Origin of the sequence: Pseudomonas antarctica (genome assembly GCF_001647715.1) — a bacterium.
GTDB classification, from domain to species: domain Bacteria; phylum Pseudomonadota; class Gammaproteobacteria; order Pseudomonadales; family Pseudomonadaceae; genus Aquipseudomonas; species Aquipseudomonas antarctica_A.
The window spans coordinates 3,591,354-3,706,696 of record NZ_CP015600.1 but is presented as its reverse complement, the minus strand read 5'-3'; the positions used below and the strand labels follow the sequence as shown (position 1 = coordinate 3,706,696).

At 61.4% G+C, this 115,343-nt stretch carries 77 protein-coding genes and 1 pseudogene (2 of these 78 cut by a window edge); 47 read left to right on the top strand and 31 right to left on the bottom strand.

Features of this window, described 5'->3' with window-relative positions:
* Positions 1-10,387: the 3' portion of an autotransporter-associated beta strand repeat-containing protein gene (locus A7J50_RS16530; protein WP_064452784.1), read on the top strand. Its footprint begins 125 nt before the window's first position; 10,387 of the gene's 10,512 nt are visible here — the last part of the coding sequence; its start codon lies beyond the left edge, outside the window; its stop codon occupies positions 10,385-10,387.
* 16 nt (positions 10,388-10,403) lie between these two features.
* Here A7J50_RS16530 and A7J50_RS16525 read toward each other — a convergent pair whose 3' ends face one another.
* Positions 10,404-11,300, bottom strand: a complete 897-nt coding sequence (locus A7J50_RS16525) for an EamA family transporter (protein WP_064452783.1) — start codon at positions 11,298-11,300, stop codon at positions 10,404-10,406.
* Between the two features lie 99 nt (positions 11,301-11,399).
* On the opposite strand from A7J50_RS16525, the gene A7J50_RS16520 reads away from it, so the two are divergent.
* The 3 genes from A7J50_RS16520 to A7J50_RS16510 all read left to right on the top strand — a co-directional run bounded on the left by A7J50_RS16520 (position 11,400) and on the right by A7J50_RS16510 (position 15,179).
* Positions 11,400-12,182 (top strand): AraC family transcriptional regulator, encoded by a 783-nt coding sequence (locus A7J50_RS16520; RefSeq protein WP_064452782.1) that lies wholly within the window; start codon positions 11,400-11,402, stop codon positions 12,180-12,182.
* An 82-nt stretch (positions 12,183-12,264) separates the two neighbouring features.
* The gene (locus tag A7J50_RS16515; RefSeq protein ID WP_064452781.1) at positions 12,265-13,818 is read left to right on the top strand and encodes a DUF726 domain-containing protein; all 1,554 of its coding nucleotides are present in this window, start codon (positions 12,265-12,267) and stop codon (positions 13,816-13,818) included.
* Between the two features lie 41 nt (positions 13,819-13,859).
* Positions 13,860-15,179, top strand: a complete 1,320-nt coding sequence (locus A7J50_RS16510; protein WP_064452780.1) for an Nramp family divalent metal transporter — start codon at positions 13,860-13,862, stop codon at positions 15,177-15,179.
* A gap of 93 nt (positions 15,180-15,272) precedes the next feature.
* Here A7J50_RS16510 and A7J50_RS16505 read toward each other — a convergent pair whose 3' ends face one another.
* Entirely contained in the window at positions 15,273-16,205 is a 933-nt protein-coding gene (locus A7J50_RS16505) for a LysR family transcriptional regulator (protein ID WP_064452779.1), read from the bottom strand.
* 117 nt (positions 16,206-16,322) lie between these two features.
* Between A7J50_RS16505 and A7J50_RS16500 the strand changes: the two genes are divergently transcribed.
* The 8 genes from A7J50_RS16500 to A7J50_RS16470 all read left to right on the top strand — a co-directional run bounded on the left by A7J50_RS16500 (position 16,323) and on the right by A7J50_RS16470 (position 21,171).
* Positions 16,323-16,811, top strand: coding sequence for a DMT family transporter (locus tag A7J50_RS16500; protein WP_056859391.1), 489 nt, complete (start codon positions 16,323-16,325; stop codon positions 16,809-16,811).
* A 4-nt stretch (positions 16,812-16,815) separates the two neighbouring features.
* A complete protein-coding gene (locus A7J50_RS16495) occupies positions 16,816-17,271 on the top strand; it encodes a DMT family transporter (RefSeq protein WP_053256633.1) in 456 nt (151 codons plus the stop codon).
* A gap of 89 nt (positions 17,272-17,360) precedes the next feature.
* The gene (locus tag A7J50_RS16490) at positions 17,361-17,531 is read left to right on the top strand and encodes a metallothionein (protein WP_064452778.1); all 171 of its coding nucleotides are present in this window, start codon (positions 17,361-17,363) and stop codon (positions 17,529-17,531) included.
* 67 nt (positions 17,532-17,598) lie between these two features.
* Positions 17,599-18,363, top strand: coding sequence for an AraC family transcriptional regulator (locus tag A7J50_RS16485; RefSeq protein ID WP_064452777.1), 765 nt, complete (start codon positions 17,599-17,601; stop codon positions 18,361-18,363).
* A gap of 89 nt (positions 18,364-18,452) precedes the next feature.
* On the top strand, positions 18,453-18,626 hold the full coding sequence (locus A7J50_RS30785) for a DUF1427 family protein (RefSeq protein WP_082895909.1): 174 nt from the start codon (positions 18,453-18,455) through the stop codon (positions 18,624-18,626).
* A gap of 30 nt (positions 18,627-18,656) precedes the next feature.
* The gene (locus A7J50_RS16480; protein ID WP_064452776.1) at positions 18,657-19,616 is read left to right on the top strand and encodes a quinone oxidoreductase family protein; all 960 of its coding nucleotides are present in this window, start codon (positions 18,657-18,659) and stop codon (positions 19,614-19,616) included.
* A 441-nt stretch (positions 19,617-20,057) separates the two neighbouring features.
* Positions 20,058-20,393, top strand: coding sequence for a DUF6124 family protein (locus tag A7J50_RS16475; RefSeq protein ID WP_064452775.1), 336 nt, complete (start codon positions 20,058-20,060; stop codon positions 20,391-20,393).
* 442 nt (positions 20,394-20,835) lie between these two features.
* A complete protein-coding gene (locus tag A7J50_RS16470; protein WP_064452775.1) occupies positions 20,836-21,171 on the top strand; it encodes a DUF6124 family protein in 336 nt (111 codons plus the stop codon).
* Between the two features lie 118 nt (positions 21,172-21,289).
* Here A7J50_RS16470 and A7J50_RS16465 read toward each other — a convergent pair whose 3' ends face one another.
* Together A7J50_RS16465 and A7J50_RS16460 are read right to left on the bottom strand one after the other, a co-directional pair.
* Complete coding sequence (locus tag A7J50_RS16465; RefSeq protein WP_064452774.1) at positions 21,290-22,321, bottom strand: purine-nucleoside phosphorylase; 1,032 nt, start codon at positions 22,319-22,321, stop codon at positions 21,290-21,292.
* 14 nt (positions 22,322-22,335) lie between these two features.
* Entirely contained in the window at positions 22,336-23,298 is a 963-nt protein-coding gene (locus A7J50_RS16460; protein WP_064452773.1) for a nucleoside-specific channel-forming protein Tsx, read from the bottom strand.
* A 206-nt stretch (positions 23,299-23,504) separates the two neighbouring features.
* On the opposite strand from A7J50_RS16460, the gene A7J50_RS16455 reads away from it, so the two are divergent.
* On the top strand, positions 23,505-24,317 hold the full coding sequence (locus A7J50_RS16455) for an aminoglycoside phosphotransferase family protein (RefSeq protein WP_064452772.1): 813 nt from the start codon (positions 23,505-23,507) through the stop codon (positions 24,315-24,317).
* On the opposite strand, the gene A7J50_RS16450 is transcribed toward A7J50_RS16455, so the two are convergent.
* The gene (locus A7J50_RS16450) at positions 24,299-25,246 is read right to left on the bottom strand and encodes an AraC family transcriptional regulator (protein WP_064452771.1); all 948 of its coding nucleotides are present in this window, start codon (positions 25,244-25,246) and stop codon (positions 24,299-24,301) included. The genes A7J50_RS16455 and A7J50_RS16450 overlap by 19 nt on opposite strands.
* 276 nt (positions 25,247-25,522) lie before the next feature.
* On the opposite strand from A7J50_RS16450, the gene A7J50_RS16445 reads away from it, so the two are divergent.
* The 3 genes from A7J50_RS16445 to A7J50_RS16435 all read left to right on the top strand — a co-directional run bounded on the left by A7J50_RS16445 (position 25,523) and on the right by A7J50_RS16435 (position 28,655).
* Positions 25,523-26,782 carry an ABC transporter substrate-binding protein gene (locus A7J50_RS16445; protein ID WP_407016816.1) on the top strand — a complete coding sequence of 420 codons (1,260 nt, stop codon included), beginning with the start codon at positions 25,523-25,525 and terminating at the stop codon, positions 26,780-26,782.
* Between the two features lie 21 nt (positions 26,783-26,803).
* A complete protein-coding gene (locus A7J50_RS16440; RefSeq protein WP_064452769.1) occupies positions 26,804-27,577 on the top strand; it encodes an L-iditol 2-dehydrogenase in 774 nt (257 codons plus the stop codon).
* 430 nt (positions 27,578-28,007) lie between these two features.
* Positions 28,008-28,655, top strand: coding sequence for a nicotinamidase (locus A7J50_RS16435; RefSeq protein WP_064452768.1), 648 nt, complete (start codon positions 28,008-28,010; stop codon positions 28,653-28,655).
* A 543-nt stretch (positions 28,656-29,198) separates the two neighbouring features.
* Here the strand turns inward: A7J50_RS16435 and A7J50_RS30780 are convergent.
* The 9 genes from A7J50_RS30780 to A7J50_RS16395 all read right to left on the bottom strand — a co-directional run bounded on the left by A7J50_RS30780 (position 29,199) and on the right by A7J50_RS16395 (position 38,003).
* Positions 29,199-29,360 (bottom strand): DUF2256 domain-containing protein, encoded by a 162-nt coding sequence (locus A7J50_RS30780; protein WP_082895908.1) that lies wholly within the window; start codon positions 29,358-29,360, stop codon positions 29,199-29,201.
* The gene (locus tag A7J50_RS16430) at positions 29,357-30,895 is read right to left on the bottom strand and encodes a cryptochrome/photolyase family protein (RefSeq protein ID WP_064452767.1); all 1,539 of its coding nucleotides are present in this window, start codon (positions 30,893-30,895) and stop codon (positions 29,357-29,359) included. Before A7J50_RS16430 ends, A7J50_RS30780 begins: the two co-directional genes overlap by 4 nt.
* 668 nt (positions 30,896-31,563) lie before the next feature.
* On the bottom strand, positions 31,564-32,595 hold the full coding sequence (locus tag A7J50_RS16425; protein WP_064452766.1) for an ABC transporter substrate-binding protein: 1,032 nt from the start codon (positions 32,593-32,595) through the stop codon (positions 31,564-31,566).
* 14 nt (positions 32,596-32,609) lie between these two features.
* Positions 32,610-33,707, bottom strand: coding sequence for an NAD(P)/FAD-dependent oxidoreductase (locus tag A7J50_RS16420; protein ID WP_064452765.1), 1,098 nt, complete (start codon positions 33,705-33,707; stop codon positions 32,610-32,612).
* Positions 33,704-35,047 carry an NAD(P)/FAD-dependent oxidoreductase gene (locus tag A7J50_RS16415; protein WP_064452764.1) on the bottom strand — a complete coding sequence of 448 codons (1,344 nt, stop codon included), beginning with the start codon at positions 35,045-35,047 and terminating at the stop codon, positions 33,704-33,706. Before A7J50_RS16415 ends, A7J50_RS16420 begins: the two co-directional genes overlap by 4 nt.
* The gene (locus tag A7J50_RS16410; RefSeq protein ID WP_064452763.1) at positions 35,044-35,334 is read right to left on the bottom strand and encodes a (2Fe-2S)-binding protein; all 291 of its coding nucleotides are present in this window, start codon (positions 35,332-35,334) and stop codon (positions 35,044-35,046) included. The genes A7J50_RS16415 and A7J50_RS16410 overlap by 4 nt, the downstream gene beginning before the upstream one ends.
* The gene (locus A7J50_RS16405; protein ID WP_053256614.1) at positions 35,334-36,128 is read right to left on the bottom strand and encodes an ABC transporter permease; all 795 of its coding nucleotides are present in this window, start codon (positions 36,126-36,128) and stop codon (positions 35,334-35,336) included. Before A7J50_RS16405 ends, A7J50_RS16410 begins: the two co-directional genes overlap by 1 nt.
* Before the next feature lie 4 nt (positions 36,129-36,132).
* A complete protein-coding gene (locus A7J50_RS16400) occupies positions 36,133-36,978 on the bottom strand; it encodes an ABC transporter permease (protein ID WP_064452762.1) in 846 nt (281 codons plus the stop codon).
* Entirely contained in the window at positions 36,975-38,003 is a 1,029-nt protein-coding gene (locus A7J50_RS16395) for an ABC transporter ATP-binding protein (RefSeq protein ID WP_064452761.1), read from the bottom strand. Before A7J50_RS16395 ends, A7J50_RS16400 begins: the two co-directional genes overlap by 4 nt.
* Before the next feature lie 242 nt (positions 38,004-38,245).
* Here A7J50_RS16395 and A7J50_RS16390 point away from each other — a divergent pair, with 242 nt between their 5' ends.
* Positions 38,246-39,076: an IclR family transcriptional regulator gene (locus A7J50_RS16390; protein WP_064452760.1), complete on the top strand. Its 831-nt coding sequence runs from the start codon at positions 38,246-38,248 to the stop codon at positions 39,074-39,076.
* A 120-nt stretch (positions 39,077-39,196) separates the two neighbouring features.
* Here the strand turns inward: A7J50_RS16390 and A7J50_RS16385 are convergent, their stop codons facing one another.
* Complete coding sequence (locus A7J50_RS16385) at positions 39,197-39,862, bottom strand: response regulator (RefSeq protein ID WP_053256610.1); 666 nt, start codon at positions 39,860-39,862, stop codon at positions 39,197-39,199.
* Complete coding sequence (locus A7J50_RS16380; RefSeq protein WP_064452759.1) at positions 39,837-43,220, bottom strand: ATP-binding protein; 3,384 nt, start codon at positions 43,218-43,220, stop codon at positions 39,837-39,839. Before A7J50_RS16380 ends, A7J50_RS16385 begins: the two co-directional genes overlap by 26 nt.
* A 302-nt stretch (positions 43,221-43,522) precedes the next feature.
* Here A7J50_RS16380 and urtA point away from each other — a divergent pair, with 302 nt between their 5' ends.
* The 11 genes from urtA to A7J50_RS16325 all read left to right on the top strand — a co-directional run bounded on the left by urtA (position 43,523) and on the right by A7J50_RS16325 (position 54,291).
* A complete protein-coding gene (gene urtA / locus A7J50_RS16375; protein WP_064452758.1) occupies positions 43,523-44,731 on the top strand; it encodes an urea ABC transporter substrate-binding protein in 1,209 nt (402 codons plus the stop codon).
* A gap of 178 nt (positions 44,732-44,909) precedes the next feature.
* A complete protein-coding gene (urtB, locus tag A7J50_RS16370) occupies positions 44,910-45,827 on the top strand; it encodes an urea ABC transporter permease subunit UrtB (protein WP_053256607.1) in 918 nt (305 codons plus the stop codon).
* 10 nt (positions 45,828-45,837) lie between these two features.
* Complete coding sequence (gene urtC, locus A7J50_RS16365; RefSeq protein ID WP_064452757.1) at positions 45,838-46,998, top strand: urea ABC transporter permease subunit UrtC; 1,161 nt, start codon at positions 45,838-45,840, stop codon at positions 46,996-46,998.
* A complete protein-coding gene (gene urtD / locus A7J50_RS16360) occupies positions 46,995-47,753 on the top strand; it encodes an urea ABC transporter ATP-binding protein UrtD (RefSeq protein WP_064452756.1) in 759 nt (252 codons plus the stop codon). Before urtC ends, urtD begins: the two co-directional genes overlap by 4 nt.
* 10 nt (positions 47,754-47,763) lie before the next feature.
* Complete coding sequence (urtE, locus tag A7J50_RS16355) at positions 47,764-48,453, top strand: urea ABC transporter ATP-binding subunit UrtE (protein ID WP_064452755.1); 690 nt, start codon at positions 47,764-47,766, stop codon at positions 48,451-48,453.
* A gap of 218 nt (positions 48,454-48,671) precedes the next feature.
* The gene (gene fmdA, locus A7J50_RS16350) at positions 48,672-49,901 is read left to right on the top strand and encodes a formamidase (protein WP_064452754.1); all 1,230 of its coding nucleotides are present in this window, start codon (positions 48,672-48,674) and stop codon (positions 49,899-49,901) included.
* 2 nt (positions 49,902-49,903) lie between these two features.
* The gene (locus A7J50_RS16345) at positions 49,904-50,251 is read left to right on the top strand and encodes an FmdB family zinc ribbon protein (protein WP_064452753.1); all 348 of its coding nucleotides are present in this window, start codon (positions 49,904-49,906) and stop codon (positions 50,249-50,251) included.
* 15 nt (positions 50,252-50,266) lie between these two features.
* Complete coding sequence (locus A7J50_RS16340) at positions 50,267-51,310, top strand: aliphatic amidase (RefSeq protein ID WP_064452752.1); 1,044 nt, start codon at positions 50,267-50,269, stop codon at positions 51,308-51,310.
* Between the two features lie 3 nt (positions 51,311-51,313).
* Positions 51,314-52,270, top strand: a complete 957-nt coding sequence (locus A7J50_RS16335) for an AAA family ATPase (protein ID WP_064452751.1) — start codon at positions 51,314-51,316, stop codon at positions 52,268-52,270.
* Between the two features lie 67 nt (positions 52,271-52,337).
* Positions 52,338-52,910 (top strand): DUF2239 family protein, encoded by a 573-nt coding sequence (locus tag A7J50_RS16330; RefSeq protein WP_064452750.1) that lies wholly within the window; start codon positions 52,338-52,340, stop codon positions 52,908-52,910.
* Between the two features lie 25 nt (positions 52,911-52,935).
* Positions 52,936-54,291: an MATE family efflux transporter gene (locus A7J50_RS16325; protein WP_064452749.1), complete on the top strand. Its 1,356-nt coding sequence runs from the start codon at positions 52,936-52,938 to the stop codon at positions 54,289-54,291.
* Here the strand turns inward: A7J50_RS16325 and A7J50_RS16320 are convergent.
* Positions 54,275-54,868, bottom strand: coding sequence for a TetR/AcrR family transcriptional regulator (locus tag A7J50_RS16320; protein WP_064452748.1), 594 nt, complete (start codon positions 54,866-54,868; stop codon positions 54,275-54,277). The genes A7J50_RS16325 and A7J50_RS16320 overlap by 17 nt on opposite strands.
* Before the next feature lie 142 nt (positions 54,869-55,010).
* Here A7J50_RS16320 and A7J50_RS16315 point away from each other — a divergent pair, with 142 nt between their 5' ends.
* Positions 55,011-56,201 (top strand): MFS transporter, encoded by a 1,191-nt coding sequence (locus A7J50_RS16315; protein WP_064452747.1) that lies wholly within the window; start codon positions 55,011-55,013, stop codon positions 56,199-56,201.
* Here the strand turns inward: A7J50_RS16315 and A7J50_RS16310 are convergent.
* Positions 56,184-56,549, bottom strand: a complete 366-nt coding sequence (locus tag A7J50_RS16310) for a type II toxin-antitoxin system HicB family antitoxin (RefSeq protein WP_064452746.1) — start codon at positions 56,547-56,549, stop codon at positions 56,184-56,186. The genes A7J50_RS16315 and A7J50_RS16310 overlap by 18 nt on opposite strands.
* Positions 56,546-56,797 carry a type II toxin-antitoxin system HicA family toxin gene (locus A7J50_RS16305; RefSeq protein ID WP_053256594.1) on the bottom strand — a complete coding sequence of 84 codons (252 nt, stop codon included), beginning with the start codon at positions 56,795-56,797 and terminating at the stop codon, positions 56,546-56,548. Before A7J50_RS16305 ends, A7J50_RS16310 begins: the two co-directional genes overlap by 4 nt.
* Positions 56,798-57,005: 208 nt before the next feature.
* Here A7J50_RS16305 and A7J50_RS16300 point away from each other — a divergent pair, with 208 nt between their 5' ends.
* Complete coding sequence (locus tag A7J50_RS16300; protein ID WP_064452745.1) at positions 57,006-71,060, top strand: non-ribosomal peptide synthase/polyketide synthase; 14,055 nt, start codon at positions 57,006-57,008, stop codon at positions 71,058-71,060.
* 3 nt (positions 71,061-71,063) lie between these two features.
* Positions 71,064-82,916 carry a non-ribosomal peptide synthetase gene (locus tag A7J50_RS16295; protein ID WP_064452744.1) on the top strand — a complete coding sequence of 3,951 codons (11,853 nt, stop codon included), beginning with the start codon at positions 71,064-71,066 and terminating at the stop codon, positions 82,914-82,916.
* Positions 82,917-83,060: 144 nt separating this feature from the next.
* On the opposite strand, the gene A7J50_RS16290 is transcribed toward A7J50_RS16295, so the two are convergent.
* Together A7J50_RS16290 and A7J50_RS16285 are read right to left on the bottom strand one after the other, a co-directional pair.
* Complete coding sequence (locus A7J50_RS16290) at positions 83,061-85,502, bottom strand: TonB-dependent siderophore receptor (RefSeq protein WP_082895907.1); 2,442 nt, start codon at positions 85,500-85,502, stop codon at positions 83,061-83,063.
* 109 nt (positions 85,503-85,611) lie between these two features.
* The gene (locus A7J50_RS16285; protein WP_064452742.1) at positions 85,612-87,264 is read right to left on the bottom strand and encodes a cyclic peptide export ABC transporter; all 1,653 of its coding nucleotides are present in this window, start codon (positions 87,262-87,264) and stop codon (positions 85,612-85,614) included.
* A gap of 198 nt (positions 87,265-87,462) precedes the next feature.
* Here A7J50_RS16285 and A7J50_RS16280 point away from each other — a divergent pair, with 198 nt between their 5' ends.
* Positions 87,463-88,290: a formyltransferase family protein gene (locus A7J50_RS16280; RefSeq protein ID WP_064452741.1), complete on the top strand. Its 828-nt coding sequence runs from the start codon at positions 87,463-87,465 to the stop codon at positions 88,288-88,290.
* 142 nt (positions 88,291-88,432) lie between these two features.
* Here A7J50_RS16280 and A7J50_RS16275 read toward each other — a convergent pair whose 3' ends face one another.
* The 3 genes and pseudogenes from A7J50_RS16275 to pvdM all read right to left on the bottom strand — a co-directional run bounded on the left by A7J50_RS16275 (position 88,433) and on the right by pvdM (position 91,986).
* The gene (locus A7J50_RS16275) at positions 88,433-89,305 is read right to left on the bottom strand and encodes a formylglycine-generating enzyme family protein (RefSeq protein WP_064452740.1); all 873 of its coding nucleotides are present in this window, start codon (positions 89,303-89,305) and stop codon (positions 88,433-88,435) included.
* Positions 89,306-89,338: 33 nt separating this feature from the next.
* Positions 89,339-90,618 (bottom strand): annotated as a pseudogene (locus A7J50_RS16270) (aminotransferase class V-fold PLP-dependent enzyme).
* An 18-nt stretch (positions 90,619-90,636) separates the two neighbouring features.
* Positions 90,637-91,986: a pyoverdine-tailoring dipeptidase-like protein PvdM gene (gene pvdM / locus A7J50_RS16265; RefSeq protein ID WP_064452739.1), complete on the bottom strand. Its 1,350-nt coding sequence runs from the start codon at positions 91,984-91,986 to the stop codon at positions 90,637-90,639.
* 142 nt (positions 91,987-92,128) lie between these two features.
* Between pvdM and A7J50_RS16260 the strand changes: the two genes are divergently transcribed.
* Positions 92,129-93,748, top strand: a complete 1,620-nt coding sequence (locus A7J50_RS16260) for a hypothetical protein (RefSeq protein WP_064452738.1) — start codon at positions 92,129-92,131, stop codon at positions 93,746-93,748.
* On the opposite strand, the gene A7J50_RS16255 is transcribed toward A7J50_RS16260, so the two are convergent.
* Positions 93,741-94,688: a DUF1853 family protein gene (locus tag A7J50_RS16255; protein WP_064454955.1), complete on the bottom strand. Its 948-nt coding sequence runs from the start codon at positions 94,686-94,688 to the stop codon at positions 93,741-93,743. The genes A7J50_RS16260 and A7J50_RS16255 overlap by 8 nt on opposite strands.
* 143 nt (positions 94,689-94,831) lie before the next feature.
* Between A7J50_RS16255 and A7J50_RS16250 the strand changes: the two genes are divergently transcribed.
* From A7J50_RS16250 to A7J50_RS16205, 10 genes are all read left to right on the top strand, one after another.
* On the top strand, positions 94,832-95,722 hold the full coding sequence (locus A7J50_RS16250; protein ID WP_010210870.1) for an NAD(+) kinase: 891 nt from the start codon (positions 94,832-94,834) through the stop codon (positions 95,720-95,722).
* Complete coding sequence (locus A7J50_RS16245) at positions 95,719-96,693, top strand: metallophosphoesterase (RefSeq protein WP_167353733.1); 975 nt, start codon at positions 95,719-95,721, stop codon at positions 96,691-96,693. Before A7J50_RS16250 ends, A7J50_RS16245 begins: the two co-directional genes overlap by 4 nt.
* Complete coding sequence (locus A7J50_RS16240) at positions 96,690-97,559, top strand: rhomboid family intramembrane serine protease (RefSeq protein WP_064452736.1); 870 nt, start codon at positions 96,690-96,692, stop codon at positions 97,557-97,559. The genes A7J50_RS16245 and A7J50_RS16240 overlap by 4 nt, the downstream gene beginning before the upstream one ends.
* 14 nt (positions 97,560-97,573) lie before the next feature.
* Positions 97,574-97,834 carry a YeaC family protein gene (locus A7J50_RS16235; RefSeq protein WP_017138108.1) on the top strand — a complete coding sequence of 87 codons (261 nt, stop codon included), beginning with the start codon at positions 97,574-97,576 and terminating at the stop codon, positions 97,832-97,834.
* Positions 97,831-98,661: a DUF2797 domain-containing protein gene (locus A7J50_RS16230; protein ID WP_064452735.1), complete on the top strand. Its 831-nt coding sequence runs from the start codon at positions 97,831-97,833 to the stop codon at positions 98,659-98,661. Before A7J50_RS16235 ends, A7J50_RS16230 begins: the two co-directional genes overlap by 4 nt.
* A gap of 13 nt (positions 98,662-98,674) precedes the next feature.
* The gene (gene pepN, locus A7J50_RS16225) at positions 98,675-101,332 is read left to right on the top strand and encodes an aminopeptidase N (protein WP_064452734.1); all 2,658 of its coding nucleotides are present in this window, start codon (positions 98,675-98,677) and stop codon (positions 101,330-101,332) included.
* A 401-nt stretch (positions 101,333-101,733) separates the two neighbouring features.
* Positions 101,734-102,450, top strand: a complete 717-nt coding sequence (locus A7J50_RS16220; RefSeq protein WP_064452733.1) for a helix-turn-helix transcriptional regulator — start codon at positions 101,734-101,736, stop codon at positions 102,448-102,450.
* Between the two features lie 52 nt (positions 102,451-102,502).
* The gene (locus A7J50_RS16215; RefSeq protein ID WP_064452732.1) at positions 102,503-102,838 is read left to right on the top strand and encodes a nuclear transport factor 2 family protein; all 336 of its coding nucleotides are present in this window, start codon (positions 102,503-102,505) and stop codon (positions 102,836-102,838) included.
* 15 nt (positions 102,839-102,853) lie between these two features.
* Positions 102,854-103,960, top strand: a complete 1,107-nt coding sequence (gene zapE, locus A7J50_RS16210) for a cell division protein ZapE (RefSeq protein WP_064452731.1) — start codon at positions 102,854-102,856, stop codon at positions 103,958-103,960.
* A gap of 162 nt (positions 103,961-104,122) precedes the next feature.
* Positions 104,123-104,614, top strand: coding sequence for a GNAT family N-acetyltransferase (locus A7J50_RS16205; RefSeq protein ID WP_064452730.1), 492 nt, complete (start codon positions 104,123-104,125; stop codon positions 104,612-104,614).
* A gap of 101 nt (positions 104,615-104,715) precedes the next feature.
* Here the strand turns inward: A7J50_RS16205 and A7J50_RS16200 are convergent, their stop codons facing one another.
* The 4 genes from A7J50_RS16200 to A7J50_RS31400 form a co-directional block, all read right to left on the bottom strand.
* On the bottom strand, positions 104,716-104,937 hold the full coding sequence (locus A7J50_RS16200) for a hypothetical protein (RefSeq protein ID WP_064452729.1): 222 nt from the start codon (positions 104,935-104,937) through the stop codon (positions 104,716-104,718).
* A 142-nt stretch (positions 104,938-105,079) separates the two neighbouring features.
* Entirely contained in the window at positions 105,080-107,308 is a 2,229-nt protein-coding gene (locus A7J50_RS16195) for a TonB-dependent siderophore receptor (RefSeq protein ID WP_064452728.1), read from the bottom strand.
* Positions 107,309-107,434: 126 nt separating this feature from the next.
* Complete coding sequence (locus tag A7J50_RS16190; RefSeq protein ID WP_064452727.1) at positions 107,435-109,177, bottom strand: phosphoethanolamine transferase CptA; 1,743 nt, start codon at positions 109,175-109,177, stop codon at positions 107,435-107,437.
* Between the two features lie 164 nt (positions 109,178-109,341).
* The gene (locus A7J50_RS31400; RefSeq protein ID WP_156526286.1) at positions 109,342-109,518 is read right to left on the bottom strand and encodes a DUF6026 family protein; all 177 of its coding nucleotides are present in this window, start codon (positions 109,516-109,518) and stop codon (positions 109,342-109,344) included.
* A gap of 269 nt (positions 109,519-109,787) precedes the next feature.
* Here A7J50_RS31400 and gnd point away from each other — a divergent pair, with 269 nt between their 5' ends.
* Genes gnd through A7J50_RS16175 form a run of 3 tightly spaced genes read left to right on the top strand, consistent with a single transcriptional unit; the run spans position 109,788 to position 113,112 of the window.
* Entirely contained in the window at positions 109,788-110,771 is a 984-nt protein-coding gene (gene gnd, locus A7J50_RS16185; RefSeq protein WP_064452726.1) for a phosphogluconate dehydrogenase (NAD(+)-dependent, decarboxylating), read from the top strand.
* Positions 110,768-112,291: a glucose-6-phosphate dehydrogenase gene (gene zwf, locus A7J50_RS16180; protein ID WP_064452725.1), complete on the top strand. Its 1,524-nt coding sequence runs from the start codon at positions 110,768-110,770 to the stop codon at positions 112,289-112,291. The genes gnd and zwf overlap by 4 nt, the downstream gene beginning before the upstream one ends.
* Complete coding sequence (locus tag A7J50_RS16175; RefSeq protein WP_064452724.1) at positions 112,288-113,112, top strand: Cof-type HAD-IIB family hydrolase; 825 nt, start codon at positions 112,288-112,290, stop codon at positions 113,110-113,112. Before zwf ends, A7J50_RS16175 begins: the two co-directional genes overlap by 4 nt.
* Positions 113,113-113,187: 75 nt before the next feature.
* On the opposite strand, the gene A7J50_RS16170 is transcribed toward A7J50_RS16175, so the two are convergent.
* Positions 113,188-113,448, bottom strand: coding sequence for a hypothetical protein (locus A7J50_RS16170; RefSeq protein WP_064452723.1), 261 nt, complete (start codon positions 113,446-113,448; stop codon positions 113,188-113,190).
* Between the two features lie 344 nt (positions 113,449-113,792).
* Here A7J50_RS16170 and A7J50_RS16165 point away from each other — a divergent pair, with 344 nt between their 5' ends.
* Entirely contained in the window at positions 113,793-115,118 is a 1,326-nt protein-coding gene (locus A7J50_RS16165) for a sigma-54 dependent transcriptional regulator (RefSeq protein WP_064452722.1), read from the top strand.
* A gap of 62 nt (positions 115,119-115,180) precedes the next feature.
* Here A7J50_RS16165 and A7J50_RS16160 read toward each other — a convergent pair whose 3' ends face one another.
* Positions 115,181-115,343, bottom strand: the end of a protein-coding gene (locus A7J50_RS16160) for a transporter (protein WP_064452721.1). It continues 1,148 nt past the right edge of the window; 163 of the gene's 1,311 nt are visible here — the last part of the coding sequence; its start codon lies off the right edge, out of view — the gene reads right to left on this strand; it ends in the stop codon at positions 115,181-115,183.

Sequence of the window (115,343 nt, the reverse complement as noted above, 5' to 3'; positions counted from 1 at the left end):
GGCCAGCCCCGCGTTGGGTGACGCCGTGACCTGTACGGGCACCGCAACAATCCTGCTGGACAATACCTTTTCCAGCGCCGTGAATAACCTGACTGTTGGCGTAACCGTTGGCTCCACCATCAATGCGCTGCTGGGTGGAACCGCGATGAACCTCGCGGGTAACAACATCACGTTGAACAACGCGGGCACCATCGACCCCTCGATATTGGGGTTGATCACGCTGCTCAGCAACGGCACGGTGATTGGCAGCGGCGCGTCGGGTACGGTGAGTGTCACCAACCTTGCCACCGGTATCATGAAAGGCACCTCGGGCCTCCTGGGTGTCGGCCTGAGTACCCTCAACGGCATGGCGCTGAATATCAACAACGGCGCCACCGGTACCACCACCATTACCAACAACGGTGCCATCGGCTCCGCTGCGTTGCTGGGCCTGAGCCTGTTTGCTTCCGACGCGCCGGTGATAGCGGTGCAGGGTGGTTCCCGGGTCAACATGACCAACACCGGTACGGTGACCGGGCGCATGGCATTCGAGGCGTCGGCAGGCGGCAACACCTTCTTCAACAGCGGCAACATCATTGGCGGTTTGTCGATGGGGGCCGCCAGCACCAACACCTTTACGGCGGTCACCGGCTCCACTGTTTCCAGCGGCGGTGGTCTTGGGCTTGCCCTGGGCGGCCTGCTTGGGGTCAATCTGGGGTTCGCGCCCACCGGGCAGATTGATGGTGGGTTGGGCGGCAGCAACACGTTGACTCTGCAAAACCCTCTCGGTGTTGGGGGCGGCACGTCGGGCGCGGCCACGGCCTCGAGCGCCACCTACGTCAACTTCAACAACCTGACCGTCAACAGCGGCACCTGGACCTTGCAAGGCCCACTGGTCAGCGGCAGCACCACCCTCAATGGCGGTGTTGCGCAGTTCAATGACAACGGTACGTTCGGCACCGGCGTCCTGACCGCCAATGGCGGGGCGATTCAAGCCAGCACCGCGGGCCTGACGCTCAGCAACTTGATGACCCTGGGCAGCGGTGGCCTGACACTGCTGGGCGCCAATGGCACCACCTTGGGCGGCGTACTTTCGGGTACCGGCGGGCTGATCAAGTCCGGCACCGGCCAACTGATCCTCACTGGCGCCAACACCTTCAGCGGTGGGACAACGCTGAATTCCGGCAGTGTGCAAGTGGGCAACACTCTGGCGCTGGGCTCCGGTGGCGTAACGGTCGCCGGGGTGTCGACCCTATCGGCACCCGGCACGGTGAATCTGGCCAACGCGTTCACCCTCAACAGCGCCTTGACCACGACCGGCACAGGCGCGTTGACCCTCAGCGGCAATCTCGGTGGTAGCGGTGGCCTGAACATAAACGGCAGCGGTGGCCTGACGCTGAGTGGCAATAACGCCGGTTACACCGGCCCTACCAGTTTGAGCGCGGGTGGCTTGATCCTCGGCAGTGCCAACGCCCTGGGTTCGGGGGCCTTGAGCGTCAACGGTGTCGCCAGCCTGGACACGACTGCCGCCGGCACGTTGAACAACGACGTGACCCTTAACGCCAACCTGACCACCGTTGGCAGTAACCCGTTGACCCTGGCAGGCGTAATCTCCGGAACCGCCGGTATCATCAAAAATGGCACTGCGGCCCTGACGCTGTCCGGCAACAACACCCAGCAAGGCCCTACCGCATTGAATGGCGGCACCTTGTTGGTAGGCTCCAACACCGCATTGGGTACGGGTGCCTTGAATGCGGCGGCGGGCACCACACTGGATGCTACCACCGGGGTTTCTCTGGGCAACGCCGTCAACCTGGCGGGCAACCTGACGCTCGGCGGCAGCCAGGCAATGACTCTCACAGGTGTCGTCAACGGCATCGGTGGCCTGATCAAGAACGGCACCGGCGCCCTGACCCTCAGCGGCAATAACGGCTTGCTGGGAAATACAACGCTGAATGCGGGCGCTTTGATCCTGGGCAGCAACAACGCATTGGGTCTGGTCGGCACCTTGAATACCGCCAACAACACTACCCTGGATACCACCGGGGCGGTGACAGTGGGCAATGCAGTGAATGTCTCCGGCAACTTGAATCTGGGCGGCAGCAACAACCTGACGTTGAACGGTGCGATCGGTGGGACAGGCGGCCTGACTAAAAACGGCGCGGCCAACCTGATTATCAATGGCGCCAATACCTTTCTGGCGGGCACGGTGCTCAATGGCGGGACTTTGACCGTCAACACTAACAGCGCACTCGGCACCGGCAACTTGACTGTCGGCGGTGCAGGTACCCTGGACAGTGCGGCCGGTATTAGCCTGGCCAACGGCATCGACCTCAACGCCGACCTGACCCTGGCTGGCACCAACGACCTGACCCTGGGCGGCGTGATCGGTGGCACCAACCAGTTGATCAAGAACGGCGCAGGGCTGCTGACCATCAATGGCGCCAACACCTTCCAGGGTGGCGTTACCCTGAATGCCGGCGGCCTGAACCTGGGTAACGGTGCGGCGCTCGGCACGGGCGCGTTGACCGTGGCCGGGGCGAGCAGCCTGGGCAACACAGCGGGGTTGACGGCCAACAATGCAATCAACCTCAACGCCAACCTGACCGTCAACGGCACCAACCCCCTGACCCTGGGTGGCGTGATCGGCGGTGTGGGCGGCTTGATCAAAAACGGCGCGTCGAGCCTGAACCTCACCGGTGCCAACACCTACAGCGGCCCCACCGCGTTGAACAGCGGTTCACTGATTGTCGGCGCCAATACTGCGCTGGGCTCCGGTGCATTGAACGCAGCGGCGGGTACTACGCTGGATGCCAGCGCCGACTCAGCCCTGGGCAATGACATCAACCTGGGCGGCACCCTGACACTCGGCGGCAGCAACGCCTTGACCCTCAATGGCGTGGTGAGTGGCGTCGGCGGCTTGATCAAAAACGGCGCAGCCGACCTGGTCCTCAACCACGCGAATACTTATCTGGGCACTACCACGCTGAATGTCGGCAAGCTGGTGGTCGGTGCCACTGGCGCGCTGGGTAGCGGTGCATTGAATGCGGCGGCAGGCACTGCCCTGGATGCCAACACGGCCGCCACACTGACCAATGCGCTCAATCTTGCCGGGAACCTCAGCATCGGCGGCACGGCCGACCTGTCACTCGGCGGCGTTGTGAATGGCGCAGGCAGCCTGACCAAAGAGGGCGCGGCCAACCTGACCCTCAATGGCAACAACGGCTTCCTGGGCGGTACCACGCTGAACGCGGGTACCCTCACCGTCGGCAGCAACTCGGCCCTGGGCCTGGGCAACCTGACCGTCGGCGGTGCCGCTACGTTGGACAGCAATGCGGCCGTCACCCTAGGCAACAACGTTGCTCTCAATGCAGGCCTGACCGTGGGCGGCACCGATGCGTTGACCCTGGGCGGCGTACTCAGCGGCGCCGGCCCGTTGATCAAGAACGGCGCGGCCAACCTGACCCTCAACGGCAATAATACCCTAAGTGGCGGCACCACGTTGAATGCCGGGACATTGACCCTGGGTAACGCCAATGGCCTGGGCAGCGGTGCGTTGACCGTCGGCGGCGCGTCGACCCTGGACAACAGCGCGGCCTTTGGCCTGGGCAATGCCATTGCGCTGAACGCCGACCTGACCGTCGCCGGCAACAACAACGTGAGCTTGAGCGGCGTGCTCAGTGGTACCGGTAACCTGATCAAAAATGGCCCGTCAGACCTGACGTTGAGTGGCAACAACACGTTTACCGGTGGCGTGAATGTCGTATCCGGCAGCGTGACCACGCTCAGTACCGGTGCGCTGGGCAACACCTCCGGCGCCAACATCAGCGCCGGGGCCGCACTCAACCTCGGCGTGGACACCAGCCTGGCCGCCCTGACCGGCAGCGGTTCTGTTCAAGTGGGCGCAGGCACAACGTTGAGCGTGGGCGGCGTCAACGCCACCAGCACCTTTGGTGGCGACCTCAATGGCGGCGGCGGTTTGACCAAGGTCGGCAGCGGTACGCTCAATCTCACGGGTATCAATGGCATCACCGGTAACACGGCCATTAATGCCGGCACCTTGAATCTCAGCGGCTCCCTGGCGAGCAACCTGGTCAACATCAACAGCGGCGGTACGCTGACCGGCACCGGGTCAGTGTTGAACGCTATGAATGTCAACAATGGCGGGCACCTGGGCCTGAGCAGCGGCAACACCTTGTCGGCCGGCTCTCTGGTATTGGCGTCGGGTGCCAATCTGGATGTGGCATTGAATGCACCGTCCACCAGTTCCTTGCTCAACGTGGGCGGCAACCTGACCCTCGACGGCAACCTCAACGTGACGGATGCCGGTGGCTTTGGTGTGGGTGTGTATCGCCTGATCAATTACACCGGTGGCCTGACCAACCTGGGCCTGGATGTGGCCAGCGTACCGGCCGGTTATGCCTTGGGCGACCTGGTGGTACAGACCTCCGTCGGCAACCAAGTCAACGTGGTGGTTTCCGCGCCGACGGGCAACATTCGTTTCTGGGATGGCAGCCAAACCATTGCCAACGGCAGTGTGGATGGCGGCACCGGCACCTGGACCAGCGCGGGCACCAACTGGACCAATGCCGGCGGCACGCTTAATCAGCCATGGGTCGGTGACTTTGCGGTGTTCCAGGGCGCAGCGGGCACGGTCACCGTGCAGGGGCCACAACGCTTCACCGGCCTGCAATTCGCCACCGACGGCTACAACCTGGTCAGCGGCACCGGTGCGCAATTGACCGCCGTCAATGGCACCACGGGCAACACCGCCATCCGGGTTGATCCAGGCGCTACGGCAACCATCGGCGTGAATATCGACGGCGTTGGCACCCTCAATAAACTCGACACCGGCACCCTGGTGCTGGGCGGCGCCAACACCTACTCCGGTGGCACCACGCTCAATGGCGGCACCCTGGTGGTCGGCAGTAACACGGCGCTGGGTTCCGGCCAGTTGACGACGGCGGCCGGTACGACACTGGACAGCAATGCCGCGATAGCACTGGGCAATACCGTGCTCTTGAACGGCAACACAACCGTGGCGGGCAGCAACGCGCTGGCCCTCAATGGCGTGATCGGCGGCGTCGGCGGATTGATCAAAAACGGCTTGGCCAATTTGACCCTGGGCGGCAATAACACCTTCCTCGGCCCGGTGGCCTTGAATGCGGGTGGGCTGATCCTGGCTTCAAACAGTGCCTTGGGCACCGGCGCATTGAATGCGGCGGCGGGCACCACGCTTGATACCGGCAACGCAGTGGTCCTGGCCAATGCGGTAAACCTGGCAGGCAACCTGGGCATTCTCGGCAGCGCCGACCTGACCCTCAACGGGCTGGTCAGCGGCGCCGGTGGCCTGACCAAAAGCGGGGCGGGCAACCTGACCCTTAACGGCGGCAATGCCTACCTCGGCGGCACGCAGTTGAATGCAGGCTCGTTGACCTTGGGCAACGGCTCGGCGCTTGGCACTGGCGGTTTGACCGTTAACGGCGCGGCGACGCTGGATAACAGCACCGCGCTGGCCCTGGCCAATAACACCACACTGAATGCTGCACTGACGGTGGCTGGCAGCAACGACTTGACCCTGGGCGGTGTGGTCGGCGGCACCGGTTCGCTGGTCAAGAACGGCAGTGCCAACCTGATCCTCAACGGCGCCAATACCTACAGCGGCGGCACCACTCTCGCCGGCGGTACGCTGACGGTGGGCAACGTGACCGGCCTGGGCTCCGGCGGCTTGACCGTCAGCAACGCAAGCACGCTGGCCAACAGCACGCCGCTGGTGCTGGCGAATGCTGTCAACCTTAACGGCGACCTGACCGTGGCCGGTAACAACAGCCTGACCCTGGCCGGTGTGCTGGCCGGCAACGCGGCGCTGATCAAAAACGGCGCAGCGGACTTGCTGCTGACCGGCAACAACACCTTCAGCGGCCCTCTCAACGTGGTCGGCGGCAGCGTGACCACGGTGGGCAACGCTGCGCTGGGCAATACCTCCGGCGTCAACCTCGGCACCGGCGCCAGCCTTAACCTGGGCGGCAATGCCAGCCTCAATACCCTGGCCGGCAACGGCGCGGTTCAGGTGGCGGGCGGCAGTACGTTGGCGGTGGGTGGCAGCAACCTCGATAACACCTTCGCGGGCACGCTGAACGGTACCGGCAACCTGGACAAAAACGGCACCGGTGTCCTCAACCTGAGCGGCATCAATGGCCTCAGCGGCGCCGCCAACGTCAATGGCGGCAGCCTGAATGTCAGCGGTTCGCTGGCCAGCGCCAGCGTGGCGGTGAATAACGGCGCCACACTGACCGGCACGGGTGCGTTGGCGGGTGCCGTGACGGTGGCTGACGGCGGGCACATCGGCTTGGCCACCGGCAGCGCGCTGTCGGTGGGCTCGCTGGTACTGGGCAATAATGCCAACCTGGATGTCGGTCTCGGTGTTCCAGTCGTGGGCGGTGGCAGCGGGCTGCTGAATGTCGGCGGCGATCTGACTTTGGGCGGCAAGCTTAACGTCACCGATATCGGCGGCTTTGGCAGCGGCGTCTACAACATCATCAACTACGGCGGGGCACTCACCAATAATGGCCTGGCCATCGGCACACTGCCGGGCAGTGTGATCCCGAGCGACGTGCAAGTGCAGACGGCCGTCAGCAATAAGGTCAACCTGCTGGTCACAGCGCCCAACACCACGGTGCAGTTCTGGGACGGCGCTAATCTGATCGGCAACGGCGCCATCGACGGCGGTAACGGCACCTGGAGCGCTGGCACCAGCAATTGGACTAACGTTGACGGCACGCTCAATCGAGGTTGGAACAACAGCTTCGCCGTGTTCCAAGGTACGGCGGGTAACGTGACGGTGGATGGCACGCAAAACATCACCGGCCTGCAGTTTGTCACCGATGGCTACAACCTGGCGTCCGGTACGGCGGGTGCGCTTAACCTGGTCAATGGCGGCACTGGCAACACGGCAATCCGCGTCGACCCGAACGTTACCGCCACGCTGGGTGTCACCCTTGGCGGCGCCGGCACTCTGGCCAAGCTAGACACCGGCACGTTGGTGCTGAACGGTGCCAACACTTACACCGGTGGCACCGCGCTGAATGGCGGCACGCTGGTGGTTGGCAATAACAGCGCGCTGGGCACTGGCGCGCTGCTTGCGGCTGATGGCACCACCCTGGACAGCAACGCGGCTGTCTCGCTGGGCAACGCTGCGATACTCAATGGCGCGCTGGCCATCGGCGGCAGCAACGCGCTGACACTCAATGGTGTGTTCAGTGGCAGCGGTAGCCTGCTGAAAAAAGGCGCGGCGACATTGACGCTTAATGGTGCCAATACTTACACCGGCGGTACGGGGTTGAATGCCGGTCAATTGGTCCTCGGCAATAACGCCGCGCTGGGCACTGGCGCGCTGACCGTCGGCGGCGCTGCGAGTCTGGACGGCAGCACCGACCTGCAACTTGCCAACGCCATCAACCTGAGCGGCCCGCTGACCCTGGCCGGCAGCAACGCGCTGGCACTTAACGGCGTAGTCAGCGGCACTGGCAGCCTGGTGAAAAATGGCAACGGTGCGCTGTTGCTGACCGGCGCCAACACCTACAGCGGGGGTACTAGTCTCAACGGCGGCACCACCACCGGCAACACCACCAGCCTGCAAGGTGCGATTGCCAACAACGCGACCCTGACTTTCGAGCAGGGCGCCGACGGCACCTACACCGGTAATCTCACCGGCGCAGGCGTACTGAATAAAACCGGCACGGGCGCGTTGCTGTTGACCGGCAACAACACCCTGACCGGCAACACCAACGTCAACGCGGGCAGCCTGCTGGTCAACGGCACGCTGAACAGTGCGGCGGTGCAAGTGGCCAGCGGCGCGACCCTCGGGGGCAGCGGCACCCTCGGCGGTGCAGTGAGCATGGCGGATGGCTCGACCCTCAAGGCCGGGGCGGCGACGCCGCTGTCGGTGGGTTCGCTGGCGCTGTCGTCGGGCACCGCGTTGGACTTCGCCCTGGGTGCGCCAGGTGCGTCCACCACGGCGGTGAACGTGGCAGGCAACCTGGTCCTCGATGGCACACTCAATGTCACTGACGCCGGTGGCTTTGGCATCGGTGTGTATCAACTGTTCCGCTACGGTGGCGCCCTGACCGACAACGGCCTGACCTTCGGCTCGATACCTGCCGGCCTGGGTAACCTGAGCCTGCAGACGTCGTTGGCCAACCAGCTCAACCTGTTGGTGCAGACCACGCCAGGGCAAATTCAGTTCTGGAACGGCGGCACCACCAACCCGGATGGCACTATCACCGGCGGCAGCGGCACCTGGGGCCCGGGCACTAACTGGACCGATCCAACGGGCACCCAAGCTCAGGCGTCGAACAACCAGTTCGCTGTATTCGCGGGGCAGGGTGGTACCGTCACCGTGCTCGGTAATCAGAGCTTCACCGGCCTGCAATTTCTCGACCCTGGCTACACGCTGACGGCCGGTGCAGGTGGGACCTTGTCGCCAACCGGCACGGCGGCGGTGCGGGTCAACTCGGGTGTTACCACAGAAATTGCCGCGCCAATCGTGGGCGCTGGAGCGATCAACAAACTCGACGCGGGCACCTTGTTGCTGACCGGCGCCAATACCTACTCTGGCGGCACTACCGTCAGTGGCGGTACGCTGGCCGGTAACACCCTCAGCTTGCAAGGTCGCATCCTCAACAATGCGCGACTGCTGTTTGTCCAACCCACTAACGGCACCTTCAACGGCACCTTCAATGGCACCTTGACCGGCACCGGTACCCTCTCCAAACAGGGCGCGGGTGCATTGTTGCTCACCGGCAACCAGCCGTTCAGCGGCACCGCGTCGGTGGATGAGGGCGTGCTGCAAGTCGGTAACGCGGCCAACCCGGGCACCGTGTTCGGCGGGCAGGTGACAGTCGCCAATGGCGCAGGCCTGACCGGCAACGGCAGTGTCGGTTCGTTGGTCAACAACGGCAGCGTCACACCGGATGGCGGCAAGCTGACGGTGGCCGGCAACTTCACTAACGCCAGCACTGGCGCGCTGAACCTGGTGATCACGCCTTCGATGACCACCTCGCTGGCCGTCGGTGGCACTGCGAACCTGGGCGGCAGCTTGAATGTGGTCAACCTGGTGCCGTATGCCGGCCCGATGACCTACACATTACTGACTGCCAGCGCGATAAACGGCACCTTCAGCACCACCAATCTGGAGAACCTGGCGTTCCTCAGTACCTCGCTGAACTACAGCCCGACCCAAGTGGCATTGGCGGTCGGCCGTAACAGCGTCAGCTACGCCAGTGTGGCGGCCACCAGTAACCAGCGCGGCGTCGCGGCAGCGTTGGACAGCGGTACCGCTGTAGGCGGCGCTGCGGTGCAGAATGCGCTGCTTACCTCGGACGCAGCCGGGGCGCGCGCCGCCTTCGACAGCTTGTCCGGTGAGATCCACGCCAGCACTGCCAGCGCTTTGCTTGAGGATTCGCGTTACATCCGTGACGCGGTCAATGAGCGCCTGCGCCAACCGGGCTGCTACCGCGAAGACGACCCACGCAACAGCCTGGCGCCGAGTGAAAATCGCCTGAGCAGCGCCGGTTGCCATGGCGAGATGGTCGGCTGGATGCGCGTACTCGGTACGTGGGGCCACATGGGCGGCGACAGCAACACCGCCAAACTGGACCGCAACCTCAGCGGCTTCCTGCTCGGCACCGACAAGCAAGTGGATGACGCCTGGCGCGTCGGCATGGCGGCCGGCTACACCCGCAGCGACCTGGACGCCAAGCGCCGCAGTTCCAGTGCCGACGTCGACAGCTACCACTTGATGGCCTACACCGCTTATCAGCAGGAGGCCTTCGCCGCGCGTATGGGCGTGGCGTACAGCTGGCATGACATCGAAAGCAAACGCGACGTGGCCGTTGGCGGTGCAGGTCAACGCCTGAAAGCTGACTACAAGGCACGTAGCGCGCAAGTCTTCGGTGAAGTGGGCTACACCCTTGAAACCCGCAGTGTGGTGGTGGAACCCTTCGCTGGCCTGGCCTATGTCAACTACGACAGCGACACCCTCAAGGAGAAAGGCGGTTCCGCAGCCCTGCGTGGTGATGCCGATCAAGACGTGACCTTCTCGACCTTGGGCGTGCGCATCGGCCAGACCCTCACCTTGGGCAACGGCTCGAAAATCACCCCACGTGGCAGCATCGGCTGGCGTCACGTCTTTGGCGACACCAAGCCGGATGCCGACCTGAGCTTTATCAACGGCGGTGGTTCGTTCAGCACCCAAGGGGTGCCGATCGCCAAAGACAGCGCGGTGGTGGAAGCGGGCGTCGATTACCAGATCAGTCAGAACGGCAAGCTGGGCTTGGGCTATTCGGGGCAGTTGTCCCGAAACGATAAGGACCATGCGATGACGATCAGTTTCTCCCTCGGTTTCTGATCAAAGCCGAGCACCTTCAACCGCCCGAAAGGGCGGTTTTTTTTGCGGCGTCATGCACCACTGGTTTACGGTAAAGCCCGACAGCCAGGCCGATGATAATGACGGTGATGAACAGCCCATTGGCTGGGGAAATGCGCTCGCCGAGTATCAGCATCGAACTGGTGATCCCGAACACCGGGATCAATAACGACAGCGGCGCCACAGTTGACACGGGGTATGCCTTGAGCAGCGAATTCCAGCCCCAATAGGCGAAGTGCGTGGCCAGGTAAACCTGAAACAGCAGTGACAACCCGGCGGTCAGGTCGAGGCTGGCCGGCAAGCCGCCGAACGCCGCGCTGCCGTGCATCCACCAGGCCATCAGCCACAGTGGGATTGGCGGAAACAGGCTGGCCCAGACCATGAACGAGAAAATTTCCTTCACGCCCGATGCCTTGATGATGACGTTACCGATACTCCAGGCCAACGCACTGAACACGATCAACAAAACCCCAACTACCGCATGCTCGCCTTCTTGGGTAGAGATGATGCCCGCCAGCCCGATCAATGCCATAACGGCGCAGAGCCATTGTGCACGGCGGATTTTTTCCCTGAACAGCAGGTAGCCCCAGCCCAGCGTGAAAAACACGCTGCACTGAATGATCAACGAGGCGATTCCCGGGCTAACGCCAGCCTGGATGCCATAGTTGATCACGCCCCACATGCCCAGCCCGAAAATAATGCCGTAGGCGGCCACATAGCGGAACTTAACGCTGGGGCGCTGTATGAACAACACCAGTGGCAAGGCGGCGAGGGCAAAGCGCATGCCTGTCAGCACGAACGGGTCGATGGCACGCAGGCCCAGCTTGGTGATGGGAAAGTTCAGCCCCCAGACCAGGGTGACCAGCAGGGCAAGTGCCAGATGTTTCTTTTGCATGGCGATTCCTTTGAGCACGCTGCTTCAAAGGCATGAAGGGTAGGGCGCGTGCGGATGGCCCGCTTGCTATGTCGGGTCATCTTTTGACAATATCGGGCCATGATTCCAACCTTTGATGACAACGCCCCCGACGCGCTGGTCACCCTGCGTGCGTACCCCTCCGGCACCGTGTTCGAGCGGCATACACACCCGCGCGGGCAGTTTGCCTATGCCTCCACCGGCGCGCTGAAAATGTTCACCGACCTGGGCAATTGGGTGGTGCCGCCGCAGCGGGCAATCTGGGTGCCGGGTGGCATTGCCCATGAAATGCACATGCGCGGTGATGTGGTCATGCTAAACACCTACCTCGATGCTCAAGCTGCCGAGCGGGCAGGGCTGCACGACCGCTGCCAGGTAGTCGAGGTGTCGCCACTGCTCCGGCATCTGTTGGAAGCGGCATTGGCTATCGACCCATCGGCAGCGTCCGATGCCCGACGGCATAGCGTATTGACGCTGCTGATCGATGAAATAGGCAGCATGCCGGTATTGCCCCTCAGTGCGCCGCTGCCCTCCGAGCCGCGCCTGGCCCGTGCTTGCCAGCGCTTTCTGGACGCGCCTGCGCAAACCGTGTCCCTCGACGAGATGGCTGAGTGGTCGAGCATGAGTCGACGTACCTTTACCCGCCATTTTCAGACCAGCACCGGCATGACGTTTGTGGCCTGGCGCCAGCAGGTCTGCTTGCTGGAGGCCACTGCACGGCTCAGTCATGGTGCATCCATCACCGAGGTAGCGTTAGCGCTGGGTTTCAGCAGTTCCAGCGCCTTTACCTCGGTGTTTCGTCGCAACCTGGGGGATTCCCCGGCGCGCTACCTGGCCAAATCCAGGGCCGCGTCATTGTTCTGAGCCCACGTCGGTCAGGATTCACCTTGCTTGCAGTCATGCTTTGTTACTATCGCCGTCCATCGTCACCAGGAGTCACCGGCCCATGCAACACCAGTGGGATGAAATGCACCGCACCCGCAAACCCACGTTCTTACTGTGCGGCGAGCCTCAGGGGGATGTGCTCAATCTCTATGTTCACGGTTACTCGGCCTTCTTCAACCGCCAGCAACTGGGCAATTTCAAAGCGCAACTGGCAGGTATCGAAGGCTCGACCAACTTGATGCTATTCTGGCCGGCTGGGCATTTTCTGGAAAACCTGTTCGCCCCCTTCAAGGATGTGATCACCTCGATGCTCGGTGGCGGCGGCCTGGGTGCGGCGACTGTGGGCGTGGGCAAGGCGATTGCGTATTTTCTTGATCATTACAAAAGCGTCGAGGCGCGTGTCGATGAAGTGGCCAAGACTTTATTGCCGGAGTTGGCCAGTTACCTGCACGCCGAATCGCTGCAAGTAAGGCGCATCAACCTGATCGGCCATTCCCTCGGCGCACGCATCCTGGTCAAAAGTTTGCTGGCCAGTCCCGAGATCGCCCGCGAACTGCCATTGAACAATTTGTTGCTGATGGGCGGGGCGATCTGTACGTCCAGCCCGTGGGATGAAGTGTCGGCGCCGCTCAAGGGGCGCGTGATCAATTGCCACTCCAGCAAGGACTGGGCGCTGGCTATCAAGCCGGATACCGAGCGCTGCATTGGCCGTTATGCGATTGATGTCACGCCGGCACTCAAGGCCAAGGTCACCAATGTGCACCTGGCCACCTTTGATCATGCCGCCTACTGGCCGCAGTTGAAGACGGTGGTGCAGTACACCGACTTGTTGCAGGAGCGGCGCGGCCTGATTCGCTCTGATCTGCGCAGCAGTGAAGTGCGTTTTGCCGAGGAAGACGCGCAACTGTTCCCGGCACTGATGCAGGCGCGTGCGGAAGAATTGAAGTTTCTCGCCGAATTGATGGCGCAAAAGCGCAGTGCTTCGATTGATGCCAGCGTGCGCGAACCGCTGAAACTGGCCATCGAGTTGCAGCGTATGGGCGGTGACAGCTTTATGAACCTCGCCCGTGGCCATGGCGTGAGTTATCGACAGATCGCCGAAGATGTGGCGCAAAAGCTTGGAATCAAGTTCGATGAGCCGCTTGAAACCGTGGCCCTGGCGGACATCGAGGCGCAGGTCGCGGAAAAACTGATCGAGCAATACAAAGGCAAACTCAGCAGCGCCGACCGGCAGGCCTTCGACGCCGAACTTAAGGCAGCCGCGCAAAAAGAGCAGGGGTTGTTCAATCGAATCGACATTGGCCGCTCGGCCACCACCGCGCTGAGCGGCACGGCGTTGGCGGGGTTGACCGGGTTTATCCTGCGGCGCGGCGCGGCCACGGCGATTCCGGTGGTGGGCCAGGCGCTGGCGGCGGCGATGTTGCTGGTGACGGGAGTGCGGGCGTTTTCCGGCCCGGCTTTTTCGATCACCACCTTGTCGGTATTGGTGATAGGTGTGATTCGCCAGCGCATGGAGCGCGAAGCGCTGAATCAGGAGATGGACCTGGTGGTGCAAGTCGTTGAAGCGTTTGATTTGCCCCGGGAGACAGTGATGCGCACGGTCGCATCGGACTGATAAGCTGCGTTTCTGACTTGTGTGTTTGCCTGGGATACCGCGTGAAATTCAGCCTGCCGAAAATCGCTACCGCCCCGTTCTGCCCGCCGGAAGTGGCCGGCTCCGTTGTCGTTGACCCTACGGCGTCGTTTTTCAAACGGGCGCTGATGTTCGCCGGCCCCGGCCTGCTGATCTCCATTGGCTACATGGACCCGGGCAACTGGGCCACGGCCATCGAAGCCGGTTCACGTTACGGCTACAGCCTGCTATTTGTAGTGCTGCTGGCCAGCCTGGCCGGAATGGCGGTGCAATGCCTGTGCTCGCGCCTGGGCATCGCCACCGGCAAAGACTTGGCGCAACTGTGCCGCGAGCGCTATAGCAAGCGCTCCTCGCGCACGCAGTGGGTGCTGGCGGAAATCTCCATCATCGCCACCGACCTTGCCGAAGTGCTCGGCTGCGCCCTGGCATTTCACTTGCTGCTCGGTGTGTCGCTGACCACCGGTATCGTGATCACCGCCTTTGACACGCTATTGATCCTGGCTCTGCAGAACCGAGGCTTTCGCCGCCTTGAAGCGATCATGCTGGCCCTGGTGGCGACCATCGGCGTGTGCTTCTTTATCGAACTGGTGCTGATCAAGCCGTATTGGCCGGACGTACTCAGTGGCTTCACCCCGTCATTGTCGGCCATCAGCGATGCGGCGCCGTTGTACCTGGCCATCGGTATTCTCGGCGCCACTGTGATGCCGCATAACCTCTACCTGCACACCTCCATTGTGCAGACTCGCCTGATTGGCAAAGACCTCGCCAGCAAACAGGACGCGGTCAAGCTGGCGCGTATCGACACCATCGGCTCCCTGGCGCTGGCGTTGCTGGTAAACGCTGCGATCCTGGTGCTGGCGGCGGCTGCGTTTTACAAAACGGGTCACACCGAAGTAGTCGAAATCCAGGACGCCTACCACCTGCTTGATCCGCTGGTGGGCGGTGCGTTCGCCAGCATCCTGTTCGGCATCGCCTTGCTGGCTTCGGGGCAGAGTTCGACCTTTACCGGCACCATCGCCGGGCAAGTGATCATGGAGGGTTACCTCAACCTGCGCATTCCGTGCTGGCAGCGCCGTCTGATTACTCGTGGGCTGGCACTGATTCCGGCGTTTCTCGGGGTCTGGCTGATGGGCGACGATGCCATCGGCAAGCTGCTGATTCTGAGCCAGGTGGTCCTCAGCCTGCAGTTGCCGTTTGCGCTCTATCCACTGATCCGCATGACCGACGACAAGCAACTCATGGGGCCGTTCGTAAACCGACTGCCCACGCGGTTACTGGCGTGGTTTCTGTTTGCGGTGATCAGTGGGGCGAATGCGTGGTTGATTGGGCAGTGGTTGTTTTGATCCAAACGTGTGCGGTTTGAGGCGACCAAAACCAGGGCTGCCACTCGAGAGCAGGACAGGGGGGCGCAGCAGCAACCCGTGAACTGAGAGAGCTCACCGATCCCAGTAGGGCACGGTCCCAAAACACTCCACAAAATAATCAATCACCGTGCGTACCTTCAGTGACAGCCGCCGACTGCCCGGCCACAACGCGGCAATCTGCTGCGGTTCCAGCGTGGTCGCCACCTCGTACTCCGTCAGCACCGCCTGCAAGGTGCCTGCGCGCAACCCTTCGCCAATCAACCAGGACGGAAACACCACCAGCCCAAGGCCTTGCTCTGCCGCATGGGTAAGGGTATCGGCGTGGTTGCCGGTGATGGGGCCTTTAACGCTGTACGGCGTCCAGTCGCCCTGGTCGCGGCGGAAGAACCAGCGTTGCTGGCCGGTGATGCCTTTGTAGGCCAGGCACTGGTGATTGACCAGTTCATCGGGGTGGCGCGGTGTGCCATGGCGTGCCAGGTAAGCGGGGCTGGCGGCGATACGAAAGCGCTGGGGCGCGAAGATGCGCGCCTGCATGCCCGAGTCATTGAGCACGCCGATGCGAAACAGCAGGTCGGTGCCATCTTGCAGCGGGTCGACGTAGGTGTCGGTTTGCTGGATATCCAGTTGCAACTTGGGGTAGCGCCGGCACAACTCGCCCAACCAGGGTGAAAGGTGACGCTGGCCGAACACCATCGGCGCATTGATCCGCACCAGGCCGCTGGGTTCGCTTTCCTGTTCCTGCAGCGCCTGGGCGGCCGCTTCCAGTTGTTCCAGCATCACGCGTGCGTGATGCCCGAGCAGGCGCCCGGCCTCCGTGGGGCTGACCGCGCGGGTATGCCGGTAGAGCAATTGTTGGCCGAGTGCCTGTTCCATCAGCTGGATCTGCCGCGAGATCGAGGAGGGCGCCAGGCTCTCGCGGCGTGCTACTTCGGAGAAGCTGCCGTGGTCCAGCACGGCGACGAACAGACGCAACGCTTTGAAACTCAACTCATTTAAACCCTGCATCGTGCCTCCGAGCTGTGCGCATTGCGCAAAGGTGTTATCCGCATGCTCCCATTTATCGCACAGGACGGCCACCGGATAATGCGCGCCATGTTTCCTTTCCAGTAGTGCAGGTGATCTATGCAGGCAAGTTCGATCGAGGGCGTGGCGCAGGCCAGGCCGAAAAAGAACCTTCTACGGCTGCTGTTGTTGCCGTTGGTGATTCTGGCGGGCATGGGCCTGTCGGTGGAGGCCGGTTTGCTCGGCCCATTGGGTGTGCAGGTCGGGCATTTGTGGGCGACGTTGAGCATCTTTGGCGTCGGCACCGCCATCCTGTTTTTGCTGCTGCTGTTCAGCGGCCCGCAAAAGGGCCCGGCCCTCACCGATTTGCCGCGCTGGCAGTTGATCGGCGGGTTCCTCGGGCCGATGTACGTGGTGGTGCTGACACTCGCCACACCGCACATCGGTATCGCCATGACGATGATCGCGATCCTGTCGGGGCAGGTGGGCAAGAGTGTGTTGATCGACCATTTCGGCTGGTTTGGTACTGCGCGCAAGCGGGTCAATGGCGAGCGCTGGATTGCCCTGGCGTTGATTGTGGCGGCACTTGTTCTGATTGCACGAGGGTAAGGCGATGAATCTGATTCTGTTATTGGTACTGGTGATTGCCGCCGGTGCGGTGTTGAGTGTGCAGGCGGCGATCAATGGTCGCCTGGGCCAGACGGTGGGTGTGTTGCGTAGCAGCTTGCTGACTTTTGCAGTCGGAGCACTCAGCACCGCGTTGTTGATTTTTTTCTTCGAGCCCGCGCAGGCTGTCAGCCTGCTGGATGTGCCGAAGTGGCAACTGACCGGCGCGCTGTTCGGCGTCGTGTACATGATGGTGATGGTCGGCGCGGTGCCCATCGTTGGCACGGCAGTGGCAACGGTGGCGGTGATCGTCGGGCAATTGGGCATGGGCATGCTGATCGACAACTTCGGCTGGCTCGGTAACCCGGCCATCGAACTGTCGGGCAGTCGCATCGTGGCGATGCTCTGTCTGGCCCTGGCGCTGGTGTTCATGTACCGCAGCAATACCCGTCAGGCCGATTAACGGCGCTGAACCTTGGCGTCTTGCCGAGAGTCACTGCTTAAGGTGCAGCGCTCGCCGCACCTGGACGACCATGAAAAAGGAGTCTGACCATGGCTGATAAAACCTGTGCTTGCCCACATTGCAAATGCGTACTGGGCAAAGAGGCGGTGATGAAAGACGGTAAGGGCTACTGCTGCCAGGGCTGCGCCGAGCACCATGCGCATGGCGAGCCGTGCGCCTCGTCGACGGGTTGCGAGTGCACCAAGTCGGCAAAGGGCTAAAAATCCGCTCGGATTATCGGGTGGCGGTCATTACCATGGCCGTTCACCCTTGACCGATGCGCTCTTCATGGCTCTGGCCGCACCCCCCGACCTCAGTGATCATGCCGTCCCCGTGCAACCCTTGGCGCGTACCTACCCGCGCGGGTTGTATGTTGAGCCCCATAGCCATGACTGGGGCCAGTTGCTGTACGCCATGAGCGGTGTGATGTGGGTGGAAACACCGCGCGAAGCCCTGGTCGTCCCGCCGCAACGTGCGGTGTGGCTGCCGCCAGGGGTGGAGCACGGGATTCGCGTAGTCTCCGATTTACAGATGCGGAATATCTACTTGCGCCCGGCATTGGCGGCGACGCTGGACAGCCAGGTGCAGGTGATTGAAGTCGGTGGGCTGCTGCGCGAGCTGATCGTCACCTTGGTCGATCATCGCGATACCGGCGATTCGGCGTATTACGACGCCGTGGTTGGCCTGGCCTTGTTGGAACTGCAACGTGCGCGCCGCTCGCAAATCCGCATCGCCATGCCGGTGGCGGCGGACCGCCGGCTGATCAGCGCGTGCCAGGCGGTGATGGCGGCGCCTTCCCTGGAGATCCCCTTTGAGCAACACGCCGAGACGGCCGGTGCCAGCGTGCGTACGCTGGCGCGGCTGTTCCAGCATAACCTCGGCATGGGCTTTGCCGAATGGCGTCGTCAGGTGCAACTGGCCACGGCGGTGGCGAAGCTGATCCAGGGCCAGTCGGTCAGCGGCATTGCCCGGTCTTTAGGTTATTCGCCCAGCAGCTTCAGTGACATGTTTCGGCGCGAACTCGGTGTGGCGCCATCGCACTACATCGATTGAGGGGTTGGCCGAAATCCTGAAGCACTTGGCCGATGCCTCGGCGACTGGCTCACTACACTGAGCCCATCAACCCACCAGGCGTCGCCCAAATGAATTACCTGATTTCCCTCGCCATTGGCCTGTTTGTCGGCGTGATCTACGGTGCCCTGGACTTCCGCTCGCCCGCGCCGCCTGCCATCGCTCTGGTCGGTCTGATGGGCATGTTACTGGGCGAGAAACTGTGGCCCGTGGGGCGGCAACTGGTGAGTGGTTGGTTGTCCTGATTATTCACTTCCCTTCGATGGATGTTGGCCATGAAAGCTCTGCAATTTTCCGCCACTGGCGACCTCGCCGCCCTGAGTTTCGTCGACGTCGCCACCCCGGTACCGGCTGCCGATGAAGTGCTGGTACAGATCAAGGCTGCGGGCCTGAACCCCAGCGATGTTAAAAACGTGCTGGGCCGCTTTCCCTACACCACGCTGCCGCGTATTCCCGGGCGAGACTTCGCCGGTGTTGTGGTGCAAGGCCCGCCAGCGTTGGTGGGGCAGGACGTGTGGGGCACCGGCCGTGACCTCGGGTTTTTCGCCGACGGCTCCCACGCGCAATACCTCACCGTGTCCGCCAAGGGCGTGGCGCACAAGCCTGCTCACCTGAGTTTTGCTCAGGCCGCCAGCCTTGGCGTGCCCTACACCACCGCTTGGGATGCCCTGGAACGTAGCGGTGTCGCGAAGGGCACGCGTTTGTTAGTGATGGGTGCCAATGGTGCCGTAGGCAGTGCGGCGCTGGCCCTGGCGAAGATTCGTGGTGCCCAGGTGTTGGCGGCGGTGCGCAAACCCGATCAGGTTGCGGCGTTGCAGGCGCAAGGGGTTGACGCGATCGCACTGGGCCAGCCGGAAACGTTGGGTGCGCAGGTGAACGCCGTGTTCAAGGGCGGCGCCGATGTGATCTTCGACACGACCGGTTTCTGGCTGCCGGCCGCTGTCGCAGGGTTGGCCCCATTCGGGCGCATCGCAATCATCGCCGCGCCGGTTGATGGGCACGTGCAACTCCCGGCATTGGCCTTGTATCGCAAAGGCGGCTCGGTGGTGGGCATCAATTCGTTGCTCTACAACTGCGAGCAGTGCGCCGTGATGCTGGAGCAATTCGGGCGCTTCTTTGATGAAGGGCTACTGCCACTGCCGACTGGGTTGCGCGAAGTGGCGCTGGCGGATGGTGTGCAGTGTTACGAGGAAGTGAACCAGGGCGGTGCGGACAAGATCATCTTTCTGCCTTAACACGGTTAAAAAATGTGGGAGCTGGCCTGCCTGCGATAGCGGTGTGTCAGTCAACATCTCTCTGACTGACAGGCCGTCATCGCGGGCAAGCCCGCTCCCACAGTTTGATCTTCACTAAGCTTCGGGAACGAGCATGGCTCGGACCTTTCCCACAGAGATTTCAGGTTGTCGCTCGGAAGGGCGCTGACTAACCTCACCTCCGTCGCTGCCAATTCAGCGACCGGATTTGACCGTCCGAGCTTGTTAACGAATCGCTACGCCCTGTACCAATCTCAGGCGCTTTTTCTATGCCTGAGGTATTGTGTCGCGGCAGTTGTGCGCGGGATACCTTCGGGTATGCCGGGTTCGTTGACAACCGGTCGGTCAACCCGCGTACAGCTGCCACCTTCACCTCGTTTGACCGCGAGCGTTGGCGGCTCCACTTGTCGACGGAGTTCCACCATGATTAAAGACAGCCCAAACCCCCCAGGCCAGCAAGACTTCGATACCAGCACCCTGCACGAAGTGGCTTACCGCGCGATCAACCACTACCTCAATCCCGGCAAGCCAATCCCCGAACCCACCGAAGGGCTCTTCACCGTGCGCGCCGATCTGGGCACGGAAACCTTGCTGGTCAATGCGTCCCAGGATTTGGCGTCCCTCTGTGAGATTGCCAACCATCTGGCGTTTGAAATCGACGGGGCTCAACGCAATGTCGCGCTGGGTATCTGTCGAATGCTGGAGGGTGTGCAACTGTTGGTCGATAAGGCACTGAATGTGGCCCATCCGGCGGCATAACGATTAACGCGGTAAGAAAATGTGGGAGCTGGCTTGCCTGCGATAGCGGTGTGTCAGTCAACATCTCTCTGACTGACAGGCCCTCATCGCGGGCAAGCCCGCTCCCACAGTTTGATCTTCACTGGGCATCAGAAACCTTGGTCGCTCGGACCTTTCCCACAGAGATTTCAGGTTGTCGCTCGGAAGGGCGCTGACTAACCTCACTGCCGTCGCTGACCGTTCAGCGATCGGATTTGACCGTCCGACTAAACCAGTGCGCTACAGCACCCAAGACCTATATCAGGCGTTTTTTCTACGCTTGATGTATCGTGTCGCGGCAGCTGTGCGCGGGATACCTTCGGGTATGCCGGATCCCTGGTTCCGGTCGGTCAACCCGCGTTCAGCTGCCACCCCACTTTGTTTGACCGCGAGTGATGGCAGCTCCACTACCAGGAGTTCCACCATGATTAAAGACAGCCCAAACCCCCCAGGCCAGCAAGACTTCGATACCAGCACCCTGCACGAAGTGGCCTACCGCGCGATCAACCACTACCTCAATCCCGGCAAGCCAATCCCCGAACCCACCGAAGGGCTCTTCACCGTGCGCGCCGATCTGGGCACGGAAACCTTGCTGGTCAATGCGTCCCAGGATTTGGCGTCCCTCTGTGAGATTGCCAACCATCTGGCGTTTGAAATCGACGGGGCTCAACGCAATGTCGCGCTGGGTATCTGTCGAATGCTGGAGGGTGTGCAACTGTTGGTCGATAAGGCACTGAATGTGGCCCATCCGGCGGCATAACGATTAACGCGGTAAGAAAATGTGGGAGCTGGCTTGCCTGCGATAGCGGTGTGTCAGTCAACATCTCTCTGACTGACAGGCCCTCATCGCGGGCAAGCCCGCTCCCACAGTTTGATCTCTACTGGGCGTCGGGAACGCCTTTTTCCCAGGCTGACCAGTTCTTCAGAATCGCCTGTACCAGCGGGTTGCCCGTGCGGTACAGGTTCTCCAGCGCCGGAACAAACCCACCCTGGTCGGCGTATTTCAGCAGGTTGTCGACTTCGCTGTAGCCAGGGTACGGCCGGTCGAAATCGGAACCTGCACGCACCACGGCCAGGCGCTGGATATCCACCAGGCCTTCACGGCTGGCGCGCAGCAGGGCTTCATAGGTGGAGTTGTCTTCCTGCTGGGTGGTGCAGTACTCGCCTTTGTTGTCGGTGAGCAACTTGGTCCAGACTTCGGCGCGCTCGCTCAGGCGTGTGCCGGAGAACCAGGTGTTGCCTGCCAGCGTGTCACAGCGGGTGACTTGCGGCGGCTGGTTGGCCGGTGCGGCAGGGTAGTGTTTGCGCCAGGCGCTGGATTCCTTGCTTTCCGTCAGCTCAACCTTGTGCGACAAGTCATACGCCTTGGCTTGTAGCTTGGGGTTCAGCTCAAAGACTTCGGTCTTGTAGTCCAGTGGCGGTTTTTCGTTGGGGCCTTTGGTGTTGATGCCGATGTAACCGGTTGGCCAATCCTTGGGCGCATCCCGCGAGTCCAGCTCCCATTGGGTGCCGAATTCCACCAGGTAATGAGCCCAGGCAGCCGTGCCGATTGTGCCGTGTTTGGGGCTGATACCGGCAATCCCGGCGATCAGGAAATAGCTCTGGCGCAGGTCGAACTTGGGCGACAAGGCCAAGGCCAGGGTCGACGCGGCGGCGTTGGTCTGGCCCATGCCGGTCACCAGCAGGCATACATCCTGGGTGTTGCAGCGAATCACCGGGTATTCAGCCGACAGGCCCGGCACGCGTACTTCCTGCTTGAGTTCCAGGCGGTCGATCCAGGTCTGCGCCTCGGGGGCGAACATGGTGATCAGCATCACTTTGGGCTTGATCGGCGCGGGGGCAGCCGCCAGCACCACGTGAGGCAGCAGGGCCAGGCCAGCGGCCATCGAGAGACGGGTAAACGCTTTCATCTAATGCTCCTTTATCAGAATTGGTAGCCGACACCGGCGTAGTAGCCCCAGCCATCCGAGCGGGCGCGGAAGTTGCCTTCGCCGAAGTTCAGCTCGCTGCCGTCCTCCCAGTTGCCGCCGTTGTGAAAGTAACGGCCAACCAGGGTAAAGCGCAGGTGGGTAAACGAATACAGCAGCACGTTGGTCGCCACCAACGAGTTGGCGGTGCGCGCCGGGTTGTCCTTGTGCAGGTCCGAGCCGAAATCGTAGTTGGTGAAGCCGATGTAGGTCAGCGACGCACCGTTATCGAAACTGCTGATAGGCACGATGTACTTCATTTGTGCACGGTAGCCGTCCCACGAATATTCATTGCTCGCGCCATAGTTTTCCCATTGGTAGCGCCCATAGAAGTTGGCCGACAGGTTGACCCGCGAGTGCGTGTCGATGTCGGTGCCGAGACCGCTGTACAGGGTGTTGGCGCGGTTGGACTTATTGCTGCCATGGTCGTAGATCCAGTCAAACGCCACATACCATTCCTTGAACGGCCCGATGGCCAGGCTGCGACCAGCCAGGTAGTCGATGGAGATGCGCGGCTCGTGCTCCATGAATACCGGCGAGCCATGGTCCCACGCGCCTTTGTCATTACTGTTACCGATGCCGAGAATCTTCGGCACGTCGATATAGCCGTACAACTCGAACGGGCCCTTGCGACCGAAGTACTCGTACTCCAGATAGACGTCATCCTGCGGCTTGGGGCCGAAGCTGATGTCTTTGCTGCCGATCAGTGTCAGGTCCTGGTTGAACCATTCCGACAGATACACGCCTTTTTTCGCGGGGCTGGCGTCGGGGCTCTTGGTCTCAGGGCTGAGGGTTTCGCCCTGTGCTGAGTCATCAGCGGGTTTTTCCTGCGCCAAAATGGGGGCGCTGAGTACTCCCGTAACGGCAGCCAGTAGCAAGGAAACACCAAAGGAAGCAGGACGCCTTGAGGTGGGGTGCATTGAAAGTCCCTATTCGTACGCGGTTTGAACCCGATACCTCGGGTAACGGTGAACTTGGCAGCCAAGTTCGTTCCGCAAACGTTTGCACAGGCTGTACCAACTTTGCTCAATGGCTTGAATAAAATGAAAAAAAGCGCAATTAGTCGACCTTTTGATCAAAAATGACTGGGTGTCATTTTTGCAGGCCACTACGAGGATCCACTCACATGTTCGAGCGCTATTTGCAATCCTGGAACCTGAAGGTTGATGGCGACCCCGTCGTGACGCCCGGCAGTCACCTGTTGCCCGTGCGTTGGCAAGGCCGGCCGGCGATGTTGAAAATTGCTCACACCTCAGAAGAGCAGCTCGGTGGGCAGTTGATGAGCTGGTGGGCGGGCGAGGGTGCCGCCCAGGTGTATGCCCATGACGACGTGGCGTTGTTGATGGAGCGAGCCACCGGCCCGGGTTCCTTGATGCGCATGGCCCTCAATGGGCAGGATGATCAAGCCAGCCGGATCGCCTGCGCCACGGTTGCCCGGCTGCATGCGCCACGGCCATCGCCACCGCAAGGGTTACTGTCCCTGCAAACCTGGTTCCAGTCATTGTGGAAGGCCGCTGATGACAAAGGCGGTGTGTTGCGCGACTGCGCGGCGATGGCGCATGCACTGCTGGCGGCGCCACAGGACATCGTGGTGCTGCACGGTGATATCCATCACGACAATATTCTCGACTTCGGTGCTCGGGGTTGGCTGGCGATTGATCCAAAGCGTGTCATCGGCGAGCGTGGTTATGATTATGCCAACCTGATCTGCAACCCGGATTTGCCGACCTGCCACGATCCGGTGCGTTTTAATCGGCAGGTCGCGGTGATCGCCCAGGCTGCCAACCTCGCACGCCCACGCCTGCTGCAATGGGTATTGGCCCATGCAGGTCTGTCCGCAGCTTGGTTCCTTGAGGATGGAGAGCGCCAGCGTGCAGACGTTGACCTTGAAGTCGCTCGCCTGGCGCAATGGGCGTTGGCTCAATGGCCGATGGTGTAGGGCAACGGCTGATCGGCGATGCGGTTGAACAGATGCATCGCGGTTTCCCGCCGATACTCACTCGGGGTCTGGTTCATTTCGATCCGAAAGTGCCGGTTGAAGTTGGACAGGTTGGCGTAGCCCACTTCGAAACAAATATCCGCCACTGACATCTCGCTTTGCAGCAACAGCCGGCAGGCGCGCTGCACGCGGAACTTGCGCATCAGCTCGATAAAACCGTGGCCGGTGTTGCGTTTGAAAAAGCGCGAGAAGCCCGGTTCGCTCATCTCCAGTTGGCGCGCGATGACCGACAGGCGCAAGTCGCCGGTCAGCTCGCGCATCAGGTAATCGAAAGCCTTATTGATGCGCTCGGCGCTGCGTGCGTCCAGGGTGGGGGCATAGCAGGGGCTGGCCAGCGCCTGCACGTGCGGTGGCGGAGCGTTTTTGAGGGTATCGAGCAGTTGCAGGAACAGGATCAAGCGTTGCAGGCCATGGGCGTTGCCGATGCTTTCCATCAGGCGTGCCGCCTGCACGGCGGTGTCACCGCTGAATTGCAGGCCGCGCCGGGCTTGTTCGAACAGCGGCTGCAGATCGCCGAGTTCCGGCAGGGTCTTGCGCAGGGCGAGGAGGGCGGCGCCGTCGAACTGCAGCACCACGTCGCGGCCGGTCAGGTATTCGCCGGGGGCCAGGTCACCGATCCAGTCGTGGGGCAGGTCCGGGCCGATCAGCGCGACATGCCCGGCACCGAACGCGCCGATATAGTCGCCCGCCACCAACTTGCCGCTGCCTTGGCGGATCAGGTGGATTTCGAACTCGGGGTGGTGGTTCCAGCGTGCCAGGTCATACGGGTAGTCATGTTCGAACCAGCGGAAACAGTGGTCCGGCTCGGGCAGGATGACTTCCAGTTCGGCGGGGCGGTGCTCGAACAGCTCGGCGCGACTGACGGGCATGGTGATGCCTCTTTTAGTTGTTGAGTCGCCTCAAAATACGCGCACAGGCATTCAATACGCTACCCCCGGTTTCGCCTGGCACTGATACTTTTTTGATCCTGGAGCCTGGGTTAAAAAAGTATCAGCTGTGCATTCGCCATTCGTTTGTGAGGGCTTGGCCAAGCTGCTGTAATCGACGCTCAACAACAAAAACAACAGGTGGAAACCGCCATGCTCCCGACCTGCAAAGCCAAGCTCCCGCAAGCGCTGTTCCTGCTGACCGGCCTGGCGCTGGCCATGCCCAGCTACGCCGCCGACACCGTCACGATCGCCACGGTCAACAACAGCGACATGATCCGCATGCAGCGCCTGTCCAAGGTGTTCGAGGAGCAGCACCCGGACATTAAGCTCAATTGGGTGGTGCTGGAAGAAAACGTATTGCGCCAGCGCCTCACTACCGATATCGCCACCCAGGGCGGGCAATTCGATGTGCTGACAATCGGCACCTACGAAACGCCGCTGTGGGGCGCCAAACACTGGCTGGAACCGCTGACCCAATTGCCGGCTGACTATGACGCTGACGATATCTTCCCTTCGGTGCGCCAGGGCCTGTCGGTCAACAACACCCTGTATGCCCTGCCGTTCTACGGCGAAAGCACGGTCACTTACTACCGCACCGATCTGTTCAAGCAAGCCGGCCTGAGTATGCCCGCGCACCCGACCTGGACCCAGCTCGGTGAGTTCGCTGCCAAGCTCACCGCAAAAGATAAAGGCCAATACGGCATGTGCTTGCGCGGCAAGGCCGGCTGGGGTGAGAACATCGCACTGCTCAGCACCATGGCCAACGCCTTTGGCGCGCGCTGGTTCGACGAACAGTGGACGCCCGAATTGACCAGCCCTGAGTGGACGGCAGCCGCCAACTATTACGTCAACACCCTGAAAAACTATGGCCCGCCGGGCGTCTCCAGCAACGGTTTCAACGAAACCCTGGCGCTGTTCAACAGCGGCAAATGCGCGATCTGGGTGGATGCCAGCGTCGCCGGCTCTTTCACCACCGACAAGAGCCAGAGCAAGGTAGCTGATGACGTAGGCTTTGCCGCGGCCCCAACCGAAGTCACTGACAAGGGCTCCTCCTGGCTTTATGCCTGGTCCCTGGCAATCCCGGCCACGTCCAAGCATAAGGACGCCGCCAAAGCCTTTATCAGCTGGGCAACCTCCAAGGACTACATCCAATTGGTCGCCGATAAAGAGGGCATCACCAACGTACCGCCGGGCACCCGCCAGTCCACTTATAGCGAGGCGTATTTGAAGGCCGCACCGTTTGCCCAGGTGACGCTGGAAATGATGAAACACGCAGACCCCGCGCACCCTTCGGCCAAACCGGTGCCCTACGTGGGCATTCAGTACGTGACCATCCCTGAATTCCAGGCCATCGGCACCTCCGTCGGCAAGCTGTTCTCGGCGGCGCTCACCGGCGGCATGACGGTTGACCAGGCGCTGCTCGAAGCCCAGTCCACCACCGAGCGCGAAATGAAACGCGCCGGCTATCCCAAATAATTTTGAACGGACACGTACCCCATGAAACGACTGGAAGGTAAGAGCGCGCTGATCACTGGGTCGGCGCGCGGGATCGGCCGCGCTTTTGCCCAGGCTTATATCGCCGAAGGCGCAACGGTTGCCATCGCCGACATCAACCTGCAACGCGCCCAAGCCACGGCGGCCGAACTGGGCCCACAGGCTTATGCGGTGGCGATGGACGTCACCGACCAAGCCTCCATCGACGGCGCGATTGCCGCTGTGGTCGCCCATGCCGGCAAGCTCGATATCCTGATCAACAACGCCGCGCTGTTCGACCTCGCACCCATCGTCGACATCACCCGCGACAGCTATGACCGGCTGTTCTCGATCAACGTGGCCGGTACGCTGTTCACCTTGCAGGCGGCGGCGCGGCAAATGATCAGCCAGGGGCACGGCGGCAAGATCATCAACATGGCCAGCCAGGCCGGGCGGCGCGGTGAACCGTTGGTGGCCATCTATTGCGCGACCAAGGCCGCGGTGATCAGCCTTACGCAATCGGCGGGGCTGAACCTGATCAAGCAGGGCATCAACGTCAACGCCATTGCTCCCGGTGTAGTGGACGGTGAGCATTGGGACGGCGTGGACGCGTTGTTCGCCAAGCATGAAGGCCTGGCGCCCGGTGAGAAGAAGCAGCGGGTAGGGGCTGAGGTGCCGTTCGGGCGCATGGGCACGGCCGGGGATTTGACCGGAATGGCGATTTTTCTGGCGTCGAAAGAGGCCGACTATGTGGTTGCCCAAACCTACAACGTCGACGGTGGCAACTGGATGAGTTAAAGCCGTACACCCATCAGAAAGGCGGGAGCGGGCTTGCTCGCGAAAGTGGTGTGTCAGTCGGCAATGCTATTGACTGATACACCGCATTCGCGAGCAAGCCCGCTTGTGTCTTGATCTTGTAATAAACGCTGGGGGTGAGAGGGTTGTATTGCAAGCTGTGAGTGCGCAGTGCTAGAAACACGAGAGGGAGCAAAGCGTCTATCCACCTTTCCACTCCGGCGCATAAGCCCGAACCGTTGAATGCGCGCCACTCGCTTCACAAACGTGGGCAAAGCCACAGTGCTCTGCTTCCTGAGTGTAAGAGGTTTTTGTCATGACCTCCTGGGTCGGCATCGATATTTCCAAGACAATCCTCGTTGTCTGGGTTAAGCCTCAGCAAGAAAATGAAAGTACCTGATGTGTACTTTTTACAGGTCACAGGAGAACTGCCATGACCCTCGCGAAAACTGCCACTGCTTCATTCGACGTGGATGCCCAGAAGAGCTTCACGCCACTGTGCCCCAACGAGTTGCCTGTGGCCGGCGGCGATCAGATCGGTGCCGAACTCAACTACATGGCCAGTTTGGCCGGCCATCGCGTCGGCAGCAAAGATGCGCACATCCCGCATGCGCCTTGGGTGGTCACGCAGCACAGCGAGATGCTGCAACCCACCGGCCTGGCACACGCCGACGTCACCTGGGTCAGCCACTGCGTGCCAGGCACCGAGGGTTTTACGCTGCTGGACGAATTGCCCACGCCGTATGACTACGACTATTTCATCTGGAAAGGTGTCGAACCCGACCTGCACCCCTACGGCGCTTGCTACCACGACCTGCACGACAAGCTGTCCACCGGTGTCATTGAGTACTTGAAAGCCCAAGGTGTCAGCCGCGTGATCGTCGGCGGCCTGGCCCTGGACTACTGCGTCAAGACTACCGCGTTGCAACTGCTCAAGGCTGGCCTGAAAGTGATCCTGCACCTGCCAGCCTGCCGAGGTATCAGCGAGGAGGGCGGCGTGCAAGCCGTCAATGAGTTGCTCAAGGCGGGTGCGGCCGTCAGCAGCACCCGCGAAGATCTGGCCGCGATGGTCGCGCTTTAAGGAGAATCAACCCGTTACATGGGCGCGATTGCGACGCCGGCTTAGTGATGATCTTGTAGCGCCTGGGATTACTCATGCATTTCAGTAACAGCATGGTCGTACTGAGCCAACCGATATATCCGTGGCCAGCGCCGTAGCGAAAGACGTTTGTGCGCGCTACAACACCCGTGATGAGAACCTCCAAGGACGGGGTTTCAGAATCACAAAGGCGATCGTCGGCCGGACATACCTGTGACAGCGCCGAGGACAGTGCTGGAAATGCCAGTGAATCCAAAGAAATTCGGCTGTTGCGGCGTTCATGCATCAACCCCGCCGGCCTTATCATCTGTGCGCCGTTTGCTGGCTGCATTCCACGATTTAATAGAAGCAGCGGACGAGCAACGCTATGCAGCGAAAAGCGCGGTTAGGTTCATCTGCGATGTCGTCCAGTTAAGCGCTTTCCGCATTGTGGGCTGCATTTGGTTGGAAGCGCTTATCGGCAGCAACGCGCCAACGGGGTAAACGTGCGGCCAACTCACCTTGACTGGCAATCTTCCGACAGGTTCAAAAGGGCCTGTCATGGCGCTTTATTGGTTCGGCTTTGCTGCGCCGGCAGCGTTCCGAGCAGTAGCGTACTTGCTCCCAGCAGCGAGCCCACTTCTTCCTCCACGTGAAGGGAAGGCCGCACGTCACGCATGTTTTGACGGGGAGTTCACTCTTCTTCAAAACGACTCCCCTGCGTCGAGCCTGGCGAGCAGTTTCTGGCCGCGTTCCCAGAGCGCTTGTCGTTTGGGGTCAGTCATCCGATCGAGGTTTTTGTAGACCATGCCCATGCGCTGATTGCCGCGCAGAAGGTCGCCATGACGCATTAGGAAGTGCCAGTAAAGCGAATTGAACGGGCAGGCGTCCTCGGTCGTGCTTTCACTGACCTTATACGCGCAGTTGCGGCAGTAGTCAGACATGCGCTTTATATATTGGCCACTGGCGCAGTACGGCTTGGAGCCCAGGTATCCGCCATCGGCGTGCATGACCATGCCCAATGTATTGGGCAGTTCGACCCAGTCGAACGCGTCCATGTAGATCGCCAGGTACCAGTCGCAAATCTGGCTCGGTGCGATGCCGGCCAGTAGCGCAAAGTTGCCGGTCACCATCAGCCGCTGGATATGGTGGGCATAGGCGTGTTTCAAACTTTGGCCGATCGCCTGGCCCATGCAGTTCATTTGGGTGTCGCCCGTCCAATAGAACGCTGGAAGCGGCCTGCTGTTGCCAAACAGATTGCCGCTGGCGTAGTCGGGCATTTTCAGCCAGTAGACACCCCGTACATATTCACGCCAGCCAATGAGCTGGCGGATAAAACCTTCGGCGGCGTTCAATGGAATCCTGTGCGCCCAATACGCGGCCTCGACGTCGCTGCACAACTGACGCAGATTCAATAGGCCAATATTTAGCGCGGCGCTGATCCGCGCATGAAACAGGAACGGTTCATCAGTGGCCATGGCATCCTGGTAGTCGCCGAAGGCCGCCAGCCCCCAGTCGAGGAAGTAGTCCCACAACGCTTGGGCGTCGGCATGTGTAACCGGGTAGTCAAAGGTGTCGAGGGCGCCATAGTGGCTGGTGAAGTTTTTTGCGACCAGCGCCAGTACCTCCTGGGTGATGGCATCTGCCGTAAAGCGCATGGGGGATGGGGCTCTCACGCCTTTGGGCAGCGCCTTGCGGTTTTCTGCATCAAAGTTCCAAGCGCCGCCGACCGGGCTGCCATCGCCGTTGAGCAGCAGGCCACTCTTGCGCCGCATCTCACGGTAGAAGAACTCCATGCGCAGCTGCTTTTTGCCGTCGGCCCAGGACGAGAACTCAGCGCGTGTGCAGAGAAAGCGTGTATCGGCATGCCATTGGATGGCTAAACCGCATGCCTTGAGGGACTGCTCAAGACGCCAGTCACCGCATTCTGTCAGATGCAACTCATCCGGGTTCAGTCGCGACTGCCAACGCTGCAACTCTCCCGCTACCGATCCAGTATTGTGCGGATCATCGAGGGTGACGTATTGCACGCGGATGCCGCGTTGTTGCAGCGCCTGGGCAAAATGGCGCATCGCGCTGAAGATCAGTGCGATTTTTTGCGGGTGATGGGGCACATGGCTGGCTTCCTCCATCACTTCGACCAGCAACACCGTATCGTGCTCGGCGTCCAATGCCTTCAATGAGGCCAAATCAAAAGACAACTGATCGCCCAAGACCAGGCACAGTCGGTGAGTCTTATTCATACGACAGGATCCAACGGAGGGTGACTTACCATGACGCAGTCAGCGAGAAAGGAATACGCAACGACTCGATGGGCCCGTGCAAGTACTTGATTTCGCGCGCACACAGAGGGCATTCACCGTCAACGTACAGCGCCAGCGGCCAATTCATTTTATTGTACATCGGCTATGTCTTTGTATAAGTTTTACACAAGATATGCCGAAAGAAACAGACTGACAATGTGCACTGTCTTTTTGCTGTGTTATGGACGGTGATGCCCATTTTCGCGAACGGATCGCCTGTGCCCTCGGTATCAAGGTGGGTGGCGGCAAGCGATGCGAAGGCGTTCACGTCATCGGCAAAGCGGGCGCGATGGCGTTATCGAGGACTACTACGGGATGATCCGGCCTTGGTTCGTCGAGCCTTGGCCAACCTGCTCGCCAACGCACTGCGTTAGGGGGCTCCCGCTACGGCCGTGACTATTCGCAGTGTGGTGCGGGAGGACAGGACTGAAGTCACTGTGCACAACCAAGGCCCGCCGATTTCAGCGCCAGGCAAGCGGGATGACCCTGCGTAGGGCTGCACTGATGCAGAGATTAACGCGTACCCAGGGCACACCGGTGAGGGCGATTGTCGAGAGGGCCATAGCAATACAGCGCACACGTGCGCGCTGCCCATTGCTCCGGTTTAATCAGCGCTCGATCGAGCGACTCCACCGTGCATTCCACTCCGGCCGTGCCTGATTTACCTGGTCCCAATCAATCGAAATCGCCGTTTGCAAGTAACTCTGCATCGCTTCGACTCGTGCACGGGTCTTGTCGGTTGTTGGCGTGGTCGGGTTCGACGGAATCTGGTCGCCTTCCTCCAGCGCCGGCGCCTGGGCTTCAGCCGTCAGCAGGAAGGCCGCGAGCTTCTGCGCCAATTCCGGCTGGTCATTACGTGCAATCACGCATTCGGCCACATTGAGCACCACCGCGCCTTCCTTCGGTTGCGCATATTCCATGGGGATACCCAGCAGTTGCTGGGTGGTGACCTGCGTCGGGGTCAGAGGGAAGATCGCCGCCTCGTCGGTTTGCACCATCTCGGAGATCTTCGCGGAGCTTGCGATGTATTCCAGCACGTTGGGGCCGATAGTCTTCGGCCAGGCCTTGAAACCCGGTTCCACGTTGGTCTCAGAGCCACCCTGAATGCGGTTGAACATCAGAAAGCCGTGCAGGCCGAAGGTGGAGGAGGCCAGGGACTGGAACACCACTTTGTCCTTGAAGCGCGGGTCGGCCAGGTCCATCCACGAGGTGGGTGCGGCCCAGCCTTTTTCCTTGAACATCTTGGCGTTGTAGCCCAGGCCGGTGACGCCCAGGGTCACGGCCACGGCCTCTTGCTTGATTTTCGCCTTGTCCGGGATTTGCTCCAGGGTCGGGCTCGGCGCGAGCTTGTCGCACAGGCCCATGGCGATGGCGCGGTACATGATGCCGTCGTCGAGGAACATCACATGCATTTGCGGGTTGTCTTTGTTGGCCTGGACTTTGGCGAGGATGTCCGACGAGGTGCCGGGCACGATCACCACCTTGACGTTATTGGCCTTCTCGAAGGCGGGCAGCACCTTGTCGGCGTACACCCGTTCCATGGTGCCGCCGTTCATGCCCAGGTACAGCGTCGGCGCAGCATGGGCGATGGAGGCGAGCAACGCGAGGGGCAAGCAGGACAGCGCGATACGTGTGTTCATGGATGTTTTTCCTCTCAGGCTTGGAATCGACGAATGGAAAACGCTTCGATGGGTTGCCGGCTGGCCCCGGCGCAGACGATCTCTGCCAGGGCTTCACCGACGGCGGGGCCGAGCTGGAACCCGGCGCCGGCAAAGCCGAAACCGTGGAGCAGGCCAGGTTGGGTGCTGCTTGGGCCGATCACCGGTTCATGATCGGGGAGGTAACCTTCGGTGCCACTCCAGGTGCGAATCGCCTGGGCGCCCTTGAGGAACGGGTACAACTCGCCGGCATTGCGCAAAATCTCCAGCACCGCCGCTTGCCCTGGGCGCGCCGTTTGCGGGCCAAGGGCAAAGCCGCGGCCGCCGCCGAGGATGCAGTTGCCCCGGGCGACCTGGCGCGCGTATATCCCGCCGCCTTCAACGCCGGTGCTGACGTTCATCACCATCGGCAGCGGTTCGGTGACCAGCATCGCCGGGTGCGCCGAGGTGATCGGCACCGGCTCACCAAACTGTTCGGCGACGTGGCCGGCCCAGGCGCCGGCACAGTTGAGCAGCCAGGGTGCTTGCAGGTGCAGGCCGTTGGCGCAGTGCACGTGGAAACGTTGGCCGTCATGTTCGAGGCGAATGACGTCGGCCTGCTCGTGTACCGAGGCGCCGAGGCGCTGCGCTGCACGGGCGAAGGCGGGCGAGACCAGGCGCGGATTGGCATGGCCGTCTTCAGGGCACAGTGACGCGCCCACCGCCACATCGCCCACCCAGGGAAAGCGCGCGCGCAATTGCGTGTAATCCAGCAACTGCAGGCCCAAGCCAAAGCCGCGGGTGTGCTCGGCATACGCCTGCAACGCGGCAAAATCCCCTTGGCTGCGGGCCAATTTCAAATGCCCGGAGCGAACATATTCGCCATCAATACCAATCAACCCCGGCAAGTCGGCCCACAACTGGTGGGCGCGTTGCGACAACGGCAACTGATGCAACGGCCGACCCTGGCGCCGCACGCCACCATAGTTGACGCCGCTGGAATGAGAGCCACAGAAATCTCGCTCGACCAAGGCCACACGCTGGCCTTTGTGCGCCAGCATCAGCGCCGCCGACGTACCGACAATCCCGCCGCCCAATACAATGACGTCGATCATGGTTGCACCTGCACGCCAAACGGCAGCGGCTTGATCGGTGCCTGGCCACGCAAGCGGCCTACGGTTTCAATCCCTCGACCACTGCGCTCGGCCACAATCTCGGCTGCCGCCAGCCCGCACATGCGGCCCTGGCAACGGCCCATGCCGACACGGCAATGGGCCTTGACGCGGTTGAGTTCCCAATGGCCTTCATCCACCACTGCCCGCACCTCGCCGACGCTGACTTCCTCGCAGCGGCACAGGATCAGCGCATCCGGCGCCTGCGCGGCCCACTGTTGAGGAAAGGGGAAGGCGGTTTCCAGGCCATGGCGAAAGCGCTGGATGCCTGCCAGTTGCTGCTCCAGTTCGGCAGCGCGGCGTTGATCGATGGTGATGCCGGAATCTTCCAACAGGGCCAATGCCGCGCGCTCACCGGCCATTTGCGCCGCGTCGGCGCCCATGATGCCGGCCCCATCGCCCGCCAGGTACACGCCGTTCACGCTGCTGCGCCCGGCGCTGTCGCGTTGCGGCAACCAGGCTCGGTTCAAGCTGTTCCAGGCAAAGTCACAGCCGAGCAGATCCGCCAGTTGTGTCTCGCTGCGCAAGGCATGGGCGAAAGCCACGGCATCGCAGTCCAATCGGTGCTCACCCCAGCGAATGCCCGTGACCCGCAGTTCGCCGTCAATCTGCGTGAGCGTTGCGCCCTGATGCACGGGAACTCCATGGGCCGTCAGCCAGGCGCGATAATACAAACCTTTGGCCAGGGTCACCGGTTGCCCGAGCAACGCCGGTAATGCGCGGCACTGCGCACTGAAGGGCGCGCTGTCGAGGACCGCGACCACCCTGGCGCCGGCCTTGGCGTATTGGTAAGCCACCAGGTACAGCAACGGCCCGCTGCCACACAATGCAACCCGCTCACCGATGGCGCAGCCTTGGTATTTCAAGGCGATTTGCGCCGCGCCCAGGCTGTAGACGCCTGGCAAGGTCCAGCCGGGCACCGGCAGGATGCGGTCCGTGGCGCCGGTCGCGACGATGATCCGGGCATACTCGATGCTCTGCGCGCGGTCGTTATTCAGCATGTCCAGCCGACCGTCCTCGGCGTTCCACACCAGGGTTTGCGGCCGGTAGTCGATCAGCGGCGCCAGCTCATCCAGGGTGCGGTGCACGGCCTCGGCCTTGCGCGCTTCAAACCCATAAAGCTGCTTGGGCGTGCGCTGGAAGTTCGCCGGTTGGCGCCGATAAATCTGCCCGCCACCGCGCAGGCCTTCATCCACCAGGCAAGGCTTGAGGCCATGGTCGAGCAGGGTACGCGCCGCGCTGATGCCTGCCGGGCCTGCGCCCACAATCACGATCGGCTTCATGCTTGGCGCCCCGGGTCGCGGCTGATCACCTGGCCTTCTTCCAACAGCGTCGAACAGGCCCGCACGCGGCGCCCGTCTTCGAGGCGCACCCAGCAATCCTGGCAGGCGCCCATCAGGCAAAAACCGGCGCGGCGCTCGGCACTGAAATCGCTGCCGCGCAGGTGATCGGCGCACGTCAGCATAGCGGTCAGCAGGGTGTCGCCCAGCAAGCCCTTGGCCGGTTGCCCGTCGAGGGTGAAGGCCAGGGCAGGGCGCGCGGTTTCGGCCAATCGTTTGAACAACGCCATCAATGTTTCCCCACCAGCACGCGGTCCAGGCCATAGACCCGGTCGAGCAGAATCATGGTCGCTGCGGTCAGCGCAATCACCAGCGCCGAGACCGCCGCCATCATGGGGTCGATGGACTCCGTGGCGTACACGTACATGCGCACCGGCAAGGTTTGCGTGGCCGGCGAGCTGACGAAGATCGACAGGGTCACCTCATCGAAACTGTTGATAAACGCCAGCAACCAGCCGCCGGCTACACCGGGCAAAATCATCGGCAGGGTAATCTGACGAAACAGCGTAAAACGGCTGGCACCCAGTGACTCCGCCGCCTGCTCGGCACTGCGATCAATACCGATAGCCGCGGCCAGCACCAGGCGCAACACATACGGCGTGATGATCACCACGTGGGCGAGCATCAGCCAGGTGAAGCTGCCGTTGACGCCCATCAGTGCGAACAACCGCAGCATCGCCACCCCCAGCACCAGGTGCGGGATGATGATCGGCGACAGGAACAACGCACTGAAAAAGTTGCGCCCCGGGAATTGATAACGGCTGATCGCCAACGCCGCCGGCACTGCGATCAGCGTGGCCAGGGTCGCGGCGGTAAACGCCAGGATCAGGCTGTTATAGAACGCCTGGATGAAGTCGGCACGCTCGAACACCGCGCGAAACCAGCGCAGGGAGAAGCCTGATGTGGGCAGGCTCAAGGTGTTTTCCGGGGTGAAGGCCACCAGGCACACCACCACCAGCGGCGCCATCATGAACAGCACCACCAGGCCATGAAAACCGAGGGCCAAAGGACCGTTTCTGGACATGCGCTTAAACCCCCAGGGACTTTTTGTAGCGGCTTTCGACCATGCGGTTCCAGCTCAGCATGATCAGCAGGTTGACCAACAGCAGCACCACCGCGATGGTCGCGCCCATGGGCCAGTTGAGTTCCGAGAGGTACTGGTCGTATACCACCGTAGCGACCATTTTCAGGCGGCGCCCGCCAAGCAGGCCGGGGATCGCAAACGAACTGGCGGCCAGGCCGAACACGATCAGGGTGCCGGAGAGCACGCCGGGCATGACCTGCGGCAACACGATCTTGCGCATCACCGTGGCCTGGCTCGCACCCAGCGACAGGGCGGCCTGTTCGGCCGACGGGTCGAGCTTTTGCAGCGAGGTCCACACCGGAATGATCATGAACGGCAGCATCACGTGCACCAGCGCGATGATCACCGCAAACGGCGTATACAGCAGTTTCACCGGGCGCCCGCCGAGCGCCTGGATCACCTGGTTTACCAGCCCGTCTGCACCGAGCAGCAGGCTCCAGCCGAAGGCGCGCACCACCACTGAAATCAACAGCGGTGTGAGGATCAGGATCAGGAAGATCGAGCGCCACGGGGTGCCCATGCGGCTGAGGATGTAGGCCTCGGGCACGCCGATGACCACGCACAATAACGTCACCAACGCACTGATCCAGAAGGTGCGCCAGAAGATCTCGTAAAAGTATGAATCGCTGAACAGCGACAGGTAATGCGCGAAGGTCCACTCATCAGCCTTCACGCCGACCTGGTAGTCGAACACGTTGAACGACAACACCAACGTCATCAGCAGCGGCAGAATCAGCAGCCCGGTAAACAACGCCAGGGCCGGCAACGACAACACATAACCCCGACTCATGCGCGCACCTCATCCGCCGCCAACACGCGCAGCAGGCCGGCGTGCCAGTCCAGGCCCACCGCCGCACCGCAGCCGAGCGGCGCACTGCCGTCGTTGCTGCGTACCACGGTGATTTCGCCGAGGGTGGTGTGGATGCGGTACAGCCATTGGCTGCCGAAGAAGTAACTGTCGAGGACTTTGCCTTGCACGCGCCCGGTGCCGGCCTCCACCAGGGTGATTTTTTCCGGGCGCAGGCTCAGGGTCAGTTCACCATCGCCGCTGGCGTGGCGCACCTGTGGGGCGCCGAGTTCGTCATAGTCGCCCGGCAGCAGGTTGGCTTTGCCGACAAAATCCGAGATGAAGCGTGTGCGCGGGTGCTCATACAGTTTGTACGGCGCGTCGATCTGGGTCACGCGCCCGGCCTGCATCACCACCACGCGGTCGCTGATGGACAGCGCTTCGGCCTGGTCGTGGGTGACCATCAAGGTGGTGATGCCCACGGCGCACTGGATGCGGCGAATTTCAAACTGCATTTCTTCGCGCAAGTTGGCGTCAAGGTTGGACAGCGGTTCGTCCAGCAGCAACACCGGCGGCTCGATCACCAAGGCACGGGCCAGGGCCACACGCTGGCGCTGGCCGCCGGACAGTTCACGCGGGTAGCGCTCGGCGTGTGGTGCCAGGCGCACCAGGTCGAGCACGGTTTTGACTTTGCTGGCGATTTCGGCGGCCGGCACCTTGCGCATCTTCAGGCCGAAGGCGACGTTGTCGCGCACGGTCATATGCGGGAACAGCGCGTAGCTTTGGAACACCACGCCCAGGCCCCGGGTGGCGGGTTTGGCGTGGGTGATGTCACGCCCGTCGAGCAGAATCTGCCCGCCGCTCACGTCGACGAAGCCGGCGATCATTTGCAGGGTGGTGGTCTTGCCGCATCCCGAGGGGCCGAGCAGGGAAACGAACTCGCCTTTTTCCACCGCAAGGTCGGTGGCGACCACCGCGTCGACGGCGCCGTAGCGTTTGCTCAAGGCGTTGAGTTGGAGAAATGCCATGTCTGCGTTCCACCTTTTTTGAGTCGCGTCGAAACGCGCTTTTTTGTTTTGGGCAGATGCGAAAAGAGTGTTGCGGGTGCGTTGGCGCTCGATCTCGAGTCGGCTGCCATTTGTTGTTCATTTCGCCCCTGTGGACGCAGATTAGGACGAAGACTAGGATGGGCGGAAGATGGAATTTCACTGAATGGACTATTATTTTCAGTTTTATTCATTCACTAGAATTTATGCCAGGGTTGAGTGTTATGGATTCCACTGAGCGGAATGAAGCGAGTAAAGAAGTCGGCGCGGGCGGGGTGTCTCGTCTGTTCGCGCTGCTGCGTACTCTGGGCGAGGTGCCGGAAGGCGGCGAACGCGTCACCCAGCTCGCGCAGCAGGTCGGCCTGTCGCAACCCACCACCCACCGCCTGCTGCGCAGCCTGATCGACGAAGGCATGGTCGAGCAGGACGCGCGCAGCAAACGCTATCGCTTGAGCCTGGAGTTCTTCGCGCTGGCAGCGAACGCGGGCAAGACCGGCAACCTGCGCGACCTGGTGCGGCCGAGCATGTTGCGCCTGAGCGCTTCTCTGGGCGATTCGCTGTTCCTGCTGGCGCGTAGCGGCTTTGATGCGATCTGCCTGGACCGCAGCGAGGGGCCGTACCCGATCCGCACGTTTACCGGCGATATCGGTGGGCGCGTGGCGTTGGGCGTGGGGCAGGGCAGTTTGGCGATTCTGGCGTTCTTGCCGGAGGAAGAGCGTGAGACGGTGATTCGCTACAACCTGCCACGGCTCAAGGATTTTCACCTGTATGACGAAGTGCTGTTGCGCTCGGAGGTCGAGAACGTGCGGCGCCTGGGCTATGCAGCGCGCAATACCGGCGTGTTGGAAGGCATGGCGGGGGTGGCGGTGCCGATCCTCAATCGGGACGGGCATGCGGTGGCGGCACTGAGTGTGGCGACCATCAGTGATCGATTGGGGCCGAGCCGCATGCCGATGGTGGTGGAGTTGCTCAAGCGCGAAGCGGCGGCGATTGGGCCGAGGATCAACCCGTTTGATCCGACGTTGCGCAGGCCGTCGCAGACCTTTGGTGGGTAACGTATCTCCGCCACGATGAAGAATCAGTGTGGGAGCGGGCTTGCTCGCGAATGCGATAGATCAGTTATGGATAGGTCAACTGACACACCGCTTTCGCGAGCAAGCCCGCTCCCACCTTTTTCAGATTGCGGCCAATGCTACTGACGTGGCGGCCGTGCGAGTCTCCACCCCCAATTTCACATACACATGCTCCAGATGCTTGTTCACCGTCCTGGGGCTCAACCCCAAAATATCGCCGATATCCCGATTGGTCTTGCCGCACGCCACCCAGCGCAGCACTTCCACCTCGCGCTCGGTCAGTTGGAACCTGGCCGACAACAGCCGCTGCGCCGGTGCGTCTTCCAGGGTCAACACACTCGGCTGCGTGGCCGCCCGTGCCGAGAGCAAAATGCGTGACGTGCGCAAATGCGCTGCCACCCGTGCCAATACCTCATCGGTCTGGATCGGCTTGGTCACATAGTCGCTGCCGCCCACTTCAAAGCCCTGCACCACATGCTTGCTGTCGGTCAGCCCGGTCATGAACACCACCGGGATGTCTGCGCTGGCGGGCTGCGCCTTGAGCCGGCGGCAGGTTTCGAAGCCATCCAGGCCGGGCATCATCGCGTCCAGCAGGATCAGGTCCGGGCGCCGTCGTTGCACGCGGTTCAGCGCGCTGAGGCCGTCGAGGGCGACCAGCACCATGTAGCCGGCGTCGTCGAGGGCATCGGAGAGCATGGCGAGGTTGTCCGGGGTGTCGTCGACGATCAGCACCACGCCGGGTTCAGTGCTGCGGGTGAGTGCATTCATCTTCGGCCTCCTTGAGGGTTCGGTTGAGTTCATCCAGGCGGAAACCCTTGAGCAAACCGCGGACTTTGCTGATGAAAGGTTCAGTGTCCGGGCGGTGTTCAAGGATCATGTCGAGTTTGTCGTGCAGGCCACGCACATAGCCGATGGCGCTGAGTTCGGCGAGCGCGGCGAGGTCTTCAGGGCTGGGCAGCACACTGGGCGGCGGCGGTGCCTTGGACGTCTTGGTGCGGCGCAGCCACTGCAAACCCAGATGCTGTTGCAGGCGCCCAAGCAGCTCCGGGGTGCGCACCGGCTTGGCCAGGTAGTCATTGCAGGCGGCGGCGATGCTGCGTTCGCGATCGTCGGTAAAGGCGTTGGCCGAGATCACGATAATCGGCGCGCTGGACAGCGCATTGCGGCGGATCAAGCGGCTGGTTTCCAAGCCGTCCAGGGTCGGCATCGACAGGTCCATCAGGATCAAATCCGGCGCCAGCAACGCCACCTGGCGGATCGCATCCTGGCCGTTACTGGCCTGGATCACTTCAAAACCCAAGGGTGTGAGCATGCCGCTAAGCACCTTGCGATGGTCAACGTGGTCGTCTACTACCAGGATGCGTCGGCGTTCACCTTGATAGCCGATGATGTCGTGCTCCACATGCACCACCGCTTGCGGCGCGCGCACTTGGGAGAGGAACAGCCGCACCTGGAAGCACGTGCCCTTGTCCAGTTCGCTGGTGACCCGCAGTTCGCCGCCCATCAACGAGGTGAGCATGCGCGTGATGGTCAGGCCCAGGCCCACGCCTTTGTCCTGGCGCATCAAATCGCCGCGTTCGAACGGCTGGAAAATCCGCTCGATCTGCTCCGGATCAATACCGATGCCGGTGTCGATGATTTCAAAATTGGCGGTCTCGCGCATGTAGCTGACCCGCAGGCACACCTCGCCGCTGTCGGTGAAATTCACCGCGTTGCCCAGCAGGTTGATCAGGATCTGGCGCACGCGTTTTTCATCACCGCGCACCACTGCCGGGATCTTGCCCACGCAGTCGAGGCGAAAGCGCAGGCCCTTGTCCTGCGCCTGCGGGGTGAACATCTGTTCCAGGTCGTGGATCAATTCCGGGAAGGGGATTTCGGTGAGTTCCAGGCGCAGCTTGCCGGCCTCGATCTTGGCCACGTCGAGCAGGCCGTCGATCAGCGACAGCAAATGCGAGCCGCTGCGCAGGATGGTCGCCAGGGCGTCCTGATGTTGTTCAGGCATACCGTTGTCGCGCTGCAGGATCTGGGTGAAGCCGAGGATGCTGTTGAGCGGCGTGCGCAGTTCGTGGGACAGCCCGGTGACGTAGCGGCTCTTGGCGGCATTCGCGGCTTCCGAGGCTTCCTTGGCCTGTTGCAGGGCTTGGTCGGTGAGGCTGTGGGCGTCGATTTCCTGCATCAGCAGCAGGGTCTGGCGGTCGGATTCTTCCTGGGCGACACGCCGGCTTTCGCGCGTCAGCACCACCCACCAGGCGAGCACGGCGGCCAGCACCGAGAGCGTGAGAAACGCCTTGAAGAACGCCTGATACAGGGTCTCTGAATGGGGCAGCCCTTGGGCAGCCTGAACGTAGATCAGTGCCAACGCCCCCGCGAGCAGCAGCACCAGGACCAATAACAACCCCAAATAGTGGGCCAGCCGGGTGTGCAGGCGTGGCATCAAGGAGTTCGGCAGCAACCAGCGCAATGCACTTTCAAACTGGGTAACCAGCCGGGCGTGGGGTTTGCAGCGATCACCGCAACGTGCGTCCAGCGAGCAGCACAGTGAGCAGATGGGCGTGCTGTAGGCCGGGCAGAACGCCATGTCGGCGGTTTCGAACGGGTTGCTGCACAGGCCGCAGACCGCGTGGGTGGCGGGGGCGACCGGGTGAATCAGCTGTACATCACTGGTGCGGGCGATGTAGTACTTGCCCCGGGTCAGCCAGGCCAAGAGCGGCGCCATGATCAGCGCCGTGCCCAGCGCAACGAAGGGCGGCGCGGCGTGGGCCAGTGCGCCGAACAGGCCGAAGTGGGCGAGGATCGACAGCAATGAAGCGATCAGCATTGAGCCGACGCCCACCGGGTTGATGTCGTAAAGGTGCGCGCGCTTGAACTCGATGTGTTTGGGCGACAGGCCCAGGGGCTTGTTGATGACCAGGTCGGCCACCAGCGTGCCGATCCAGGCAATCGCGATGTTGGCGTAGAGCCCCAGCACCTGGTCGATGACATCGAACACGCCAAGCTCCATCAGCATCAGCGCAATCGCCACGTTGAACACCAGCCATACCACGCGCCCGGGGTGGCTGTGGGTTACGCGGGCGAAGAAGTTCGACCAGGCCAGGGAACCGGCGTAGGCGTTGGTCAGGTTGATCTTCATCTGGGAGATGAACACGAACAGCACCATCGCGCCGAGTGCCCATTCCGGCGAGCTGAACACGTAGCGGAACGCGACGAGGTACATCTGGGTCGGCTCGGCGGCGCGCTCCATGGGGATTTCATGTTGCAGGGCAAGGAAGGCCAGGAACGCACCGGCGAACATTTTCAACGCCCCGGGGATAATCCAGCCGGGGCCGGCGCAGAGCAGGGCGGCCCACCAACGCTTGCGGTTGGCGGCGGTTTTTTCCGGTAGAAAGCGCAGGTAGTCCACCTGTTCGCCAATCTGCGTCACCAGCGACAGCGCCACCGTGCAGGCGGCGCAGAACGCCAACAGGTTGAACCCGCCGCCGTCGCCACTGCGCCCGAGGAAACTGGTCCAGTCGCTGAAGGCATCGGGGTTTTTCCACCACACGAAGCCGTAGGGCAGCACCAGCAACAGCAGCCAGACCGGTTGTGTCCACAGTTGCAGGCGGCTGATCAGGGTTACGCCGTAGGCCACCAGCGGAATCACCAGCAGCGAGCAAATGACATAGGCGATGGCCAACGGGATATGAAAATACAGCTCCAGCGCCAGGGCCATGATCGCCGCTTCCAGGGCGAAGAACAGGAAGGTGAAGCTGGCGTAGATCAGCGAGGTGATGGTTGAGCCGATGTAACCGAAGCCGGCGCCGCGGGTCAGCAGGTCCATGTCCACACCGTAACGTGCGGCGTAATAGCTGATGGGCAGGCCGGTGAGGAAGATCACCAGGCTGATCGCGAGGATCGCCCAGAAGGTGTTGGTGAAGCCGTAACTCAAGGCCAGTACACCGCCGATGGCTTCCAGCGCCAGGAACGACACGGCGCCCAGGGCGGTGTTGGCGATGCGCAGCTCCGACCATTTGCGAAAGGATTTTGGGGTGTAGCGCAGGGCGTAGTCTTCCATGGTCTCGTCGGCGACCCAGGTGTTGTAGTCGCGGCGGATCTTGACGATGCGCTGAGTGCCAGAGGTGGGGTGCACGGTGGGTGGCTCCGCAGAGTGGGCGAGTTTAAATGAGCAAGTTCCATGCCCCGATTCAAAATGTGGGCGCTGGCTTGCCTGCGATAGCGGTGGGTCAACCTCTGCTGATGCCGCCTGATACGCCGCCATTGCAGGCAAGCCAGCTCCCACATTGATCGAGGGTGTTTGGGCGGTCGGGATCCTGCTCGAAAATGGTGCGCAGCGGCATACGTCAAATGACGTACACCGTTACGTCAGGCTGCGTATACCCGCGCTGGCCGGGTGCCGCCATGCTGGACCCCTCATTGCAGAGGAGTCGCCCCATGGCACCACGATTGATCCGCTCCACACCGCTGTTGGCCCTGTCATTGCTGGCGGCCGCTCTGTTCAGCCAGGGCGTACTGGCCGATAACGAAGGCCTGGCCGTGACCCCTACCGAAGTGACCGTCGGCCAGTTGCACTCGGCCACCGGCACCATGGCGATTTCCGAAACCGGCTCGATTCAGGCCGAGCGCCTGGCCATCGAGCAGATCAATGCCTCAGGCGGGATTCTGGGACGGCAGATCAAGGTGATCCAGGAAGACGGCGCCTCTGACTGGCCGACCTTCGCAGAAAAGGCCAAGAAGCTGCTGGTCAACGACAAGGTCGCCGCCGTGTTCGGCTGCTGGACCTCGGCCTCGCGCAAAGCCGTGCTGCCGATCTTCGAGAAAGAAAACGGCTTGCTCTACTACCCGACCTTCTATGAAGGCCTGGAACAGTCGAAAAACGTGATCTACACCGGCCAGGAAGCTACCCAGCAAATCCTTGCCAGCCTCGACTGGATCGCCAAGACCAAAGGTGCCAAGACGTTCTACCTGGTCGGCTCGGACTACATCTGGCCGCGCACCTCGATGAAAATCGCGCGCAAGCACATTGAAAACGTACTGCACGGCACCGTGGTCGGCGAAGACTATTACCCGCTGGGCAACACCCAGTTCGGCTCGCTGATCAACAAGGTCAAGCTGAAGAAACCGGACGTGGTGTTCGCGGCCGTGGTCGGTGGTTCCAACGTGGCGTTCTACAAACAACTGAATGCGGCGGGTGTGAACGCGTCCAAGCAAACCTTGCTGACCCTGTCGGTGACCGAGGATGAATTGCTCGGCATTGGCGGCGAAAACATGGCTGGTTTCTACGCCTCGATGAAGTACTTCCAAAGCCTGGACAACCCGAACAACAAAGCCTTCGTCGAAGCCTTCAAGGCCAAGTATGGCAAGGATGCGGTGATCGGCGACGTGACCCAGGCGGCCTACCTCGGCCCATGGCTGTGGAAAGCGGCGGTGGAGAAGGCCGGCAGTTTCGACGTGGATAAAGTCGTGGCCGCTTCGCCGGGCATCGAGCTGAAAACCGCGCCGGAAGGCTACGTGAAGATCCACGAGAACCATCACCTGTGGAGCAAGTCGCGTATCGGTGAAGTGCAGCCCAACGGCCAGTTCAAGGTGATCTACGAGTCGGATCTGATTGAGCCGAACCCGTTTCCTAAAGGCTACCAATAACTCCGGGGCTGGCACTGATCCAACTGTGGGAACTGGCTTTGTGTGGGCGCTGGCTTGCCTGCGACGCAGGCGACTCGGTCTTGCAGCCAGACCGAGGTGATGCCATCGCAGGCAAGCCAGCTCCCACATAAATCAACAGCAGATTGCATTTCAACCTCCCGCTCAGGAGACCATCATCATGGAATGGCTATCGGAATTTGGGGCCATCGCGGCAATGCAGGGGTTCAACGGCTTGTCCGTGTTCTGCGTGCTGTTGCTGATGGCATTGGGGCTGGCGATCATCTTTGGCCAGATGGGCGTGATCAACATGGCCCACGGTGAGTTCCTGACCATCGGCGCCTACACCACCTACGTGTGCTCCAGCCTTACGGCGCACTTTGCGCCGAGCTTCCAACCCTATTACTTCTTCTTTGCCATCGCCCTGTCATTCCTTGTCGCCGGCGCCGTCGGCTGGCTGGTGGAGTGGGCGATGATCAGCCGCTTGTACAAGCGGCCGCTGGACACGTTGCTCGCCACGTGGGGCTTGTCGCTGGTGATGCAGCAAACCTTCCGTTCGGTGTTTGGCGCCCGTGAAGTCAGCGCCGAGCCCCCGGCCTGGCTGATGGGCTCGGTAAACTTCACCGACGCCATCGAAATCCCGCGCAACGGTTTGTTCATGATGGGCCTGACCTTGCTGCTGACCGCCGCGATCTTCCTCATGCTGTACCGCTCGCGCTGGGGCTTGCAGGTGCGCGCCACGGTACAGAACCGCCTGATGAGCCGCGCCGTGGGCATCAATACGCGCAAGGTCGACCGCATGACCTTTGCCCTCGGCTGCGGCGTCGCCGGTGTGGCGGGCGCGGCCTTCACCACCATCGGTTCCACCGGCCCGACGGCGGGCTCGCAGTACATCGTCGACACCTTCCTGGTGGTGGTGTTCGGCGGCGCGCAAAGCCTGTTCGGCACCATCGCCTCGGCGTTCGTGATCGCCCAGACCCAATCGCTGTCGGAGTTTTTCCTCAGTGGCTCGATGGCCAAGGTACTGACCTTGTCGTCGGTGATCCTGATCCTGATGCTGCGCCCGCAAGGGTTGTTCTCCATCAAAGTGCGCAAGTAGAGGCGAGCAGATGAAGGCTTTAGACAAGCTGCTGGGCGGCCAGCAAAACCTGATCGGTATCGTGCTGTTGGCGCTGCTGATCCTGGTGGTATTCCCCCTGACCCTGGATGCGTTCCGCCTGAACATGGTCGGCAAGTACCTGACTTACGCGTTCGTCGCGGTAGGGCTGGTGTTGTGCTGGGGCTACGGCGGCATTCTCAGCCTGGGGCAGGGCGTGTTCTTTGGGGTGGGCGGCTACTGCATGGCGATGTTCCTCAAGCTGGAAGCATCGGACCCCGAAAGCACCAGGATCCAATCCACACCGGGCATTCCGGACTTCATGGACTGGAACCAGATCACTGAGTTGCCTTGGTTGTGGCAGCCGTTCCACAGTTTCAGTTTTACCCTGGTGGCGGTGATCGCGGTGCCGGTGCTGCTGGCGTTCATCATCGGCATGGCGCTGTTCAAGCGACGCGTGGGCGATGTGTATTTCTCCATCGTCACCCAGGCCATCGCGCTGATCCTTACGGTGCTGATCGTCGGCCAGCAAGGCCTGACCGGCGGCGTCAACGGCATCACCGACCTCAAGACCCTGCTCGGCTGGGACCTGCGCACCGACAGCGCGAAAATGATCCTGTACTTCATCAACGCCGGCCTGCTGTTCGGCTGCATCTTTATTGGCCGCTTCATTCTCGCCTCCAAGCTCGGCCGGCTGCTGATGGCCATGCGCGACAAAGAGGAGCGGGTGCGTTTCTCCGGGTATGACGTGGCCAGCTTCAAGATCTTCGTTTTCTGTGTGGCTGCCGCGTTCTCGGCGATTGGCGGGGCGATGTTTGCCTTGCAGGTGGGCTTTATGTCGCCGTCGTTCGTCGGCATCGTGCCGTCGATCGAGATGGTGATTTTCGCCGCCGTGGGCGGGCGCATGTCGTTGCTCGGCGCGGTGTATGGCGCGCTCCTGGTGAACTACGGCAAGACCTACTTTTCCGAGTCCTTTCCTGAGCTGTGGCTGTACTTGATGGGCGGGCTGTTTATCGCCGTGGTCATGTACTTCCCCAATGGTTTGGCTGGCTTGTGGGACAGTCATGGTCGCCAGGCGCTGGCGAAATTGCTGCGGCGTAAACCGGTGGTGAAAGTCGCCGCCGCCGTGGCCAAGCCCAAAACTGAAACCAAAATCCTGGAGACCCAGCCATGACCGCCGTCGGTTTTGAAATGAAGAAACCGGTGCTGGCCATCGAAGGCCTCACTGTCTCGTTCGACGGCTTCAAGGCGGTCGACAACCTCAATTTGTATATCGACCGCAATGAAGTGCGCGTGGTGATTGGCCCCAATGGCGCCGGCAAGACCACGGTGCTCGACCTGATCTGCGGCAAGACCCGCGCCACCAGCGGCAGTATCCAGTTCGACGGCCAGGAACTGACCAAGATGCGCGAGTACAACATTGTGCGCGCCGGGGTCGGGCGTAAATTTCAGAACCCGTCGATCTACGAAAACCTCACGGTGTTTGAAAACCTTGAGATGTCTTATCCCGCCGGTCGCAAGGTTTGGGGCGCACTGTTTTTCAAGCGCAACGCGCAAGTGATCGCGCGGGTGGAAGAGGTGGCGCGGGAGATCTTCCTCGGTGATTTACTGCAACAACAGGCCGATCTGTTGTCCCACGGGCAAAAGCAATGGCTGGAGATCGGCATGCTGCTGATGCAAGACCCCGAGCTGCTGATGCTTGATGAACCGGTGGCGGGCATGAGCGTCAACGAGCGCGCGCAAACCGCCGAGCTGCTCAAGCGCATCAGTCAGGGGCGTTCGGTGCTGGTGATCGAACACGACATGGAATTCGTCAAAAGTATTGCCCACAAGGTCACGGTGCTGCACCAGGGCAAGGTGCTCGCCGAGGGCAGTATGGAGTCGGTGCAAAGCAACCCTAAAGTTATCGAAGTGTATTTGGGCAACTGAGGAATCCGGCATGTTCAAGATTGACCAGTTGTCCTGCGGCTACGGCCAGAGCCAGATCCTCCACGACCTCGACCTGAACGTGGCCAAGCGTGAAATCGTCGCGGTGATGGGCCGCAACGGCATGGGCAAGACCACGCTGTTCAAAAGCCTGATGGGCATCCTGCCGCAGTGGAAAGGCCAGGTCAGCGTGGACGGGCAGGATGTGTCGGCACTGGAAACCCATGAGCGGGTGGCGCGCGGCATCGCCTATGTACCCCAGGGGCGCATGATTTTCCCGAGCATGACGGTGCTGGAGAATATCCAGACCGGTTTGCCGGCGTCGGCGCGGGGTAAGGTGCCGGAGGATTTGTATGCCCTGTTTCCGGTGTTGCACGACATGCAGTCGCGCAAAGGCGGCAACCTCTCGGGTGGGCAGCAACAGCAGTTGGCGATTGCGCGGGCGCTGGCGACGAACCCGAAGGTGTTGTTGCTGGACGAGCCTACGGAGGGCATTCAGCCGTCGATCATCAAGGACATAGCACGCACGCTGAAAGAGATTCGCAACCTGCGGGACTTGACCATTGTGGTGTCCGAGCAAGTGCTGTCGTTCACGCTGGAAATCGCCGACCGATTCCTGGTGATTGAAAAGGGCCGCTTCGTGGTCGAAGAGACCCGGGATCGGGTGGATGAGGCGACCATAAGCCGCTACCTGTCTGTCTAATTATCACGGCTCAAATGTGGGAGCTGGCTTGCCTGCGATAGCGGTTTATCAGTCATGGAATTGTTGGCTGACACACCGTTATCGCAGGCAAGCCAGCTCCCACATTTTTTGATTGCGGTACACCCCTTTCTCCATACGTCATCCAACGTATTCCCCGTTTCCCCCGGCTCCACGAGACTGGATCGAACGCACCAAGCCATCCGTCCAGGAGCCAGTCCATGACCGAAACGCTGATCAAAGTCGACCTCAACCAGCCTGTCACCGAAAACGAAAATATCCATAACCGCTGGCACCCGGATATTCCGATGGCCTGTTGGGTCAAGCCGGGCGATGACTTCATCCTGGAGACCTACGACTGGACTGCCGGCGCGATCAAGAACAACGACGACGCCAGCGATGTGCGGGATGTGGACCTGTCCACCGTGCATTACCTGTCAGGCCCGGTGGGCGTGCACGGCGCCGAGCCGGGTGATCTGCTGGTGGTGGACTTGCTCGACATCGGCGCCAAGGCCGATTCGCAGTGGGGCTTCAACGGTTTCTTCTCGCGACAGAACGGCGGTGGTTTCCTCACCGATCATTTCCCCAGCGCGCAAAAAGCCATCTGGGACTTCAAGGGCATGTTCACCAGCTCGCGGCACATACCAGGGGTTAACTTTGCCGGCCTGATCCACCCCGGCCTGATCGGTTGCCTGCCCGACCCGGTGATGCTCGCCGACTGGAACCGCCGCGAGCAGGAACTGATCGACACCAACCCCACCCGCGTGCCGCCGCTGGCGAATGCGCCGTTGGCGGCCACCGCGCATATGGGCAAGCTCAAGGGCCAGGCGCGTGACGACGCCGCTGCGACCGGCGCGCGCACAGTACCGCCGCGTGAGCATGGCGGTAACTGCGATATCAAGGATTTGTCCCGCGGATCGAAGATCTTCTTTCCGGTCTACGTCAACGGTGCCGGGCTGTCGGTGGGCGACCTGCACTTCAGCCAGGGCGACGGCGAAATCACCTTTTGCGGCGCCATCGAAATGGCCGGCTGGGTGCATATGAAGGTCGAGCTGATCAAGGGCGGCATGGCCAAGTACGGGATCAAGAACCCGGTATTCAAGCCGAGCCCGATCACCCCGAACTACAAGAACTACCTGATTTTCGAAGGCATCTCGGTGGACGAGCAAGGCCAGCAACACTACCTGGACGTCAACGTCGCGTACCGCCAGGCCTGCCTGAATGCGATCAACTACCTGACCAAGTTCGGCTACTCACCGGCCCAGGGTTACGCGTTGCTCGGTTCGGCGCCGGTGCAGGGGCACATCAGCGGCGTGGTGGACATTCCAAATGCCTGCGCCACCTTGTGGTTGCCGACGGAAATCTTTGAATTCGACATCAACCCCAACGCCAATGGCCCGACGAAATTCCTCGACGGCAGTATCGACCTGCCCATCGCCCCGGACCTGTAGCCATGCCGACCTACGAATACGCCTGCCCAACGTGCGGCACTTTTACGATGCTACGGCCAATCGCCCAGCGCAACGAACCCAGCCAGTGTCCCTACTGTGCGGGGCCGGGCGGGCAACTGAGGGTGTCGGCACCGGCGCTGCAAACTCTGTCGGCCAACCAGCGCAAGGCTATGGCCGGCAACGAGCGCAGCGCCCACGCGCCGCAAACCGTCGGTGAGTACCAGGAAAGCCGAAAGCACCCAGCGGGTTGCAGCTGCTGCGGCACCAGCAAGCAGGTGGAACCGAGTAAGGCCAACCCTTTGGGCCTCAAGACCAGGACCGGGCCACGGCCGTGGATGATCAGTCACTAGACCAGGAGCATTGTTATGCGTCATGGCGATATTTCCAGCAGCCCGGACACCGTTGGTGTCGCGGTGGTGAACTACAAGATGCCGCGCCTGCATTCCAAGGCCGAGGTCATCGATAACGCAAAGAAAATTGCCGAGATTATTCTCGGCATGAAGCAGGGCCTGCCGGGTATGGACTTGGTGGTGTTCCCGGAATACAGCACCATGGGCATCATGTACGACCACGATGAGATGATGGCCACCGCCGCAAGTATTCCTGGCGAAGAGACGGCGATTTTCTCGGCGGCGTGCCGTCAGGCCAATACGTGGGGCGTGTTTTCCCTCACCGGTGAGCGTCACGAAGAACACCCGCACAAGGCGCCTTACAACACGCTCGTGCTGATCAACAACCTCGGCGAAATCGTGCAGCGTTACCGCAAGTGCATTCCCTGGTGCCCTATCGAAGGCTGGTACCCAGGGGATCGCACCTATGTGTGCGAGGGGCCCAAAGGCATGAAGATCAGCCTGATCATCTGCGACGACGGCAATTACCCGGAGATCTGGCGCGACTGCGCGATGAAGGGCGCCGAGTTGATCGTGCGCTGCCAGGGCTACATGTACCCGGCCAAGGAGCAGCAGGTGCAAATGTCCAAGAGCATGGCCTGGGCGAATAACTGCTATGTGGCCGTGGCGAATGCGGCGGGGTTCGACGGGGTGTATTCGTACTTCGGCCACTCGGCGATCATCGGGTTTGATGGGCGCACATTGGGCGAGTGTGGTGAGGAGGAGATGGGCATTCAATACGCCCAGCTTTCGGTGTCACAGATCCGCGATGCGCGGGCCAACGACCAGTCGCAGAATCACTTGTTCAAGCTGCTGCACCGTGGCTACACCGGCATGCACGCCTCGGGCGATGGCGACAAGGGTGTGGCCGACTGCCCCTTCGAGTTCTACCGCACCTGGGTGCTGGACGCGCAAAAGGCCCAGGAGAATGTCGAGAAAATCACCCGCAGCACGGTGGGCGTCGCCGCGTGCCCGGTGGGGCAGTTGCCCCATGGCGGAAAAGAAAAATCAGTGGGGTAGGGCATGCGCTTTACCTTTGAACCGGCCCAGGTGATGGCATTGCTGCGTAGCCGTATCGTTGGGCAGGAGGCCGCGCTGGCCCAGGTTGAGAGTTTGCTCAAGGTGGTCAAGGCCGACATCGGTGAGCGGGACCGGCCCTTGAGCGTCAACCTGTTCATGGGGCCGACCGGCGTCGGTAAAACCGAAATCGTGCGCCTGCTCGCTCAGGCGTTGCACGGTCGCACCGACGGCTTTTGCCGTATCGACATGCACACCCTGGCCCAGGAGCATTACGCCGCCGCACTGACCGGCGCCCCGCCGGGGTACGTGGGCAGCAAGGAGGGCATCAGCTTGTTCAACAGCGAGTTGATCCAAGGCACCTACAGTCGACCCGGTATCGTGTTGTTCGATGAACTGGAGAAAGCCAGCCAGGAAGTAGTGCGCAGCCTGCTCGGCATTCTGGAAAACGGCCAGCTGACGTTGGCCGGTGGTACGCGCACCCTGGACTTTCGCAACAGCCTGATCTTCATGACCAGCAATATCGGCGCGCAACAGGCACGTCGTCATCGTCAGCGGTTTGCCCAGGGCTGGCGGCGCTTGCTGCGCGTCTTTGTGCGGGATGAGGCGGCCGTGCTCGAAGACGCGTTACATAGCCACTTTGAGCCTGAGTTTCTCAACCGAATCGACCGCATCCTGATGTTCGAGCCTATCGACAGCCAGTGGCTGGACGCACTGCTGGGCGTGGAGCTGGAGAAACTCAACCTGCGCTTGGCGGCGCATCAGCGTTCGTTAAGCGTGGAAGCGCCGGCAAGGATGTGGCTGTGTCGCCAGCACGATGCACGGTTCGGCGCACGGGCGTTGGGCCGCCGCCTGCGGGTAGAGCTGGAGCCGGCGATTGCCGAGTGCTTGCTGAGAGACCCCACGGTGCAAGGGATGCGGGCGACACTGCACGGCGAGCGTTTGAACGTTTCACGAGAATAACCTTGCGTACCGAAAAATTAAGACTAATATGATCCGGGTAAAACAAATAACGCCCGGGTAATAATCCATGTCTACGCAAAACATTCCCCGTTGCACCGCCTTTGTCCAACAGCAGCGCGTGGCCGCTGGCAGTTATCCCGAAGTTGCCACTGTTTTGGCGGGCCTTGACCTGCCGATGGGCAGCTACCTGGTGTTCGACGACGCTACCGGCACCCAGGTCGATTACCCGTGGCCACTCGGTTACGTGCCAGAGCAACCCGCGCACGCTGAAACCGATGACGAGCCGCCCGTGGCCCCTTCGGTCGGTCGCCCAAAGCTGGGCGTGGTCGCGCGGGAGGTCACGTTGCTGCCTCGCCATTGGGAGTGGCTGGGCCAGCAACGCGGCGGCGCTTCAGCGGCCTTGCGCCGGTTGGTGGATGAGGCGCGCAACACCAGCGCCTCCCGTGATCAGATGCGCCAGGCCAAAGAATCCAGCTACCGTTTCATGAATGCCATCGGCGGCAACTTGCCGGGTTTTGAAGACGCTTCACGTGCGCTGTTTGCTGAGGATGCGGCCGACTTTTCGCGCAAGGTCGCGCATTGGCCGGTAGACGTGCAGACTTACCTGGCCTGGCTGTCGCGCAATGCTTTCCCCGTCTAACAGTAATTCCGGGACTCGAACCACCATGGAAGTCACTCAACAACGGCCGCTGTGGCAGATCTACCTGATTTTTCTGGCACCGATGGTGCTGTCCAACTTTCTGCAAAGCTTTTCCGGCACCCTCAACGGCATCTATGTCGGGCAAATGCTGGGCACCCAGGCGTTGGCGGCGGTGTCGGGGATGTTCCCCATCGTGTTTTTCTTTATTGCCTTGGTGATTGGCCTCGGGGCGGGTGCTTCGGTGCTGATCGGTCAGGCGTGGGGCGCCCAGGAAACGGGGCTGGTCAAGGTGATTACCGGTGCGACCCTGACACTGGGGGCGCTGGTGGGGTTGATCGCGGCAGTTCTTGGTAGCCTGTTCGCGCGCCCGGCATTGCAGGCGTTAGGTACACCGATTGACGTACTCGACGATGCGGTGGGGTATGCCCAGGCAATGATGCTGATCATGCCGCTGCTATTGGTCTTCATCCTCTACACCCAACTACTGCGCGGCGTCAGCGACACGATTTCACCGCTGCTGGCGCTGATGGTCTCGACCCTGGTCGGCCTGCTGCTGACGCCGGCGCTGATTCGTGGCTGGATCGGCCTGCCGCCCATGGGCATCCAGAGCGCGGTGTACGCCAGCCTGGTGGGTAATGCCTTGGCCATGTTGTTTCTGATACTGCGCCTGCGCCATAAAAATCATGTGATGGCGCCGGACCGTGAACTGTTCGCGGCATTGCGCCTGGACCGGGTCATCCTCGGCAAAGTCCTGCGTATCGGCTTACCGACAGGTTTGCAGATGGTGGTGCTGTCGCTGTCGGAGCTGGTCATTCTGGCCCTGGTCAACAGCCACGGCTCCCAGGCCACGGCGGCGTATGGTGCGGTAACGCAGATCGTCAACTATGTGCAATTCCCGGCGTTGTCGATTGCGATTACCGCATCGATCCTCGGCGCACAGGCGATTGGCGCCGGGCGCCTGGAGCGCATCGGACCGATCCTGCGCACCGGGTTGTTGATCAACATTTGCCTCACCGGCGGCCTGATTCTGCTCGGTTACCTGCTGTCCCACTGGTTGCTGGGCTTGTTCATCACTGATGACACGGCGCGGATCAAGGCTGAGCACTTGCTGCACATCATGCTGTGGAGCGTTCTGGTCTTTGGGTTCCAGGCCGTGATCGGCGGAATCATGCGTGCCAGCGGCGTGGTGCTGATGCCGGTCGCGATTTCGATCTTTTGCGTACTCTGCGTGGAGCTGCCGATGGCGTACCTGTTCAATGCGCACTTCGGCCTCGAAGGGGTATGGATGGCGTTTCCGGTGACGTATCTGGCGATGCTCGCATTGCAGACGGCCTATTACCGTTTGGTGTGGCGGCACAAGCAGATCACACGGCTGGTGTGATGGGTTGCTTCAGGCCTTGCAGCAACAGTTCCAGGCTCGACAGGCCTTCTTCCAGGCGTTCGATCGGGTGTTCATCCCGGGCGATCCACAAAGCGGTATTGACCAGGCTGCCATTGATCAATTGAGCCAGCGCGACGCTGGGGGCTTGCAGGATGGCACCGGTCTGCATCAACGCCTCCAGCAATTGGCGCAACGATTCCACACAATGTTGTTGGCAGCCTGTATCGCCTAATACGGCAGGCGCATCCTGCAACACAATGCGTTGGATCTCGCCATCCTGGGCCATGCGCAGATAGGCTTGGCAGCGATCACAAAAACCGCGCCAGGGGTCCTGGGCCTGTTCGGTGATGTGCTGCAAGCGTGCGTCCATCTCACTGTCGAGTTGCGCAACCACCGCGGCCAACAAACCTTTCTTGTCACCGAAGTGGTGGTACAACGCGCCTCGAGTCAGGCCGGCGCGAGCGGTAAAATCGTCCATCGACGTGTTGGCGAACCCATGCGTGGCGAAGGCCGCGCGGGCACTGGCGATCAGCCGGGCGCGGGTGTCTTCGATGATTTCGGTACGGGCTCGGCTCATTGATAAGGCTCGCATTGGGCTAGTGAGTGATTGACATACGGTGCGTATGTTACGCATGCTCCGCCACATACGCGCCGTATGTATATTGCCTTGATAACCGCAGATAGCAAGTTTCAAGGCGCAAAGGAAGAGGTTAAGCAGGATGGCAAATCCCTATGCCGAGTTGTTCCAGGTCCCAGGTAGCAGGGCTTTTGTCTTGGCGGGCATGCTTGCGCGCATGCCGATATCGATGACGGGCATCGGCCTGATTACCATGCTTTCGCAAGTACACGGTGGCTATGGCCTGGCGGGCGCGGTGGCGGCGGTGTTCGCCTTGGCAACGGCGTTTTGCGCGCCGCAGGTGTCGCGGCTGGTCGACCGGCACAGCCAGGGCAAGGTGCTACCAATCGCCGCAATGATGGGGGGTGGGGCGTTGTTGCTGTTATTGCTGTGCACGCGCTTGCAGGCGCCGAGCTGGACCTTGTTCCTGTTCGCCGCCTTTGCCGGTTGTATGCCGAACATGTCGGCCATGGTGCGGGCACGTTGGACCGAGTTGTTGCGCGGTCAGCCCAGGTTGCAAACCGCGTTTGCCCTGGAGTCTGTGCTGGATGAGGTGTGTTTCATCATCGGCCCGCCGATCTCCGTAGGCCTGTGTGTCGTGCTCTTTCCCGAGGCAGGACCTTTGGTAGCGGCAGTGTTGCTGGCCGTGGGTGTCACGGCCTTCGTGCTGCAACGCGCGACAGAACCACCCGTGCATGAGCACACGGGGCATCACGGCGGTTGGCTGATCGCATCACCTTCGGTGCTGATCCTGATGATCCTGTTGCTGGCCATGGGCGTGATCGTCGGCGTCGTGGATGTGGTCAGCGTGGCCTTTGCCCAATATCAGGGCCAACCGGCGGCGGCAAGCATCGTGCTTTCGGTGTATGCCATCGGTTCGTGCCTGGCGGGTTTGGCATTTGGCATCCTTAAGCTCAAGGCGCCGTTGCCCCGCCAGTTTCTGTTCTGCGGCGTGGCAACGGCGTTTACCACTTTACCGTTACTGCTGGTGACCAATATCACCGGGTTGGCGGTGGCGATCTTTATTTCAGGTTTGTTCTTCGCCCCGACCTTGATCGTGTCAATGGCCCTGGTGGAGCAAGTCGTGCCGCCCAGCCGCCTGACCGAAGGCATGACCTGGCTGATCACCGGCCTGAGCATCGGCGTGGCCATTGGCGCTGCCAGCTCCGGTTGGATGATCGATCATTTCGGTGCTACCAGCGGATTTTGGGTGGCGTTGGTGGCCGGTGCGATTGTGCTGGGCTCGGCAGCACTTGGGTATCGGCGGTTGGGGCCGTCAACCGAGCACGGGTAGAGGTTCTGTGCAGTGATGCTGCAAGAACTCATTCAACGCCTGGCGCGTCAGGTCATTGAGCGTGACTTTTTTACGGGTCGCGGCCAGTGCCGCCGCCAAATGCAGGTCATGGCCGACCCGTACGTTGAATGAGCCCTTGCAAGGCTTCTCCGGCGTTTGCCCCAGTGCGTGGCATGTCGCGAGGTAGTCATCGACTGCCTCACGGAACGCAGCGTCCAGCTCTGCGACGGTTTTCCCTTCGTAGCTGACCAAGGCCTTGATAAACAGAATCTTGCCGAACAGGCAGTTGTCTTCGAGGCTGGCTTCGATAGAGCCGATGTAGCCTTTGTATTTCAGTTGGTTGTTCACTGAATCAGTTCTCCTGATTTCAATTGTTCGATGATCTGGCGCCGAATGTAGTGTTTCAGTTCGTTGCCGGGGTGAGGCTTGTGCAAGCTGATCATTGCACTGGGGTCGCCGATGTCGAACTTGACGCGGCTTCCAGCCCCTTCAATCTGTGTGTAGCCCAAGCGATGCAGCAGCGTTACGAGCTCTGGCCAGGTAAAGGCCATGTGCTCGTTGAGCAGTTTGGCGAGCAGCTTTTCATTTTTTGACACGGCGATCCCTGCGTGTAACTAAATGTAGTTGCAAAAAGTGGTGTCCGTCAATGCTAACTCGGGTTTGTGTGTCTTTCTCAAGATTGATGTAACCCTTGATGACACCTCGCTCCACGCCTCCCACCCCCGCTAATTTTTCCTCGCCCGGTTCGTTTTATAGGGACGACGTGCCTTTGTGCTTCCCGCCTATTGCTCCGGACTCCAAGAAATGAATGCTGAAGACTCCTTGAAACTTGCTCGCCGGTTTATCGGGTTGCCCCTGGAAAAACGCCAGGTTTTCCTACAGGCCCTGCAAAAAGAAGGCGTGGACTTTTCCCGGTTTCCGATTCCTGCAGGGGTGGACGTGGAGGACCGCCAGGTGCTGTCCTACGCGCAGCAGCGCATGTGGTTTCTCTGGCAACTGGACCCGGCCAGCGGTGCCTATAACCTGCCCGGCGCAGTGCGGCTAAAGGGTGAACTCAACCTCAGGGCGCTGGAGCAAGCGTTCGCCAGCCTGGTGGCTCGGCATGAAACCTTGCGCACGGTGTTCCAGCGCCAGGCCGATGAGCGCCTGATTCAGGTGGCGATAGAGCCGTCGCTGGCCGTCGAGCGTCTGGACTTCAGCACCTTGGCCCCCGATAAGCGCGAGCAGGCCGTCAATGACGCGGCAACGCGTCAATCGCTGCTGCCGTTCGACCTGGAGCACGGCCCGCTGCTGCGTGTGCAGTTGCTCAAGCTCGACGCGCAGGAGCACGTGCTGCTGCTGACCCTGCACCACATCGTCTCCGACGGCTGGTCGATGAATGTGCTGATCGACGAGTTCATCCGCTGCTATGACGCCCACGAGCGCAACGAGGCGCCGCAATTGCCGGCGTTGCCGATCCAGTACAGCGACTACGCCCTGTGGCAGCGTCGCTGGCTGGAAGCGGGGGAGCAGGCGCGTCAGCTGGAATACTGGCAGGCGCGTCTTGGTGATGAGCATCCGGTATTGGAGTTACCGACTGATCGCTCGCGCCCGGCCATGCCCAGCTACCAGGGCACGCGCCATAATTTCGCGATCGACGCAGGCCTGGCCGTGCAACTGCGCAGTTGCGCGCAACAGCACAACGTCACGCTGTTCATGCTGCTGCTGGGCGCCTTCAACGTGCTGTTGCATCGCTACACCGGGCAGGGCGATATACGTGTTGGCGTGCCGATCGCCAACCGCAACCGCAGTGAAGTCGAAGGGCTGATCGGTTTCTTCGTCAACACCCAAGTGCTGCGCACGGAGCTGACCGGGCAGACCCGTGTTGCCCAATTGCTGCAAAGCATCAAGGAGCACGCGCTGGGCGCGCAGGACCATCAGGAGCTGCCATTCGAACGCTTGGTGGAAGCACTGAAAGTCGAGCGCAGTCTTAGCCATACGCCGCTGTTCCAAGTGATGTACAACCATCAGCCGGTGGTCGCGGACATCGCCTCGGTCAGCACCGCCTCCGGCCTGGAGCTGGCACTTGTGGAGTGGCAGGGCCGTACCACGCAGTTCGACTTGACCCTCGATACCTATGAAAAGTCCGGCACCCTGTACGCCGCGCTGACCTACGCGAACGACCTGTTCGACGCGCCCTCCATTGCGCGCATGGCCCGGCACTGGATCAGCCTGTTGCAGGCCATGGTGGCCGATGGTGAACAGCGCATCGGCGAGCTGCCGATGCTGGATGTTGATGAGCAGCAAAGCCTGGTGCATCGCTGGAACCAGACCGCCGAGGCGTACCCGACCGACGTGGGTATTCATCAACTGATCGAAGACCAGGTGCAGCGCACGCCGCACGCGCCAGCCCTGGTATTTGGCGCCACCACGTTGACCTACGCCCAGCTCGACACCCGCGCCAACCAACTGGCCCATGCCTTGCGTGAGCGAGGTGTCGGCCCGGATGTGCTGGTGGGAGTCTGCGTCGAGCGTTCCGTCGAAATGGTGGTGGGTTTGCTTGCGATCCTCAAGGCGGGTGGCGCCTATGTGCCGCTGGACCCGGAATACCCTCGGGAGCGCCTGGCCTACATGATCGAAGACAGCGGCATCACGCTGCTGCTCAGCCAGCACAGCCTGTTGGCGTTGCTGCCCGCTGAAGGCCTCCAGGTGATTGCCCTGGACCAAGCGCCAGCCTGGCTCGAGGGCTACAGCATCGAAGCGCCTGCCGTGGATATCCACGCGCTCAACCTGGCCTACGTCATCTACACCTCCGGCTCCACCGGCAAACCCAAAGGCGCCGGCAACAGCCATCGTGCGTTGGTCAACCGTCTTTGCTGGATGCAACAGGCCTATGGCCTGAATGCCAGCGATGCAGTCCTGCAGAAAACCCCGTTTAGTTTTGACGTCTCGGTCTGGGAGTTCTTCTGGCCGCTGATGACCGGCGCACGTCTGGTCGTCGCCGCGCCTGGCGAACACCGCGAACCCGCGCGCTTGATCGAGACCATTGGCCGTCACGCCATCACCACCTTGCACTTTGTGCCGTCGATGCTGCAGGCGTTTATCCATGAGCCGGGCGTACACGCCTGCACCTGCCTCAAGCGTATCGTTTGCAGTGGCGAAGCCTTACCGCTGGATGCGCAAGTGCAGGTGTTCGCCAAGCTGTCAGGGGCCGACTTGTTCAACCTCTATGGCCCCACCGAAGCCGCGATCGACGTGACCCACTGGACCTGTGTGGATGAAGGTGCCGACAGCGTGCCTATCGGCCGCCCGATCGCCAACCTCGCCACCTATGTGCTCGACGCCGAGCTGAACCCGGTGCCGGCCGGTGTGTCCGGCGAGCTGTATCTGGGCGGCACTGGCCTGGCGCGCAGTTATCACCGCCGCCCGGCGCTGACCGCCGAGCGGTTTGTGTCGAGCCCGTTCGTCAACGGCGAGCGCCTTTACCGCACCGGCGACCGCGTGCGTCAGCGAGCCGACGGCGTAATCGACTACCTCGGCCGTCTCGATCATCAGGTCAAGCTGCGCGGCTTGCGTATCGAGTTGGGCGAAATTGAAACACGCTTGATGCAGCACCCCTCGGTGCGTGAGGCGGTGGTGCTGGTACAGGGCGGTAAACAATTGGTCGCCTACCTGGTACTCGAGAACGAAGAGCCCACGGACCTCAAGGCGTGGCTGCTCAGCAGCTTGCCGGAGTACATGGTGCCGACTCACTTCGTGACCCTGGCCAAACTGCCGGTGACCGCCAATGGCAAGCTTGACCGCAAGGCGCTGCCGCTGCCCGATGCAGCGCCGCAACAAGCGTTTGTTGCTCCTTCGACTGAGCTTCAAAAAGCCTTGGCGGCGATCTGGGGTGATGTGCTCGGCGCCCCGCAAGTCGGCCTGGACGACAACTTCTTTGAGCTGGGCGGCGATTCGATCATCTCCATCCAGGTGGTCAGCCGCGCCCGCCAGGCGGGGATTCGCCTCAGCCCACGCGACCTGTTCCAGTACCAGAGCGTGCGCAGCCTGGCGCTGGTGGCGAGCTTTGAACAGGCGACTGTTATTGATCAAGGCCCGGTGACCGGCGAAGCAATCCTGACGCCCGTGCAGCACGGCTTTTTCGCCCAGGCAATCCCGGCCCGTCACCATTGGAACCAGTCGTTGCTGCTCACGCCGCGCGAGGCGCTGGAGCCTGCTCGGCTGGATGCAGCCCTGACGCACCTGATCAACCACCACGATGCGCTGCGCCTGCGTTTTACGCAGCAAGCCGCTGGCTGGCAGCAAGCCCACGGCGCTCCGATCACGCAATCCACACTGTGGCGATCCACCGTCAGCACCGACGCCGAGCTGGCTGCGCTATGCGATGAAGCCCAGCGCAGCCTGGACCTGGAGCACGGCCCACTGTTACGCGCAGCCTTGGTGCAAATGGCCGATGGCAGCCAGCGCCTGCTGCTGGTGGTCCATCACCTGGTGGTCGACGGCGTGTCCTGGCGCATCCTGCTCGAAGACCTGCAACAGGCTTATCGCCAAGCCGCATTGCCGGCCAAGACCAGCAGCTACCAGCAGTGGGCGCAGCAGTTGCAGGCCCATGCGCACACCCTCCAGGACCAACTGCCTTTTTGGCAGGCGCAGTCCTGCGACGCTGACCTGCCGTGCGACAACCCTCAAGGTGGCCTGCAGAATCGCCTGGGCGCCAAGCTCGAAACCCGTCTCGATGCCGAGCAAACCCGCCAACTGCTGCAGGATGCGCCGGCGGCCTATCGCACCCAGGTCAACGACCTGTTGCTGACCGCGTTGACGCGGGTGATCAGCCGTTGGAGCGGCCAGGCCGGCGCGTTGATCCAGCTGGAGGGCCATGGTCGCGAAGACTTGTTTGACACCCTCGACCTAAGCCGCACTGTCGGTTGGTTTACCAGTTTGTTCCCGGTGCGTTTGCAGGCCCATGGCGATCTGTCGAGCGCGATCAAGTCGATCAAGGAGCAACTGCGCGCGGTCCCGGACAAGGGCGTGGGCTACGGCCTGCTGCGCTACCTGGGCAACCCCCAATCGCACAAGACCCTGGCTGGTTTGCCCGCGCCGCGCATTACCTTCAACTACCTGGGGCAGTTCGACCGCCAGTTCAACGACTCGGCACTGTTCGTACCGGCCGCGCAAAGCAGCGTCCAGGCTCAAGACCCTGAAGCCCCATTGGCCAACTGGTTGACGGTGGAAGGGCAGGTGTACGGCGGGGAGCTGTCCCTGCAATGGGGCTTCAGCCGTGAGATGTTCAAGGCTGCGACCATTCAGCGCCTGGCGGATGAGTACGCCACGGAACTCAAGGCGTTGATCGAACATTGCTGCGAAACGCCGGCAGGGCAGGTGACGCCGTCGGACTTCCCGCTGGCACGCCTCACCCAACAGCAGCTGGATGCACTGCCCGTACCCGGCCCGCAAATCGCTGACCTTTACCCACTATCGCCAATGCAACAGGGCATGCTGTTCCACACGTTGTATGAGCCCGAGGCCCAGGCCTATATCAACCAGCTTCGCCTGGATATTGAAGGCCTGGATCTGCTTGCCTTCGGCTGTGCCTGGCAAGCGGCGCTGGACCGGCATGACATCTTGCGCAGCAGCTTCCACTGGCTGGGCCTGGACAGTGCCCATCAAGTGATCCAGCGTCAGGTCGACGTGCAATTGCAAGTGATCGAAGACGTGGCTGTCGACTTCGATGCGCTGGCCGATGCCGAGCGTTCACGCGGTTTCGAGCTAAACGCCGCGCCGCTGTTTCGCCTGATGTTGGTACGCGGCGCCGGGTCCGCCTGGCACTTCATCTTCACCAGTCATCACATCCTGATGGATGGCTGGAGTAACGCGCAGCTGCTTGGCGAAGTCATTGCCCACTATGCAGGCCAGGCACTGCCGGCGCCGCTGGGGCAGTTCCGCGATTACCTGGGCTGGCTGCAACAGCAACCCAGCGGCGAGACCTTCTGGAAAAATGCCCTGGCGCCGTTGCAAGCGCCAACGTTGCTGGCCCAGGCCCTGCGGGCGCCGGTCGACGGCGTGGGCATGGCTGACCATCAAGTGGCATTGGGCAACGACTTTACCCAGGCCCTCGGCGAGTTTGCCCGCCAACAAAAAGTCACGCTCAATACGCTGCTGCAAGGCGCCTGGAGCCTGTTGCTGCAACGCTACACCGGCCAGGACTGCGTGGCGTTCGGCGCCACCGTCGCCGGGCGTTCAGCGCCGTTGCCGGGAATCGAGCAGCAGCTGGGCTTGTTCATTAACACCTTGCCCATCATCAGTGCCGCCTCGCCCGCTCAATCGGCCAGCGCTTGGTTCAGTGAGTTGCAAGCCCTGAACCTCAGCTTGCGCGACCATGAACACGTGCCGCTCTATGACATACAGGCGTGGGCCGGTCAGCAAGGCGCGGCGTTGTTCGACACCTTGCTGGTGTTTGAAAACTTCCCGGTGGCCGAAGCGCTCAAGCAAGGCGCGCCCGCAGGCCTGACATTCGGCCGGCTGCACAACCATGAGCGCACTCACTACCCGCTGACCCTGGGCGTCGAGCTGGGTGCCAGTCTGCGCCTGGAGTTCAGCTACGACCGAGCCCGCTTCAGCGAGCAACAGGTCACGCGGTTGGGCGCTAACCTGCGTCACCTACTGACGCAACTGGTGGCGGACGCGCACGTACCTTTAGGCAACTTGCAGCTGCTGGATGCCGACACACGACACGAGGTGCTCGCACTCAGCCAATCGCTCGGCGGCGCCCAGCGTCATCAGCGCGTGCACGAGCGCATAGCCGCGCAGGCCCACGCCACACCTGACGCATTGGCGGTACATGCGGGCCGTGAGCGCCTGAGCTATGCCCAGCTCAACACGCGAGCCAACCGTATGGCCCACCGCCTGATGGAACTCGGCGTAGGGCCGGGCCAACGGGTGGGCCTGGCCAGTCTGCGTGGGCCGCAGTTGATCGTCAGCCTGCTGGCGGTGCTCAAAACTGGCGCGGCCTACGTGCCGCTGGACCCAAAATACCCGGCCGAACGCTTGGCCTACATGCTGGCGGACAGTCGCCTGGACCTGCTGCTCAGCCAAACCGGCTTGCTCACCGATCTGCCGCTGCCGCAAGGGCTGATGCGCGTGGCGTTCAGCGCGTGCGGTGAAGAGCTGGCCAATTACCCGGCGACCAATCCAGCCAACTCGGCGGCGGCTGCCGACCTGGCCTACGTGATCTATACCTCCGGGTCTACCGGCCAGCCCAAAGGCGTGGCCATCGACCATGCCGCCCTCGGCCAGTTCTGCGAGAGTGCCGAGGCCTATAGCCGCCTGAGTGCCGAAGACCGCGTGCTGCAATTTGCGACGTTCAGTTTCGACGGGTTTGTTGAGCAGTGCTACCCGTCGCTGTGTGTGGGCGCTGCCTTGATCATGCGCGGCGATGAGCTGTGGGACGTCGGGCAACTTGCACAGGAGATCGTCGAGCAGGGTGTGACCCTGGCCGACTTGCCGGCTGCCTACTGGTACCTGCTGGCCAAGGAATGTGCGCTGGACCGCCGTACCTTGGGCAACCTGCGCCAAGTGCATGTGGGCGGCGAGGCCATGTCGGTGGAAGGCTTGCGCGCCTGGCACGCGGCGGGGCTGGGCGATGTGCGCTTGGTCAATACCTATGGGCCGACCGAGGCGACGGTGGTGTCCAGCGTGCACGAGTGCCAACTGGCGGATGCCAGTGATGCGTTCGGTGTGCCGATTGGTCGGGCGATCGCAGGTCGCTCGCTGTATGTGCTCGACAGCGGGTTCGAGCTGCTGGCCACCGACGGCGTCGGCGAGTTGTGCATTGGCGCCGAAGCGGGCCTGGCCCAGCGTTATTTCGACCGCCCGGCATTGACTGCTGAACGCTTCCTGCCGGACCCGTTTTCCAGTGTGCCGGGCGCACGGCTTTACCGCAGCGGCGACCTTGCCCGTTACAACGAGGCAGCGGCGTTGGAGTACGTCGGGCGTATCGACCATCAGGTGAAAATTCGCGGCTACCGCATCGAAATGGGCGAAATCGAGGCCTGCCTGCAAGCCTTGCCGCAGGTGCGTGAAGCCGTCGTCATCGCCCAGCCGAGCGCTATCGGCATGCAATTGGTCGCCTATGCAGTGCCTGCCCATGGGCAGACTCTGGATGCGCAAACGCTGGCGGCAACCTTGCGCCAATCGCTGCCGGACTACATGGTACCGGGCCACTGGGTGCTGCTCGCCGCGTTGCCGTTGAACCACAATGGCAAGCTTGACCGCCGTGCGCTGCCGGCGCCCGACCTGAACCTGCGTCAACAGGCTTATGTGGCGCCACAAAGCCCGCTGCAAATGCAGTTGGCAACGATCTGGCAAGCGGTGTTGCAGGTCGAGCAGGTGGGCCTCACGGATCACTTCTTCGAGCTGGGTGGCCATTCATTGCTGGCCACCCAGGTGATTTCCCGTGTGCGGCATGAGTTGAAGCGTGAAGTCCCGCTGCGCGCACTCTTTGAGCAACCGACGCTGGAAGCATTCGCCACGCTGTGTTCAGGCTTGCATCAGCAGAGTGCGCAACCGCTGGTGGCCCTGGAGCGCGGGCAGCCGATGGCGCTGTCGTTCGCCCAGGAACGCCAATGGTTTTTGTGGCAGTTAGACCCTGCCAGCGCGGCGTATCACGTGCCTACGGCGTTGCATCTGCGCGGCGAACTGGATATCAACGCGCTGGAGCGTGCATGCCAGGCGCTGGTGTTGCGCCATGAACCGTTGCGCACCACTTTTGTTGAAGACGGTGAGCAGACCTGGCAGGTAATCCATTCCGCCCTGGCAATGCCTGTCGAGCAGGCGAGGGCAGAGGCTGCGACGCTCCAGCAGTGTGTGGAGCAGGAAATCCAGCGCCCATTCGACCTGCGCAGCGGCCCGCTGATGCGCGTCAAACTGCTGGTGATCGCGCCCGAGCACCATGTGCTGGTCATCACTCAACACCACATCATCTCCGACGGTTGGTCGATGCACGTGATGGTGGATGAGCTGGTGGCGCTGTATCAGGGCCAGGCTCAGTTGCCGGCACTGCCGATCCAGTACGCCGACTATGCCGTGTGGCAACGCAACTGGATGGCGGCAGGTGAAAAACAGCGCCAGCTCGACTACTGGCAACGGCGCCTGGGCGATGAGCATCCGGTGCTGGAGCTGCCCCTGGACCACTCGCGTCCGGCGGTACAGAGTTATCGGGGCGCGCGTCAGCAGGTCCAGCTTGACCCTGCGCTGGTGAACGACCTGAAGGCGCTGGCCCAGCGCGAGGGCGTGACACTGTTCATGCTCTTGCTGGCCTCGTTTCAGACCCTGCTGCATCGCTACAGCGGCCAGTCCCGGCTGCGCGTCGGGGTGCCGATCGCCAACCGCAATCGCCTTGAAACCGAGCGGCTCATCGGCTTTTTCGTCAACACTCAGGTGCTTCAGGGCGACCTCGATGGGCAGATGGCCTTCAGCCAATTGCTTGCCCAGGTCAAGCAGCGCGCCCTGGAGGCGCAGGCCCATCAGGATCTGCCATTCGAGCAGTTGGTAGAAGCGCTGCAACCGGAGCGCAGCCTGAGCCATAACCCACTGTTCCAAGTGATGTTCAATCACCAGGACACCCTGCGGGCCGGCCCTGTGCACCTGCCAGGTCTGGCGTTGCAGCCGCTGGATTGGGCAGGCCACACCACGCAAGTTGACTTGAGCCTCGAAACCGAAGAATCCGCTGAAGGCCTGTGGGCGTCACTGACCTACGCCACCGACCTGTTCGAACCCGCGACCCTGGAGCGCTTGGCGCAGCATTGGCAGAACCTGTTGCGCGCCGTCGTGAGTGATGCTTCGCAAGTATTGGATGAACTGCCGATGCTCAGCGCGCAGCAATGGCAACAGACCGTGCATGGCTGGAACGACAGCACCGTCGATTACCCGCGGACGCGCTGTGTGCATCAGCTGTTTGAAACGCAAGTATTGGCAACGCCGGGCGCGAGTGCGCTGCAATTCAATGGCGACGCCCTGAGCTACCGCGAACTCAACCGCCGCGCCAACCGCCTGGCTCATCGTCTGATTGCGGCGGGCGTTGGCCCTGACGTACTGGTGGCCGTGCATGTCGAGCGCTCGGTAGACATGGTGGTTAGTCTGTTGGCGACCCTCAAGGCGGGTGGCGCTTATGTGCCGCTCGACCCGCAGTTCCCGGCAGATCGACTGGCCTTCATGCTGGAAGACAGCCGCGCCCGGGTGTTGCTGACCCAATCACACTTGAATGGTCGCCTGGCACAACCGGACGGTCTGAAGGTGCTGTGGGTGGACGCGGTAGACGCCAGCGGTGCCGACCATGACCCGCAGGTGAATATCACGCCGGAGCATTTGGCTTACGTGATCTATACCTCCGGCTCTACCGGCAGGCCCAAGGGCGTGATGGTCCGTCATCAGGCGCTGTGCAGCTTTGCCTGCGGCATGGCCGGTAGCCTGGAGATTGGCTCCGACGCGCGGGTGCTGTCGCTGACCACTTTCTCGTTCGACATCTTCGCCCTGGAACTCTACGTCCCACTGATCGTCGGCGGCACGGTGCTGCTGAGCGGCCAGGCACTGGCCCTCGACCCGGAGGCGATTATCGATCTGGTGCATAACCAATCCGCCTGTGTGCTGCAGGCCACCCCATCGACCTGGCGCATGCTGCTGGAAAGCCCGCGCGCCCAGCTGTTGCAGGGCATCAAGTGCCTGTGTGGCGGCGAAGCGCTGCCGGTCGACCTTGCCCAAGGCTTGCTCGATCTGCGGGGCCCCGTGTGGAATCTCTATGGCCCGACGGAAACCACTGTCTGGTCGGCTGCCCATCGTCTGTCAGAGGCGCAGCCTTTTGTCGGGCGGCCGATTGCCAACACCTCGTTGTTCATTCTCAACGCCGGGCTGACGCCATGCCCGCAGGGCGCTGCCGGTGAATTGTTAATCGGCGGCGTTGGCCTGGCGCGCGGCTATCACGCGCGACCATCGCTGACCGCAGAACGCTTTGTGCCCAATCCTTATGGTGCCCCGGGCGAACGCCTGTACCGCAGCGGCGACCTCGCACGCTATCGCCCCGACGGCGTGGTCGAGTACATCGGCCGGGTCGATCATCAGGTCAAGGTGCGCGGCTTCCGTATCGAGCTGGGCGAAATCGAAGCCTGCCTGCGCGAACACGCGGCAGTGCGTGAAGTCGTGGTGCTGGCTGAGAACGACCGCTTGATCGCCTACCTGGTGACTTTCGCTGCCGAACAGCAGGCAGCGCTGCGTAACCAGTACAAGGCAGCGCTGCGCGAGCGCCTGCCGGACTACATGGTGCCCGCACAGCTTATATTCCTTGATAGCCTGCCATTGACCCCGAACGGCAAGCTCGACCGCAAGGCGCTGCCCAAGGCAGATACCGAGCTGTTGCTCGAAGCCTTTAAGGCGCCTGTCAGTCAGCGCGAACAGCAAGTCGCGGCCATCTGGGCTGATGTGCTGGAGGTGCCGCAAGTGGGCCTCGACGATCACTTCTTTGAGCTGGGCGGACATTCGCTGCTGGCCACGCGAGTGGTGTCGCGAGTACGCCAGGCACTGGCGCTGGAAGTTGCGCTCAAGACCCTGTTCGAACAGCCTGTGCTCAGTGACTTTGTGCGTGCATTGGGCGAGGAGGGCGTCACCGCACCGGCCCTGCTCAAGGCCGACCGCACACAACCCTTGCCGCTGTCTTACGCCCAAGAGCGGCAATGGTTCCTCTGGCAACTCGACCCGCAAAGCTCGGCGTACCACATCCCCAGCGCCCTGCGTTTGAAAGGCGCGCTGGACGTGGCCGCGCTGCAACGCAGTTTTGACACGCTGTTGGCGCGTCATGAAAGTCTGCGCACGCATCTGCGTCAGGAGGCCGGCGGCGCGGTGCAAGTGATTGAAGACCTGGGCTTGATCGAAATCGAACGTTGCGATACCAACGAAGCCGGGCTAAAGGGGCAGGTGGCCGAGGCCGTCGCCCAACCGTTCGACCTGCTGCGCGGGCCGTTGCTGCGGGTCAAGTTGTTGCGCCTGGCCGACGACGATCACGTCGTGGTGCTGGTACAGCATCACATCGTCTCCGATGGCTGGTCGATGCAGTTGATGGTCGAGGAATTGGTGAAACTGTATGCGGCTTTCAGCGACGGCCACACGCCGCAGTTGCCGACCTTGCCGATTCAGTACGCCGACTACGCGCTGTGGCAGCGCAACTGGATGGAGGCCGGCGAGAAAGCGCGCCAGCTGACTTACTGGCGTGAGCAGTTGGGCGGCGAGCAGCCGGTATTGGAGCTGCCGTTCGACCATCAGCGCCCAGCGATGCCAACCCATCGTGGTGCGCGTCTCGGTGTTGAGTTGAAGCCGCAGCTGTTGGCCGGTTTGCGCAGCCTGGCGAACCAGGCTGGAGTCACGTTGCCGATGGTGTTGCTGGCGGCCTACCAGGCCTTGCTGCATCGCTACAGCGGCCAGGAAGACGTGCGTGTCGGGGTGCCAATCGCCAACCGCAACCGCCTTGAAACCGAGGGACTGATTGGTTTCTTCGTCAATACACAGGTGCTCAAGGCTGACATCAACGGCCAGATGAGCGTGGCGCAACTGTTGCGTCAGGTGCGCCAACGGTCCCTGGAAGCGCAGGCTCATCAAGACCTGCCGTTCGAGCAACTGGTGGAAGCGCTGCAGCCCGAACGCAGCATGAGCCTGAGCCCGTTGTTCCAAGTGCTGTTCAACCACCGCGTGACGTCGGCAGGCAGTCATTTGCAGCGTTTGTCCGGGTTGCAGGTCGAGGTGTTGAGCTGGGATGAAGGCGTCGCCCAGTTCGATTTGGCGCTGGATGTGGAGGAATCCCGCGAGGCGTTGCGTGCATCCCTGAGTTACGCCACCGATCTGTTTGCACACACCACCATCGAACGCATGGCCGGGCATTGGCAGAACCTGTTGCAGAGCATGGTGGACGATCAGCAGCAGGCCATCGGGCTACTGAACCTGCTCAGCCTTGATGAGCAACAACACATTCTGCACCTGTGGAATTGCACTGGTTCGGGCTTCTCGGCCAAGCGCCTGGTGCACGAAATGGTCGCCGACCGTGCTCGGGAAAACCCGAATGCAGTGGCGGTAAAATTCGATGCGCAAACGCTGACGTACGGTGAACTCGATCGCCAGGCCAATCGCCTGGCGCATGCGCTGATCGCCCGTGGTGTAGGCCCGGAAGTGCGCGTGGCCATCGCCATGCCGCGCAGTGCCGAGAGCATGGTGGCATTTCTGGCTGTGATGAAATCGGGTGGCGTGTATGTGCCGCTGGACGTGGAATATCCGCGTGATCGCTTGCTGTACATGATGCAAGACAGCCGCGCGCAACTGTTGCTGACTCACACCCGCGTGTTGCAGCAATTGCCGATACCTGAAGGGCTGAACACCCTGGCGATAGATCGCACCGAGGACTGGGCCGATTACAGCGACACCGCACCAGAGGTCGCACTGGACGGCGACAACCTCGCCTACGTGATCTACACCTCCGGCTCCACCGGCCTGCCCAAGGGCGTGGCGGTGTCGCACGGCCCGCTCGTGGCGCATATCATTGCCACCGGCGAACGCTATGAAACCGGCCCGGCCGATTGCGAACTGCACTTCATGTCCTTCGCCTTTGACGGCTCTCACGAAGGCTGGATGCACCCGCTGATCAACGGCGCCAGTGTGCTGATCCGCGACGACAGCCTGTGGCTGCCGGAATACACCTACGCACAAATGCACCGCCATAACGTGACGATGGCGGTGTTTCCGCCGGTGTACCTGCAACAACTGGCCGAGCATGCCGAACGCGACGGCAACCCGCCGGCGGTGCGCGTGTATTGTTTTGGTGGTGATGCGGTGGCGCAGGCGAGCTACGACCTGGCCTGGCGTGCGCTCAAACCGACCTACCTGTTCAACGGTTACGGCCCCACCGAAACCGTGGTCACGCCGCTGCTGTGGAAGGCACGCAAGGGCGACCGTTGCGGCGCGGTCTATGCGCCTATCGGCACGTTGCTGGGCAACCGCAGTGGCTACGTATTGGACGCGCAGTTGAACCTGCAACCGATCGGCGTGGCCGGTGAGTTGTACCTGGGCGGCGAGGGCGTGGCCCGGGGTTATCTGGAGCGTCCGGCGCTGACCGCCGAGCGTTTTGTGCCGGACCCGTTCGGCAAACCCGGCAGCCGTGTGTACCGCAGCGGCGACTTGACCCGTGGCCGCCCGGACGGCGTGGTGGACTACCTTGGCCGTGTCGACCACCAAGTGAAGATCCGTGGTTTTCGCATCGAGCTGGGTGAAATCGAGGCCCGTCTGCGCGAGCAGGACAGCGTCGGTGAAACCGTGGTGGTGGCCCAGGAAGGGCCGACCGGCAAGCAGCTGGTGGCGTATGTCGTACCGGCCGATCCCGCGCTGATCAACCAGGCCGAATTCCGTGACGCCCTGCGCCGTGCGCTCAAGACCCGACTGCCGGATTACATGGTGCCCACGCACTTTATGTTCCTGGCGCAAATGCCGCTGACCCCCAACGGCAAACTCGACCGTAAAGGCTTGCCCGCGCCGGATGCGAGCCTGATGCAGCAACGCTATGTGGCACCCGAAACCGAACTGGAGCAGCAGGTTGCGGCGATCTGGGCCGAAGTGCTGCGCCTGCCGCAAGTGGGCCTGGATGACAACTTCTTCGAAGTCGGCGGCCATTCCTTGCTGGCGATCCAGATTACTTCGCGGGTCCAGGTCGAGTTGGGCCTGGAAGTGCCCTTGGTCGAAGTGTTCCAGACCGAAACGTTGCGTGCCTATGTGCAGGCCGCCGCCACCTTCCGCGCGGGCAGCGTGGAAGATTTTGATGATCTACGTGACTTTTTGAGCGAACTAGAGGCGATTTGAACCATGCTTTCCAACCCGAATATCGATCTGGTCTCGCGCTTTCTTCGCCTGCCGCTTGAACAACGCCAGCAGTTTTATCAGCGCCTGCAAGCGCGCGGCATGAGTTTCGCGCAATTGCCGATTGCCCCCACCCGGCATGATGTCGACACATTGCCATTGTCTTACGCCCAGGAACGCCAGTGGTTTCTCTGGCAGCTTGATCCGGACAGCGCCACCTATCACATTCCTGGGGCGCTGCGCCTGCAAGGCCAGCTCGACCTCGCGGCGTTACAACACAGTTTCGACCGTTTGCTGGCCCGCCACGAAAGCCTGCGTACCCGCTTGGTACAGGACGGTGAGCAGCTGTTGCAGGCGGTAATGCCTGAGGCCAGGGTTGAAATCGTGCAGATGCAAACGGACGAACAGCAATTGATGGCGCGGGTGGAAGCGGAGGTTGCACGTCCTTTCGATCTGCTCCAGGCGCCGCTGTTGCGCGTGACACTGTTGCAACTGGCCGAAGATGAACATGTGCTGGTGATGGTCCAGCACCACATCATTTCCGATGGCTGGTCGATGCAGGTGATGGTCGAGGAACTCGTGCAGCTCTATGCGGCCTGCTGCCAGGGGCGCACCCTGGCGTTGCCGGACTTGCCGATCCAGTACGCCGACTATGCCCTGTGGCAGCGCGGCTGGATGGAAGCGGGGGAGAAGGCCCGTCAGTTGGCGTACTGGCAGGCACTGCTGGGCGGTGAGCAGCCCGTGCTGGAGTTGCCCCTCGACCATCCGCGACCGGCCCAACAAAGCCATCGCGGCAACAGCCTGCAGGTGCATCTGCAACCGGCACTGGTCAGCGACATCAAGCGCCTTGCGCAGCTAGAGGGCGCCACCTCGTTCATGTTGCTCCTGGCTTCGTTCCAGACCTTGCTCTATCGCTACAGCGGGCAGTCGGACATCCGTATCGGCGTGCCAAATGCCAGCCGTAACCGTGTTGAAACCGAGCGGCTGATTGGCTTTTTCGTTAACACCCAGGTGCTCAAGGCCGACCTTGACGGGCAGATGACGTTTGTCGAACTGCTGCAGCAGACCAAGCGGCGTTCACTGGAGGCCCAGGCGCACCAGGACTTGCCGTTCGAGCAACTGGTGGTGGCGTTGCAGCCCGAGCGGAGCCTGAGCCACAACCCGTTGTTCCAAGTGATGTTCAATCACCAGACCGACGCCCAGGGCGGGCGCGAGGGGCAGCAATTACCCGGCTTGCGCGTTTCGGAGCTGGACTGGGACAGCCAAACCACGCACTTCGACCTCAGCCTGGACACCCATGAATCCCCGGAAGGTATCTGGGCGGCGCTGACCTACGCCACTGACCTGTTCGATGCCGCGACAATAGAGCGTTTGGCGCAGCATTGGCAGAACCTGCTGCACGCAGTGGTGAGTGCACCGCACAGCCGTCTCAGTGACGTGGCGATGCTGAGCGCAACCGAACAAACGGTGATACGCAAGGAATGGAATGCCCCGGCCACCGGCGGCGAACTGCAGGCGGTGCATCAGCTGTTCGAGGCCCAGGCCCAGCAGCACCCGCAACGCCAGGCCTTGGCCCTGGATGAGCAGACCATCAGCTATGGCGAGTTGAATCGCCAGGCCAACCGTCTGGCCCATTACCTGATCGCCCACGGCGTAGGCCCGGAGGTGCTGGTCGGCATTGCCGTGGAGCGCTCGTTTGCGATGGTGGTGAGCCTGCTGGCGGTGCTCAAGGCGGGCGGCGCTTACGTGCCGCTCGACCCGCAATACCCGCGTGAGCGCTTGCTGCACATGCTCGACGACAGCGGCTTGCAGCGGGTGTTGACTCAGTCGTCCCTGCGTGAGCGTTTGCCACTGCCTGAACACGTGTCGGCCCTGGACATCGATGTGGCCGATGCGCAACTGGCGCAGTGTGCCGAGCACAATCCCGGGCTCGACTTCGAACCGCGCAGCCTGGCTTACGTCATTTACACCTCAGGTTCTACTGGTAAACCCAAGGGCGTGGCGATCAACCATGCGGCTTTGAGTGAGTTCGCAAACATCGCTGCGGGCTACTCGTGCCTGACCCCGGATGACCGGGTGTTGCAGTTTGCGACCTTGAACTTCGACGGTTTCGTCGAGCAGTTGTACCCGGCGCTGACCGTTGGCGCCAGCGTGGTCCTGCGTGGCCCGCAGCTGTGGGACGGTGCCGAGCTGTACCGGCAGATTATCGCCCAGGGCATCACCCTGGCCGACTTGCCTACGGCCTACTGGAAACTCTTCCTGCAGGATTGCCTGGCGGCCGGCTCACGCGCTTACGGCGCACTGCGCCAGGTGCATATCGGCGGCGAAGCCATGCCGTTGGATGGCCCGGCGCTGTGGCGTCGCGCGGGGCTCGGGCATGTACGCCTGCTCAATACCTACGGGCCTACCGAGGCGACGGTGGTGTCCAGCGTGCTGGACTGCAGCGACGACGCGACCGTGATCGGCGCCAGCGCCAGCCCTATCGGCCGGGCGCTGCCGGGGCGTGCGCTGTATGTGCTCGACCGCGATTTGAATCTGCTGCCGGTCGGTGCCGTGGGTGAGCTGTATATCGCCAGTGAAAGCGGCCTGGCGCGTGCCTATCTGCAGCGACCTGCACTGACCGCCGAACGTTTTGTCGCCGACCCGTTCAGCCGCTTGGGCGAGCGCCTGTACCGCACCGGTGACCTGGCACGCTGTCGCGCCGATGGGGTAATCGAGTACGTCGGGCGAGTCGATCACCAGGTGAAAATCCGTGGTTTCCGCATCGAGCTGGGTGAGATCGAGGCGTTGCTATTGGCCCAGACAGGCGTGCGCGAAACGCTGCTGCTGGCCGCTGACAACCAGTTGCTGGCTTACGTGGTGCCCACACAAGCGCTGTCCGAGCCAGAACAACTGGCCGCCGGTGAGCAGCTCAAGGCTCGCCTGCGCGAGCAATTGCCGGATTACATGGTGCCGGCGCACCTGATCTTCCTCGCACGCATGCCGTTGAACCCCAATGGAAAGCTGGACCGCCAGGCCCTGCCCAAGCCCGATGCGGCTTCGGTCCAAGCCGACTGGCAAGCGCCTGTAACGGCCTTGCAGCAACGGGTTGCCGCGATCTGGGCCGATATCCTCGGCACTGAGCGTGTGGGCCTGACTCAGCACTTTTTCGAGCTGGGTGGGCATTCCCTGCTCGCCATGCAGGTGGTCTCGCGCATGCGCCAGGCGCTGAACCTCGAAGTGCCACTCAAGATGCTGTTTGAGCAGCCGCGCCTGGATGGATTTGTCGCGGCCATTGAAGCCCATTCCCCGACCGCGCCCAAGGCTCCCGCGTTGCTGCCGGTGGGGCGTGACCAGCCGTTGCCGTTGTCCTATGCCCAGGAGCGCCAATGGTTCCTGTGGCAACTGGAGCCGCAAAGCGCCGCGTATCACATACCTAGCGCCCTGCGCTTGAAAGGGCGGTTGGACACGGCGGCGTTGCAGCGCAGTTTCGATACGTTGCTGGCCCGTCACGAAAGCCTGCGTACCCATTTGCGCCAGACGCACGATGGCGCCGTGCAGGTGATTGACCCGGTGGCGTCGTTGCCGATGGTGCGTGCCGATGTCGAGGAGGCCCAACTCAAGGCGCGCGTCGAAGCTGAAATCGCCCGGCCGTTTGACCTGCAACAAGGGCCGTTGCTGCGCGTGACGCTGCTGCGTCTGGCGGCTGACGAACATGTGCTGGTGCTGGTTCAGCATCACATCGTGTCCGATGGTTGGTCGATGCAGTTGGTGGTGGAGGAACTGGTGCAGCTTTACGCCGCTTACAGCCAGGGGCAGGGCGTGCAATTGCCGCAACTGCCGATCCAGTACGCCGACTACGCCGTGTGGCAACGCAACTGGATGGACGCGGGCGAGAAAGCCCGTCAACTGGCGTACTGGCGCGAGGTGCTGGGCGGTGAGCAGAGCGTGCTGGAATTGCCATTCGACCATCCACGCCCGGCCGTGCAGAGCCACCGTGGCGCACGCTTACCGATCGAACTGGCCCCGACACTGGCCCACGACCTCAAGGCACTGGCCCAGCAACAGGGCGTGACGCTGTTCATGCTGCTGCTGGCGTCATTCCAGACCTTGCTGCACCGCTACAGCGGCCAGGAAGAGATCCGCGTCGGCGTGCCGATTGCCAACCGCAATCGCAGTGAGACCGAGCGCCTGATCGGCTTTTTCGTTAACACCCAGGTGCTCAAGGCCGACCTGCATGGCCAGATGAGCGTTGAGCAGTTGTTGCAGCACACGCGTCAGCGCGCGCTGGATGCCCAGGCGCATCAGGACCTGCCGTTCGAGCAATTGGTGGAAGCCCTGCAACCGGAACGCAGCCTGAGTCACAACCCGCTGTTCCAAGTGATGTTCAACCACCAGACCGATGTGGGCCAGGCCCAGGTCCAGCATCAATTGCCGCAACTGCGGGTCGAAGGGCTGGACTGGGAGAGCAAGACGGCGCATTTCGACCTGGACCTGGATATCCAGGAATCCGCCGAAGGCATCTGGGCCACCTTGGGTTATGCCCAGGACCTGTTTGAAGCCGACACCGTGCACCGTATGGCCCGCCATTGGCAGAACCTGTTGCAGGGCATGGTTGCCAACCCGCAGCAAACCCTCAGCCAATTGCCGCTGCTGGACACTGCTGAGCAGCAACAGATTCTACAGCTATGGAATTGCACCGACTCGGGCTTCTCGGCCAAGCGCCTGGTTCACGAAATGGTCGCCGACCGTGCTCGGGAAAACCCGAATGCAGTGGCGGTAAAATTCGATGCGCAAACGCTGACGTACGGTGAACTCGATCGCCAGGCCAATCGCCTGGCGCATGCGCTGATCGCCCGTGGTGTGGGCCCGGAAGTGCGCGTGGCCATCGCCATGCCGCGCAGTGCCGAGAGCATGGTGGCGTTCCTGGCCGTGATGAAATCGGGTGGCGTGTATGTGCCGCTGGACGTGGAATACCCGCGTGATCGCCTGCTGTACATGATGCAGGACACCCGCGCCAAGCTACTGCTGACACACTCGGCGGTGCAGCAGCGGCTGCCGATTCCGCAAGGCCTGGAAGTGCTTGCGGTTGATCAGGCCGCGGCCTGGGCCGAGGTTGACGACACCGATCCACGGGTCGCACTCGACGGCGACAACCTCGCCTACGTGATCTACACCTCCGGCTCCACCGGCCTGCCCAAGGGCGTGGCGGTGTCGCACGGACCGCTCGTGGCGCATATCATCGCCACCGGCGAACGCTATGAAACCGGCCCGGCGGATTGCGAACTGCACTTCATGTCCTTCGCCTTTGACGGCTCCCACGAAGGTTGGATGCACCCGCTGATCAACGGCGCCAGTGTGCTGATCCGCGACGACAGCCTGTGGCTGCCGGAATACACCTACGCACAAATGCACCGCCATAACGTGACGATGGCGGTGTTCCCGCCGGTGTACCTGCAACAACTGGCCGAGCATGCCGAACGCGACGGCAACCCGCCGGCGGTGCGCGTGTATTGTTTTGGTGGTGATGCGGTGGCGCAGGCGAGCTACGACCTGGCCTGGCGTGCGCTCAAGCCTACCTACCTGTTCAACGGTTACGGCCCCACCGAAACCGTGGTCACGCCGCTGCTATGGAAGGCCCGCAAGGGCGACCCTTGCGGCGCTGTCTACGCACCGATTGGTACGTTGTTGGGCAACCGCAGCGGCTACGTGTTGGACGCGCAGTTGAACCTGCAACCGATCGGCGTGGCCGGTGAGTTGTACCTGGGCGGCGAGGGCGTGGCCCGGGGTTATCTGGAGCGTCCGGCGCTGACCGCCGAGCGTTTTGTGCCGGACCCGTTCGGCAAACCCGGCAGCCGTGTGTACCGCAGCGGCGACTTGACCCGTGGCCGCCCGGACGGCGTGGTGGACTACCTGGGCCGTGTCGACCACCAAGTGAAGATCCGCGGTTTTCGCATCGAGCTGGGTGAAATCGAGGCCCGTCTGCGCGAGCAGGACAGCGTCGGTGAAACCGTGGTGGTGGCCCAGGAAGGGCCGACCGGCAAGCAGTTGGTCGCCTACGTCGTGCCGTTGGACCCGGCGTTGATCGACGATGCCGTGGCGCAATCGAACGGCCGTGAAGCGCTGCGCCGCGCCTTGAAAACCCGCCTGCCCGACTACATGGTGCCCACGCACCTGATGTTCCTGGCGCGCATGCCACTCACGCCCAATGGCAAGCTGGATCGCAAAGGCCTGCCGCTGCCGGACGTGAGCCTGATGCAGCAGGTGTACGTGGCGCCACAGAGTGAGTTGGAGCAGAAGATCGCCGCGATCTGGTCCGACGTGCTGCGCCTGCCGCGCGTGGGGCTGCATGACAACTTCTTCGAACTGGGCGGCGACTCGATCATTTCGATCCAGGTCGTCAGCCGTGCGCGCCAAGTGGGTGTGCGGTTCACGCCCAAGGACCTGTTCCAACACCAGACGGTCCAGAGCCTGGCAGCCGTCGCCCGCGAAGGCGAGGGCGCGGTGCTGCTGGATCAGTCGGCGCTGACCGGCGAGCTGTTGCTGCTGCCCATTCAGCATGCGTTTTTTGCCGATGACATCCCGGCGCGTGAGCACTGGAACCAGTCCGTGGTGCTGCAACCGCACCAGCGGCTGGAGGTGCCTGTGCTGGTGGCCGCTCTACAGGCGCTGATTGTGCATCACGACGCCCTGCGCACCACGTTTGCTCAAGGTGTAAATGGCTGGAGTGCGGCGTATCGAAGTGCGGAACAGCATCAGGCCGAACAGGTGCTGTGGCAGACCACCCTCACGACCCTCGAAGAACTTGAAACCTTGGGCGAGGAAGCCCAGCGCAGCCTCGACCTGAGTCAAGGCCCTTTGCTGCGCGCGGTGTTGGTGGGCATGGCCGATGGCTCACAGCGTTTGTTGCTGGTGATCCATCACTTGGTGGTGGACGGTGTGTCCTGGCGCATCCTCCTCGAGGACCTGCAAACGGCCTACCGCCAAATTGCCCAAGGCGCCGCGGTGGTGCTGCCAGCCAAGACCAGCTCCACGCGCGCATGGGCCGCGCGGCTGCAGGCTTACGCCGGCAGCCCGGCGCTGGCGCAGGCGTTGACGTGGTGGCAGACCCAGCTACACGGCAGCCACGCCGGTTTGCCGGGCGCCGACCCGCAGGCCAGCCTGAGCAACCGTCATGCATTGAGTGTGACGACCCAGTTGGACCCAGGGTTTACCCGACGTTTGTTGCAGGACGCTCCCAGTGCCTACCGTACCCAGATCAACGACCTGCTGTTGACGGCCCTTGCGCGCGTCATTGTGGGCTGGACCGGTGACACGTCGATGTTGATCCGGCTGGAAGGCCACGGCCGCGAGGACTTGTTCGATGAGATCGACCTGACCCGCACTGTGGGTTGGTTTACCAGCCTCTATCCCTTGCAACTGACGCCGACCGATTCCCTGGCGGGTTCCCTTAAACATATCAAGGAGCAATTGCGCGCTGTACCGGACAAAGGCCTGGGCTTTGGTGCCTTGCGTTACCTGGGTAATGCCGAGGCGCAACAGGCATTAAGTGCATTGCCGCGCCCACGTATCACGTTCAACTACCTGGGGCAGTTCGACGGCAGTTTCGAGGGCGGCGAACAGGAAGGTTTGTTCGCGCCTTCCGGTGACGCCAGTGGTGCCGAGCAAAGCCTTGACGCGCCGCTGGGCAACTGGCTGGAAATCAATGGCCAGGTCTACGCAGGCGAATTGAAGTTGAACTGGAGTTTCAGCCAAGAGATGTTCGCGCAAGCGACCCTGCAGCAGTTGGCGGACGAGTACGCGTTGGAACTCAAGGCCTTGATCGAGCATTGCTGTGCTCCGGCAAATCAAGGCGTCACGCCGTCGGACTTTCCCCTGGCGCGCTTGTCTCAAGGCCAGCTGGATGCGCTGCCACTGAACTTCTCTGAGGTGGAAGACCTGTATCCGTTGTCGCCGATGCAGCAAGGCATGTTGTTCCAGTCGTTGTATGGCGAAGGTTCGGGCGACTACATCAACCAGATGCGCATCGATGTGGACGGGCTGGATGTCCCGCGTTTCCGCCAGGCCTGGCAGGCAGCTGTCGACCGGCATGAAATTCTGCGCAGTGGTTTCCTCTGGCAAACCGATGTCGAGCAACCGTTGCAGGTGGTCTACAAGCAGCGGCGCATACCGCTTGAAGCGCTCGATTGGACGGACCGCACGGATTGCCCTGCGGCCCTCGATAGCCTGGCCGAATCGGCGCGGGCCCAGGGTTTCGTGCTGGAACAGGCGCCGCTGCTGAGCCTGTCGGTCATACGCACTGGCGTGTCGAGTTATCACCTGATCTATACCAACCACCACATCCTGATGGACGGATGGAGCGGTTCGCAGTTGTTTGGCGAGGTGTTGCAACACTACGCCGGCGAGCCGCTGGCTGCGCCGACGGGGCGCTATCGCGATTACATCGCCTGGTTGCAGGCGCAGAACAAAGCCGTCAGCGAAGCCTTCTGGAAAGACCAGTTGGTCAACCTGCAGGCGCCTACGCGCCTGGCATGCGGCCAGTCCAGCGAGGTGCAGACGGCCCCGGCGGCCAACGGTGAACATCGCCTGAGCTTTGATGCCGCGCATACCGAGCGCCTCAAAGTGTTCGCCCAGAGCAACAAGGTCACCCTCAATACGCTGGTGCAAGCCGCGTGGCTATTGCTGCTGCACCATCACACCGGGCAGGCCACCGTCGCGTTCGGCGCCACGGTGGCGGGGCGCCCAGCCGAGCTGCGCGGTATCGAGCAGCAAGTCGGTTTGTTTATCAATACGCTGCCCGTGGTGGCCACGCCTGAGGCGCAGATGTCGGTCAGCCAATGGCTGCAACATGTCCAGTCGCAGAATGTGCGCTTGCGCGAGCAAGAACACACGCCGCTGTTCGAGATCCAGCGCTGGGCCGGTCTGGGCGGGGAGGCGCTGTTCGACAGCATCCTGGTGTTCGAGAATTACCCGGTGTCCGAGGCGTTGGAGCAGGGCGCGCCGTCGGGTTTACGCTTTGGCACCGTGCACAGCCTGGAGCAGACGCACTACCCGTTGACCGTGCTCCTGGGCATGGGCGAAAGCCTGGGGCTTGAATTCAACTACGACCGGCAGGCCTTCAGTGCCGCGCATATCCAGCGCCTGGCCGAGCACTTCCAGCAGCTGTTGAGTGCCTTGATTATGGATGCCGACCAGTGCCTGGCCGCGCTGCCTTCGGTGGCATTGGCCGAGCGCCAGACGCTGCAGGCCTGGAACGCCACGGCGCAAAGCTACCCGCTGCACCAGAGCGTGCATCAATTGATCGAGGCGCAGGTGGTTCGTACGCCAGACGCTACGGCCCTGGCGTTTGCCGGGCAGCACCTGAGTTACGCCGAGCTGAACCGTCGGGCGAACCGCCTGGCGCATCGCTTGATCGCGGCCGGCGTGGGGCCGGACGTGCTGGTGGGCCTGGCGGTGGAGCGCTCCATCGAGATGGTCGTCGGTCTGTTGGCCGTGCTCAAGGCCGGTGGCGCCTACGTGCCGCTGGACCCGGAATACCCGCGAGATCGACTCGCCTACATGTTGCAGGACAGTGGCGTAACGTGGCTGCTGACCCAGGCTCATCTGCTGGAACAACTGCCGATCCCGACGGGCGTTCAGCACCTGGTGCTGGAGACGGGCGAGGCGTGGCTTGAGGGTTATAGCGCGCACAATCCTGACATCGCCGTCGATGGCGAAAACCTGGCGTATGTGATCTACACCTCGGGCTCTACCGGGCAGCCCAAGGGCGCCGGTAATCGGCATTCGGCGCTCACCAATCGGCTCTGCTGGATGCAGCAGGCGTATGGCCTGGAAGCCAGCGATAGCGTGTTGCAGAAAACCCCGTTCAGCTTTGACGTGTCGGTGTGGGAGTTCTTCTGGCCACTGATGGCCGGCGCGCGCCTGGTGGTGGCTGCGCCCGGGGAGCATCGCGATCCGGCCAGGTTGGTCAGCCTGATCAACGCCGAGCAGGTCACCACGCTGCACTTCGTGCCGTCCATGTTGCAAGCGTTCTTGCAGGACTCGGCGGCAAGTGCCTGCCATAGCCTGCAACGCATTGTCTGCAGCGGTGAAGCATTGCCCGTGGATGCCCAGCAGCAGGTGTTTGCCAAGCTGCCCGGTGCCCAGTTGTACAACTTGTATGGGCCGACGGAAGCCGCCATTGATGTGACCCACTGGACCTGTGTCGATGAAGGGCATGATGCGGTGCCGATTGGTCGGCCCATCGCCAACCTGGGTTGCTATGTGCTCGACGGCAACCTGGCGCCGGCGCCGGTGGGCGTGTTGGGTGAGCTGTACCTGGGCGGCATCGGGCTGGCGCGGGGTTATCACCGTCGGCCGGCGCTGACCGCTGAACGTTTTGTGACTGACCCGTTCGGCAGTGGTGCGCGCCTGTACCGTACCGGCGACCTGGCGCGCTATCGCGACGATGGTGTGATCGAGTACGCCGGGCGCATCGACCATCAGGTCAAGCTGCGCGGGCTGCGGATCGAGTTGGGTGAAATCGAGGCGCGCCTGCTGGAGCATGCCTGCGTGCGTGAAGCTGCCGTGCTGGCAGTAGGCGGCACGCACCTGGTGGGTTACCTGGTGTTGCAGGAACCGTGTGCGGACTGGAAAGCCTTGGTGGGTGCTCACCTTGCTGCGCAACTGCCGGATTACATGGTGCCCGCGCAGTGGGTGGTGCTGGCACAGATGCCGTTGAGCCCCAATGGCAAGCTGGATCGCAAAGCGCTACCCAAGCCTGAAGCAAACGCTGCACAGGACTATCAGGCGCCGCAAAGCGACATTGAGCAGCAGGTCGCGGCGATTTGGAGCGAAGTGCTCGGTGTTGAGCGCGTCGGGCTGAACGACAACTTCTTTGAGTTGGGTGGCCATTCATTGCGTGTGCTGCTGCTCAAGGAGCGCATCAGGCAGGTCAGCGGGGTCAATCTGTCCGTCAGCCAGTTGATGCTCAACCCCACCGTGCGTGGGCAGGTCAATTGCGTGCAGGGCGAGGTACGCAGCGAGTTGATCGTCAAGCTCAACAGCCAGACCCAAGGCACGCCGCTGTTCATGTTCCACCCAAGTTTCGGCTCGGTGCATTGCTACACCGCCATTGCCCTGGCACTCAGGGAGCAGCGCCCGGTGTTCGGCGTGATCTGCCGTGCGCTGGTGGAAGAGGGCGCACCGGTGCCTGAATGGCAGGCGATGGTTGACGATTACACCGCGCAATTGTTGAAGGCTCAGCCACAGGGTGCCTATCGCCTGGCCGGCTGGTCACTGGGCGGCAACCTGGCGATGGAAGTCGCCTACGCACTGGAGCAAGCCGGGCGTGAGGTCGAATTTGTCGGCTGGATTGATTCGGCGCCACCGCAGTGGCTCAAGCCTTATTGGGACGCGGTGGTGATCGAGGATGATCGTGAAGTATCAGCCAATGAGCGCCGTGCGGCGTTGCTTGGGGTGATGTTCCCGGCGTTTGCCGAGCAGATTGAAGGGGCTTGGCAACAGTGCCGGCGTCAGGCTGCGGATGAAGCCGGGCAATGGCAGGCGTTTGTAGCCTGGGCCGAACAGACCCTGGGCGAGGCCTTCACCGGCATTAAGGACGAGTTGCTACGTGGCAATGAAGCGCAGATTTCCTGGGAGGTTGACCGCGCACTCAGCGAGCGCATGACCGCGGCTGACTTCAAGCCGATCCAGGCTCCGGTCAGTTGCTGGTGGGCTTCTTTGAGCCGCGCGGGGCACTTCAAGGACCTGATCGAACAGCACATGGCCGGTGTGATTGGCCAGGCGCGCATCGAGCGTTCGGTGATGATCGAGACTGATCATGACGGGATCATCGACAGCGCCGCGTTCATCAATAGCCTGGTGGCTGCCATGGAGTAAGGGGCTGTTGTACGAATAAACCCGGATCATTGATCCGGGTTTTTTTGGGCTTTGTTTCAGGTGGGGCAGGCATAAAAAATGCCCGATGAAAGCAGGGCTTTCATCGGGCGTTGAGTTGATCGCCTGGGCGATCAAGGCATCCGGTCAGAAGTTCCAGCGGGTGCTGACCATCACGTTGCGCGGCTCGCCGTAGGCCGCCGAGTTATAGAAGCCCACGTTGGTGTAGTAGGTCGTGTCGAAGATGTTGTTGAGGTTGATGGTGGCCGAGAGGTTCTTGGTCAACTGGTAGCGGGTCATCAGGTCCACCACTGTGTAGGACGACTGGGTAATGTCCTGGTTTTTTTCGAGCGGCGAGTTATAGATTTCGTACCAGCCCTTGCTCTGCCACCGCACGCCGCCGCCGACGGTGAACTTGTCCAGGTCGCCCTTGAGCTTGTAGGTGGTGTTCAGGTTGACCTGATGCTCCGGCTCGAAGGTGGAGATTTTCTTGCCGTCTTCGTCGCGTACGATCTTGTGGGTGTAGCCACCCTGGACTTGCCAGCCCGGGGCCAGCTCACCGGAGATCTCCGCTTCGTAGCCTTTGGTGACGGCCTTGGAGCCCTTAAACGCGTAGTTGTTCGGCGTTGGGGTCTGGTTGTTGTAGGCATCGTCCGAAATAGCGCGGTTGGTCTCATGCACTTCGAAGTAGGCAATGCTGGTGTTCAGGCGGCCTTCCAGGAACTCGCCCTTGAGGCCGAACTCGTAGTTTTGCCCCTCGTCCGGTTCCAGCAGTTTTTGGTCGCGGTCCTTATAGGTGCTTTCCTGGGGTTGGAAAATATCGGTGTAGCTGGTGTACAGCGAGAAGTTGTCGTTCAGGTCGTAGATGACGCCGGCATATGGGATGAACCGGCCGGTTTCTTTGTAGGACGGGTTATTACCGGTGACGTGGTAGTTGGCGACGCGTCCGCCGAGGATCACGTTAAGGTCATCCATCACGTTCAAACGTGTGGTCATGTAGTAGCCGTTCTGGCGAATGGTGTCGTCGATGTACTGCTGGACCGGGCCGTAGATTGGCCTGTCGATCTTGCCATTCCAGTTGTAGAAGTCCACTTTGTTGCCGCCTGGCCATTCCGGCGACCAATAACCCTTGCCCTGCCAGCGCGAGGTACCGATCGAGCCGCCCACCACCAGTTCATGGTCGCGGCCGAACAGGCTGAAAGGCCCGGTGGCGTACAGATCGGCCGAGGTGCTTTTGGTTTCGCCGGTGTACTTCTGCCCGTTGATCGACGCGGTGCCATCGGACTGAGGCTCAACGAACTGGATCGAGCCCAGGTCGGCGTGGTAGCCGTTGATCTTATGGTCGAGTTGGAACTTGGTGACCCAGCCGTCGCCCATGTCATGTTGCAGCATGGCAAAGGCGGTACGGGTATTTTGCTCCCAGGAACTCCAGGTGGTGCCATTGTTATAGGAGCGCGGCATCTTGTTGATGCTGCCGTCGTATTTCACCAACGGGAAGGCACCGGACCAGCTGGAGCCTTGTGGAATGTTGTCCTGATAGTCGAAGCCCACCGTCAGCATGGTGTCGGGGGACAGGTCGAATTCGGTAATGCCGTAGTAGGTTTCGGTCTTGCGTGAGTAGTGGTCCATGAAGGACTTTTTGTCTTGATACGCCGCCACTGCGCGACCACGGACGTTGCCGCTGTCGGTCAAGGGGCCGCTGACGTCGACTTCGCTGCGGTAATTGTCCCAGGAACCTGCGCCCAGCTGGACATGGCCCTTGAACTCCGAGGTTGGCTTCTTGCGGATCAGGTTGATGGTCGCGCCCAGGGAACCCGCACCGTTAAGCAGGCCGGTGGCGCCCTTGAGTATTTCGACGCGGTCATAGATGGCCATGTCGCTTAGGGTGTTACCCGCCGAATAGCCGACGTTGCGCACGGTGGACGGAATGCCGTCGTACTGGAAGCTGTTGACCGAAAAACCACGGGAATAATAGTTGGTGCGGTCGGTGTCATAGGCCGACACGGTGATGCCCGGGGTGTGGCGCATCACGTCATCAACGTTATTCAGGCCGAAGTCCTGGATGTGCTGACGGGTGATGACAGTGATCGATTGCGGCGTTTGCCGAGGCGTCAGGGTTAGCCGTGTGGCTGTGGCAATGGTGCCCGGCGTGTAGGAGCCGGAGTCCTCGGTAATGTTGCCCAACGCGTTGCCGGTCACTTGGGTCGGGCTCAGTTCCAACGCTTCGGTTGTACCGGCAGCGGTCACGGTCAGCGAGTTGCCACTGAGGCTGTGAGTGGTCTCAGTCCCACCCAGCAAGGTATCAATTGCCCGCTGCGGCTCCATTTTGCCCTTCACCGCGCGACTGTTCTTGCCCTGCACATCGCTCGGGCTGTACAGCACCTGCACGTTGGTCTGACGACCGAATTCCTGCAGCGCGCTCCCCAGCGACTGTGAAGGAATATCCAGCTCGATCTCATGCGCCTGCGCATAGCCTGCAACCGGCAGCGATATCGCCAGGGCCAGGGCGCTCGGAAGAAGATTAATGTTCAGGGCCCGGCGCATGGATAGCGCTTTGCTCAGAGGGCTGAGACCGAGTCTTGCTGGCATGGATGCTTTCTCTTCTATGTGTAAGTGGGCAAGTTATAGGTGTTTATTGATTCTGGTTCTCATTAACACTAGTGAGACGTTCCTACTTGGGAAAACCGGAAAAGAAATTTCAGGCAGGCTCCATTTCGTGCACCACCTGGCCGGCGCGCAGGCGTACCAATTGGTCGGCGATGTCGAAATAGCGGTCGTCGTGGCTGATCACGATGATGGTTTTGCCCAGGCGCTTAAGGTCCGGCAGCAGCTCGGTGTAGAAGATCCGGCGAAAGGCCGGGTCCTGGTCGGCGGCCCATTCGTCGAACACCAGCACCGGGCGTTCTTCGAGCCATGCGTTGACCAAGGCCAGGCGCTTGCGTTGGCCGGTAGACAGGTCGGTGGTGCTGAACACGCCATCCTTCACGCTGACCTTGTGCGCGATCTCCAGGCGTTCCAGGTATTTGGCGGCACTGTCCAATGACTGGGTGGCGCTGCCCTGCACCAGGTCATCGAACAGGTAATAGTCGGAAAAAATCGTGGTAAACAGCTGGCGATAATCATCGCGCTCGGGGTCGGTCACGGCCTCGCCGTTGAGCCGGATCTCGCCGGCCTGGGGCGGGTACAGGCCCAGCAACAGTTTGATCAGGGTGGTCTTGCCGCTGCCGTTTTCGCCGACGATAAATACGATATCGCCTTGCTTGATGCTCAGGTTGATCGGCCCCAGGTGGAACGGTTCGCTGCCCTCAACTGCCGGCGGGCTGTAGCTCACGCCGCGCAGTTCCAGGCTGTTGACCACCGGTTTGGGGGCTTCGCTGTCATCCATCAGCAGGTGCGGTTCGGGGGAGGAGAAGCGCTGCGACAACTCGCTGATACGGCCAAAGGCAATCTTCGCCTTGCCCACCACCGGCAGGTAGCCCAGCAGGTGTTCCAGCGGGCCTTTCATGTACAGCAGCACCAGCACGAAGCCGGTGATCACGGTAGGGTCCGGGTTCGGGTTGTAGGCCTGCATCGCCAGGGCCAGGCCGATCACCACAAAGAACAGCATCGAGCCAAACGTCTTGGCCAGGATATAAATGTTGACCGAGCGCACCTGGATGTCGCTGATGCGGTCGGCGGTTTCCTGGATGCGATGGGTGTTCATGCGAAAACGCCGTGGCCGGTGCATGCGCAGTTCCTTGGCGCCGGAAGCGATCGCGTTGTAATAACGCTGCAGTTCATCCTCATGACTGCGTGCCAGGTCGAAGCCCTGGATGCCTTTACCGCCGGCGATGAACTGCACGGCACTGCCGATAATGATCGCCACCACCATCATCAGGAACATCGGCACCGACAGATAGGCCAGGTAACCCAGGCAACCGAGGGTCACCGTGGCAGCGATGGCCAACGGCGTGAAGGCGAAGGAAAAGTCGCTGATGGTATCGACATCATGGGTCAGCACCGGGATCAGGCGGTGCGAGCGATACCGCTCGATCTGCCCGATGGGCGCCGACAGCACTTTCTCGCCCAGGTCTTTGCGCAGGGCGGCGATGATGCGTTGGCCGACGTAGTTGGTGCCGATATCCGAAATGATCGAGCTGATCAATGCCAGCACACACAGCGCCGCAAAGGTCAGGACCACGCCTTGGGTCATGCCGTTGGCCGAATGCAGGGCATTATTGATGGTGGCCAGCAGCAGGGTGATGGCCAGGCCGCCGACCATGCCGAGGGCGACGGAGACGGTCACGATGGTGCGAAAGGGCCTGAGCAAGGCGAGCAGCCCCTTGAAGGCGCTGCGTTTGGGGTCGGTCATAAATACATCCCGGAGAGTGAAAAGAGGGGCTGGGCACACAGACCCTTACCCATGACAAACGAAGCGTCGGCGCGAGTATTTAGCTCGGCGCGCCCGACGGCAGCGGCGAGGTATAAATTGCCGCTGGGCTGGTTCGTTCTTGTGCTGTAGGCGCACGTGTATTGGCGTTGTGCGCAGTCCATTCAGCGAGAGCGAAAAATGACCAAAAAGAACCTGGTGTATGTGTGGTCCCTGAGAAATGCCGCCGCCGACAAGGCAGGGCAGCCGGTGGCTTACAAAGACCATGAGCGCTACATGAAATCAGTGCTGGAGTTCCTGGTGGGGTCGCTGAACGACACACCGCTGGGCGAGGCGTATAACCTGGTCGGCGTGATCTACGACGATGACGAGCAGAACCCACGGGACCAGCAGTTGGTCAGCGATTACGGCTTTGCCTATAAGCCCGGCCGCCAGTGGCTTTACCCGGCGGACTTGCGGGTGCAGGGGCACCTGGTCAACGACCTGTTGCTGAGTGTGCCATCCACCTATCGCCGCCTGCCTCGCGGCAGCGCCGAACACATTGCCGGCAAGCAGGATTTCGAGCGACGCTTGCACGACACGCTTGTGGAGTTGAAGGCTGATGTCGTGGTGTTGGATGGTTTGTTGGTGATTCTGGATGAGCTGGTACGGCCGGGCGCACCGTTTGCGCGGCGCATCATGAACATTCACCCGGGCATTACCCGCATCGAATCGCCGTACGAGCGCCGTGGGGCTTACGCCACCTGGAACGCCTTGTATGGCGCGCGCGGGCAAACCGTGGTGGATTGGGCGACCAAGGCAACCACGCCGTCGGAGCCGCTATACCTTACCGGGGCGTCGTTCCACTACGTGGACAACGGCATCGACTCCGGTGAAGTGTTCCACGACGTGCTCAAAACCGAGATTTCGCCGGAAGACACCATCCTTGAGTTGCGCTGGAACAACTTCAACAACAGCCTGTTCCCGGCGTTGCATGAGGGCTTGGAATTGCTGGCCAGGCAGGCCTGATTCAGCCGAGCTGCAGCTGATGTATGCAGGGCAAAATGTGGGAGCGGGCTTGCTCGCGAAAGCGCTGTGTCAGTCGCCGGATGTATCGACTGATTCACCGCCTTCGCGAGCAAGCCCGCTCCCACATTTGAGGGTGTCGGCCTTAGAGATCGCGCACTACACGAAAGCCAATCCAGTCACCGCGAGTCTGCGGGTAGATGTTGTTGCGGTTGCCCGAGCGCGAAAATACCGGCGCTTCGCCCCAGTCATTGCCGCGAATCTGGTAGCTCTCGCAGTTCGGCTCCATCCAGGCGCTGCCGTCGGTAGGCGCGCCGATGTAGTTGGGGTGTTCACAGTCGGCCACACGCTCATACACATTGCCATGCATGTCATACATGCCAAATGCATTCGGCGGGTAACTGCCGACCGGCGAAGAGTAGCTGTAGCCATCCGCCGGCCCGTAGGTATTGGCATGTTCGGCGATGCTGTAGCCCTTGCCTGCATCGAAAGGAAACGGGAACGGTCCGGTTGAACCGGCGCGGGCGGCGTATTCACGCTGCGCTTCACTGACCATGTGGTATGTCTGCCCGGTTTTTTTCGACAGCCAGGCGACGTAGTTCTTTACGTCGTCCATGTCCATGCATACCGCCGGTTGGCGCGGCCCCTGCGGGTAGCGCGGTTTACTGGCGATGCATTCGCGGCCGGGGCGCGTATCGCCATCGGCGATCTTGACCCCGCTCTGGCGGATATAGCTGTCCCATTCACCGGCGGTGATGTGGAAGCGGCTCATGGCGAAGGGTTTGGCGAAGGTCACGTCGTGCATCGGGCCTTCGTCGGGCTCGCGGCCGACTTCGTCTTCGGGGGTGCCCATGGTGAACGTGCCGGCCGGCAGCACCACCATTTCCGGGCAGTCCTTGCAGTCCTTGAATACCTTGCCGGGCTGCGGCGTAGCGGCCTGGGCCAGGTTGGGCAGCGCCGCAGCGCACAGGGCGGTCAGCGCCAGGGCTGTCAGTGGGTTGAGTCGGGATGGATTCATGTGGGCATCTCGTTCAAAGGAAAAAAGTGGCGGTCACAACCGTTGGCTCAGCAAGGTCATGAAGTGCTGGATCTCGTCCGAGCTGTTAAGCAGGCCGGGAGAGGTGCGAATCACTGGGCCGACATCGCGGTCTACAGCATCGATCACCACACGGTTTTTCATCAGGTGGGCGGCTACGGCGTCGCTGTCCTGGCCCTTGACACGGAAGAACGTAAAGCCCGCTGAAAGCTCGGTACTGCGCGGCGTCACCAGCTCGATCTGCGGGTGGGCCAGCAGTTGGTTTTTCAGCTCGGTGTTCAGTTCGTGAATACGCGCCTGCACCGACGCCTTGCCCAGTTGCAGGTGGAGTTTGAAGGCCTCGTCCGCCGCCCAGCGATGCTCGAAAGCGTGGTAGCCCCCGGGGTCATGGTGGTGGCGAAATTGGTGTCTTCGGAGAAGGTCGGCACCATCGGCGTCACGTCTTTGTTCTCGGCATCACGAGCGCAGACCAGCCCGGTGCCGCGTGGCCCGAACATCCATTTATGGGTGCCGGCGATAAAGAAATCGCAGTGCATGGCCGGAAAATCGAGGTCCTCCACGCCAAAGCCGTGCACGCCATCGACCACGTAGAGAATGCGATCCTTGTCGTCACGGTTGCGGTTGAGTGTCTCCACCAGCCTGCCGATCTCGCCGATGGGCAGCTTCACGCCACTGCCGGATTGCACCCAGGTCATGCCCAGCACACGGGTATTGGGGCGGATAGCGCGTTTGATGTTGCCGAGCACTTCGTCTACGGACACCTGGTGGGCATTTTCGAATAACCGAATTCGCCGTACCTGCGTGCCTTGCCGGGCGACGCGAAAGTCCAGGACGTTCTGTGTGGCGTAGTGCTCGTGCTCGGTGGTCAGAATTTCCTGGTCAGGCCGCAGCTTGATGCCGCCGTAGATCATCGCCAGGCCTTCCGACGTACTGCCGGTCAGCGCGATCTGAGGCGGTGTGGCGTTCAGGTAGCGACCCGCCCATTCGCGCACCTGGCCCTCACGTTTCCAGGTTTCCTCAAGGCCCCAGTCCATCGCCAGGCCCGGGTTGCGGTCGATCTGCTGGCGGTAGCGGTCAATGGCTTCGCGCACGGGCTTGGGATGTGAAGTCACCAGGAAGTTGGAAAAGTGCAGGTAGTCCGGGTCTTGGTTGAACAGTTGTTTGAGCCCCGTCCATGGGTCGTTCGTAGCGGGTGCCGGTTCGCCTGCCAAGGCCTGTGGGAGGAGGGCGGCGCCCAGCGGCAGGCTGGCGGCGAATACGCCGGCCTGCTTGAGAAATGTACGGCGGTCGGTCATGGGCTTGCTTCTAGGTGATTAGCGGTTGGCCAATGGCTTGGCGGCTTTTTGTACCTGGTCCCACACCCGCAGGAAGTTGCCTCCCCAGAGCTTGGCGATATCGGCTTCGGAGTAACCGCGCTGGATCAGCTCGGCGGTGACGTTGCGCACCTCGCCGACGTTCTCCCAGCCCTGGATGCCGCCGCCGTCGTTGAAGTCCGACGAGATACCGACATGATCGATGCCGATCTTGCGCACGGTGTAGTCGATGGCGTCGCCCCAGTCCTTGAGGGAGGCCTTGGGTTCTTCGTCGAGAATCGCGTAAAGCGCGCTGGCGTACTGGCCGAACTTCTGCTCGGACCAGGCGGCGATAATTGCGTCGCCGGGCATCAAGGCCATGGCCAGGTTTGGCAGCGGCGGCAAATCGAAACGCGCGCGCAGGGCGTTGAGTTTGTCCTGGGTCGGTTGGCTCAGCGGGCGTAAATAGGCCGGGAAGCCCACCACTTGCACCACGCCGCCACTGTTCTTGATCAGTTGCAGCTCCTTGTCGCTGAGGTTGCGCGGGATATCCACCGACGCCCGTGGCGCCGAGTGGGACGCCACCATCGGTGTGCGGCTCAACTGCGCCACTTGCTCCACGGCTTTGGTCGACATTTGCGACACGTCGATGATCACGCCCAAGTCATTCAGACGATGCACCGCTTGCTGGCCGATATCCGACAGCCCTTCGAGGGCGTCGGTCGAGTCATTGAAAAACGGCAGCGGGCGCGACGAATCGGACCAGGCGTTGTTGCCGATGTAGCTGAAGCCGAACATGCGCATGCCGCGCGCCGTCCACAGGTCCAGCTGGTTCAGGTCGTTGCCCAGCGGGTAGGCGTTGAGCATGCTGATAAAGATCGCAAACTTGCCCTCGCCATGCAGGCGCCGGAAATCGTCCGGGGTATAGGCGATGCCCACTTGATTAGGAAAGTCGCGCACCATGCCGGAGATGATCTTGTAGCGCACCTCTTGCTCGTGACGGGCCTCTTCGACAAAACCATCGCTGGGTTTGTGCGGCGCATTGGCGCCGTTCCAGATTTCCGGCCAGCCGAAAATCGTCAGGGCGGCGCCCGACAAACGCCCGCGTGCGGCCTTGGCCAGGTCGAACTGGCCACTGCCATCTTTGTCGGCCTCATGGCCGGCCGTGCCGAAATCCAGGGGCACCGTGATATGGCTGTCAAACGACAGCAGGCGGTCCTGCATGTCATTGGCTTGCTTGATCACCTCCAGCGGGTAGCCGGCATTGCCGCGGAACCAGTGGTCCCAAACCAGAAAGCCGGCTCCGGCGCCGATGGCCAGTGCCAGCGGCAGGCCGATATACAACGCCTTTTTCGAACGTGGTTTTGTCATTGCCATCTCAGTCAGTTGAGGCCTTTGCTATCAGGGAGGAACGAGCGATGGCGGGTGAAATTTAGGCCCAGGCCAGGCGACAGTAAATTTGTCGCAGCCGCCAACGTTCTAGCTCTGATTAAGCCGTTTTCTAAGGTAGACAATGACCATCTCTCGACGTGGGTTCATCGCAGGCCTGGCGCTGACGGGCGCTGCCGTACCGGCGGCCTTTTATGCCCATCGCGAGCTGACGCGTGAAGAAGAGTTCCCCATCACGGCGGGCGAGGCCACGGTGGACTTGGCCGACACCGCAGGCCAGCACTTGGCGAACACCCTGCGCGGCGTCTGGGACCTGCGCCTGGAAGGTCGTGACGCCGGCCTCAAGGGCTTGCCGCTGCAAGGCCTGCAATTGCTGCTCGACATCGCCCCGCGTGGCCGTGGTTTGCGCGGTTACCTGGACACCGCTGAAAACTTGCGTGCCGACGGTGAACCGCGTTACCGCGTATTGGGTGACCTGCTGACAGGCGAGGGCGCGTCGCTCTATTGGCGCCTGATCGACCGCGAGGCGGCCAATGGCGCGCCCGCCTATGAATTCAAGATGAGCCTCGACGAAGTCTGGGCCGACTTCGCCAACGCCGGCAGCGGGACCTTAAGTGGGCAGATCCTCGACCTCAATCGCCCCTTGGCCCTGACCGAACGCGACAACCGCTTTATCGCCCACAAGCAACTGTTTCCCGAGGCTCGCGAGCGAATCGGCCTCAACCCGAGCTTGTTGGCTTGGCTGATCTCTCCCGAACACCGGCTGTTTCACCAGCTGTGGCATGCCTCCCGTGACCAGTGGCACAAGCTGTCCGAGGAAAAACGTGACGCCTTGCGCGGCATCGGCTGGCAACCCGGGCCGCGCGGCCAGGAGCGCGACGCCCGCGGCAAACGCAAAGACCGTAATGGTTCGGGTATCGACTTCTTCTTCATGCACCGCCATATGCTCGGCACCGCGCGTTCTCTGCAAGACCTGCCGTCGTGGCCGCAATTCCCCGAGCCGCAGCCCGCCCTGGAGCGCGATCGCCTGGGCTTTGTGCGGTACTTCGATAATCATGATGGCTTTGCACTTGCGCCCAGTTGGTCGGCGCCGGACGACGGCGACTACACCCAGTGGGTCAGCGATATCAAGGCGGCCGAGACCTACCACAGTAACTTCCAGGTGTGGGAGTCCCACTACCGCGACCCGCGTTACCTGGCCAAGCTGACCTTGGGCCAGTTAGGTTCCGAAATGGAACTGGGCCTGCACGACTGGCTGCACATGCGCTGGGCCTCGGTGCCCCGTGACCCGTCCAACGGCGCACCGGTGCCGTTCGCCCGCGACCCTGCGGACTTTGCCGCGCGTTGGTATGCGCCGGAGAACGACTTCCTCGGCGACCCGTTTTCATCCCATGTAAACCCGGTGTTCTGGCACTTTCACGGCTGGATCGATGACCGTATCGAGGACTGGTTCCGCGCCCATGAGCGGTTTAATCCAGGCGAGGTCAGCCGGCTTGAGGTCAACGGTGTGGCCTGGTTTGCGCCGGGGCGCTGGGTGGAAGTGGGTGACCCGTGGCTGGGCCCGGACACCCATGGCTGCAGTACCACGCCGGGTTTGCAGATGGGGCGGTCGATGGAAATGGACCCGGAAACCATGAAGCTGGCGCTACGGATTACATTTGCGGCCGAAGAAGAGGGGCTGCAGGCATTGTTCAAGCGCGTGCCGCAGCGGCCCTGGTATGCGCGGCACTTGAAGGTCAAGTGAGCCCAGGAACGTTTGGCCAAAGGTCCGCCACAAGGAACAAACGTTCGGCTTCCTCCCAGTCCTCGCCGTTCTGAACCAGCCTTACCAGCAGTTGCGCCGGCGCCATTGGCTCGAGTTCGGCCAGCCACCCTTGCATCTGTTCTTCACGCCACACTTCACTCGCCGGGTAGTGCGCCGGCGCCAACCACGCATGCCGGGGCAGGGGTTGCCAACGCCCCGGCGGGCTCGCGCTGACGAAGTCCCGCCAGTCGCGCTGATGCAGCCAGCGCCCGCGCAAATGCTGTGGATGGGCGCCTTGGGGCGATTCGGCCTGGCCCGGCCACGGATAGAGCAAATACCCGCCCAGCCACAAATGTGCATCGAACTGCTGAATATCCAGTGCCGCCAACGCTTCGCGGCTTTCCGGACGTGCCGAGATCGGCAGTTGATGTTGGGCAAGGTGCGCCAGCTTGCGGTCCAGCCGGTCATGGCAGCCGGGGCCGAGCCATTGCGCGGTGTCATGGCCGTTGCCGTCTTGCGGGCCCAGATAGAGTTTGATCGCCAGTTCCAGGTGGTGCACGCCGTCGCGGTCGCGCAGCAGCATATCCAGCTCACCCAAGGTATGCCCGGCGCGGCGGATCGGCAGGTTGGCAGCCAGCAACTCCACACCCGGTGCATGCTGCACGGCGAATTGCCACAGGCGCTCGTAGTACAGGCCCAGACGGCGGGTGCGTGCCAAGCTCAGCCAATGCTGCAGGGCGCTGCTGTCCTGATCGAGTGTACGTAACCAGTGTTCGAGAAGATGGGGCGCCTGCACCCAGTCGCTGCCGGCCAGCGGATGGCGTTGCGGCCAAGGCGTTTGGGCGAGCATGGGGGGCGCGAGCATCACCCACGCCAAATCGCGCACCTCGGGGTGCCGCAACTGGCGGGGCAGGTTGAGCAAGTCTGGGAACACAGTCATGGTCCGAGCATAGCCTTTTAAGCGCTGTACGGGTGGCTGAGAACCATTGTCATCCAGGCGGGCGGCGACAAAGGATTTTGCCTGACGCAGCCTTTCGCCCATAATCGTTCTTTTTGCCACACCCCAAATCCCGCAGGAGCCCCATGGAGCAATTTCGCAATATCGGCATTATCGGTCGCCTGGGCAGTACCCAGGTGCTGGACACCGTCCGCCGGCTGAAAAAGTTCCTGTTGGAACGCCACCTGCATGTGATCCTCGAAGACACCATCGCTGAAATCCTCCCGGGCCATGGCCTGCAAACCTCGTCGCGCAAGATGCTCGGCGAAGTGTGTGACATGGTGATTGTGGTGGGCGGCGACGGCAGCCTGCTCGGCGCGGCCCGGGCCCTGGCGCGGCATAACGTGCCGGTGTTGGGGATCAACCGTGGCAGCCTGGGGTTTCTCACGGATATCCGCCCGGATGACCTGGAAGTCGAAGTCGCCAAGGTGCTCGACGGCCATTACCTGGTGGAAAATCGCTTCCTGTTGCAGGCCGAAGTGCGCCGCCACGGTGAAGCCATCGGCCAGGGCGATGCCCTCAATGACGTGGTGCTGCACCCGGGCAAATCCACGCGGATGATCGAGTTCGAGCTGTACATCGACGGCCAGTTCGTCTGCAGCCAGAAGGCCGACGGCCTGATCGTCGCCACGCCGACCGGCTCCACCGCCTACGCGTTGTCGGCCGGTGGCCCGATCATGCATCCCAAGCTGGATGCCATTGTGATCGTGCCGATGTACCCCCATATGTTGTCCAGCAGGCCGATTGTGGTCGATGGCAACAGTGAGCTGAAAATCGTGGTGTCCAAAGACATGCAGATCTACCCGCAAGTCTCCTGTGACGGGCAGAACCATTTTACCTGCGCCCCCGGTGACACCATCACCGTGAGCAAAAAGGCGCAGAAGCTGCGGTTGATCCACCCGCTGGACCACAATTACTACGAAGTGTGCCGGACCAAGTTGGGCTGGGGCAGCCGCTTGGGGGGTGGAGGCGACTGATGCTCGATCCCGCGCGTAGCTACGACCTGATTGGTGACGTGCACGGTTGCGCTCATACCCTTGAGCACTTGCTCGACCAATTGGGTTACCACAAGCAGGGCGGCACCTGGCGCCATCCGTCGCGAATGGCGGTGTTCCTCGGCGATATCATCGACCGTGGCCCACGCATTCGCGAGGCGCTGCATATCGTCCATGACATGGCCGAGGCCGGACAGGCGCTGTGCATCATGGGCAACCATGAGTTCAACGCACTGGGCTGGAGCACACCGGCGCCGCCGGGCAGTGGCAAGCAGTTCGTGCGTGAGCACAACCCGCGCCACGCCCGCTTGATCCACGAGACCCTGACCCAGTTCGAGCACCACCCGGCCGACTGGCATGACTTCCTCGGCTGGTTCTATGACATGCCGCTGTTTGTCGACGCCGGGCGTTTCCGTGTGGTGCATGCGTGCTGGGATGACGGCTTTATCCAGCCGCTGCGCGGTACCTTCCCGGATGGCTGCATCGACCAGCACTTCCTGCAGGCCGCTGCGGTGCCGGGCAGTTTTGCCTGCAATGCGTTCGACCGCCTGTTGCGCGGCACAGACATGCGCCTGCCGGATGGCCTGACGCTGACCGGTGGTGATGGCCTGACGCGTTCGTTCTTTCGCACCAAGTTCTGGGAAGACGACCCGAAAACCTACGGCGACATCGTATTCCAGCCCGATGCGCTGCCGGAGCCGGTGGCGCGTACGCCACTGTCGTCCTCGCAGAAAAATTCCCTGTTGCGCTACGGCGTCGACGAACCGTTGTTGTTCGTCGGCCACTACTGGCGCAGCGGCAAACCGGCGCCGATCCGCCCGAACCTGGCCTGCCTGGACTACAGCGCGGTGCTGTACGGCAAGTTGGTGGCCTATCGACTGGACCAGGAAACCCAACTGGATCCGCGTAAATTCGTATGGGTCGACGTTGAGCGGCCCGAGGTGATGTCATGAGTACCGTGGCTGTATTGCGCTTGCCACTGAGCGTCGACCTGGGCGGTTTCGTCAAACTGCTGCAACGTATGCAAGTGCCGCATCGCGTCAGCGAGGAAGCCGGGGAACAGGTGTTGTGGGTGCCCGAGACCATCAGCGACGACGTGCGCGTGCTGTACCAGCGCTTTCCCGCCGGTGACCCGGACCAGCAACTGGATATTCCCGAGCAAGCACCCGTTACGCGTCCAGGCTTCGTCCAGCAATTGCGCATGAGTCCGGTCACGGCGCTGGTGCTGCTGGCGAGCCTTATCGTCGGCGCGGTAACGCTGCTGGGCGAAAACCTGCAAGCCATGAGCTGGCTGACGTTCCTGCCGTTTCACGTGACGGGTGAGTACATCCAGTTCACGCCGTTTGCCGAAACCATGGCCTCGGGGCAGTGGTGGCGGCTGGTCACCCCGATGCTGATCCACTTCGGCATCCTGCACCTGGCCATGAATGGCATGTGGTACTGGGAACTGGGCCGCCGCATCGAAGTGCGCCAGGGCAGTATCAACCTGCTGGGCCTGACGTTGTTGTTCAGCCTGGTCTCCAACTACGCTCAATACGCCTATGGCGGCCCCGGCCTGTTTGGCGGCCTGTCCGGTGTGTTGTATGGCTTGCTCGGGCATTGCTGGATTTTTCAATTATTGTCGCCTAACCCGGCCTATCGCCTGCCCCGTGGGGTGTTGGTGATGATGTTGGTATGGCTGGTACTGTGCCTGTCGGGGCTGGTCTCGATGATCGGTTTCGGCGAAATCGCCAACGCTGCCCACGTCGGCGGCCTGGTTATCGGTTGCCTGACAGGTTTGCTGGGCGGGCTTTACAGCCGCCGCAAAGCTTCTATTTGATAAGGAAGAGCCTCATGTCCTCTTTTGCTGAAATGATCGAAAACATCACCCCGGATATTTACGAGAGCCTCAAGCTGGCCGTGGAAATCGGCAAATGGTCCGACGGCCGCAAGCTCACCGCCGAGCAACGCGAGCTGTCCCTGCAAGCGGTAATCGCCTGGGAAATCCAGAACCTGCCGGAAGAGCAGCGCACCGGCTACATGGGGCCGCAGGAATGCGCGTCCAAATCGGCGCCGGTGCCGAACATTCTGTTCAAGTCGGATGCGATCCATTGATTGAAATCGGTCGCGGTGCAGTCAGCAAAATGTCGGCGCAACTCGGTGAGCCGACCGTTCAATACGCGTTTCGTCTGGGCGACTCCGAGGTGCCGGTCAACCCGTTGATCGGCACTCACGTGCGCCTGGAATACCTGGGTGCCATTCATTGCAGCCATTGCGGCCGCAAGACCAAAACCAGTTTCAGCCAGGGTTACTGCTACCCGTGCATGACCAAACTGGCCCAGTGTGACCTGTGCATCATGAGCCCCGAGCGTTGCCATTACGACGCCGGTACTTGCCGTGATCCCGGCTGGGGCGAAAAATTCTGCATGACCGACCATGTGGTGTACCTGGCCAATTCGTCGGGGATCAAGGTCGGCATCACCCGTGCCACCCAACTGCCGACGCGTTGGCTCGACCAGGGCGCCAGCCAGGCGCTGCCGATCATGCGCGTCGCGACCCGCCAGCAGTCCGGTTTTGTCGAAGACCTGTTCCGCAGCCAAGTGGCCGACAAGACCAACTGGCGCGCCTTGCTCAAGGGCGATGCGCAATCGGTGGACCTCAAGCAGGTGCGCGACCAGCTGTTTGCCTCTTGTGCTGAAGGCCTGCTGAGTTTGCAGGAACGCTTTGGCCTGCAGGCCATCCAACCGGTGACCGATATCGAACCCATCGAGATCCGTTACCCGGTCGAGCAATACCCGGCCAAGATTGTCAGCTTCAACCTGGACAAGAACCCGATTGCCGAAGGCACGCTGTTGGGGATCAAGGGCCAATACCTGATCTTCGATACCGGCGTTATCAACATTCGTAAGTACACGGCCTACCAGCTCGCCGTGCATCAGTAAAAGGATGCAACCCATGCGCACCGAACAACCGAAGATGATTTACCTGAAGGACTATCAGGCGCCGGACTACCTGATCGAAGAGACGCACCTGACCTTCGAGTTGTTCGAGGACCACAGCCTGGTCCACGCGCAGTTGGTGATGCGCCGCAACCCTGAACGCGGTGCCGGCCTGCCGCCGCTGGTGCTCGATGGCCAACAGCTGGAGCTGCTGACCGTGAACCTGGGCGATCAGGAACTGACCGAGGCTGACTACCAGCTGACCGACAGCCACCTGACCCTGCACCCGACCCGCGAAACCTTCACGGTCGACACCAGCGTGCGCATTCACCCGGAAACCAACACCGCCCTGGAAGGCCTGTACAAATCCGGCGGCATGTTCTGCACCCAGTGCGAGGCCGAGGGCTTTCGCAAGATTACCTATTACCTCGACCGCCCGGACGTGATGAGCACCTTCACCACCACGGTAATCGCCGAGCAACACCGCTACCCGGTGCTGCTGTCCAATGGCAACCCGATTGCCAGCGGCCCGGGTGAAGACGGTCGTCACTGGGCGACCTGGGAAGACCCGTTCAAGAAACCGGCGTACCTGTTTGCGCTGGTGGCCGGTGACCTGTGGTGTGTTGAAGACACGTTCACCACCATGACCAGCCGTGAAGTGGCGCTGCGCATCTACGTCGAGCCGGAAAATATCGACAAATGCCAGCACGCCATGACCAGCCTGAAAAAATCCATGCGCTGGGACGAAGAAACCTACGGCCGCGAGTACGACCTCGATATCTTCATGATCGTGGCGGTCAACGACTTCAACATGGGCGCCATGGAGAACAAGGGCCTTAATATCTTCAACTCCAGCGCCGTACTGGCCCGCGCCGAAACCGCCACCGATGCCGCGCACCAGCGGGTCGAGGCGATCGTCGCCCACGAATACTTCCACAACTGGTCGGGCAACCGGGTGACCTGCCGCGACTGGTTCCAGCTGTCGCTGAAAGAAGGCTTCACCGTGTTCCGTGATTCGGGCTTCTCCGCCGACATGAACTCGGCCACGGTCAAGCGCATCCAGGACGTGGCGTACCTGCGTACGCACCAGTTCGCCGAAGACGCCGGCCCCATGGCCCACGCCGTGCGCCCGGACAGTTTTATCGAAATCTCCAACTTCTACACCCTGACTGTGTACGAAAAGGGCTCGGAAGTGGTCGGCATGATCCACACCTTGCTCGGTGCAGAAGGCTTCCGTAAAGGCAGCGACCTGTACTTCGAACGCCACGACGGCCAGGCGGTGACCTGCGATGATTTCATCAAGGCCATGGAAGACGCGAACGGTGCTGACCTGACTCAGTTCAAGCGCTGGTACAGCCAGGCCGGTACGCCGCGTCTGGCAGTGAGCGAGTCCTACGACGCCGCCGCCAAAACCTACAGCCTGACCTTCCGCCAGAGCTGCCCGGAAACCCCGGACAAGGTGCAGAAACTGCCGTTCGTGATTCCGGTTGAGTTGGGCTTGCTGGATGCGAAGGGCGCCGGCATTGCCTTGCGCCTGGCCGGTGAAGCGGCTGCCGGTGGTACGTCTCGGGTCATTTCGGTGACCGAAGCCGAGCAGACCTTCACCTTCGTTGATATCGCCGAACAGCCGCTGCCCTCGCTGCTGCGTGGTTTCTCGGCACCGGTGAAACTGAGCTTCCCGTACAACCGCGATCAACTGATGTTCCTGATGCAGCACGACAGCGACGGCTTCAACCGCTGGGATGCCGGCCAGCAACTGTCGGTGCAGGTGTTGCAGGAACTGATCGCCCAGCATCAGGCGGGCCAGCCGCTGAAGCTGGATCAACGCCTGATCGATGCCTTGCGCACAGTGCTCAGCGATGAACGCCTGGACCAGGCGATGGTCGCCGAAATGCTGTCGTTGCCAAGCGAAGCCTACTTGACGGAAATCAGCGAAGTGGCGGATGTCGACGCCATCCACGCCGCCCGTGAGTTTGCTCGTAAGCAGTTGGCTGACAACCTGTTCGAAGGCCTGTGGCTGCGCTACCAGGCCAATCGCGAACTGTCCAAGCAGACGCCTTATGTCGCGGCGGCCGAGCATTTTGCGCGTCGCGCGTTGCAGAACATTGCGCTGTCGTACCTGATGCTCAGCGGCAAGCCTGAAGTATTGGCCGCGACCCTGGAACAGTTCGACGCCTGCGACAACATGACCGAACGCTTGACGGCGCTGGCGGTGCTGGTGAACTCACCGTTCGAGGTAGAAAAAGCCCATGCCTTGTCGGTATTTGCCGAGAACTTCAAAGACAACCCCTTGGTTATGGACCAATGGTTCAGCGTACAGGCCGGCAGCACCTTGCCGGGCGGGCTGGCTCGGGTCAACGCGCTGATGGAACACCCGGCGTTCAACATCAAGAACCCGAACAAGGTACGGGCGCTGGTCGGCGCGTTTGCCGGGCAGAACCTGATCAATTTCCACGCGGCAGATGGCTCGGGGTATCGGTTCCTGGCGGTCCTGGTGATTCAATTGAACGCCTTTAACCCGCAGATCGCTTCGCGCCAATTGGCGCCGCTGACCCGCTGGCGTAAATACGACAGCGCGCGCCAGGCGTTGATGAAGGCGGAACTGGAGCGCATTCGTGCGTCCGGTGAGCTGTCGAGTGATGTGTTCGAGGTGGTCAGCAAGAGCCTTGCGTAAGTTCTGCAAATAAAAAAACGGCCTGTTCAGGTAATGCCAGTCAGTTAAGCGAACGAAATGCTCAAAGCAGCGAAGATCAAATGTGGGAGCGGGCTTGCCCGCGAAGACGTCGGCCCAGCAAACATTGATGTTGACTGACCCACCTCTTTCGCGAGCAAGTCGAATCGTCGCACCGCCGCTCCCACAGGGGATCTGCGCTTAATTGACTGGCATTAGCCTGTTCAGGCCGTTTTTTTTCGCCTCGAACAACCGGCAGCCGTCGTGGCGCTCACGCTATGTGGCTTGGCGCAGCTGTATGGTCGCGGTGATTGATTTCATAATCAGGACGTTTTTGCTGCTGACATTTTCTGGCAGGGTGCTCTGCTAAGCTGCGGCACTTTTTCCTTTACGGCGGGATCGACGTGTCGCGTACCACTCGTTTACTGACCTTGTTGCAGGCCCTGCGGGGCAAAAAACGCCCGGTGACCGCTGCTGTATTGGCCGCTCAGTTAGAGGTGTCCGAGCGTACGCTGTACCGCGATATTGCTGAATTGACTGCGCTGGGGGCGCCGATTTTCGGCGAAGCGGGGGTTGGGTATGTGTTGCGCAGCGGTCTGTTTCTGCCGCCATTGATGCTCAACGCCGAGGAAACCGAAGCCATCGTGCTGGGTTTACGCTATGTGGACCAGCGTGGCGATGACGTGCTGAGCCGTGCGGCCGCCAATGCCTTGGCGAAGATAGCCGACGTGCTCGATCCCGCCGCGCAGGAAGCCCTGCGTAACCCGACGCTGCTGCCTGGGCCGCCCGGGTTTGGCTACCCGGAAAACCGCGTGCCGCTTAACGTGTTCCGCGAGGCGATTCGCAACCAAGCCACGCTGCATATTGATTATGCGGATGCCAGCCAGGCCCAGAGCCATCGACTGATCTGGCCCCTGGCCCTGGGCTTTCTCAATGAGGTGCGGGTCATCGTAGCGTGGTGCGAGTTGCGTGGTGCTTATCGCACCTTTCGCACCGACCGGGTGGCCGCAGCTGAAGTCCAGCAGGCGCGTTATCCCGGGCGGCGCAGCGACCTTTTACGGGCGTGGCGCAAGTTGATGGAACAGAATGAATCCGGGCCCTTTACTCCTGACAAAAACTGACACAGCTCTGGCTTAGCATGACGCCATAAATCGCAAAAAAAGGAGCTGTGCCATGTCCCTGCCTGAATTGGCCCCCGCCATCGTGGCCTATATCACTGCGGCCAATAGCCGTGATACCTCGGTGATTACCGAATGTTTTGCCGACGACGCCAACGTCTTCGATGAAGGCGAGCATCAAGTCGGTACGGCCGCCATCGCCCGTTGGATGGAAGACTCCGGGCGTCGTTATCAGCCCAGGGTCGAAGTGATCAAGGTGCAGCATCGCACCGGTAAGGTGTTGGTCAGCAACGTGGTGTCCGGGAACTTTCCGGGAAGCCCGCTGGAGTTGCGCTACACCTTTCGCCTGAACGAGCAGGGCAAGATTTCACGGCTGGATATCTCTGTGTAAGTCATACTGGCACGCATGACTTTTGAATCGCCGCTCACGGCTTACCAACACGCCATCGCCCAGCAAGGTTTCGTGCCTGACGACGCCCAGCGCCGGGCGGTGCAAGCCTTGCAAACCTGCCACGAAGCCTTGCACGAAGGGCGCTCGCCGATTCCCGGGGTTTACCTGTGGGGGCCGGTCGGTCGAGGCAAAACCTGGTTGATGGACCAGTTCTATCAAAGCCTGCGAGTGCCTGCGCGGCGCCAGCACTTTCACCACTTCATGGGGTGGGTGCATCAGCGCCTGTTCCAGCTCAGCGGCATCCACGATCCCTTGCAGGCCTTGGCGCGGGAGCTCAGCCGGGAAGTGCGCGTGCTTTGTTTTGACGAGTTGTTCGTCAATGACATCGGTGACGCGATCATTCTTGGCCGGCTGTTCCAGGTGATGTTCGAAGAAGGTGTGGTGATGGTCTGCACCTCGAATCAACCTCCCGATCAGCTGTACGCCGGCGGCTTCAATCGCGAGCGTTTCCTGCCGGGTATCGAGGCGATCAAGCAGCACATGCAGGTGGTAGCGGTAGACGGCGGTGAAGACCACCGATTGCATCCCGGTGTAGGGCTGCAGCGCTATTGGGTAGACCAGCCGCATGCGCTCGCCACGGTGTTCAAACAATTGACCGAAGGGCAGGCGCTGAGCAGTGGGCCGGTCAGTGTTGGTTTTCGCTCGATTGTGACGGTGCAGTACAGTGATACGGTGCTCTGGTGTCGCTATTTGGAGCTGTGCGAGCAGCCGCTGGCCGCGATGGATTTCATGTTGCTGTGCGATCGCTTCAAGGCGATCCTGCTGGGTGAAGTCCCCAACCTGAGCGCGCAAAAACGCCCGGGCCGGATTGCCCGTGGCACTGAAGATGCTGCGCAGCGCGTGGTGGCAGGTGATCGCGATTTGCCTGAACTGTCGGTGCACGATGACAGTGTGCGGCGCTTTATCGCACTGGTCGACGAATGCTACGACCGCAAGGTGCCGTTGTTCATCGAGGCCAGCGTCCCGCTGGAAAGTCTCTACACCGAAGGTTACCTGGAGTTTCCGTTCCGCCGCACCCTCAGCCGCTTGCAGGAGATGCAGCTGCAGCGCTTTGGTGTATAGGACAACGCCTTAAAAAAACGGATAACAGCGTTTTATGTGCACAACCTGCGTACTTTCTGTCAGGCATTTGTAGTTAATCTCCTTCATCTGCGGCTGAGTCCATGCTTACAATCGTCGCCTCAAAGGGAACCGATTCCCTTGTTGTCGTTATTGAGGAAGGAAATGGACACCCCAGACATCCTGGTACTGCAAGCCAGCTACACCAACCCCGTGCACGCCGAGGCCATCGGCCTGGTGCTCAACCATTACGCTGAAGACCCTATGGGCGGCGGTCATACGTTGCCTGCTGATCTGTTGCTGCAATTGCCCGCCGAGCTGGCCAAGCGCCCCCACGCGTTCAGCGTATTGGCGTTTGTCGGTGGTGAACCGGCGGGGCTGGTCAATTGTTTCGAAGGGTTCTCGACGTTCGCCTGCCGCCCATTGATCAACGTGCACGACGTGATGGTGATGAAGCAGTTTCGTGGCTTGGGGTTGAGCCAGAAGATGTTGAACAAGGTCGAGGAGATCGCGCGTCAGCGTGGTTGCTGCAAGATCACCCTGGAAGTGCTTGAAGGCAATGATGTCGCGCAATCGGCGTACCGCAAGTTCGGTTTTGATGATTCGATTTTTGATCCCGCCCATGGGCGCATGCTGTTCTGGAACAAGCCGCTTTAATAAATAAGATGCAAAAAAAAGGCGCCATTAAATGGCGCCAAGTTAACCTTTGCCAAAGGAGCGGAATGGCACAGGGTAATGCGGATTAACTAACGATTAAATCAGCTGTTGGGATGTTGCTCTGCGCTGGTTTGATCGGCAGTGCCGGTCTTTACATTCTTGCCGTCGGCCAACGCAGTTTGATCAGTGGTGCCGTGCGTCTTCTGCTGCATAAAGGTGAAGTTGTTGTAGAACTCCTTCGAGCGCTCTGCGCCGCCTTCTGCAAAGGCGGCTGCGGAGGTCAGGGTCATCAGGCTGGCAAGCATCAAGGTGGAGAGTTTCATGGCAGTATTCCCATTAAGAGTGAGAGGTGTCTGATCGCTCCGTGATCCGATTCGTGAAGCGACTATGGCGCTATCTTATTAAGTGGGAATTAACGTGGCGCAGCCCGAAGTTAACGTTTTTGTTAACTTCGGGTTCGGGGGTTTAAAGCCTCCAGTCCACAGCCAGCGTGAGGGAGCGCGGTTCTCCCCAATACACGCCGTTATAAAAGCCGACGCGTTCGTAATATTTTTTATCAAATAGATTATTGACGTTGATCGAGGCCGAAACATGTTCGTCGAACTGGTAGCGCGACATCAGGTTGACCACGGTGTAGGCCTGTTGTGTGATTTTGGTGCTTTCGGTAATCAGGTCACCGTTATCGCCTCGCGCACCTGTCGGGCGCTGGGCAAAGTCGTAGGCATCGCTTTGCCAGTTCACCGCGCCACCCACCGTTAACCCACGCCATTGTCCCGGCAGGCGATAGGCCGTCGAGACTTTCAACAGATTGAGTGGCTGGTTGCGGTTGGCGCGCTGCTTCTCGCCATTGCGCGAGTGGGTGTAGGTGTAGCCTGCGGTAAGGTTCCAGTCGGGCATGACCTCGCCCGATACCTCCACCTCAAAGCCTTGCACCTTATTGCCTTTACCGCCTGACTTGTAGAATTGCTCGCGTGTGATCGGGTCCGGCGGCGCACTGTTATCCAGCTCGGCGACGTTATCCTGGGTACTCCAGAAGTAAGCGCTGGCCAGGTTCAGGCGCTCGTTGAGCAGGCTGCCCTTGAGGCCGACCTCGTAGTTGCTGCCCACCACGGGTTCCAGGTACTTCTTGCTGGCATCGCGTTCGTCCTGCGGGTTGAAAATATCGGTGTAGCTGGCATACACGGTGTATTCGGGCGTTATGTCGTAGAGCAAACCGGCATACGGCGTCCACATGTCGTTGTGGGTCTGGCTGGTTTTGCTGGCGTTGATCAACTGATTATTGCTGTTGTAGTCAGGGGAGATCGTTTCGCTTTCCCAACTGCCGTAACGGCTTCCCAGCACAGCGTGCAGTCGGTCGGTGAGGCTCAGGCGCGTGGCCAGGTAACCCGCCGTCTGTTTTTTGCTGTCGTGTTGACCCTTCAGGCCGGTGGTGCGGTCGGGAAATTTTACGATACCGCCCATGTGTTGCCACTGTTTGATGTCTTCGTAGCCCTCGGGCGTTGTGTAGCGCTGGAACGGCGAAGTGTCCCGCTGTTCGGACTCGCCATACCCCACCATCAGCTCATGCTCGCGCCCGAACAATGGGTAGGCGCCGGTGAGATTGAAATCCACCACGTCCATTTTCGACGTGCCGACCATCTGGTTGGTCCAGGCGTTCATGCCGCTGCCATCCGGATTGGGGAAGCCGGCGCCGCCGTAATACACCTTGCCATCAGTGTCGCTCTGTCGATGGGTGTACGCTGCTTTCAGGCGCCAGTCGGGGGACAGTTTGTGATCGATGGAGGCGAAGGTGGTCTTGTCTTTCAGCGGCCAGGAGCTCCAGTCGGCGGCCATGTTCGCCGAGCGCGACAGCCGGGCCTTGCTGCCGTCGCTGTTCCAATAGGGCAGGGTGCCCCAGGAGGTGCCTTGCACATGTTTGTTCTGATAGTCGAAACCTACGGCGACCACCGTGTCGTCCGTCAGGTCGCCTTCGAGAATGCCGTAGCCCACCTCCCGTTGCAGCGCGTAGTTGTCGCGATAGGACTGGCTGTCACGGTAAGCCAGTACGGTACGCCCGCGCAGTCGTCCATCAAACGCCAGGGGGCCGCCCACATCGACGTAGCTGTAGTAATTGTCATGGCTGGCAGCGCTGACGCCGGTCCTGGCCTGCCAGTCTGCGGTAGGGCGCTTGCGGATCATGTTGACCGTGGCCGAAGGGTCGCCTGCGCCGGTGGTCAGGCCAGTGGCGCCGCGCACGACCTCGATGCGGTCGTAAATGATGGTGTCGGCATCCGACTTCATACGTCCGAAGGTGCTGAGCATCCCGTCAACCTGGAAGTTGTTGATCGAATAGCCGCGGGACGAGTAACCCGCCCGATCCGAGTCCAGGTGCTGCACCGTTACCCCTGTGGTCTGGCGCAGGGCATCGGTCAGCGTGTTGAGGTTGAAGTCATCCATCTGCTGGCGGGTGATCACCGAAATGGATTGCGGGGTTTCCTTGATGGGCAGGTTCAGGCGGGTGGCGGTGCTCATCGAACCGGTGGTATAGGCCTGGGTGTGCTCGGTAGTGGCACCCAGGCCTTCGGCAGTGACGCGGGTGCTACCCAGCTCCAGCACGGTGTGCTCGGGGTCGGTTTCGGCTAGCAGCTCCGGGCTCAGCACGACGCTGAACAGGCCAGCGGTGAAGGTCATGGAGCGGGTAAAAGGCACAAACATCGCGGCAGACTCCTTGTCTTTGTGGCCTTCTCATTAAGAAAAGGCCTTGGCTCAAAGACGAAAGGAGGCGTGGAACTTTAGGCTTAAACGAGAATGATTGTTATCTTTTGGTTGCAGAGCCAGTCATCACTTAACCACCACCTCGGCGGCATCCGCTTTTTTCGGCTTGAGCAGGCTGAAATCAATCAGGCCCTTTTTCTGGCCGATGTAGGGATCGCCAATCATCAGCGGACGCGCCTTGAAGCTGTCGCTGACCAGGCTTTTGCTGCGGTCCCACTCATCAAAACTCAACCCCGCCAAGTCAGCCCAGGTGTGAATCAGCTGTGAGCTGCTGGAGGCGCGCTGCAAGTCGCCGGCGAAGCTCCAATCATGGGTTTCGCGCCATTTCGGTGAGGCGTAGGCCATGAACGGGATGGTGTACATCGGCGCAGTGGGTTTGCCCTCGTTACGGCCCAGGGTGCTATGGCCCGCCGAGTCGTAGACGTCTTCGCCATGGTCCGAGAGGTACAGCAGGAAGCCGTTGGGGTCGGTCTTGGCGTAATCCTTGATCAGGCTCGACACCACAAAGTCGTTGTACAGCACCGCGTTGTCGTAGCTGTTGTAGATCGGCAGTTGGGCGTCGCTGATGCCGGCCGGTACGCCCTGGCGATCGGTGAATTTTTCAAAAGTCGGCGGGTAACGGTACTGATAGCTCATGTGAGTGCCCAGCAAATGCACCACGATGAATTTGCGCTCGGCGGGGTCGGCCATGGCCTTGGCGAACGGCGCCAGTACGTCGCCGTCGTACTGGCGGGCGTTCTGGTTGCGGTTGTTATTGAGGTACACCTGCTCGTCGGCCTGTTCGGAAAAGGTCGTGAGCATGGTGTTGCGCTTGGTCATGGTCTGCTGGTTGGTGATCCAGTAGGTCTTGTAGCCGGCCTGTTTCATCACGCTGACAATCGACGGCGTCTTGAGGTACAGGTCCGGGTTCTCTTCATCAGCGAACGTCAGCACTTGTTGAAGCGCTTCAATGGTGTAGGGGCGTGGGGTGATGACGTTGTTGAACACCGCCAGTTGGTCGCGCAGCTTGTCCAGTTCCGGTGTGGTGTTGCGCGGGTAGCCATAAAGGCTCATGCGCTGGCGGTTGGTGGATTCACCGATCACCAGCACCAGCGTTGACGGTTGGCCGGCCATGGTGTCCTTGAGGTTCTTCAAGGGGGGGATCTTGCTGGCGCTGGTCAGCATGCCTTGCATGCTATTGAGCTGTTCGGTGTAGCGGCGGTAGGCGACGATCATCTGCCATGGCACGGCGGGCTCGACACGGGATTCGAAGCCGTCGATGGCCAGTTCCATGGTCGGGTTGGTCGCAATCTGTTTCACCAACGGGTAACCGACAACCGCCAGCACAATGGCGGTGGCCGCCAGAATCGATTGGCCTCGCGGCAGGTAAACCGGGCGCAGGCGCGTCCACAGGAAAACCGCCATGGCGGTATGGGCGAGAAACGCCAGCACAATCCACCAGGCGAAGTATTGGGTCGCGTATTCACCCGCTTCAGAGATGTTCGACTCGAACATGATGAAGATGACGCTTTGGGAGAATTCCTGCTGGTAGATGAAGAAATAACCCAGGCTGGCCATGGAGCAGGCCCACAGCACGATGCCGATCAGGGCCGCGAGCAGGCGCGTACGGCGCGGGAACAGCAGCATTGGCGCGAGCCAGAACGCACTCAGGAAGAAGGCTTGACGAAAACCGCTGAAACCGGAGGTGCCGGTCAGCTGGATCAGGAGTTGGGTAATACCCGAGAAATACCAGAAAAACAGAAACAGCCAGCCGAGACCGGCCCAATCAAAGCCTTTCGCAGACGTGGTGCTGCGTTTGAACATCGCCATCCAGTAATCCAACCCGATAATTTTTGCAGTTGACGCGCAAGGACGCACGCAACAGAGGCCACCCATGCATGGGGTGGCCCTTCTCCGCGGGAGTATCGAGAGGGGTATGTGAAAACTTTGTGAGAATTTTGTGGACGTTATCTTACATTCTGTTCAGCGGCGGTTCAGCAAAGGGCTGATCGTGCGGCTGAAGTCTGATCCAACTGGGCTTGAAGGTGCGAGCGCAGGCGCAGGACTTCCTGCTGCAGTTGATCGCGCTCTTCTTTCAATTGGCGCAATTCATCGCGACGGACGCTGACGTAAAGGGTCTGTGGCGGGCGGGTCATCTGTGCTGTGCTCATTGCTTACCTCGCAAATAGCCGGTAGATCGCGGTGCCGGAACGCATGAGTCGAGGTTCTCGGCAACAGTCGTAGCAATTCTGAATTCTTTTTTGAGCCAATGGAACTTTTTTATTTTTGGTGGTCGCTGTGACTTTTGGGGCGGTGATGCTGAAACGATGGCATTTTTTTGTCATGAAACTACACGGATCCGCTCTGGACTAACCCTCAATAGCCTCATTGCGCTATAAACTATGTCACACATTTATTTAGTAGTTAGGAGCATCAGCACATGCAACTGGGGATTATCGGACTAGGCCGCATGGGCGGTAACATTGCGCGGCGCCTGATGCTCAATGGGCATACCACCGTTGTATACGACCGTAACGAAGCATTCGTCAAAGGCTTGAGCGAGGAGGGCGCCACCGGCGTTGCCGACTTGAAGGCGTTGGTAGCCGGGCTGCAAAAGCCGCGCGCCGTGTGGGTGATGTTGCCGGCAGGCGACCCCACCGAAGACACTATTAATCAATTGAGCGAGCTGCTTGAAGACGGTGATGTGATCATCGACGGCGGCAATACCATGTACAAAGACGACATCCGTCGCGCTAGAGCCTTGTCGGTGAAAGGTCTGCATTACGTCGACGTTGGCACCTCCGGTGGCGTCTGGGGGTTGGAGCGCGGCTATTGCATGATGATCGGTGGTGACGCCGAAACCGTGCAGCGCCTCGACCCGATCTTCGCCAGCCTGGCACCGGGCCTGGGCAACATCCCTCGCACCAAGGACCGTTCAGCCTCTGCCGACAGCCGCGCCGAGCATGGCTACATTCATGCCGGCCCAGCCGGTTCCGGGCACTTTGTGAAGATGATTCACAACGGCATTGAGTACGGGATGATGCAGGCTTTTGCCGAAGGTTTTGACATCCTCAAGACTAAAAACTCGGACAACCTGCCGGAGCACGAGCGCTTCGACCTCAACGTTGCCGATATCGCCGAAGTGTGGCGCCGTGGCAGCGTGGTGTCGTCCTGGCTGCTGGACCTGACCGCTGACGCGCTGGCCACCGACCCGAAACTCGACGGTTACTCCGGCTCCGTGGCCGACAGTGGCGAAGGCCGCTGGACCATCGAAGCGGCCATGGAGCAAGCGGTGCCGGTACCGGTGCTGTCTACCTCGCTGTTCGCACGCTTCCGTTCCCGCCAGCAGAGCACCTACGGTGACAAAATGCTGTCTGCCATGCGCTTCGGCTTTGGCGGCCATGTGGAGACTTCCAAAAAATGACGGCTAACGGCAAGAAACTCAAGGCCGAACCTGCACCTCCAACCACACTGTTCCTGTTTGGCGCCCATGGCGACCTGGTCAAGCGCCTGCTCATGCCGGCGCTGTACAACCTGAGTCGCGACGGGCTGCTCGGTGACGGCCTGCGCATTGTCGGCGTTGACCACAACGCGATCAGCGACGCCGACTTTGCCAAGAAGCTCGAGGATTTCATTCGCACCGAGGCCGCGAGCAAGGTCAAGGGCAAGGGTGAAAATGCCCTTGACCCCGAGCTGTGGGCCCAGTTGGCCAAAGGCATCAGCTACGTCGAGGGCGATTTCCTCGACGACAGCACCTATGCCGACATCGGCAAGAAGATCGCCGACAGCGGCACTGGCAACGCGGTGTTTTACCTGGCCACTGCACCGCGCTTCTTCAGTGAAGTGGTGCAGCGCCTGGGCAGCGCCGGTCTGCTCCAGGAAACCGATGACGCCTTCCGTCGCGTGGTGATCGAAAAGCCTTTCGGCTCCGACCTGGCGACCGCCGAAGCGCTGAACGCCAGCCTGCTCAAGGTGATGAGCGAGAAGCAGATCTATCGCATCGACCATTACCTGGGCAAGGAAACGGTTCAGAACATTTTGATCAGCCGTTTCTCCAACGTGCTGTTCGAAGCGTTCTGGAACAACCATTACATCGACCACGTGCAAATCACTGCGGCGGAAACCGTCGGTGTGGAAACCCGGGGTAATTTCTTCGAAAAAACCGGCACCCTGCGCGACATGGTACCCAACCACCTGTTCCAGTTGCTGGCGATGGTGGCCATGGAGCCGCCAGCGGCGTTCGGCGCCGATGCAGTGCGTGGTGAAAAGGCCAAGGTCGTCGGCGCCATTCGCCCCTGGTCCCTGGAAGATGCCCGAGCCAACTCGGTACGCGGCCAGTACACCGCCGGTGAAATGGGTGGCAAGCCGCTCCCCGGTTACCGCGAAGAGGCCAATGTCGCGCCCGACAGCAGTACCGAGACGTTCGTTGCGCTCAAAGTCATGATCGACAACTGGCGCTGGGTCGGCGTGCCGTTTTACCTGCGAACCGGCAAGCGCATGAGCATTCGCGACACGGAAATCGTGATCTGTTTCAAGCACGCACCGTATGCGCAGTTCCGCGATACCGAAGTGGATGAGCTCAAGCCCACCTACCTGAAAATCCAGATCCAGCCTAACGAAGGCATGTGGTTCGACCTGTTGGCGAAAAAGCCTGGGCCGACCCTGGAAATGGCTAATATCGAGTTGGGTTTCGACTACAAGGACTTCTTCGAAATGCAGCCGTCGACCGGGTATGAAACCCTCATCTATGACTGTATGACCGGTGACCAGACCTTGTTCCAGCGCGCCGACAACATCGAAAATGGCTGGCGTGCGGTGCAGCCGTTCCTGGATGCCTGGAAGGAAGACGATGGTATCCAGACCTACAAGGCCGGTGAAGATGGCCCGGAGGCTGCCGATGCCTTACTGGCCCGCGATGGCCGCACCTGGCATAGCCTCGGATGAGTGATGCAACGATTCATCCCATCCGTTTTATCCTCAGTGATGTGGACGGCACGTTGCTGCATCCGGACCACAGCCTGAGCCAGCGCACGGCCAATGCGATTCGCGCCTTGCGCGACGCCGGGGTGTTTTTCAGCCTGGCCAGTGGGCGGCCGCCCAAGGCCATGCTGCACCTGATCGAGACCTTTGGCATTGATGTTCCGGTCGCTGGCTTTAATGGCGGCACGCTGATCAACCCGGATGGCAGCATCCTGGTTGCGCATCATTTGCCGACGGAAGCGGCGCTGGTGACCCTGGCGCTGTTTTCAGCGGAGCCGGACGTAGAGGTGTGGGTATTCGCCGACGGTGACTGGCTGCGCCGTGACCCTTCCGGGCCAATGGAGCAGCGTGAAGCCGATGGCCTGGGCTACGGGCCGGTGGTCGTGGATAGTTTTGAGCCGTACCTGGACCGCGTCGACAAGATTGTCGCCGCCAGCAACAACACACAGTTGCTGGTAACACTGGAAGCGCAGTTGCAGCCCAAGGTGCAAGGGCTGGCTCAGGTGTCACGCTCGCAGCCGGTGTACCTTGACGTAACGGCGATGCTCGCCAACAAGGGCGAAGCCTTGAAGACCCTGGCTGCGCACCTTGGCGTGCCCATGGAGCAGACGGCGGCTATCGGCGACGGCGGCAATGACCCGGCAATGTTTCAGGTTGCCGGCTTGTCGATTGCCATGGGGCAGGCGGAAGAGACCGTCAAGCGACAGGCCAACGTGGTGACCGGCAGCAATGTAGACAATGGTGCAGCGGAAGCGATCGAACGATTTATTCTTGCAGCACAGTAAGCGTCCACTGCACTTCTACTGAACGTGCGCTCATTGTGTTGCAGTCATGCAATGAGCGCACGTTGCAGTATCGATTTACTTCGGCATTGCCCACGACTTTAACTGATGGCCGTTTTTGTCGAGTTCGGCTCGGGCCTGCAACAACAAATCTTCCAATTGCGCCGGGTCGCTATACGTGCTCGACGTCAGTTGTTTGCTGCCGATACGGGTATTGGTACGGTCGATGACGCTCAGGCTGAGAGCGCCATTGCCATCGTGCCAGGCCACGCACTGAAAGGGCTGGAAAGCACGGTCTGCGATCAAAAGAGCTTCGTTGATGCGGAGCGGGGCGTTCATGTGGGTCTTCTCTCTAAATGCCCAATCAAGTGAATGCCGTCGGTTGGGCGAGCCAGGCGGCGAGTTACTTGTACTGATGCACGATGGCGGGGTACGGGTCACATCTTAGAACAAGAATTTTCAACCTTTCGTGATTGACGTCATGTAAGCGACTGTTTTAACAGCCCAATGAATGCTTTCCAGCGCTGCAACTTTTTACCCGCAACAGCCGCGCAGTGGCTTTCTGCCAACACTTATAGCGAAACGGTACAAGAACAGCGTCAATACCTTGCTAGTGTTAGCGACAGGCCTCACAAACCTTTGTTTCTAAATAACTTTAACAATATTGGCGCCAAGGAATAGTCATGGTTGTTACACCTGTTCAGCGACGCCTGCTGGTGGTTGACCCCTGCGATGACTGTCACGGGCTATTGCCCGGCCTGCGCACTGCCGGGTGGGAGGTGGACAACTGTGCATTGGGCGCCGTCGGCGACCGGTCGTGCGATGTGGGGCTGTTGCGATTACAGCCCTTTCACCTCGAGCGCCCCGAAGCGGTCAAGGAGCTGATCAGCCGCAGCGGCACCGAGTGGATTGCGGTACTCAGCCAGGATGTTTTGCGCCTGCAAAATGTCGGTGATTTCGTCTGTGAGTGGTTTTTCGACTTCCACACCTTGCCGTTTGATGTTGCACGCGTGCAGGTCACCCTCGGGCGCGCGTTCGGCATGGCGCGCCTGCGGGGCAAAGGCCACGCGCTGATTGAGGCGCAGGAACACGAGTTGCTGGGTGACAGCCGACCCATCCGCGAGTTGCGCAAATTACTGGCCAAACTTGCGCCAACGGAGTCTCCCGTGTTGATTCGGGGGGACAGCGGCACCGGCAAAGAGTTGGTGGCCAAGACCCTGCATCGTCAATCCCAGCGCCATGCCAAGCCGTTTGTCGCAATCAACTGCGGCGCGATTCCCGAGCACCTTATCCAGTCCGAACTGTTCGGCCATGAAAAGGGTGCGTTCACCGGTGCTCACCAGCGTAAGGTCGGGCGCATTGAGGCGGCCCACGGCGGCACGCTGTTTCTCGATGAAATCGGTGATTTGCCGATGGAGTTGCAAGCCAATCTGCTGCGCTTTCTCCAGGAGAAACAGATCGAGCGCGTTGGCGGCAGCCAGCCCATTGCGGTGGATGTGCGGGTGTTGGCAGCCACTCACGTTGATCTGGAAGCGGCGGTCGAGAAGGGCACGTTTCGAGAAGACTTGTATTACCGGCTCAACGTTCTGCAGGTGGTGACTGCGCCCCTGCGTGAGCGGCATGGCGACGTGGCCATGCTGGCCAATCACTTCTCGCGCTTCTACAGTCAGGAAACCGGGCGTCGAGCCCGCAGTTTCAGCGAGGAGGCCCTCGTCGCGATGGGGCAACACCCTTGGCCGGGCAATGTGCGCGAGCTGGCCAACCGTGTGCGCCGTGGCCTGGTGCTGGCCGAAGGGCGCCAGATCGAAGCCGTTGATCTGGGACTCCAGGACGAACAAGCAATCGTGCCGCCGATGGCTACACTGGAAGATTATAAGCACCGCGCCGAACGTCAGGCGTTGTGTGATGTGCTCAACCGGCACAGCGACAACCTGAGCGTCGCGGCCCGCATGCTGGGCGTGTCCCGGCCGACGTTCTACCGGTTGCTGCACAAACACCAGATCCGCTAGGGCGGGTAAACCGAAAAGCCCCGCAACGACCCTTATCGTTGCGGGGCTTTTCCTTGCGTGCTTTAAAAGTAGTACGGGAATTTCAAGCTGAACGTGAAGTCCGGTGCATCATCCGTCATGCCGATTGACAGGTTCGGTACGATGGTGAGGTTTTCCGAAGCGGCAATGGTCATGCCCACGTTGAAATAACCAGCGTTGGCGTCGCTGGAAACCACCGATTGCCAG

Excerpts from the sequence above, each read along its gene's own strand:
- A7J50_RS16525 (WP_064452783.1), bottom strand. The coding sequence starts at position 11,300 with ATGCAAAAGAAACATCTGGCACTTGCCCTGCTGGTCACCCTGGTCTGG.
- A7J50_RS16520 (WP_064452782.1), top strand. The coding sequence starts at position 11,400 with ATGATTCCAACCTTTGATGACAACGCCCCCGACGCGCTGGTCACCCTG.
- A7J50_RS16515 (WP_064452781.1), top strand. The coding sequence starts at position 12,265 with ATGCAACACCAGTGGGATGAAATGCACCGCACCCGCAAACCCACGTTC.
- A7J50_RS16505 (WP_064452779.1), bottom strand. The coding sequence starts at position 16,205 with ATGCAGGGTTTAAATGAGTTGAGTTTCAAAGCGTTGCGTCTGTTCGTC.
- A7J50_RS16500 (WP_056859391.1), top strand. The coding sequence starts at position 16,323 with ATGCAGGCAAGTTCGATCGAGGGCGTGGCGCAGGCCAGGCCGAAAAAG.
- A7J50_RS16495 (WP_053256633.1), top strand. The coding sequence starts at position 16,816 with ATGAATCTGATTCTGTTATTGGTACTGGTGATTGCCGCCGGTGCGGTG.
- A7J50_RS16490 (WP_064452778.1), top strand. The coding sequence starts at position 17,361 with ATGGCTGATAAAACCTGTGCTTGCCCACATTGCAAATGCGTACTGGGC.
- A7J50_RS16485 (WP_064452777.1), top strand. The coding sequence starts at position 17,599 with ATGGCTCTGGCCGCACCCCCCGACCTCAGTGATCATGCCGTCCCCGTG.
- A7J50_RS30785 (WP_082895909.1), top strand. The coding sequence starts at position 18,453 with ATGAATTACCTGATTTCCCTCGCCATTGGCCTGTTTGTCGGCGTGATC.
- A7J50_RS16480 (WP_064452776.1), top strand. The coding sequence starts at position 18,657 with ATGAAAGCTCTGCAATTTTCCGCCACTGGCGACCTCGCCGCCCTGAGT.
- A7J50_RS16475 (WP_064452775.1), top strand. The coding sequence starts at position 20,058 with ATGATTAAAGACAGCCCAAACCCCCCAGGCCAGCAAGACTTCGATACC.
- A7J50_RS16470 (WP_064452775.1), top strand. The coding sequence starts at position 20,836 with ATGATTAAAGACAGCCCAAACCCCCCAGGCCAGCAAGACTTCGATACC.
- A7J50_RS16465 (WP_064452774.1), bottom strand. The coding sequence starts at position 22,321 with ATGAAAGCGTTTACCCGTCTCTCGATGGCCGCTGGCCTGGCCCTGCTG.
- A7J50_RS16460 (WP_064452773.1), bottom strand. The coding sequence starts at position 23,298 with ATGCACCCCACCTCAAGGCGTCCTGCTTCCTTTGGTGTTTCCTTGCTA.
- A7J50_RS16455 (WP_064452772.1), top strand. The coding sequence starts at position 23,505 with ATGTTCGAGCGCTATTTGCAATCCTGGAACCTGAAGGTTGATGGCGAC.
- A7J50_RS16450 (WP_064452771.1), bottom strand. The coding sequence starts at position 25,246 with ATGCCCGTCAGTCGCGCCGAGCTGTTCGAGCACCGCCCCGCCGAACTG.
- A7J50_RS16445 (WP_407016816.1), top strand. The coding sequence starts at position 25,523 with ATGCCCAGCTACGCCGCCGACACCGTCACGATCGCCACGGTCAACAAC.
- A7J50_RS16440 (WP_064452769.1), top strand. The coding sequence starts at position 26,804 with ATGAAACGACTGGAAGGTAAGAGCGCGCTGATCACTGGGTCGGCGCGC.
- A7J50_RS16435 (WP_064452768.1), top strand. The coding sequence starts at position 28,008 with ATGACCCTCGCGAAAACTGCCACTGCTTCATTCGACGTGGATGCCCAG.
- A7J50_RS16430 (WP_064452767.1), bottom strand. The coding sequence starts at position 30,895 with ATGAATAAGACTCACCGACTGTGCCTGGTCTTGGGCGATCAGTTGTCT.
- A7J50_RS16425 (WP_064452766.1), bottom strand. The coding sequence starts at position 32,595 with ATGAACACACGTATCGCGCTGTCCTGCTTGCCCCTCGCGTTGCTCGCC.
- A7J50_RS16420 (WP_064452765.1), bottom strand. The coding sequence starts at position 33,707 with ATGATCGACGTCATTGTATTGGGCGGCGGGATTGTCGGTACGTCGGCG.
- A7J50_RS16415 (WP_064452764.1), bottom strand. The coding sequence starts at position 35,047 with ATGAAGCCGATCGTGATTGTGGGCGCAGGCCCGGCAGGCATCAGCGCG.
- A7J50_RS16410 (WP_064452763.1), bottom strand. The coding sequence starts at position 35,334 with ATGGCGTTGTTCAAACGATTGGCCGAAACCGCGCGCCCTGCCCTGGCC.
- A7J50_RS16405 (WP_053256614.1), bottom strand. The coding sequence starts at position 36,128 with ATGTCCAGAAACGGTCCTTTGGCCCTCGGTTTTCATGGCCTGGTGGTG.
- A7J50_RS16400 (WP_064452762.1), bottom strand. The coding sequence starts at position 36,978 with ATGAGTCGGGGTTATGTGTTGTCGTTGCCGGCCCTGGCGTTGTTTACC.
- A7J50_RS16395 (WP_064452761.1), bottom strand. The coding sequence starts at position 38,003 with ATGGCATTTCTCCAACTCAACGCCTTGAGCAAACGCTACGGCGCCGTC.
- A7J50_RS16390 (WP_064452760.1), top strand. The coding sequence starts at position 38,246 with ATGGATTCCACTGAGCGGAATGAAGCGAGTAAAGAAGTCGGCGCGGGC.
- A7J50_RS16385 (WP_053256610.1), bottom strand. The coding sequence starts at position 39,862 with ATGAATGCACTCACCCGCAGCACTGAACCCGGCGTGGTGCTGATCGTC.
- urtA (WP_064452758.1), top strand. The coding sequence starts at position 43,523 with ATGGCACCACGATTGATCCGCTCCACACCGCTGTTGGCCCTGTCATTG.
- urtB (WP_053256607.1), top strand. The coding sequence starts at position 44,910 with ATGGAATGGCTATCGGAATTTGGGGCCATCGCGGCAATGCAGGGGTTC.
- urtC (WP_064452757.1), top strand. The coding sequence starts at position 45,838 with ATGAAGGCTTTAGACAAGCTGCTGGGCGGCCAGCAAAACCTGATCGGT.
- urtD (WP_064452756.1), top strand. The coding sequence starts at position 46,995 with ATGACCGCCGTCGGTTTTGAAATGAAGAAACCGGTGCTGGCCATCGAA.
- urtE (WP_064452755.1), top strand. The coding sequence starts at position 47,764 with ATGTTCAAGATTGACCAGTTGTCCTGCGGCTACGGCCAGAGCCAGATC.
- fmdA (WP_064452754.1), top strand. The coding sequence starts at position 48,672 with ATGACCGAAACGCTGATCAAAGTCGACCTCAACCAGCCTGTCACCGAA.
- A7J50_RS16345 (WP_064452753.1), top strand. The coding sequence starts at position 49,904 with ATGCCGACCTACGAATACGCCTGCCCAACGTGCGGCACTTTTACGATG.
- A7J50_RS16340 (WP_064452752.1), top strand. The coding sequence starts at position 50,267 with ATGCGTCATGGCGATATTTCCAGCAGCCCGGACACCGTTGGTGTCGCG.
- A7J50_RS16335 (WP_064452751.1), top strand. The coding sequence starts at position 51,314 with ATGCGCTTTACCTTTGAACCGGCCCAGGTGATGGCATTGCTGCGTAGC.
- A7J50_RS16330 (WP_064452750.1), top strand. The coding sequence starts at position 52,338 with ATGTCTACGCAAAACATTCCCCGTTGCACCGCCTTTGTCCAACAGCAG.
- A7J50_RS16325 (WP_064452749.1), top strand. The coding sequence starts at position 52,936 with ATGGAAGTCACTCAACAACGGCCGCTGTGGCAGATCTACCTGATTTTT.
- A7J50_RS16320 (WP_064452748.1), bottom strand. The coding sequence starts at position 54,868 with ATGAGCCGAGCCCGTACCGAAATCATCGAAGACACCCGCGCCCGGCTG.
- A7J50_RS16315 (WP_064452747.1), top strand. The coding sequence starts at position 55,011 with ATGGCAAATCCCTATGCCGAGTTGTTCCAGGTCCCAGGTAGCAGGGCT.
- A7J50_RS16300 (WP_064452745.1), top strand. The coding sequence starts at position 57,006 with ATGAATGCTGAAGACTCCTTGAAACTTGCTCGCCGGTTTATCGGGTTG.
- A7J50_RS16295 (WP_064452744.1), top strand. The coding sequence starts at position 71,064 with ATGCTTTCCAACCCGAATATCGATCTGGTCTCGCGCTTTCTTCGCCTG.
- A7J50_RS16290 (WP_082895907.1), bottom strand. The coding sequence starts at position 85,502 with ATGCCAGCAAGACTCGGTCTCAGCCCTCTGAGCAAAGCGCTATCCATG.
- A7J50_RS16285 (WP_064452742.1), bottom strand. The coding sequence starts at position 87,264 with ATGACCGACCCCAAACGCAGCGCCTTCAAGGGGCTGCTCGCCTTGCTC.
- A7J50_RS16280 (WP_064452741.1), top strand. The coding sequence starts at position 87,463 with ATGACCAAAAAGAACCTGGTGTATGTGTGGTCCCTGAGAAATGCCGCC.
- A7J50_RS16275 (WP_064452740.1), bottom strand. The coding sequence starts at position 89,305 with ATGAATCCATCCCGACTCAACCCACTGACAGCCCTGGCGCTGACCGCC.
- pvdM (WP_064452739.1), bottom strand. The coding sequence starts at position 91,986 with ATGACAAAACCACGTTCGAAAAAGGCGTTGTATATCGGCCTGCCGCTG.
- A7J50_RS16260 (WP_064452738.1), top strand. The coding sequence starts at position 92,129 with ATGACCATCTCTCGACGTGGGTTCATCGCAGGCCTGGCGCTGACGGGC.
- A7J50_RS16255 (WP_064454955.1), bottom strand. The coding sequence starts at position 94,688 with ATGACTGTGTTCCCAGACTTGCTCAACCTGCCCCGCCAGTTGCGGCAC.
- A7J50_RS16250 (WP_010210870.1), top strand. The coding sequence starts at position 94,832 with ATGGAGCAATTTCGCAATATCGGCATTATCGGTCGCCTGGGCAGTACC.
- A7J50_RS16240 (WP_064452736.1), top strand. The coding sequence starts at position 96,690 with ATGAGTACCGTGGCTGTATTGCGCTTGCCACTGAGCGTCGACCTGGGC.
- A7J50_RS16235 (WP_017138108.1), top strand. The coding sequence starts at position 97,574 with ATGTCCTCTTTTGCTGAAATGATCGAAAACATCACCCCGGATATTTAC.
- pepN (WP_064452734.1), top strand. The coding sequence starts at position 98,675 with ATGCGCACCGAACAACCGAAGATGATTTACCTGAAGGACTATCAGGCG.
- A7J50_RS16215 (WP_064452732.1), top strand. The coding sequence starts at position 102,503 with ATGTCCCTGCCTGAATTGGCCCCCGCCATCGTGGCCTATATCACTGCG.
- zapE (WP_064452731.1), top strand. The coding sequence starts at position 102,854 with ATGACTTTTGAATCGCCGCTCACGGCTTACCAACACGCCATCGCCCAG.
- A7J50_RS16205 (WP_064452730.1), top strand. The coding sequence starts at position 104,123 with ATGGACACCCCAGACATCCTGGTACTGCAAGCCAGCTACACCAACCCC.
- A7J50_RS16200 (WP_064452729.1), bottom strand. The coding sequence starts at position 104,937 with ATGAAACTCTCCACCTTGATGCTTGCCAGCCTGATGACCCTGACCTCC.
- A7J50_RS16195 (WP_064452728.1), bottom strand. The coding sequence starts at position 107,308 with ATGTTTGTGCCTTTTACCCGCTCCATGACCTTCACCGCTGGCCTGTTC.
- A7J50_RS16190 (WP_064452727.1), bottom strand. The coding sequence starts at position 109,177 with ATGGCGATGTTCAAACGCAGCACCACGTCTGCGAAAGGCTTTGATTGG.
- A7J50_RS31400 (WP_156526286.1), bottom strand. The coding sequence starts at position 109,518 with ATGAGCACAGCACAGATGACCCGCCCGCCACAGACCCTTTACGTCAGC.
- gnd (WP_064452726.1), top strand. The coding sequence starts at position 109,788 with ATGCAACTGGGGATTATCGGACTAGGCCGCATGGGCGGTAACATTGCG.
- zwf (WP_064452725.1), top strand. The coding sequence starts at position 110,768 with ATGACGGCTAACGGCAAGAAACTCAAGGCCGAACCTGCACCTCCAACC.
- A7J50_RS16175 (WP_064452724.1), top strand. The coding sequence starts at position 112,288 with ATGAGTGATGCAACGATTCATCCCATCCGTTTTATCCTCAGTGATGTG.
- A7J50_RS16170 (WP_064452723.1), bottom strand. The coding sequence starts at position 113,448 with ATGAACGCCCCGCTCCGCATCAACGAAGCTCTTTTGATCGCAGACCGT.
- A7J50_RS16165 (WP_064452722.1), top strand. The coding sequence starts at position 113,793 with ATGGTTGTTACACCTGTTCAGCGACGCCTGCTGGTGGTTGACCCCTGC.